Source organism: Geobacillus sp. CX412, assembly GCF_027942335.1.
GTDB classification, from domain to species: Bacteria; Bacillota; Bacilli; order Bacillales; family Anoxybacillaceae; genus Parageobacillus_B; species Parageobacillus_B toebii.
This window is the reverse complement of sequence record NZ_CP103461.1, coordinates 1,614,055-1,729,397: the sequence shown is the minus strand read 5'-3', so window position 1 is coordinate 1,729,397 and position 115,343 is coordinate 1,614,055. Positions and strand designations below refer to the sequence as shown.

105 protein-coding genes and 19 pseudogenes (1 of these 124 running past the window's edge) are annotated in these 115,343 nt (G+C 38.7%); 73 read left to right on the top strand and 51 right to left on the bottom strand.

Features of this window, described 5'->3' with window-relative positions; translation table 11 throughout:
* The first annotated feature begins 112 nt into the window (after nt 1-112).
* The 10 genes from NXM86_RS09250 to NXM86_RS09205 all read left to right on the top strand — a co-directional run bounded on the left by NXM86_RS09250 (nt 113) and on the right by NXM86_RS09205 (nt 9,723).
* Entirely contained in the window at nt 113-1,486 is a 1,374-nt protein-coding gene (locus tag NXM86_RS09250; protein ID WP_498957901.1) for a sensor histidine kinase, read from the top strand.
* Nucleotides 1,487-1,488: 2 nt separating this feature from the next.
* Nucleotides 1,489-2,160, top strand: coding sequence for a response regulator transcription factor (locus tag NXM86_RS09245; RefSeq protein ID WP_498957900.1), 672 nt, complete (start codon nt 1,489-1,491; stop codon nt 2,158-2,160).
* A gap of 12 nt (nt 2,161-2,172) precedes the next feature.
* Entirely contained in the window at nt 2,173-2,664 is a 492-nt protein-coding gene (locus tag NXM86_RS09240) for a hypothetical protein (protein WP_498957899.1), read from the top strand.
* A 416-nt stretch (nt 2,665-3,080) separates the two neighbouring features.
* A complete protein-coding gene (locus tag NXM86_RS09235; protein WP_042411693.1) occupies nt 3,081-3,776 on the top strand; it encodes a C40 family peptidase in 696 nt (231 codons plus the stop codon).
* A gap of 376 nt (nt 3,777-4,152) precedes the next feature.
* Nucleotides 4,153-4,734, top strand: coding sequence for a TVP38/TMEM64 family protein (locus NXM86_RS09230; RefSeq protein WP_498957898.1), 582 nt, complete (start codon nt 4,153-4,155; stop codon nt 4,732-4,734).
* 106 nt (nt 4,735-4,840) lie between these two features.
* Nucleotides 4,841-5,821, top strand: a complete 981-nt coding sequence (locus NXM86_RS09225) for a F510_1955 family glycosylhydrolase (protein WP_498959021.1) — start codon at nt 4,841-4,843, stop codon at nt 5,819-5,821.
* A 116-nt stretch (nt 5,822-5,937) separates the two neighbouring features.
* The gene (locus NXM86_RS09220) at nt 5,938-6,669 is read left to right on the top strand and encodes an urease accessory protein UreH domain-containing protein (protein WP_042411700.1); all 732 of its coding nucleotides are present in this window, start codon (nt 5,938-5,940) and stop codon (nt 6,667-6,669) included.
* Between the two features lie 118 nt (nt 6,670-6,787).
* A complete protein-coding gene (locus NXM86_RS09215) occupies nt 6,788-8,068 on the top strand; it encodes an IS110 family RNA-guided transposase (RefSeq protein ID WP_015864227.1) in 1,281 nt (426 codons plus the stop codon).
* A gap of 401 nt (nt 8,069-8,469) precedes the next feature.
* Complete coding sequence (locus NXM86_RS09210; protein WP_141103885.1) at nt 8,470-8,664, top strand: SHOCT domain-containing protein; 195 nt, start codon at nt 8,470-8,472, stop codon at nt 8,662-8,664.
* Between the two features lie 531 nt (nt 8,665-9,195).
* Nucleotides 9,196-9,723 (top strand): stage II sporulation protein P, encoded by a 528-nt coding sequence (locus tag NXM86_RS09205; RefSeq protein ID WP_089097641.1) that lies wholly within the window; start codon nt 9,196-9,198, stop codon nt 9,721-9,723.
* 116 nt (nt 9,724-9,839) lie between these two features.
* On the opposite strand, the gene NXM86_RS09200 is transcribed toward NXM86_RS09205, so the two are convergent.
* Nucleotides 9,840-11,023 (bottom strand): IS3 family transposase gene (locus tag NXM86_RS09200; RefSeq protein ID WP_211278811.1). Its coding sequence is split into 2 segments (ribosomal slippage): nt 9,840-10,768 and nt 10,768-11,023, totalling 1,185 coding nucleotides; the frame shifts between segments, so codons are not numbered across the junction.
* A 110-nt stretch (nt 11,024-11,133) separates the two neighbouring features.
* On the opposite strand from NXM86_RS09200, the gene NXM86_RS09195 reads away from it, so the two are divergent.
* The 4 genes from NXM86_RS09195 (at nt 11,134) to NXM86_RS09180 (ending at nt 13,252) form a co-directional block, all read left to right on the top strand.
* Nucleotides 11,134-11,256, top strand: a complete 123-nt coding sequence (locus NXM86_RS09195; RefSeq protein WP_081804212.1) for a stage II sporulation protein P — start codon at nt 11,134-11,136, stop codon at nt 11,254-11,256.
* Between the two features lie 9 nt (nt 11,257-11,265).
* Nucleotides 11,266-11,601 carry a stage II sporulation protein P gene (spoIIP, locus tag NXM86_RS09190; protein ID WP_081804213.1) on the top strand — a complete coding sequence of 112 codons (336 nt, stop codon included), beginning with the start codon at nt 11,266-11,268 and terminating at the stop codon, nt 11,599-11,601.
* Between the two features lie 166 nt (nt 11,602-11,767).
* Nucleotides 11,768-13,009: a peroxiredoxin family protein gene (locus NXM86_RS09185; protein ID WP_081804214.1), complete on the top strand. Its 1,242-nt coding sequence runs from the start codon at nt 11,768-11,770 to the stop codon at nt 13,007-13,009.
* A 108-nt stretch (nt 13,010-13,117) separates the two neighbouring features.
* Nucleotides 13,118-13,252, top strand: coding sequence for a hypothetical protein (locus NXM86_RS09180; RefSeq protein WP_255212297.1), 135 nt, complete (start codon nt 13,118-13,120; stop codon nt 13,250-13,252).
* Nucleotides 13,253-13,410: 158 nt separating this feature from the next.
* Here NXM86_RS09180 and NXM86_RS09175 read toward each other — a convergent pair.
* A pseudogene (locus NXM86_RS09175) lies at nt 13,411-13,836 on the bottom strand (urease accessory protein UreH domain-containing protein); the annotation flags it as partial.
* 465 nt (nt 13,837-14,301) lie between these two features.
* Here NXM86_RS09175 and NXM86_RS09170 point away from each other — a divergent pair.
* The 22 genes and pseudogenes from NXM86_RS09170 to NXM86_RS09065 all read left to right on the top strand — a co-directional run bounded on the left by NXM86_RS09170 (nt 14,302) and on the right by NXM86_RS09065 (nt 33,643).
* Entirely contained in the window at nt 14,302-14,472 is a 171-nt protein-coding gene (locus NXM86_RS09170) for an Lmo0850 family protein (RefSeq protein ID WP_369492354.1), read from the top strand.
* On the top strand, nt 14,451-15,257 hold the full coding sequence (gene lgt, locus NXM86_RS09165; RefSeq protein WP_498958971.1) for a prolipoprotein diacylglyceryl transferase: 807 nt from the start codon (nt 14,451-14,453) through the stop codon (nt 15,255-15,257). Before NXM86_RS09170 ends, lgt begins: the two co-directional genes overlap by 22 nt.
* Before the next feature lie 36 nt (nt 15,258-15,293).
* A pseudogene (locus NXM86_RS09160) lies at nt 15,294-15,791 on the top strand (IS3 family transposase); the annotation flags it as partial.
* 206 nt (nt 15,792-15,997) lie between these two features.
* Entirely contained in the window at nt 15,998-16,888 is an 891-nt protein-coding gene (locus NXM86_RS09155) for an ISNCY family transposase (protein WP_011886641.1), read from the top strand.
* 444 nt (nt 16,889-17,332) lie between these two features.
* Nucleotides 17,333-18,984 (top strand): annotated as a pseudogene (merA, locus tag NXM86_RS09150) (mercury(II) reductase).
* A 320-nt stretch (nt 18,985-19,304) separates the two neighbouring features.
* Nucleotides 19,305-20,222: a hypothetical protein gene (locus tag NXM86_RS09145; RefSeq protein ID WP_063389316.1), complete on the top strand. Its 918-nt coding sequence runs from the start codon at nt 19,305-19,307 to the stop codon at nt 20,220-20,222.
* A 468-nt stretch (nt 20,223-20,690) separates the two neighbouring features.
* Nucleotides 20,691-21,002, top strand: a complete 312-nt coding sequence (locus NXM86_RS09140; protein WP_042411649.1) for a metal-sensing transcriptional repressor — start codon at nt 20,691-20,693, stop codon at nt 21,000-21,002.
* 16 nt (nt 21,003-21,018) lie between these two features.
* The gene (locus tag NXM86_RS09135) at nt 21,019-23,415 is read left to right on the top strand and encodes a heavy metal translocating P-type ATPase (RefSeq protein WP_430758714.1); all 2,397 of its coding nucleotides are present in this window, start codon (nt 21,019-21,021) and stop codon (nt 23,413-23,415) included.
* A gap of 31 nt (nt 23,416-23,446) precedes the next feature.
* The gene (copZ, locus tag NXM86_RS09130) at nt 23,447-23,650 is read left to right on the top strand and encodes a copper chaperone CopZ (protein ID WP_042411645.1); all 204 of its coding nucleotides are present in this window, start codon (nt 23,447-23,449) and stop codon (nt 23,648-23,650) included.
* Nucleotides 23,651-24,261: 611 nt separating this feature from the next.
* A pseudogene (locus NXM86_RS09125) lies at nt 24,262-24,791 on the top strand (cytochrome c oxidase assembly protein).
* 76 nt (nt 24,792-24,867) lie between these two features.
* On the top strand, nt 24,868-25,440 hold the full coding sequence (locus NXM86_RS09120; protein ID WP_498958968.1) for a response regulator transcription factor: 573 nt from the start codon (nt 24,868-24,870) through the stop codon (nt 25,438-25,440).
* Entirely contained in the window at nt 25,419-25,571 is a 153-nt protein-coding gene (locus NXM86_RS09115; RefSeq protein ID WP_498958967.1) for a winged helix-turn-helix domain-containing protein, read from the top strand. Before NXM86_RS09120 ends, NXM86_RS09115 begins: the two co-directional genes overlap by 22 nt.
* A 47-nt stretch (nt 25,572-25,618) precedes the next feature.
* A complete protein-coding gene (locus NXM86_RS09110; RefSeq protein WP_169712560.1) occupies nt 25,619-26,974 on the top strand; it encodes a sensor histidine kinase in 1,356 nt (451 codons plus the stop codon).
* Complete coding sequence (locus NXM86_RS09105) at nt 26,971-27,171, top strand: hypothetical protein (RefSeq protein ID WP_042411639.1); 201 nt, start codon at nt 26,971-26,973, stop codon at nt 27,169-27,171. Before NXM86_RS09110 ends, NXM86_RS09105 begins: the two co-directional genes overlap by 4 nt.
* Before the next feature lie 2 nt (nt 27,172-27,173).
* Complete coding sequence (locus NXM86_RS09100) at nt 27,174-28,361, top strand: F510_1955 family glycosylhydrolase (RefSeq protein WP_498958966.1); 1,188 nt, start codon at nt 27,174-27,176, stop codon at nt 28,359-28,361.
* A 9-nt stretch (nt 28,362-28,370) separates the two neighbouring features.
* Nucleotides 28,371-28,574: an SHOCT domain-containing protein gene (locus NXM86_RS09095; protein WP_063389607.1), complete on the top strand. Its 204-nt coding sequence runs from the start codon at nt 28,371-28,373 to the stop codon at nt 28,572-28,574.
* A gap of 135 nt (nt 28,575-28,709) precedes the next feature.
* Nucleotides 28,710-28,922 carry a hypothetical protein gene (locus tag NXM86_RS09090; protein WP_498958965.1) on the top strand — a complete coding sequence of 71 codons (213 nt, stop codon included), beginning with the start codon at nt 28,710-28,712 and terminating at the stop codon, nt 28,920-28,922.
* Between the two features lie 190 nt (nt 28,923-29,112).
* The gene (locus tag NXM86_RS09085; protein ID WP_498958964.1) at nt 29,113-29,376 is read left to right on the top strand and encodes a DUF2933 domain-containing protein; all 264 of its coding nucleotides are present in this window, start codon (nt 29,113-29,115) and stop codon (nt 29,374-29,376) included.
* 145 nt (nt 29,377-29,521) lie between these two features.
* Nucleotides 29,522-31,141 carry a cytochrome c biogenesis protein ResB gene (resB, locus tag NXM86_RS09080; protein WP_042411627.1) on the top strand — a complete coding sequence of 540 codons (1,620 nt, stop codon included), beginning with the start codon at nt 29,522-29,524 and terminating at the stop codon, nt 31,139-31,141.
* Nucleotides 31,138-32,331 (top strand): c-type cytochrome biogenesis protein CcsB, encoded by a 1,194-nt coding sequence (gene ccsB / locus NXM86_RS09075; RefSeq protein ID WP_042411624.1) that lies wholly within the window; start codon nt 31,138-31,140, stop codon nt 32,329-32,331. Before resB ends, ccsB begins: the two co-directional genes overlap by 4 nt.
* A gap of 28 nt (nt 32,332-32,359) precedes the next feature.
* Nucleotides 32,360-32,887: a thiol-disulfide oxidoreductase ResA gene (resA, locus tag NXM86_RS09070; protein WP_231883423.1), complete on the top strand. Its 528-nt coding sequence runs from the start codon at nt 32,360-32,362 to the stop codon at nt 32,885-32,887.
* A 42-nt stretch (nt 32,888-32,929) separates the two neighbouring features.
* Nucleotides 32,930-33,643, top strand: a complete 714-nt coding sequence (locus tag NXM86_RS09065; RefSeq protein WP_042411620.1) for a cytochrome c biogenesis CcdA family protein — start codon at nt 32,930-32,932, stop codon at nt 33,641-33,643.
* A 1,296-nt stretch (nt 33,644-34,939) separates the two neighbouring features.
* On the opposite strand, the gene NXM86_RS09060 is transcribed toward NXM86_RS09065, so the two are convergent.
* From NXM86_RS09060 to NXM86_RS09040, 5 genes and pseudogenes are all read right to left on the bottom strand, one after another.
* Nucleotides 34,940-36,106: an IS256 family transposase gene (locus NXM86_RS09060; protein WP_498958249.1), complete on the bottom strand. Its 1,167-nt coding sequence runs from the start codon at nt 36,104-36,106 to the stop codon at nt 34,940-34,942.
* 191 nt (nt 36,107-36,297) lie between these two features.
* Nucleotides 36,298-36,588: pseudogene (locus NXM86_RS09055) on the bottom strand (C39 family peptidase); the annotation flags it as partial.
* Between the two features lie 9 nt (nt 36,589-36,597).
* Nucleotides 36,598-37,476, bottom strand: coding sequence for an IS982-like element ISGth1 family transposase (locus NXM86_RS09050; protein WP_498958960.1), 879 nt, complete (start codon nt 37,474-37,476; stop codon nt 36,598-36,600).
* Between the two features lie 67 nt (nt 37,477-37,543).
* Entirely contained in the window at nt 37,544-38,653 is a 1,110-nt protein-coding gene (locus NXM86_RS09045) for a recombinase family protein (RefSeq protein ID WP_498959020.1), read from the bottom strand.
* Nucleotides 38,590-38,838 (bottom strand): hypothetical protein, encoded by a 249-nt coding sequence (locus NXM86_RS09040; RefSeq protein WP_498958959.1) that lies wholly within the window; start codon nt 38,836-38,838, stop codon nt 38,590-38,592. Before NXM86_RS09040 ends, NXM86_RS09045 begins: the two co-directional genes overlap by 64 nt.
* A gap of 186 nt (nt 38,839-39,024) precedes the next feature.
* Here NXM86_RS09040 and NXM86_RS09035 point away from each other — a divergent pair.
* From NXM86_RS09035 to parC, 4 genes and pseudogenes are all read left to right on the top strand, one after another.
* Nucleotides 39,025-41,141: pseudogene (locus NXM86_RS09035) on the top strand (thioredoxin domain-containing protein).
* 80 nt (nt 41,142-41,221) lie between these two features.
* Nucleotides 41,222-41,641 carry a CoA-binding protein gene (locus NXM86_RS09030; RefSeq protein WP_015863861.1) on the top strand — a complete coding sequence of 140 codons (420 nt, stop codon included), beginning with the start codon at nt 41,222-41,224 and terminating at the stop codon, nt 41,639-41,641.
* Nucleotides 41,642-41,788: 147 nt separating this feature from the next.
* Nucleotides 41,789-43,759, top strand: coding sequence for a DNA topoisomerase IV subunit B (parE, locus tag NXM86_RS09025; protein WP_015863862.1), 1,971 nt, complete (start codon nt 41,789-41,791; stop codon nt 43,757-43,759).
* Nucleotides 43,759-46,203, top strand: coding sequence for a DNA topoisomerase IV subunit A (gene parC / locus NXM86_RS09020; RefSeq protein ID WP_498958958.1), 2,445 nt, complete (start codon nt 43,759-43,761; stop codon nt 46,201-46,203). The genes parE and parC overlap by 1 nt, the downstream gene beginning before the upstream one ends.
* 37 nt (nt 46,204-46,240) lie before the next feature.
* Here parC and NXM86_RS09015 read toward each other — a convergent pair whose 3' ends face one another.
* The gene (locus tag NXM86_RS09015; protein WP_062754050.1) at nt 46,241-46,945 is read right to left on the bottom strand and encodes a MerR family transcriptional regulator; all 705 of its coding nucleotides are present in this window, start codon (nt 46,943-46,945) and stop codon (nt 46,241-46,243) included.
* 266 nt (nt 46,946-47,211) lie between these two features.
* Here NXM86_RS09015 and treP point away from each other — a divergent pair, with 266 nt between their 5' ends.
* The 7 genes and pseudogenes from treP to NXM86_RS08980 all read left to right on the top strand — a co-directional run bounded on the left by treP (nt 47,212) and on the right by NXM86_RS08980 (nt 56,197).
* The gene (treP, locus tag NXM86_RS09010; RefSeq protein WP_015863865.1) at nt 47,212-48,627 is read left to right on the top strand and encodes a PTS system trehalose-specific EIIBC component; all 1,416 of its coding nucleotides are present in this window, start codon (nt 47,212-47,214) and stop codon (nt 48,625-48,627) included.
* Between the two features lie 117 nt (nt 48,628-48,744).
* Nucleotides 48,745-50,436 carry an alpha,alpha-phosphotrehalase gene (gene treC, locus NXM86_RS09005; protein WP_089097615.1) on the top strand — a complete coding sequence of 564 codons (1,692 nt, stop codon included), beginning with the start codon at nt 48,745-48,747 and terminating at the stop codon, nt 50,434-50,436.
* A 23-nt stretch (nt 50,437-50,459) separates the two neighbouring features.
* Entirely contained in the window at nt 50,460-51,173 is a 714-nt protein-coding gene (gene treR, locus NXM86_RS09000; RefSeq protein WP_062754044.1) for a trehalose operon repressor, read from the top strand.
* A 141-nt stretch (nt 51,174-51,314) separates the two neighbouring features.
* Nucleotides 51,315-52,725 (top strand): annotated as a pseudogene (locus NXM86_RS08995) (Na+/H+ antiporter NhaC family protein).
* Between the two features lie 205 nt (nt 52,726-52,930).
* Complete coding sequence (locus tag NXM86_RS08990) at nt 52,931-53,362, top strand: acyl-CoA thioesterase (protein WP_171698850.1); 432 nt, start codon at nt 52,931-52,933, stop codon at nt 53,360-53,362.
* Nucleotides 53,363-53,462: 100 nt separating this feature from the next.
* Nucleotides 53,463-54,962, top strand: coding sequence for an aminotransferase class V-fold PLP-dependent enzyme (locus tag NXM86_RS08985; protein ID WP_498958956.1), 1,500 nt, complete (start codon nt 53,463-53,465; stop codon nt 54,960-54,962).
* 71 nt (nt 54,963-55,033) lie between these two features.
* Nucleotides 55,034-56,197 (top strand): acyl-CoA dehydrogenase family protein, encoded by a 1,164-nt coding sequence (locus NXM86_RS08980; RefSeq protein ID WP_171698848.1) that lies wholly within the window; start codon nt 55,034-55,036, stop codon nt 56,195-56,197.
* A 26-nt stretch (nt 56,198-56,223) separates the two neighbouring features.
* Here the strand turns inward: NXM86_RS08980 and speE are convergent, their stop codons facing one another.
* Together speE and NXM86_RS08970 are read right to left on the bottom strand one after the other, a co-directional pair.
* Complete coding sequence (gene speE, locus NXM86_RS08975) at nt 56,224-57,096, bottom strand: polyamine aminopropyltransferase (RefSeq protein ID WP_097354490.1); 873 nt, start codon at nt 57,094-57,096, stop codon at nt 56,224-56,226.
* Nucleotides 57,097-57,250: 154 nt separating this feature from the next.
* Nucleotides 57,251-57,694: an Rrf2 family transcriptional regulator gene (locus NXM86_RS08970; RefSeq protein ID WP_062677923.1), complete on the bottom strand. Its 444-nt coding sequence runs from the start codon at nt 57,692-57,694 to the stop codon at nt 57,251-57,253.
* Nucleotides 57,695-57,866: 172 nt separating this feature from the next.
* Between NXM86_RS08970 and hmpA the strand changes: the two are divergent.
* The 10 genes and pseudogenes from hmpA to NXM86_RS08920 all read left to right on the top strand — a co-directional run bounded on the left by hmpA (nt 57,867) and on the right by NXM86_RS08920 (nt 68,666).
* Nucleotides 57,867-59,101, top strand: a pseudogene (hmpA, locus tag NXM86_RS08965) (NO-inducible flavohemoprotein).
* 176 nt (nt 59,102-59,277) lie between these two features.
* Nucleotides 59,278-60,558, top strand: coding sequence for an IS110 family RNA-guided transposase (locus NXM86_RS08960; RefSeq protein WP_012749092.1), 1,281 nt, complete (start codon nt 59,278-59,280; stop codon nt 60,556-60,558).
* Nucleotides 60,559-60,958: 400 nt separating this feature from the next.
* Complete coding sequence (gene msrB, locus NXM86_RS08955) at nt 60,959-61,930, top strand: peptide-methionine (R)-S-oxide reductase MsrB (RefSeq protein WP_015863874.1); 972 nt, start codon at nt 60,959-60,961, stop codon at nt 61,928-61,930.
* 74 nt (nt 61,931-62,004) lie between these two features.
* Nucleotides 62,005-62,907: a formyltetrahydrofolate deformylase gene (gene purU, locus NXM86_RS08950; protein WP_062677921.1), complete on the top strand. Its 903-nt coding sequence runs from the start codon at nt 62,005-62,007 to the stop codon at nt 62,905-62,907.
* 157 nt (nt 62,908-63,064) lie between these two features.
* The gene (locus NXM86_RS08945; protein WP_015863876.1) at nt 63,065-63,439 is read left to right on the top strand and encodes a replication termination protein; all 375 of its coding nucleotides are present in this window, start codon (nt 63,065-63,067) and stop codon (nt 63,437-63,439) included.
* Between the two features lie 166 nt (nt 63,440-63,605).
* The gene (locus NXM86_RS08940) at nt 63,606-64,478 is read left to right on the top strand and encodes an ATP-binding protein (RefSeq protein WP_498958955.1); all 873 of its coding nucleotides are present in this window, start codon (nt 63,606-63,608) and stop codon (nt 64,476-64,478) included.
* Between the two features lie 10 nt (nt 64,479-64,488).
* Nucleotides 64,489-66,405: a vWA domain-containing protein gene (locus NXM86_RS08935; protein ID WP_498958954.1), complete on the top strand. Its 1,917-nt coding sequence runs from the start codon at nt 64,489-64,491 to the stop codon at nt 66,403-66,405.
* Between the two features lie 19 nt (nt 66,406-66,424).
* Nucleotides 66,425-67,663, top strand: coding sequence for a DHH family phosphoesterase (locus tag NXM86_RS08930; protein ID WP_062754027.1), 1,239 nt, complete (start codon nt 66,425-66,427; stop codon nt 67,661-67,663).
* A gap of 103 nt (nt 67,664-67,766) precedes the next feature.
* Nucleotides 67,767-68,372, top strand: a complete 606-nt coding sequence (locus NXM86_RS08925) for a DUF3298 and DUF4163 domain-containing protein (protein ID WP_498958953.1) — start codon at nt 67,767-67,769, stop codon at nt 68,370-68,372.
* 90 nt (nt 68,373-68,462) lie between these two features.
* Nucleotides 68,463-68,666, top strand: a complete 204-nt coding sequence (locus tag NXM86_RS08920; protein WP_015863880.1) for a hypothetical protein — start codon at nt 68,463-68,465, stop codon at nt 68,664-68,666.
* A gap of 254 nt (nt 68,667-68,920) precedes the next feature.
* Here the strand turns inward: NXM86_RS08920 and NXM86_RS08915 are convergent, their stop codons facing one another.
* The 3 genes from NXM86_RS08915 to NXM86_RS08905 form a co-directional block, all read right to left on the bottom strand.
* On the bottom strand, nt 68,921-69,139 hold the full coding sequence (locus NXM86_RS08915; RefSeq protein ID WP_498958952.1) for a hypothetical protein: 219 nt from the start codon (nt 69,137-69,139) through the stop codon (nt 68,921-68,923).
* A 69-nt stretch (nt 69,140-69,208) separates the two neighbouring features.
* Entirely contained in the window at nt 69,209-69,505 is a 297-nt protein-coding gene (locus tag NXM86_RS08910) for a molybdopterin-dependent oxidoreductase (RefSeq protein WP_233252963.1), read from the bottom strand.
* On the bottom strand, nt 69,484-69,618 hold the full coding sequence (locus NXM86_RS08905; protein ID WP_083767438.1) for a molybdopterin-dependent oxidoreductase: 135 nt from the start codon (nt 69,616-69,618) through the stop codon (nt 69,484-69,486). The genes NXM86_RS08910 and NXM86_RS08905 overlap by 22 nt, the downstream gene beginning before the upstream one ends.
* A 624-nt stretch (nt 69,619-70,242) precedes the next feature.
* Here NXM86_RS08905 and NXM86_RS08900 point away from each other — a divergent pair.
* Both NXM86_RS08900 and NXM86_RS08895 read left to right on the top strand, forming a co-directional pair.
* A complete protein-coding gene (locus NXM86_RS08900) occupies nt 70,243-70,605 on the top strand; it encodes a tyrosine-type recombinase/integrase (protein ID WP_347229974.1) in 363 nt (120 codons plus the stop codon).
* 1,021 nt (nt 70,606-71,626) lie between these two features.
* Nucleotides 71,627-72,506: pseudogene (locus NXM86_RS08895) on the top strand (IS982 family transposase).
* A 3-nt stretch (nt 72,507-72,509) separates the two neighbouring features.
* Here NXM86_RS08895 and NXM86_RS08890 read toward each other — a convergent pair.
* The 9 genes and pseudogenes from NXM86_RS08890 to NXM86_RS08850 form a co-directional block, all read right to left on the bottom strand.
* Entirely contained in the window at nt 72,510-73,076 is a 567-nt protein-coding gene (locus NXM86_RS08890; protein WP_498958951.1) for a hypothetical protein, read from the bottom strand.
* Between the two features lie 476 nt (nt 73,077-73,552).
* Nucleotides 73,553-73,735 (bottom strand): annotated as a pseudogene (locus NXM86_RS08885) (AAA family ATPase); the annotation flags it as partial.
* A 1-nt stretch (nt 73,736) separates the two neighbouring features.
* Nucleotides 73,737-73,972, bottom strand: a pseudogene (locus NXM86_RS08880) (DUF6431 domain-containing protein); the annotation flags it as partial.
* 264 nt (nt 73,973-74,236) lie between these two features.
* Entirely contained in the window at nt 74,237-74,581 is a 345-nt protein-coding gene (locus tag NXM86_RS08875; protein WP_089096854.1) for a DMT family transporter, read from the bottom strand.
* 25 nt (nt 74,582-74,606) lie between these two features.
* Nucleotides 74,607-74,873 carry a DMT family transporter gene (locus NXM86_RS08870; protein ID WP_425439780.1) on the bottom strand — a complete coding sequence of 89 codons (267 nt, stop codon included), beginning with the start codon at nt 74,871-74,873 and terminating at the stop codon, nt 74,607-74,609.
* A gap of 53 nt (nt 74,874-74,926) precedes the next feature.
* Entirely contained in the window at nt 74,927-75,481 is a 555-nt protein-coding gene (locus NXM86_RS08865) for a TetR/AcrR family transcriptional regulator (protein ID WP_089096856.1), read from the bottom strand.
* Between the two features lie 138 nt (nt 75,482-75,619).
* Nucleotides 75,620-76,210, bottom strand: coding sequence for a GNAT family N-acetyltransferase (locus tag NXM86_RS08860; protein WP_498959019.1), 591 nt, complete (start codon nt 76,208-76,210; stop codon nt 75,620-75,622).
* A gap of 362 nt (nt 76,211-76,572) precedes the next feature.
* Nucleotides 76,573-76,776, bottom strand: a pseudogene (locus NXM86_RS08855) (SAM-dependent methyltransferase); the annotation flags it as partial.
* Nucleotides 76,777-76,935: 159 nt separating this feature from the next.
* A complete protein-coding gene (locus NXM86_RS08850; protein WP_498958950.1) occupies nt 76,936-77,193 on the bottom strand; it encodes a hypothetical protein in 258 nt (85 codons plus the stop codon).
* Nucleotides 77,194-77,648: 455 nt separating this feature from the next.
* Between NXM86_RS08850 and NXM86_RS08845 the strand changes: the two genes are divergently transcribed.
* Both NXM86_RS08845 and NXM86_RS08840 read left to right on the top strand, forming a co-directional pair.
* The gene (locus NXM86_RS08845) at nt 77,649-78,230 is read left to right on the top strand and encodes a tyrosine-type recombinase/integrase (RefSeq protein WP_498958949.1); all 582 of its coding nucleotides are present in this window, start codon (nt 77,649-77,651) and stop codon (nt 78,228-78,230) included.
* A complete protein-coding gene (locus NXM86_RS08840; RefSeq protein ID WP_498958948.1) occupies nt 78,166-78,558 on the top strand; it encodes a tyrosine-type recombinase/integrase in 393 nt (130 codons plus the stop codon). The genes NXM86_RS08845 and NXM86_RS08840 overlap by 65 nt, the downstream gene beginning before the upstream one ends.
* 39 nt (nt 78,559-78,597) lie before the next feature.
* Here NXM86_RS08840 and NXM86_RS08835 read toward each other — a convergent pair whose 3' ends face one another.
* The 7 genes from NXM86_RS08835 to NXM86_RS08805 form a co-directional block, all read right to left on the bottom strand.
* Nucleotides 78,598-80,052: a tyrosine-type recombinase/integrase gene (locus NXM86_RS08835; protein WP_498958946.1), complete on the bottom strand. Its 1,455-nt coding sequence runs from the start codon at nt 80,050-80,052 to the stop codon at nt 78,598-78,600.
* Between the two features lie 411 nt (nt 80,053-80,463).
* Nucleotides 80,464-81,966, bottom strand: a complete 1,503-nt coding sequence (locus tag NXM86_RS08830; RefSeq protein ID WP_050367253.1) for an SIR2 family NAD-dependent protein deacylase — start codon at nt 81,964-81,966, stop codon at nt 80,464-80,466.
* A gap of 91 nt (nt 81,967-82,057) precedes the next feature.
* A complete protein-coding gene (locus NXM86_RS08825; protein ID WP_498958945.1) occupies nt 82,058-82,474 on the bottom strand; it encodes a hypothetical protein in 417 nt (138 codons plus the stop codon).
* A 588-nt stretch (nt 82,475-83,062) separates the two neighbouring features.
* A complete protein-coding gene (locus NXM86_RS08820; protein WP_498959018.1) occupies nt 83,063-86,665 on the bottom strand; it encodes an ATP-dependent nuclease in 3,603 nt (1,200 codons plus the stop codon).
* 284 nt (nt 86,666-86,949) lie between these two features.
* Entirely contained in the window at nt 86,950-87,681 is a 732-nt protein-coding gene (locus tag NXM86_RS08815) for a hypothetical protein (RefSeq protein ID WP_498958944.1), read from the bottom strand.
* A 136-nt stretch (nt 87,682-87,817) separates the two neighbouring features.
* Complete coding sequence (locus NXM86_RS08810) at nt 87,818-88,849, bottom strand: restriction endonuclease (RefSeq protein WP_498958943.1); 1,032 nt, start codon at nt 88,847-88,849, stop codon at nt 87,818-87,820.
* A gap of 547 nt (nt 88,850-89,396) precedes the next feature.
* Nucleotides 89,397-90,143: a sulfite exporter TauE/SafE family protein gene (locus NXM86_RS08805; protein ID WP_498958942.1), complete on the bottom strand. Its 747-nt coding sequence runs from the start codon at nt 90,141-90,143 to the stop codon at nt 89,397-89,399.
* 650 nt (nt 90,144-90,793) lie between these two features.
* Between NXM86_RS08805 and NXM86_RS08800 the strand changes: the two genes are divergently transcribed.
* A complete protein-coding gene (locus tag NXM86_RS08800) occupies nt 90,794-91,417 on the top strand; it encodes a LysE family translocator (protein WP_498958941.1) in 624 nt (207 codons plus the stop codon).
* Between the two features lie 145 nt (nt 91,418-91,562).
* Here the strand turns inward: NXM86_RS08800 and NXM86_RS08795 are convergent.
* From NXM86_RS08795 to NXM86_RS08780, 4 genes and pseudogenes are all read right to left on the bottom strand, one after another.
* Nucleotides 91,563-92,038 (bottom strand): annotated as a pseudogene (locus tag NXM86_RS08795) (GNAT family N-acetyltransferase).
* 179 nt (nt 92,039-92,217) lie between these two features.
* The gene (locus NXM86_RS08790) at nt 92,218-92,943 is read right to left on the bottom strand and encodes an MOSC domain-containing protein (RefSeq protein ID WP_498958940.1); all 726 of its coding nucleotides are present in this window, start codon (nt 92,941-92,943) and stop codon (nt 92,218-92,220) included.
* Between the two features lie 53 nt (nt 92,944-92,996).
* A complete protein-coding gene (locus NXM86_RS08785) occupies nt 92,997-93,632 on the bottom strand; it encodes a GNAT family N-acetyltransferase (protein WP_498958939.1) in 636 nt (211 codons plus the stop codon).
* A 141-nt stretch (nt 93,633-93,773) separates the two neighbouring features.
* Nucleotides 93,774-94,313 (bottom strand): GNAT family N-acetyltransferase, encoded by a 540-nt coding sequence (locus tag NXM86_RS08780; RefSeq protein WP_498958938.1) that lies wholly within the window; start codon nt 94,311-94,313, stop codon nt 93,774-93,776.
* A gap of 232 nt (nt 94,314-94,545) precedes the next feature.
* Between NXM86_RS08780 and NXM86_RS08775 the strand changes: the two genes are divergently transcribed.
* A complete protein-coding gene (locus tag NXM86_RS08775) occupies nt 94,546-95,100 on the top strand; it encodes an IS630 family transposase (protein WP_013400171.1) in 555 nt (184 codons plus the stop codon).
* Nucleotides 95,101-95,251: 151 nt separating this feature from the next.
* Nucleotides 95,252-95,617: an IS630 family transposase gene (locus NXM86_RS08770; protein ID WP_498958937.1), complete on the top strand. Its 366-nt coding sequence runs from the start codon at nt 95,252-95,254 to the stop codon at nt 95,615-95,617.
* Nucleotides 95,618-95,720: 103 nt separating this feature from the next.
* On the opposite strand, the gene NXM86_RS08765 is transcribed toward NXM86_RS08770, so the two are convergent.
* The 6 genes and pseudogenes from NXM86_RS08765 to NXM86_RS08740 all read right to left on the bottom strand — a co-directional run bounded on the left by NXM86_RS08765 (nt 95,721) and on the right by NXM86_RS08740 (nt 99,725).
* Entirely contained in the window at nt 95,721-96,173 is a 453-nt protein-coding gene (locus NXM86_RS08765) for a GNAT family N-acetyltransferase (protein WP_498958936.1), read from the bottom strand.
* 101 nt (nt 96,174-96,274) lie between these two features.
* The gene (locus NXM86_RS08760) at nt 96,275-96,994 is read right to left on the bottom strand and encodes a M15 family metallopeptidase (protein WP_498958935.1); all 720 of its coding nucleotides are present in this window, start codon (nt 96,992-96,994) and stop codon (nt 96,275-96,277) included.
* Between the two features lie 215 nt (nt 96,995-97,209).
* A pseudogene (locus NXM86_RS08755) lies at nt 97,210-97,725 on the bottom strand (Type 1 glutamine amidotransferase-like domain-containing protein); the annotation flags it as partial.
* 384 nt (nt 97,726-98,109) lie between these two features.
* Complete coding sequence (locus tag NXM86_RS08750) at nt 98,110-98,373, bottom strand: hypothetical protein (RefSeq protein ID WP_205423729.1); 264 nt, start codon at nt 98,371-98,373, stop codon at nt 98,110-98,112.
* Nucleotides 98,374-98,394: 21 nt separating this feature from the next.
* Nucleotides 98,395-99,459, bottom strand: a complete 1,065-nt coding sequence (locus NXM86_RS08745; protein WP_498958934.1) for an anti-sigma factor — start codon at nt 99,457-99,459, stop codon at nt 98,395-98,397.
* Nucleotides 99,456-99,725 (bottom strand): sigma factor-like helix-turn-helix DNA-binding protein, encoded by a 270-nt coding sequence (locus tag NXM86_RS08740; protein ID WP_041269665.1) that lies wholly within the window; start codon nt 99,723-99,725, stop codon nt 99,456-99,458. Before NXM86_RS08740 ends, NXM86_RS08745 begins: the two co-directional genes overlap by 4 nt.
* Here NXM86_RS08740 and NXM86_RS08735 point away from each other — a divergent pair.
* Nucleotides 99,689-100,170 (top strand): annotated as a pseudogene (locus tag NXM86_RS08735) (DUF6803 family protein). The gene NXM86_RS08740 and the pseudogene NXM86_RS08735 sit on opposite strands and share 37 nt — an antisense overlap.
* Nucleotides 100,171-100,319: 149 nt before the next feature.
* Here the strand turns inward: NXM86_RS08735 and NXM86_RS08730 are convergent.
* Complete coding sequence (locus NXM86_RS08730; RefSeq protein WP_097354531.1) at nt 100,320-100,841, bottom strand: hypothetical protein; 522 nt, start codon at nt 100,839-100,841, stop codon at nt 100,320-100,322.
* Nucleotides 100,842-101,129: 288 nt separating this feature from the next.
* Between NXM86_RS08730 and NXM86_RS08725 the strand changes: the two are divergent.
* Nucleotides 101,130-101,647, top strand: a pseudogene (locus NXM86_RS08725) (multicopper oxidase domain-containing protein); the annotation flags it as partial.
* 15 nt (nt 101,648-101,662) lie between these two features.
* Nucleotides 101,663-102,736, top strand: coding sequence for a multicopper oxidase family protein (locus NXM86_RS08720; RefSeq protein WP_498959017.1), 1,074 nt, complete (start codon nt 101,663-101,665; stop codon nt 102,734-102,736).
* 77 nt (nt 102,737-102,813) lie between these two features.
* Here the strand turns inward: NXM86_RS08720 and NXM86_RS08715 are convergent, their stop codons facing one another.
* The 8 genes and pseudogenes from NXM86_RS08715 to NXM86_RS08680 all read right to left on the bottom strand — a co-directional run bounded on the left by NXM86_RS08715 (nt 102,814) and on the right by NXM86_RS08680 (nt 109,450).
* A complete protein-coding gene (locus NXM86_RS08715; RefSeq protein WP_498959016.1) occupies nt 102,814-102,984 on the bottom strand; it encodes a cation transporter in 171 nt (56 codons plus the stop codon).
* A 312-nt stretch (nt 102,985-103,296) separates the two neighbouring features.
* Entirely contained in the window at nt 103,297-103,443 is a 147-nt protein-coding gene (locus tag NXM86_RS08710) for a hypothetical protein (RefSeq protein WP_498958933.1), read from the bottom strand.
* Nucleotides 103,444-103,465: 22 nt separating this feature from the next.
* Nucleotides 103,466-104,197: an urease accessory protein UreH domain-containing protein gene (locus NXM86_RS08705; RefSeq protein WP_498958932.1), complete on the bottom strand. Its 732-nt coding sequence runs from the start codon at nt 104,195-104,197 to the stop codon at nt 103,466-103,468.
* 116 nt (nt 104,198-104,313) lie between these two features.
* Nucleotides 104,314-105,294, bottom strand: coding sequence for a F510_1955 family glycosylhydrolase (locus NXM86_RS08700; protein ID WP_081189824.1), 981 nt, complete (start codon nt 105,292-105,294; stop codon nt 104,314-104,316).
* Between the two features lie 121 nt (nt 105,295-105,415).
* A complete protein-coding gene (locus tag NXM86_RS08695) occupies nt 105,416-105,985 on the bottom strand; it encodes a TVP38/TMEM64 family protein (protein WP_015863931.1) in 570 nt (189 codons plus the stop codon).
* 12 nt (nt 105,986-105,997) lie between these two features.
* A pseudogene (locus tag NXM86_RS08690) lies at nt 105,998-106,668 on the bottom strand (response regulator transcription factor).
* 2 nt (nt 106,669-106,670) lie between these two features.
* Nucleotides 106,671-108,041, bottom strand: a complete 1,371-nt coding sequence (locus NXM86_RS08685; RefSeq protein WP_328268277.1) for a sensor histidine kinase — start codon at nt 108,039-108,041, stop codon at nt 106,671-106,673.
* A gap of 518 nt (nt 108,042-108,559) precedes the next feature.
* Nucleotides 108,560-109,450 (bottom strand): ISNCY family transposase, encoded by an 891-nt coding sequence (locus NXM86_RS08680; RefSeq protein WP_015863779.1) that lies wholly within the window; start codon nt 109,448-109,450, stop codon nt 108,560-108,562.
* A 469-nt stretch (nt 109,451-109,919) separates the two neighbouring features.
* On the opposite strand from NXM86_RS08680, the gene NXM86_RS08675 reads away from it, so the two are divergent.
* From NXM86_RS08675 to arsC, 3 genes are read left to right on the top strand one after another with little or no spacing between them, the layout of a single operon-like run.
* Nucleotides 109,920-110,267 carry an ArsR/SmtB family transcription factor gene (locus tag NXM86_RS08675; RefSeq protein ID WP_100660429.1) on the top strand — a complete coding sequence of 116 codons (348 nt, stop codon included), beginning with the start codon at nt 109,920-109,922 and terminating at the stop codon, nt 110,265-110,267.
* 26 nt (nt 110,268-110,293) lie between these two features.
* The gene (gene arsB / locus NXM86_RS08670; RefSeq protein ID WP_498958931.1) at nt 110,294-111,355 is read left to right on the top strand and encodes an ACR3 family arsenite efflux transporter; all 1,062 of its coding nucleotides are present in this window, start codon (nt 110,294-110,296) and stop codon (nt 111,353-111,355) included.
* Between the two features lie 20 nt (nt 111,356-111,375).
* Nucleotides 111,376-111,798, top strand: a complete 423-nt coding sequence (arsC, locus tag NXM86_RS08665) for an arsenate reductase (thioredoxin) (protein ID WP_011887409.1) — start codon at nt 111,376-111,378, stop codon at nt 111,796-111,798.
* A 163-nt stretch (nt 111,799-111,961) separates the two neighbouring features.
* On the opposite strand, the pseudogene NXM86_RS08660 reads toward arsC, so the two are convergent.
* The 3 genes and pseudogenes from NXM86_RS08660 to NXM86_RS08650 all read right to left on the bottom strand — a co-directional run.
* Nucleotides 111,962-112,320, bottom strand: a pseudogene (locus tag NXM86_RS08660) (transposase); the annotation flags it as partial.
* 33 nt (nt 112,321-112,353) lie between these two features.
* Nucleotides 112,354-112,638, bottom strand: a pseudogene (locus NXM86_RS08655) (IS5/IS1182 family transposase); the annotation flags it as partial.
* Nucleotides 112,544-113,128 carry a transposase gene (locus NXM86_RS08650; RefSeq protein WP_498958928.1) on the bottom strand — a complete coding sequence of 195 codons (585 nt, stop codon included), beginning with the start codon at nt 113,126-113,128 and terminating at the stop codon, nt 112,544-112,546. The pseudogene NXM86_RS08655 and the gene NXM86_RS08650, both read right to left, overlap by 95 nt.
* A gap of 142 nt (nt 113,129-113,270) precedes the next feature.
* Here NXM86_RS08650 and NXM86_RS08645 point away from each other — a divergent pair, with 142 nt between their 5' ends.
* From NXM86_RS08645 to NXM86_RS08635, 3 genes are all read left to right on the top strand, one after another.
* Nucleotides 113,271-113,831, top strand: coding sequence for a DUF2278 family protein (locus NXM86_RS08645; RefSeq protein ID WP_498958926.1), 561 nt, complete (start codon nt 113,271-113,273; stop codon nt 113,829-113,831).
* Between the two features lie 135 nt (nt 113,832-113,966).
* Nucleotides 113,967-114,032 carry a hypothetical protein gene (locus tag NXM86_RS08640; RefSeq protein WP_498959014.1) on the top strand — a complete coding sequence of 22 codons (66 nt, stop codon included), beginning with the start codon at nt 113,967-113,969 and terminating at the stop codon, nt 114,030-114,032.
* Nucleotides 114,033-114,197: 165 nt separating this feature from the next.
* Nucleotides 114,198-115,343 carry the 5' portion of a chromate transporter gene (locus NXM86_RS08635; protein WP_498958925.1) on the top strand. 57 nt of this gene lie beyond the right edge of the window, so 1,146 of the gene's 1,203 nt are visible here — the first part of the coding sequence; the start codon lies at nt 114,198-114,200; the stop codon falls past the right edge of the window.

Here is a 115,343-nt window from a genome sequence, read left to right as displayed (position 1 = left end):
AATTTATAAGGATTCGAAAATGATAAAAATACAGCTAATTTTTTCTGCACATTTTCTCCACATTTGTTGGTTATTATATGGAGGGGAATAAGCTGATAAGGAAGGGACAAAAGTGCGAAAAATTTCATTTAAATTAGGACTATTATTTTTTGTATTCGTATTAGGAATAGAGACGGTTTTATTTGCGTCATTATATGTTACTCTGGTGAATTCTAGAATTAATGAGGAATTTGAGCAGCTGTTGGCAAGAGGGAACAGCCACCGTGATGTGTTAGAAAAAAATTATGATCCTTCTACGTTAGAACATGTCACGATGATGGAGTCTGAGGCGGAGACGGACGTCGTTATTACCAATGACAAGGGGAAGATACTATATTTTTCAGATCATATTTTACCATTTGCTAAAAGCATCATAAAAAAAGCAAATAATAAAAACATTCCCCATAGTGGAATGATTGTTCAAAAAAATTGGCAAAAAGAGGCGCATATTTCGACAGTAAGCCCGATTCGGATTGACGGCAAGATCAAAGGGTATGTCTATATGTTTCAAAATACGGCTTCCATTCAAAACATGATTTATAAGTTAAAACATCATTTCCTTATGGTTGGAATTCTTTCGGTATTTTTAACGATTATTACGATTGCTTTCTTATCAAGAGTTATTACTATTCCTCTCATTCGCATGAAGCAGGCGACCGAAAAATTGAGTAAAGGGGATTTTTCTGTTCGTCTGCAAGTAAAAGGGGAGGACGAATTGGCGGAATTAGGGAAAGCCATTCAAACATTGGCGAGGGATTTAGAATACTTAAAAAAAGAAAGAAACGAATTTCTCGCCAGCATTTCTCATGAACTTCGCACCCCTCTCACTTATGTAAAAGGATATGCGGATATAGCTAGGAGACCCAACATGGGAGAAGAGGAGAGAAACCAATATTTGTCCATTATCTACGAAGAAGCAGAGCATATGCAAAAGATGGTGAAGGATCTTTTTGAATTAGCGAAGATGGATCAACATTCCTTTCAAATCCATAAGGAACCTACTAATTTATGTTCTTTCTTAAAAAAATTGCATGACAAAATGCATCCTGCGTTTCAGGCTAAAAAAATGTCTTTGGTATATCAATGTGCAAAAAACATTACGGTCCATATAGACCAAAAACGTTTTGAACAAGTGATGATAAATTTGTTAGACAATGCTTTAAAATATTCCAATCAAGGCTCTACCGTGTCTATTGATGTAAGAGCGGAGAAAAATAACATTGTGATTATTGTTTCAGACGAAGGCAGAGGGATCCCTGAAGAGGATTTGCCGCATATTTTTGAGCGGTTTTACCGAGTGGATAAATCAAGATCAAGAACTAGCGGCGGAACAGGGTTGGGACTAGCCATCGTCAAGGAAATTGTGGAAGCGCACGGAGGATCGATTTACGCCGCAAGTGAATATGGAAAAGGAACAAACATGGTCATTACATTGCCGGAGGGATGAGCATGTACACGGTTTTACTGGTTGACGATGAAAAACGAATGTTAGATTTACTTGATCTTTATCTTTCGCCTAAAGGATATCATTGCATAAAGTGTGAGTCCAGTTTAACAGCGATACAGTACTTAGAAAATAACAAAGTGGATTTAGTCTTGCTCGATATTATGATGCCAGAGATGGATGGTTGGGAAACTTGCAAACGAATTAGAGAATTTTCCGATGTCCCGATTATCATGGTGACCGCAAGAGATCAGACGTTAGATATCGTCAAAGGTCTCAATATTGGGGCGGATGATTACATCGCAAAACCGTTTGACGAAGCTGAGCTCCTTGCCCGCATCGAGGCGGTGCTGCGCCGCTCCGTAGGAAAACGCTCGAAAATAGAATTTCAAGGGTTAGTGTGGGATGAAGACGAACATAAAGTCTACTATCAAAACGAACCGATTTTTCTAACGCCGAAAGAGTTTGCCATATTGGGTCTGTTTTTGAAGCACCCAAACAGAGTGTTTAGCAGAGAACAAATCATTGTGTCATTATGGGGCTATAATGCAAATACAGAAGAGCGTACCATCGACTCTCATGTCAAAAATATTAGAGAAAAGCTTAGACAAGCTGGATTTCCGATCGATCAATTTCTGCAAACCGTTTGGGGGGTAGGATATAAATGGGAGGCATAAGGCAAGAAGAGGATGAAAGAGCAAATCATTGCACTACTCAACACCTATGAAAATGCTGCTTATCTCATCAGCATTGTGATAAATATTATAATTAGTATTTTAGGACTTATACCAAGCGTTTTTCTCACGGCTGCCAATTTGGCTGTGTTCGGGTTTTGGAAAGGCACCTTTTTATCTTTTGCAGGGCAAGCATTCAAAGCCATTGTCTCATTGATGAATCTAGGATTTTATAAAGAATCTGATTTTCATTATATGACAGTTGGCTATAAAGGTCATACGATTTATGTGGTGAACCAAGAAGAAAATAAAACACTAGGACAAGGGGGATTTTACAGTAAAGATGATGGAAAAACGTGGTTACAAAGTCAATTAAACGGCCTGCCGCAAACTGCTGCAGGAACGATTGCTGCCCACCCAACGGACGCCTGTACTTATCAAACAATCATTAGATTCAAAACAGAAGGAAGGGATATTTTCGGGAGGATCCTCGGGATCTGTTGTTAGTGCTATTAAAAAACTAATACCTTCATTGACAAAAGAAACGAACATCGTTACCATCTTTCCAGACCGTGGTGATCGTTATTTAGATTTAGTTTACGATGATCAATGGTTAAACAAAGTAAAAAGAGAATCCTATTAGATATAGAGGGGGAATCTAAAGGCATTCCCCTTATCTTCTTTAATTATAAATCTCTCTTAATATAATGATTGATATTTTTTGCAATTAAAATTGATTTAACCGCAAGCTTTATGTCTTTTTATGTAATAAATTGACGGTATTTTATGTATTTTTTTGTCGGCTTTTCACACATTCTGCACAATTTTGTAATTAAACTGTAAATCCATCGAAACATTAATGTTATTTTAATATGATAGAATTTGCTCAAAAATACGAAAAGAGTTATAGGGGGAAAACAGGATTGAAAAGGTTAGTAGCATCTTTTGCAATGGCAGGTGTTTTATTGAGTAGTCCAATCGTAAGTAGTGCGGCTCTTGGGGATCAAACATTAAAAATTGGAATGACACACCAAGATGTTAAAGAATTACAACAAATATTAAAAAATAAAGGTTACTTTACATATAAAACAACTACTACATATTTTGGTCCTATTACCAAAAGTGCTGTTATAAAGTTTCAGAAATCAAAGGGCTTAACTGCTGATGGAATTGTAGGTCCTAGTACATTCAAAGCATTAGGCATAAAAAACGCTAAGACTAAAACTACGCAAGTGGAAGGAGTTTCATCTTATAACCCAACAAGGCTGGTTCAAAATGCTAAAAAATATTTGAATGTCCCGTATGTATGGGGAGGAAGTACACCTAAAGGATTCGATTGTAGTGGCTTTTTGAATTATGTATTCAAGGAGAGTGTTGGAATTAGCTTACCAAGAACGGTTGCTGGCATCTATGCTAAAGGTGTGAAAGTTTCTTCTCCTCAAGTAGGAGATTTAGTGTTTTTTGAAACTTATAAGCCTGGAGCTTCTCATGCAGGAATTTATATTGGAAATAATGAGTTTATCCATAGTTCTTCTTCTAAAGGAGTTAGCATTAGTTCTATGAAGAATACATATTGGTCTAAGCGCTATCTAGGTGCAAAAAGAATAATTGTGAATTAAGGGAGCGAAGGAATTGCTCCCTTTTTGTTTGTGTGCCCGGCATGAGAGTAATCTATAGGGTGAAAGTCCCGAGCTGCTAAGACAGAAGTAGCAGTTAGCTTAACGCAAGGGTATCCGTGGTGACGCGGAATCTGAAGGAAGCGAGCGGCAAACTATTAAAATCCATAAATTCTGCAAATTTAATTTATAAAATAAAAATTACTTCTCTTTTATAAATCGTCCAAAGGCATAAACAAGGAGAAAAGAACGTACAATATAGACTCTTATGTAAAAAATATTAGGGAAAAGATGAGACAAATTTAGGTTTCCAATCGATCAATTTCTGCAAACCGTTTGGGGGTAGGATATAATATGGGAGGCATAAGGCAAGAAGAGGATGAAAGAGCAAATCATTGCACTACTCAACACCTATGAAAATGCTGCTTATCTCATCAGCATTGTGATAAATATTATAATTAGTATTTTAGGACTTGTACCAAGCGTTTTTCTCACGGCTGCCAATTTGGCTGTGTTCGGGTTTTGGAAAGGCACCTTTTTATCTTTTGCAGGGGAAGCAATCGGAGCCATTATCTCCTTTCTTTTATATCGTAAAGGATTCAGGAAGCTTTCTGAATCCAAGTTATTTGCTCACCCGAAAGTCAGACGTTTGCTTGAAGCAAAAGGTTTAGAAGCCTTTTTTCTTGTTCTGTCTTTGCGGCTTCTTCCTTTTGTTCCGTCAGGAGTAGTTACCTTTGTTGCAGCGATAGGAAAAACCTCCTTGCTTATCTTTATGATTGCTAGCTCAATAGGGAAAATACCGGCATTACTTTTAGAAGCCTATTCGGTTTATCAATTGATGAATTGGACATGGCAAGGGAAAGTAATATTAACATTTTTGTCTGTTTGTTTATTCCTTTTTACTTGGAAGAAAATCAATCGAAAAAAGGCTCAAACGAACAAAATTGAAAGGGATTTATGAAGAGCAACAAAATATCATATTCAAAGAAACAAACTCCATAAATTCTGCAAATTTTTCTGCTATAAAATTACTATGTTTACTCAATACACAAAAAGGAGTATCAGCAATGAAAAAAATGACGAAAGCTATGATGATTACATCGGCCATTTTTCTTCTAAGCGCTTGTTCATCATCCAATGAAAAAAAACAAGCCTTTATTACGAGCAAAGAACAAGCAAAATCCAACATATCTGTTACAAATAATCCTTTCTTTAAAGAAAAGAAAGAAGGAAAGTTCGAACATTTACATGGAATCGGTTATGCAGGCAACCAAAATGCGATTTACTTTGCTACACATGAGGGGTTACTTGTTTACCAAAATAATAAGTGGTATGAAACGACTTCGTATAAACATGATTATATGGGCTTTTCTGCCACAGACGATGGATTTTATTCATCGGGGCATCCAGAAGAAGGTTCATCTTTAGGAAATCCTCTTGGTCTTGTAAAAAGTTTGGATAATGGACAAACGTTGATGAATCTAGGATTTTATAAAGAATCTGATTTTCATTATATGGCAGTTGGCTATAAAAGCCATACGATTTATGTCGTGAACCAAGAAGCAAATAAAACGCTTGGACAAGGGTTATTCTACAGTAAAGACGATGGCAAAACGTGGTTACAAAGTCAATTAAACGGCCTGCCGCAAACTGCTGCAGGAACGATTGCTGCCCACCCAACGGACGAAAATATGGTCGGAATTAGTACGCCTGAAGGAATTTTCGTTTCAAAAGATAATGGAAATACGTTTGAACGCTTTACTCGAAAGATCAATACGACGACTTTCGTCTTCCAAGAAAAATCCATTTTATTTGCTGCTGTAGAGAATAATAAGCCTATACTTATAAAACAATCGTTAGATTCAAAACAGGAGGAAGTTCTTTCTGTTCCTAAACTCGATGAAAAAGACCATATCATGTATATGGCCTCTAATCCGACAAATGAGAAGGAAATTGTGATCGCCACCATGAACGGGGATATTTTCATGACAAAAAATAACGGTGAAAGCTGGACAAGACTAGCATCGAAAGGGAAAATAAATTTTTAATAAAAGACATGCGAGGGCATGTCTTTTTGCTTACTTAAAAATATACCACTCCATAAATTCTGCAAAATTCATTGCTACAATATAGACATCAGATAGAGAAGAAGGTGAGAAGAAGGGTGTATTCGTTCTTGAGCCAAATAAGCAACCTTCTAAGCCAACCGTTTCTCAATATTGCAAATAGCACGACAGCTATTCCCATTTTGTCAGCTTTTGTTCTTGGCATTGTAGGAGCGATGGCTCCATGTCAACTCACTGGCAACTTGGGAGCGATCACGTTGTACAGTAATCAGTCCTTGCAAAAAGGGATTGCGTGGAAAGAGTTGCTCCTATTTATTTTGGGTAAAATCATTGCTTTTTCCGGTTTAGGTTTCATCGTTTGGCTGATGGGGAAAGAGATTCAAAGTACACTGACATTATATTTTCCGTGGTTGAGAAAGCTGATCGGTCCCATTCTCATTCTTGTAGGTTTATACTTGTTAGGGCTTTTTAAAATGTATTGGAACGTAACCTTGTTCAAAATCCCTGAGAGATTTTTAAAGAAAGGAAAAATAGGCTCCTTTTTAATGGGTTTCGGCTTTTCATTAGCTTTTTGTCCAACCATGTTTGTGCTATTTTTTGTTACTCTAATGCCTCTGGTATACTCAACGTCTTATGGAGTGTTATTACCGAGTATCTTTGCCATCGGAACCTCTGTACCTGTTATTTTATTCATCCTCATCCTTTGGTACTTAGGATTTAGCGGCACTCTAATGAAAAAAGGAAAGCAAGCAGGAAGGTTCGTTCAGAAAGCAGCTGGAATCGTGATGATCTTACTTGGCATATTAGACACCATCACTTATTGGTTTTAAAATTAGGAAAAGGAGCATTCCCGTTAGGAGCTTTTCCGGGGACTTGATCAAAAAAAGCCCTCTTGGTATGATGCAGGGGTGTCAAACACATCACTCACCATACCAAGGAGGACTTCAGATGAATTGTACACAAAACTATAAAATTGATCAAGTCACCGAACAAACGCTTGTCGTGGGCATCGATATCGCGAAACGAACCCACTACGCCTGCTTCGTGGATGACCGGGGGCGTGTGCTTCGCAAATCGTTCCCGATCTTCCAGTCGAAAGAGGGCTTTCGCCAGCTGTATGAAGCGATTCAGGAGGCGATGCAAGCGTTCGGAAAGCCGCAGGTGATCGTCGCCGTGGAGCCGACCGGGCACTACTGGTTGAACCTGGCCTACTTCCTCGAGGAGCACGGGATCCCGTTGGTCATGGTCAACCCGGCGCATGTGTGCCGGTCGAAAGAACTCGATGACAACCTGCCGACGAAACATGACGCCAAAGACGCCCTAGTCATCGCCAGACTGGCGAAAGACGGACGATTCCTCGTCCCCCGGCTGTTGCACGAGATCGAAGCCGATTTGCGCGTCGGGAGCACGCTCAAAGAGAAGCTCCGCAAGGAACAGACGGCGGTGAAAAACGCGATCGTCCGCTGGACCGACCGATATTTTCCGGAGTTTTGGACGGTGTTTCGCGACCTGGGGAAAACGGCGCTTTCGGTGCTGGAGTGGACGCCGCTTCCAGCCGATATGGCCGGCCGGGCGGTGGAGGAGCTTCTTGAGGTGTACCGGCAAAGCGAAGGGCTGAAATGCCCGCAGAAGGCCAAAATTCAGGCGTTGATCGACGCCGCGAAGGACTCGATTGGGGTGACGGAAGGGACGACGATGGCCCGGTTTGAGATCGCCGCGCTCGTCCGCCGATACCGCCAATTGGAGGCTGAGGTCGCCGCGTTGGACGCCGAGTTGAAGGCGTTGGTTCAAACGACGATGGAGTATCAATGGCTGAAAACGGTCGACGGGTTGGGAGACGCCACGATCATCGATCTTCTGGCGGAGATCGGCAGCTTCGCCCATTATCGGGACCCACGTCAATTGGTGAAGTTGGCGGGCCTGACGCTCAAGGAGAATTCCTCCGGCCAGCGCAAAGGGCAAAAGCACATCTCCAAACGGGGACGGAAACGGCTGCGATCGGTGCTGTTTCGGGCGATGATTCCGCTGATTCGGCATAACGAGGCGTTTCGCGAGCTGCATGAGTATTATACGACCCGATCCGTCAATCCGCTGACCGGAAAGCAGTCCATCGTCGCCTTGTGCCGGAAGCTGTTGAATGTGCTGTTTGCGATTTGTACGAAGAAACAAGCGTTTGACGCGGAGCGAATGAAACAGGACGTCTTGTCCCAGGTGCAACGGGCGGCCTAAGGCCTCCCCCTGCGAACGGAAGAATCGTTGGACAACAGGATGACACCGGAGAAGCTGGCGTGATTTTATCCATTCGACCTTGAGTCCCCAAAGGAGCTTGGCCGGCCTCCGCCTGATGACGAGACCGAACGAGGGAATGTTGGCGCGAAGACGCCCGGAGACATGGGAGGGTTCGTCCTCATCAGCGACGCGGAGATCCAAAGGGTGCATCGAATACGCTTCTCCCCACGGAAGGAAAATATCCCCAGCCGTGGACGCGAAGCGCACCCTAGGTCTGTAAGATATCCACAAAACTGAAAAAGGATGTAAGGGATTTTGTCGAAAAATATTTTTTGGACACCCCTGAGGGGCCGAAAAGCCTTGATAAATCAACATTTCTAGAGGGAGGAAAGTGAACGGTGATGTTTGGAGATTTGGCCATGATGATTGGGATGATGTTATTCTGGGTTGTATTAATCGCCATTGGTTTTTATCTCTTACATCGTTTTATCAATGACCGCAAAGAAGAGTTATCTCCGATGGAAATATTAAAAGTGCGATTAGCCAAAGGAGAGATCACTTTAGACGAATTTGAACAACTATCCAAAAAGCTATAGTAAAATCTAGCCTCTTTTATTGTATCAAGCATCAGAAATGTGATTTACAATTGTCTCCCCCTATTTCAATTTTATATAGATGAAGGAAGTTGTTGATAAGAGTATTGTCAACAACTTCTTTTGTTTTTTTAGCTTTTCTGAACATAATAATCTCTTATATTTCATGTCTCCTTCGTTAGTTTTTTCTCCTGTTATAAACACTTCTGTAAAAGCGATATTGAACGAACTATGGAGACAAAAGAAGGTTATCTCCTAAATAAATTTTTTCATGGGTCATCATTTTTAAAAATCTTAGTTCTTTATTCTATTTACTAGATTTCATTCATAGATATTAATAATAGAATTTAGAAGGGAGAGTAAGAATGAGAAGACAGTCTTCGCCGAAAAATACAACTGCATTCTTTTACAGTTTTCTAATTACGTTAATAGTCAGTGTGTTTATTTTAAATATGATTATTGCTATTTTTTAAGAAGTTTTTAGTTTCTGAGTATTTAAGGGACCTTTCATGAAAAGTGGAGTCCGTCTCATTTATGTACATATTGGAGATGGAAAATCATTATTTTAATCAGGGAATCAAAGGTGACATAAAAAAGCCTAATTTTTCAAAACTGCTGTTTGAAAATACCATTAATTTAAGCTTGAGTGATCCTCGCTCATTTTTTAGGAATGTCTTACCGGGGTTTTCAAGTTTCGATTCGAAAATAATTGTGGCAGGAGAAGGAACAGACTATACAAATTTACCAATCGAATCATCACCTCCGATTGAGGTTTTATTAAAAGAGAGAGAAATTAGTGAACAAAATCTGAAGAAATTAGAAGAAGAAATAAATCAAACAGAAAATATGGTAAAACCACCACCATTGAAAAATGACACTGGAAACCGGAATGTAATGTTTATTTATCATTCACATAGCCGTGAATCTTTTTTGCCCTATCTAAAGGGTACGGGTAACGAAAAAACATACCATCACTCAAAAATTAATATCACAATGGTAGGTAAACGATTAGGAGAAGCTCTTAGAAATAGGGGGATAGGTGGTATTATGTCAAGAAAATAGACACGTAAAATCGAGAAAAATTTTAAAACCCTACTACCGCACTTCGTTTAGTGGCCTCTTGAGAAGGAGAACGGTTTGGTAAACCCTTCCCCTTCTCAAGAGGAAAGATATGCCCCTTATATCGTGACTTGTGGAGAGAAGCGTTGCTGCTTTTTGCCTTGCTGATGCATCTTCTCATACTCCATCGGGGACATGTACTCATTAGCGGAATGAATTCGCTCGGCATTATAAAAACACTCCATGTATTCAAAAATCCGTTGTTTCGCTTCTTCCCTTGTCGTAAAGGTTTCGTGGAAAATGAGTTCCTTTTTAAGGATGCTGTGAAACGATTCGGCACATGCGTTGTCATAACAGTTTCCCTTTCGACTCATGCTCGTCTGGATTCCGTATTGCCTCAACATGGCTTGGTATTCATTCGATGCATACTGGCTCCCTTGGTCCGAATGGTGAATCAGACCAGGTTGAGGATTTCGCTGATGGATGGCCCGGTTGAATGCTTTGATCACTAACTCCTTTGTCATACGCTCGGAAAGATACCAACCTACAATTTTACGAGAAAACAAATCCATGATGGATGCTAAATACAACCAGCCTTCTTTCGTCCAAATATAAGTGATATCCGCCACCCATACTTGATTCGGCTCATCTGCTTCAAACTGCTGATTCAATAAGTTGGGATACACAGGCAAATGATGCTTTGAGTTCGTGGTTGCCTTATATTTTTTCTTTGTTTTTGAACGAATGTCCCCATCTTTCATGATTCTGGCGACCGTTTTTTGAGATACCTCAACCCCTTGCTTCTGAAGGATTTTTGTGATTTTTGGACTGCCATACGTTTCTCTTGACTCGATATGAATCTTTTTGATTTGCTTTTTCAACGCTTCTTGTCTTTTCTTTTGTTGGCTTTCCGGCCGTTTGGTCCATGCATAGTATCCACTTCTTGAAACACCTAGGACTTCGCACATCTTCGCCACACGAAACTCCTTTCTATGCGTATGAATGAATTCATAGATTACTTCTGGTTTTTGGCGAAGATGCTCATGGCCTTTTTTAAGATCGCGTTTTCCTCTTCAAGGTCACGGATGCGTTTTTGTAGTTCGCGCTTTTCTTGATCTTCTGGTTTAAGGTTTCCGCTTCCGACAAAACTATGTTCGGCATCTTTTTTATAATCTGCGACCCATTTATGAAGAGTTTTTGGCGAAATATCGAGTTGTCTTGCGGTTTGAGCGACCGCCTTTCCTTGCTCGACCACTAATTTTACTGCATGTATTTTGAATTCTTTATCAAAACGTCTAGCCATTATAGACACTCCCTATGATTGATAGATTTACTATACATTTCTCTATTCGTTGTGTCTATAATCTAGACTAACATCAAGGAGTAGAAGTAGATACAACGGACATTGTAGCCATGTTAAAGAAAAGAAATTTAGATTATTCTAGCTCTTACGAAATCTCCAGAGAAATTGTTGCATCTGCGAAAAGGTCTAATAGGGATCTTAGCTACTTTTTGGATATCCATCGTGATTCATAGCCAAGAAAAATAACAACAGTAACTATAAACGGAAAAACGTACGCTAGATTATTTTTTATTGTAGGTAAGGAAAATAAAAATTATGAGGAAAATTTAGCTTTTGCACAAAAGATTAACACTGAAATAGAAAAATCTTATCCGGGATTGTCAAGAGGAATTATTGAAAAGGATAGCCATTCAGGAAATGGAGTTTATAACCAAGATTTATCTCCTAATTCTGTCATTATCGAAATAGGGGGCATTGAAAATACGATGGATGAGTTATATAGAACGGCAGATGCATTGGGAGAAGTTTTAAGTCAATATTATTGGGATGCTACGAAGGTATCGAATACTCCTAAATAATATAAAAAAAAATGTCGAGGATTCGACACTTTCACTTTGATGACAAAGTTGACAAGCTTCAGTCTTTAGAACAACTAGCTAAGAAATTTTAATATGTTTCTCCATAAAAAATTCATATTTTTTATTTATAATAAATAAATCACATGAAATTGGGGAGAGATGCGTATTGCAATTTGGTAGTATTATAGTTCAAGGTGAAAATCTTTTACTAATAAGCGGCTTATTAATTAGCTATGTGATGTTTTATTATGGTATTAGGATATTAAAAATAGAACGAAACATCATGGATTTAATTTTTAATAGTTTTATTAATGGAGTACTAATTTGGAAATTTAGCTATGTCGTTTTACACCCTAATTCAGTTTTACAAAATCCTATGACTATAATTTATTTTAACGGGGGATATGTTGGAATTGGTATAGGGATTATTTTCATCACGATCTCTACTTGGTTATCTATCAAAAAACAGAATATTTCTTTGGTTTCTTACACACGTGCGGCCGTTCCTGCGTATTTGGGGTATTTTAGTACGTTTGTATGGATCCGCGTAATGGAAGATCCTCAGAATCATCTCATCATTTTGCAAGCAATAGTAGCTGTTTGTTTTTTTATAGCAGCCTCACGAATCAACACCCAAAAAACTTTGTTACAACTTCTCATATGGTTTCATTTAATTCAATTTGAAATAGCCCTATATAAAAACAATTTTGTATACGCTGAGATAATATCAAAAGAAGTATTGTTATATGTCTCTTTAATTATTATCTTTTTATGTATTTTATACTGGTCAGAGAGGCAAGGAAGAGAAGAGGCCACTAAGGACGAGGAAAAGGGATGGAGAAATACAACAAATAATATAATTTTAGGCGGTATATTTTTAAGTCTTGCCATAACCCCTATGCTTACCAATCAACATGAAACAGGGAGAATAGAATCCCCTAAAACAGTTATGTCTACCTCATTAGATTCTGGCAAAATCGGGACTAATAAAGGACAATTTGCTCCAGATTTTGAATTACTTTCAATTACAGGAAATAAAGTGAAGTTGTCTGATTTGCGTGGAAAGACGGTTATATTGAATTTTTGGGCTACTTGGTGTCCTCCTTGTAGAGCTGAAATTCCCGAAATGCAAAAGTTCTATGAAAACAATAAAAATAACAATGTAGAGATTTTGGCAGTCAATTTAACGAATAGCGAAAGCAGTCCTGATACAGTGAAGGATTTTGTGAGGGATAAAGGCATGACGTTTAACATTCTGCTTGATAAGCAAGGAAAGATTGGAAATCTATACGGTATAATAACAATTCCCACTTCGTATATCATTGATAAAAATGGAATTATCAGAGAGAAACATGTAGGTCCTATGTCTTATGAAACTATGGACAACTTCATCTCTAGTATTAAATAAAAACTAAAAATCTTTTTCTACACCTGATTATATCAGGTTAATGATATTGTCCCTTCTGAGTATACAGTAAAAGGAATATTCCTTACTGTTAACTCAGGAGGGGTGTTTTTGTTATGGGAAAAATTAATAGAAGTAAGAAAAGTGAGGGCAGTCCAGCCGGATTTAGATGTGCAATGGAGCTTTAAAACTATTATAAAAGAGTTTGAATTTTTTCATAAAAAAATCCCCCTAACAGTCGGCTAATCTAAGTAATAAATGAGGAAATCATACTTTCGAGTATCCAAGTTTACTTAGGGAATAAAAGGAGCTATTATCTGTAGTTGTTGTTCTGTGTTTCTAATAAATTATTTTTGTATCAGAACTGTAATAATTGGGTATTCCTATTTTCGGATGATAAACGCCTAAAAACCTGTGAATCCACCAAACAAACCTGTAAAAAAGGTAACGATTTTTGTCATCAAATCAAAAAACAGCAGAATCCCCGTGACAATCATAAGAAATCCTCCGACTTTTACGATGACAGAATTATACCTTTTTATCCAATTTAGCTTGCCGATAAAAAATGACATAATGAAAAAAGGAACGGCAAAACCTAATACATAGGCGAACATGTATAAAATTGCTGCACTTGGTTTGGTAGCTGCCAACGCTATAACTGATACAAGAATTGGGCCGGTACAAGGAGTCCAGCCTGCGGCAAATCCTATTCCAATTAAAATAGAACCAAAATAACCGGAGGGCTTGTTGCGAAAGAAGAACCGCTTATCCTTCATCATAAAGGAAGGTGAAAATACACCTAAAATTACTAGACCGAAAAAGATAATGAAAGTTCATGGTGTGGCAGAAGCATCGTTCTTTCCCTCCATTTCTCCTTCGGCCTGCCTTCATAATAAAACAGCTTGTCGACTTTGTTGACAAGATGAGCCGACTTAATAAACTGACGTTTTTTGTTATATCTAATTGTACTTTAATTATTTTCTCGTACAACGCTGCTTGTACGTATTCAACTAGTTCATATATTGATATACACTGAACGTTTTCTTGACACTTGAGGTAAACCGATTAAGTAAAATGAGTCATTTTTATTATTTTGTTACTTCTTCTACATAACTTCTGCAAATTTATTTATTAAAATACATTCATCGAATTATTAAGAACTATTGATTCAGGAGGATTGTATGAAAACTGTAAGAGTCAAAAGTCTAACAGAAGAAGTACAGGAATTAAATCAATCATTTAGCCGCTAAACTCAATATATTAGTAAATAACTTTGTCAATGGGGTTAGAATAGAATGAACAAGGAAAAGCAAGTTTTTCAAATCGTAAATCGTCTTAGAGCGAGAGGCATACCAGCAGAAATTACGAAATCAAGATTAGCTATATTAGCTTATATGTTAGAAAATTCAGAGAAAAAGAATGGAAAGGAGACTTTAGTAAGTAAATGGAAACCATTAAACCTCTAAATCCAATTGCACTGGAATTAGGTCCTTTAAGTATTCATTGGTACGGAATTATTATTGGTACAGGGCTCTTGTTAGGATTGTATATTGCTACTAATGAAGCAGTAAAAAGGGGATTACAAAAAGAGGTATTTACCGACCTTGTATTATGGGCTGTCCCTATAGCTTTGATATGTGCCAGAATTTATTATGTCATCTTTAATTGGTCGTATTATTCGCAACACCCCAATGAGATTATAGCTATATGGAAAGGCGGAATCGCCATTCACGGGGCTTTAATAGGTGCTATTGTCACAACTGTCGTTTTTGCAAAGAAAAAGAATTTGAGTTTTTGGAAATTGGCAGATATCGCAGCACCAAGCATTATACTGGGGCAAGCAATTGGACGTTGGGGAAACTTTATGAATCAGGAAGCACATGGAGGACCCGTTTCAAGAGAGTTTTTAGAAAGCCTTCAGCTTCCTGATTTTATCATTAATCAAATGTACATTGAAGGAAGTTATTATCATCCAACATTTTTGTATGAGTCTCTATGGGACTTGATAGGGTTTCTGATTTTATTGATATTACAACGTTTAAACTTAAAACGTGGAGAAGTATTCTTGACTTATGTTATATGGTATTCGATTGGTAGATTCTTTATTGAAGGAATGAGAACAGATAGTTTAATGCTAACGGATAATTTAAGAATGGCTCAAGTTTTATCTATTACTTTGGTGATTGCAAGTACAGTTCTTATATTATACAGACGAACTAGAAAAAATTTGACAGCTAGGTATAAAGATTAAATTAAACTATTCATTTCTTTCAAGCAACGGCTCCGGAATGAAGGATGGATGGCGGATATTACGTATATTCCTACTGATGAAGGCTGGTTGTATTTAGCGAGTATCATGGATTTATATACTTGTGAAATGGTAGGGTGGTATATCGATACACGAATGACGAAAGAGTTAGTCATTAAAGCATTACAACGGGCTCTAAACAGCGAAAAACCAACGGAACGAGTGATTCATCATTCGAATCGTGGGAGTCAATATGCTCCGAATGACTATCAATAGCTCTTACAGAAACATCATTTTCAAGTGAGCATGTCGAGACGTGGGAACTGTTACGACAACGCTTGTATGGAGGCTTTTCATAGCCTAATCAAGAAAGAGTGCATTTATCTGAATCGATTCCGTACGCAGAAAGAAGCGAAACAAGCAATTATTGAGTACATTGAATGCTTCTACAACTGTAAAAGAAATCATTCAGTTCTTGGCTATGTATCACCATGTGAATTTGAAGCTGCTTATTACGCTCTAAACAGAGAAAAGTAGCTGTGTAGGTTCAGCTATTTCTTTCTGTTTAACGTGTCCGTTTTCTTGACATAACACTAAAACCACTAATTGACCAGTGTTTTGTTTTTTATTTTGAACGTGTTGCAAAACGCATAACGAATGCATAAATGCACATAAAAAATCCACCACCTTGGAAATCATATACAGTGACCAAAAAAACAACTCTCCAAGGGGTGGACACTATTATGATTTCCAATTGGAACAGCGAACATGCATGGACTTATGAAATTGACCCAATTTTAGAAGCATTATTTCGGTATATCGACTCGCTATCATTGCCGGAAACACCGTATGTGACAGGAAGACCGCCGGTGTCGAAAAAATCGTTGTTGAAATGTTTCTTTTTGAAAACCTATTTTTCCATTGATTCCTTGCGAAAATTAGTGCGCATCCTGCAGCGTTTTCGCTGTTTTCAACGGGCCTGTGGGCTTGGTGAAGTCCCTCACCTTTCTACGTTTTCCCGTGCGGCGAAGTGGTTCCGGGAACAAGGATTTCCTGTTTTTCATGCACAGCTGCTCAAAGATCTAGAAGTACGTTATCCGCAAATCGTGCTGATCGACAGCACAGCCCTTCGAAGCAGTCTTTACGATTCACAGGCGAAGTGGGGAGTGTCCACCCGATATCACTGGTTTAAAGGATATAAACTCCATCTCTGCACCACCGCCGAGGGAATCATTTTATCTCATGTGTTGACCACAGCGAATCGAAATGATGCGGCAGTAGCACCAGAATTGCTTGTTTCTTTAAAGCAGTGGGATATCGAATTTGTATTGGGCGATGCCGCGTATGACAGTGAAAAGGTTCGTCAAACAGCAGAGCAGTCAGGAATCCTATTCATTTCCCCTATCAACCGCCGCAATAGCGAGGAACGAAAAGATGCCTATGGCCGGGTTCTTCCTGTCTTTTTGAAAACGAGATTTGGCCAATGGCTGTTTGGACTTCGTCGTGAGATTGAACGAGTATTTAATGAGTTAAAGAGTGACGGGTTGGAACAGCCAAGATGGTATGGATTTCATCGATATGTACTGCATGTGTTATGTTGCATCCTTATGCATAACTTCGAGTTTTTACTCTAGTTTTGCAACACCATCTGAATAAATTAAAAGAAAGCTGTCCGAATGAAGAGCAACTACATGAATGTCCAATTATTGAATCTCTGATTGATGATTAAAGAAATGAGATATCAATGAAAAATAAGACATTTATAGTGATCGGAACACTTGTTACATTATTACGACTTGTAGTAACGAAAATAATGTAGAAACTACAGCGAATGGAAATAATACTAAAAGTGCTACCTTTACCATTACTGAAATGGATTGTTCAAGTTGTCCTGTGTTGTCAAAAGTGCTCTTGAACGTGTAGAAGGTGTAAAAACAGTGGAAGTAACCATTACAGAAGGTTCCCAAGGAACAGCTAAAGTTGTGTTTGATGCTTCAAAAACAGATGTAAAAACTTAAAAAAATACCGTCTTAGAATTAGGATATGGTGTTAAACAATAGGAGGTGTTTCATTTGTCAATTCGTAAATATCGTTTACAAGTGGAAGGTATGACATGTACTGGGTGTGAAAGGCACGTTGAAACAGCTCTAAACAGCATAGGAGCTAAAAATGTAGATGTAAATTTTCGCCGTGGAGAAGCTGTTTTCGAATTGCCAGAACATATAGGTATCGAGAAAGCCAAAGAAGCTGTGAATAAGGTTAATTATAAGGCAGGTGAAGCTGAAGTTATTCATCAACAAAAAAGCTCCGTTGTTGGTGATGATGAAGGTGATTATGATTATGACTTTATTGTCATTGGTTCTGGGGGAGGAGCTTTTTCTGCTGCTATTAAAGCAGTGGAATATGGGGCAAAAGTGGCGATGATTGAGCGTGGTACCATCGGTGGGACTTGTGTAAACATTGGATGTGTTCCATCAAAAACACTGCTACGTTCTGGAGAAATCAATCATTTAGCAAAAAACAATCCATTCCTTGGTTTAAATACTTCAGCTGGTTCGGTAGATTTGAAAAAACTAATGGAACAAAAAGATGAACTGGTGAGAGAATTACGTCAGCAAAAGTATGTTGATTTAATTGATGAATATGGGTTTGAACTAATACAGGGAGAAGCAAAATTTGTCAATGAAAAAACAATAGAAGTAAACGGGAATAAAATAACAGCTAAACGCTTTTTAATCGCAACAGGAGCTTCCCCATTGATTCCTAATATTCCGGGATTAAAAGATGTTGACTACTTAACAAGCACTTCTTTGTTAGAGCTTAAAGAACTGCCAAAAAGTCTTGCTGTTATTGGTTCAGGATACATCGGATTGGAGTTAGGTCAGCTCTTTCACCATTTAGGAGTGGAAGTAACGTTAATGCAGCGTAGCCAAAGAATTCTTAAAGAATATGATCCTGAAATTTCAGAAGCTGTAGAAAAAGCATTAACAGAACAAGGCATTCATGTTATTACCGGTGCTACATTTGAGCGTGTAGAACAGAATGGAGATATGAAACAAATTCATGTTACTGTTCATGGTGAAAAGAAAATCATTGAAGCTGAGCAGCTACTTGTAGCTACGGGGCGCAAGTCAAATACGGAAGCACTAAATCTTCAAGCTGCAAACGTAGAAGTGGGTTCTCGCGGTGAAGTTAAAGTTGATGACTATTTACGAACCTCCAATCCTAGAATTTATGCTGCCGGAGATGTAACAATGGGACCGCAATTTGTTTATGTTGCTGCATACCAAGGTGGAATTGCTGCCGATAATGCAATCGGTGGCTTGGAGAGAAAAGTAAATCTTGATACTGTTCCGGCTGTTATATTTACTAGTCCATCGATTGCTACGGTAGGATTAACTGAGGAGCAAGCTAAAGAAAGAGGATACGAGGTGAGAACTTCTGTTTTACCACTTGATGCAGTTCCAAGAGCGCTTGTGAATCGCGAAACGACAGGTGTATTTAAACTTGTTGCTGATGCAAAAACATTCAAAAAAGTGCTAGGTGTTCATATTGTTGCCGAAAATGCTGGTGATGTGATTTATGCAGCCACATTAGCTGTAAAATTTGGTCTAACGGTGGAAGATTTGCAAGAATGCCTTGACCATATTTAACGATGGAAGAATGATTGAAATTGGTTGCCTTAACATTTGATAAAGATGTCAAAAAACTATCTTGTTATGCTGGTTAAAGCTCCTTTTCATAAACATATAGGCTTTTTGATTATTCTAACTGTACTTGAGCAAATTTACAATGAAGCAGAAAAAGAGATACGAACCGATTCCTTGGTTAGAATAGAATGTACCATCAAATTCCCCAATCAAGGACAAGGAGGGAAGATGGAAAATTGGAAGGGAATTTTTTATGGGAACAGAAGCTCTCCAACTGATTGGAGAGACGTTTACTTGATAAACACTCCAAATTAAAACATTTTCATTAGCATCATTGTCGATTTCTATTAGAATCGAAACAGTATGATGGAAATCATATGAACAAAAGGAGTATATAAACATGGATTCAACTGTTTCAAAGAAAGTAACGATGATTTCATATATCATTAGCATTACATTCATTATCGCGATGATTACGGCTTCGGTGATGTTGAAAGATCACGAAATTATTTTGCCGGAAGTTGCGGCAATGGCGATTGCCATGTGGGTGTACCGAGAAGCAGGATGGATCAGGCAACCATCGAAAATTTTTCTTGCGCCGTCCATCACGGCAGTGATCGGTTTCGCAGTGAATCAACTACACATTTCTTATTTAGGAAAAGTAAGCCTTACCCTTATACTTTTAATGCTCTTTTTACGTATCATTCAATCAAATTTGGGACCGTCCATTGCAACGGGCTTACTGCCAGTGGTGACAAATGCAAATGAATGGTCATTTATTATATCCGTTTTTATTTTTACCTTTATATTGATGCTTGGAGTTCTCAAATTTGGATTGAATAAAGGACTTGAAAAGAAAGTGAAGATACAGTACAAGTACATGCTGGTATTCTTAGTGCTGATTTTCGTGTGGATGGGTTTATGCTGGCTCGCTGGCTACCCACTGGCAGTGATCCCGCCGATTCTCGTTGTTGTGTATGAGTCACTTCAGAAGCCGATGTACAACGGAAAAATGGCTTTTAAACAAGGGCTTGTATTGACCATATCTGCGACTGTCGGAACGCTGTTGTACTTTGCTATTGATTCGTGGATATTGGTCACCCTGTTAGATATGATTTTAATGCTTATTCTGTTACGTATTGTTGGCATCCGTGTCCCGGCTGTGTACGCCTTTCCACTGCTCCCGTTTGTCTTTCCTGATCATATCGTAGCCATGTTGCCGCTAGGTTCGTTGATTACATGTGTATTCTTGTTTACTTCGGTGTTAGCATATAAAAAGATGGAGATGAAGCGAAGTAGAAAGGTAATGCAAATGTAAAGGAGATAAAAGAATTCATGTACTCGAAGAGAGGACCTATTTTCTATTCTTCGTAGGCATCTCGTTTATCCGCATAAAAAGATTTGGTGACTAGGTTATAAAGTTAAACGTCATGTTTTAGGCTATCGGAACGGAAAACCACCGATAGCCTTTCTATTAGCGTTAAAACCTATTGAATTTATATAAATTTAATCAAAAATTATTCAATAAAAAATAATTGTAATTTATGTTGATAATTTGACTGTTATTTTGTACAGAACCCGTTACTTTAAAGAACGAGTTCCTTTTGTATCGATACAGATTTAAACAGAAAATAATTGAATAGATGTACGTTACTCTGATTCAAAATAGGAATAAAAAATTACACATAGAAAATCATACATTAAGTAAGATATCATTTGCATTTTATACCCAATACCGGTATAATGTATTCGAAGACAACTGTTATAAACAAATGAGGTGGTAGCAATGAATCAATATGAAGATGACAATATAAATGCCAAAATGGTTCCGCGAACCGAAGAAGAGATCGAAAGCATCGTCAAGCGCTTGAAGCGTATTGAAGGGCAAGTACGCGGGGTACAAAAGATGGTCGAGGACAATCGGTACTGTATTGATATTTTAGTGCAAATTTCCGCGATTCAAGCTGCGTTAAACAAAGTCGGGTTGAATTTGCTGGAACGCCATGCCAATCATTGCGTTTCCAAGGCGATCCGCGAAGGCAGCGGAGAAGAATCCATCCGGGAATTGATGGATGTGATTAAGCAATTCTCAAAGTAAAGGAGAGGAATGCTTTATGAGTGAGCAAAAGCTCGTTACACTTAGAGTGACCGGCATGACATGCGCCGCTTGCTCCAATCGTATAGAGAAAGCGTTGAACAAGATGGATGGAGTAGAAGCCAATGTCAATTTAGCCATGGAAAAAGCAACGATTAAATATGATCCATCGAAACAAAGTGTAGCCGATATCCAAACGAAAATTGAGAATTTGGGGTATGGTGTCGCGACAGAAAAAGTGACGCTAGATATTGAAGGGATGACATGCGCGGCATGTGCGACACGGATTGAAAAAGGGTTAAATCGTATGGAAGGTGTTACGAGCGCTACTGTAAACTTGGCGACAAACAGTGCCGTTGTAGAATACAATGAAGGCATTGCATCTGTAGAAGATATTTTAGAGAAAATCAAAAAGCTTGGGTACAAGGGGCAGATACGAAACGAAGAACAAGATCATGTGGGGCGGAGAGAAGAGCTGCTTAAACAAAAACAACGGCAGCTTGTCATTTCTATTATCTTATCACTGCCTTTGCTTTATACGATGATTGCTCATATGCCGTTTGATATAGGCTTACCGATGCCGCACATGTTGATGAATCCGTGGTTCCAGCTTCTTTTGGCTACACCCGTTCAGTTCTACATCGGCGGTCCCTTCTATGTAGGGGCGTACCGGGCATTACGAAACAAGAGTGCGAACATGGATGTACTAGTGGCGCTTGGAACATCGGCAGCTTACTTTTACAGCTTGTACGAAGCTTTCAAAACATTAGGAAATCCCGAATATATGCCAAGATTGTATTTTGAAACGAGTGCTGTGCTGATTACGCTTGTACTTGTCGGAAAATACTTTGAATCAGTAGCGAAAGGAAGAACAACAGAAGCCATCTCTAAACTGTTGAGCCTGCAGGCAAAAGAAGCTACTGTCATCCGCGATGGGGAAGAAATAAAAGTTCCGCTCGAGGAAGTAGTGATTGGTGATACCATTCTCGTCAAGCCAGGAGAAAAAATCCCGGTAGACGGAACGGTCATCGCCGGAGTATCCTCCGTGGATGAATCAATGATTACCGGTGAATCCATTCCGGTTGATAAGAAGGAAGGCGATTCTGTCATCGGAGCAACCATTAATAAAAATGGTGTACTCACCATTCGGGCAGAAAAGGTTGGGAAAGATACCGCACTTGCCAATATCATTAAAATCGTAGAAGAGGCACAAGGCTCTAAAGCGCCTATTCAGCGTATGGCTGATGTCATTTCAGGTATTTTCGTACCAATTGTTGTAGGAATTGCTGTCATTGCATTCATTACATGGTACTTCTTTGTGGCGCCAGGCGACTTACCGAAGGCGCTTGAGGTGGCCATCGCGGTTCTTGTCATTGCGTGTCCTTGTGCGCTTGGTCTTGCCACACCGACATCCATTATGGTCGGTACAGGCAAAGGTGCAGAAAAGGGGATCCTCTTTAAAGGAGGTGAGTACCTAGAGGGAACGCATAAAATCAATGCAGTATTACTGGATAAAACAGGAACAGTGACAAAAGGAAAACCAGAAGTAACCGATGTACTTAAGTTCCGTGAAGACATGCTCGATTATGCCGTTTCTGCCGAGAGTGCTTCGGAACATCCGTTGGCTCATGCCATTGTGGAATATGGGAAGAAACGATCGATTTTGGTTAAGCCACTGGAGCATTTCTCCGCCATTACCGGTCATGGAATTGAAGCTGTCATTGATGGCAAAAATGTCCTTGTTGGAACGCGAAAACTTATGAAGGAACGCTCTGTAGAGATTGCCATGCATGAAGATAAAATGATAGAACTTGAAAAACAAGGAAAAACTGCCATGCTAGTTGCCATTGATGGGCAGCTTGCCGGCATCATCGCTGTCGCGGATACGGTAAAAGAAAGCTCCAAAGAAGCGATTCAAACATTAAAACAAATGGGTATCGAAGTGTACATGGTAACGGGAGACAACAAACGTACAGCGGAAGCCATTGCAAAGCAAGTGGATGTGGATCGCGTCTATGCAGAAGTACTTCCTGAAGAAAAAGCGAATATCGTTGAAGAACTGCAAAAACAAGGAAAACGAGTGGCGATGGTCGGTGATGGAATTAATGACGCTCCAGCTCTTGCGAAAGCGGATATTGGCATGGCCATCGGCACAGGAGCGGATGTCGCCATCGAAACGGCCGATGTTACCTTGGTCGGCGGAGATTTAGCTCATATCCCGAGAGCGATTGAGTTAAGCCGTAAAACAATGAAAAACATTCGACAAAACCTGTTCTGGGCTTTGTTCTATAATACCATTGGCATTCCTGTAGCCGCTGCTGGATTATTGGAGCCTTGGATTGCCGGAGCGGCAATGGCATTCAGTTCTGTATCAGTTGTGACCAACGCGCTTCGTTTGAAACGCGTGAAAATATAAAAAATGAAAATAAATGAAGGAGGAATAAAAAATGGCGATTACATTACAAGTAGAAGGAATGACTTGCGGACACTGCAAAATGGCGGTGACAAACGCTCTTAAAAAGTTAGACGGGGTAAGAAATGTAGAAGTACATTTACAAGAAGGCACTGTGGATGTAGATTATGATGAAACAAAGGTAAGTGTAGAAAAACTCAAAGAAGCGATTGAAGAGCAAGGTTACGATGTGAAGTAACATACATGGATTTATACTCCCTGATATGATCCCCTCCAAGTAGAATTGGAGGGGGTCTTTTTTATAGTGTGGGAAGGGCAACTTAATTGCTTATACCAAATCTGCTATATGAACTTCTCCACCGGGCTTTAAAATTCGAAATTTCCTATGGAATGTAGATTTTTTCTTTGTGGAATCAAGATGGTAGTCGAAAGTACGTGTTCGAATGTTGCGAAATCGAAGAGAAGAGTTGTGAAGAATCCTTGAATAAAGATTTATGTTGTTTGTACTTTCGTTTTTTGTCTAACTATTTCTATATTTTAAGATTTTCAACAAGTTCATAAAGCGTTTGTTGAGGATACAATCGGTAGCAAAGAAATGTATACACACAAAAGAATATAATATCAGCATCTATCTCCATATTTTCTTCAAAATTTTTTAATAAGATTAATCATTGTAAAAATCAACGAAAAATAGTGATAGAAGGTGTACGACTTCTTTAATCAAATTATTAATATTTTGAGTCAGCCTTTTATGATACGGCTCATCGTTTCGAAGGAACACCAGTTTTATTTGCGTTTTTGTTGGGGATAGCCTTTTACATTACTTAGGAGATCATTTTTTGCGCTCATATGTTGGAACAATTGTTAATTTATATAGTTTTACCACCTTTACTGCTGTTAGGTTTGCCAAATCGAATGATGGTATCAATTCTTCATTTAGGATTAAGATACAAATGGATCAATTTTTTAAAATATCCGTTGATCCCGTTACTTTTATTTAATGTGTTGTTTTCGTTTTATCAAGTCCCATTCATATTTAATACAATCGTTTCACATAATATCTTGCATAACTTAACCCATATTATATTAACCATCTCCGCATTGTTCATGTGGATCCCTTTAATTCCGGTCACTAAGGAATTAGATTGTTTATCAAATATCCAAAAAATTTACTATATTTTACATCAGGAATGTTACTGACTACAGCTTGTGCCTTAATTATTTTTGCGAATGAACCGTTTTATACCGTCTATTACGACGCACCACAATTGTTTAAAACACTTTCACCGCTTGTGGATCAACAAGCAGGTGGAGTTATCATGAAAGTGGTTCAAGAAATCGTATATGGGACGATGATTGAATGTGTTTTCTTTAACTGAAAAAATGAGAGGTTAAAGGACAAACAATTGACCGGATCATTTATTAACAAATTATAACAGGGATTGTGATATAAGGATGAAGAAAGAAAGAGTATTAATCGTTGATGATGAATGGAACATGAGGCATTTACTAAAAATCAATCTTTCTCCATATTTTCACTTAACTGAAGCGGCAAGTGGACAAGAAGCATTAACCTTATTGACAAAAGGAAGAATCGACGTAGTGATTTTAGACATCATGATGCCCGATATGGATGGATGGGAGGTATGCAAAAAGATAAGGGAAATGAGTCAAGTGCCCATCCTTATGCTTACGGCACGTGGTGATGTAAAAGATAAAGTACAAGGATTTGATGTTGGAGCCGATGATTATCTTGTAAAGCCTTTTGAACCCGAAGAATTAGTGGCAAGGGTTAAAGCACTAATAAGACGTTCAGCTGCTTCTTCCAATCCTATTCAAACGGAAGGAATCATTAAGATTGCAGATTTAAAAATCGATCAAAATGAAAGACAAGTTTTTGTAAAGGATTGTCCATTAGAATTGACACCAAAAGAATTTGATATTCTCTTGCTATTAGTGTTAAACCCAAAAACGATATTTACAAGGGATATGTTACTAGATCGGGTATGGGAGTTCATGACGTTTTAGATATTCGTACAGTTGATACCCATGTGAAAAATATAAGGGAAAAGTTTAGAAAAAACGGGCTTTCCTTTAATCCGATTAAAACGGTTTGGGGCATGGGCTATAAATTCCAAGCTCCTGAAGAAGACCAATGAAATGGAATAGTATCGTTGTAAAATTAGGGGCAAGTATTCTAGTCATTGTGTTAACCATTTTGCTTCCACTTGGTTTTATTATCAATGAAATATTTTCTGGCTTTTATTACAGTAAAATGAAAGATCAAATTTACGATTTATCCAATCGTTATGCGAATTCCATCACATCGTTAGAGGATAAAAATATCCTCCGTATGTTTGAATTACTTGCCGATATGATAGATCAGGAAATTGTAATCGTAGACGAACAAGGTATCGTTGTTGCAAACTCTGGGATCCCAAGCTTATCGAAAGGAGAAAGAATCGATGCAAATGACATTTCTCTTTTAAGGAGAAATTCCGTCATTGAAAAGGAATATTACGATGAAATCTTAGATAAACGTTTTCTAAGCGTTGGAAGACCTATTTTTGCACAAAATCGCTTTATCGGCGGAATTTTTGTATTGGCTTCCATCGATGAGATACATCAATCAATTCATCTAATAAGGAATTTAATTGTTTGGGCTGGCATTGGTGCCATTCTTTTAGCCCTTGGCTTTACCTTTATTGTATCACGCAAGTTAGCCAATCCACTTTTAGAAATGGAAAGAGCAACCCGCAAAATGGCTGAAGGTGATTTAAATACAAAAGTTTTGGTTGAAACAAAAGACGAAATTGGCTCCCTAGCCAAGGCGATTAATGATTTAGCCGTTGAATTATACAGGTACCGGTCAAACCAGCGGGAATTTTTTGCAAACATTTCCCATGAATTGCGGACTCCTCTTACGTATTTAGAAGGGTATGCGAGAGCATTAAAAAACCAACAGTATCAAACAGAGGATGAAAAAGAAATGTATATACAAATTATCGAGCAAGAAGCCAATAGAATGTCCAAGCTAGTCAATGACTTGTTTGAACTGGCAAAGATGGAGGAAGGAAAGTTACCATTACATTTGGAGGAAATTGATCTGATTGAAGTGATTGAAAATGCCGTATTAAAAACAAAAGTGAAAGCAAAGGAGAAAGGGTTACAGTTATATTTTCATAAAATTTATCAATTGCCGAGTATTTATGCGGATGGTTTAAGAATGGAGCAAATTGTCATTAATTTAATCGAAAACGCCATTCGTTATACAGAAAAAGGGTTTATAAAAATAGAATTGTCTTATGATCAAGACAAAGTAAAGATTTTGATTGAAGATACGGGGATAGGGATACCGAAAGAAGATCTTCCATTTTTATTTGAACGATTTTATCGTGTGGAAAAATCAAGATCAAGAGAATTCGGGGGTACCGGGCTTGGACTGGCAATCGTCAAACAACTTGTGAAACTGCAAAATGGGACTATACATGTAAGTAGTGAAGTGGGAAGAGGGACAAGCTTTGAACTTACATTCCCGATTTATAAGGGGGATGCCCAATGAAAAAATTTGAAATCATTGTGCCTGTTTTGTTGATCATGGCTGGATTGTTATGTTTGACGATGTCCGGTTCGTTCATGTTCCGGCCGGAATTAAGGGTATATATGAAAACGTTTGTTCAAATTTGTCTATGGATGGGAGTTCCCATTCTTCTTGCGGGAATTTTCTATCTTTTACTTTATAAGAAAAGGGGAGAATAGGATTGAAGTTAAAACTTTTTACTTTTTTGATCTCAGCATTATTTATGATTCCGGTTGGTGTATTCGCGCATGGTACTGAAGAAGAACACCAACGGGAGATGTTGACCGCTACTTTGTTAAATTATAGCTTTATTGTGTCGTCGATTTTGTTGGGGTTAGGAATCATTTTATTTTTCCTAATCAGAAATCAATTAAAAACTGTTAATGTGAAAAAACAAGAAGGACGCTTAAAACGGGACAAGCTGCAAAGATGGTTAAAATTAAGCCGATGGGTATCAGTTTTAGCTTTACTAGCCTTAGCTGTTTCTGGAGTATTTGCATTAACAAATGGGACAGGAGAAGAAGAGGACATTGATTTTATGCATATTCACGGGTTAGGTTTTACGAATGATGGGACTGAAATTTATGTACCGGCGCATGATGGATTGAAGGTCTATAAAAACGGCAAGTGGGAAATCCCAGAGGGGGAAAAACATGATTATATGGGATTTTCCATGGTTCATAATGGTTTTTATAGCAGCGGACATCCTGCTCCGGGTTCTTCTATGAAAAATCCATTCGGTGTAGTAAAAAGTACAGATATGGGGAAAACCTTACAAACGCTTGATTTATATGGAGAGGTTGACTTCCACGGAATGGGAGTTGGATATTATTCTCACGCAATTTATGTTTTAAACCCAGAACCGAATTCAAGAATGGATGACGCTGGACTGTACTACTCATTAGACGAAACAAAAACTTGGACAAAAAGCGATATGAAAGGACTAGAAGGGCAACCAGCAGCTATTGCTGTTCATCCAGAGAAAGAAAATATTGTTGTGATAAGTACAAATCGAGGGGTTTATTTATCTAAGGACTATGGCAATTCTTTTGATAACATTGTAGAAGGTACTCCAGTCACATCCGTTTCCTTCACAAAAGAGGGGAAACTTCTTGCTGGAGTTATTACTGATAAGCCTTCTTTGATGGAAATTAATCTGGAATCCGGAGAGAAAAAAAACATCCCTATTCCAACTTTAAGTGAGGGTGATGCTATTGGATACATTGCGGTAAATCCAAACAATGAAAAGCAAATCGTCTTCACGACGTTTGAAAAAGACATTTATTTAACGGATAATTTTGGCGAAAAATGGATCCAAATAGCAAAACAGGGAAAAGGGATGAATAGCCAAACAACCACTAATGAATAGGAGGAAACCATGATGATGAGCATGGGTATGATGTTAAATATGTTATTTTGGATTATCATTATTGGATTTGCAATATATGGGATGATCTTGTTAATCATGAAACCATTTGAAAATAAATCAAATCATGCATTGAATATTCTCAAAGAGCGACTTGCCCGTGGAGAAATTGATGCGGAAGAATATGAGGAGAAAAAACGGCTATTAAAAGATTGACGATTCGTCTTCATATTTTCTTCAAAAAATTTGAAGTACATTTGTAAGATGCATGAGACATGTTAGAGAATAGACAAATCTCCATATTTTCATCAAATTTATTGTCTATAATAAAAACGAAGGGAGGGATCATAGATGAAAAAGAAAATTGCATTTGTTTCTTCATTTGCGCTAGCAACATTGTTAGTAGTCGGACAGTTTTCTTATGCGGAAAAGTCAGACAGTATGACGAACATGATGAATGGAGACGGTATGATGAAAATGATGGAAGCGATGAATTCTCCTGAAGGACAAAAAATGATGAAGGCATGCGGAGAATTCATGGAATCTTATAATAAAGCTGAATAAAAGCATCGTTTGAAAATCGATAAAAGTCCTTCTTTTTACCAAAGTTGTCATGTTCTAATGGGCGGTAAGTCTCTCCAAACAAGAGATTAACCGCCCAAAAGAACTCGATTCAGTAAACTAACTTGTAGTGTGAAGGAAGGAGCTCCCCACTGAAAGAGGTTTCTATTTAAATGAAAGGGGATTAGGGAATATGGAATGGTTGATATACTTATTATGTCCCTTAATGATGTTATTCTGTATGAAAGGGATGTTTACACGAGGGAAAAAGGACTGTCATACAACTCAGTCAACAAATCAATCAAATGAACTGAAATCATTGCAGATGCAAGTGGAAAATTTACAAGAGCAAAATATGAAATTAATGGAAGAAATCGAATTTCTCAAACAAACTGATGATTCCAATGTCATTATATTGTCTAAGACAAAACATGCTAATAAAACAGCAATAATGTGAAAAAGGAAACCGAGTTTGGTTGCCTGTTTTATTTGAGTAAATATTAGTAAATTGATAATTCCTTGGTCTTCTCCATATTTACTTCAAATTTTTCTTCTATAATTCTATGAGGCAATAGAAAAGCATTTATAGAAAGGTGAGGAAATTGCAATTAATAGAGTGCGAATGTGGGCATAAAAACCCTATTGGAACGGAATTATGCGAATCGTGCGGCAAACCGTTTCATGAAGAAACAGAACAGAAACTTCTGGATATGCGATATGAAGGGGTTGCAAGGAGATCGAAAACATATCAAACAACAATAATTGATAAAATTTGGAACTTCTTCTCGTCTGTAAAAGTTGGAATTTGGATTATCGTGTTAACTCTTATTGCGTCAGCTATTGGTACAATATTGCCACAGGAAATGTATATTCCACCTAATGTATATCCAGCACAATATTATAAAGAACAGTATGGGGTAGTTGGATATATTTTCTACACATTAGGATTCCATAATCTGTATGGCTCTTGGTGGTATATGCTTTTGCTTGCATCAATGGGTTTATCCTTAATTATTGCAAGTTTAGATCGGGTTGTTCCCCTATATCGGGCTTTAAAAAAACAGAGTGTTACAAGGCATACAAGCTTTTTAAAACGTCAAAGAATCTTTGGAATATCACGAGTTCCAAATCCTCACGAAACGATAAAACAAGTTGAGCAGAAATTAAAAGAAAAACATTATCAGATACGTAAAGAAAACGGAAATATTCTCGCGGAAAAAGGACGTTTTTCCAGATGGGGACCGTATGTTAATCATCTTGGTCTGGTGATTGTATTAATTGGCGCGATGTTAAGATTTTTCCCAGGAATGTACGTGGATGAAGTTCTCTGGATTCGTGATGGAGAAACAGAAGCAATCCCTGGTACAGACAGAAAATACTATTTAAAAAGTGAAAGATTCATATTAGAGACTTATGATCAAGATGATAAAAAGTTTCAAGAAATAATAAAAAAAGTCGGTAATGGAATTCCAAAAAACTATCAGACTGATGCTATCCTTTATGAAAACAAAAATGTAGGAATTGCTGGTGCTGAACCTAAACTAGTTAAACTTAAACAACAATCGATTAAGGTCAATCATCCTTTAAAATTCGATGGATTTGCTCTTTATCAAACAAGTTACAAGTTGAATGAGTTTCATAAAATGTATTTTAAGTTGGAGGAAAAAGAGACCGGAAAAACCTTTGGAGAAATAGAAGTTGATTTATTGAATCCAAAATCTACTTACAATTTAGGAAATGGGTATAAAGTGGAAATTCTCGAATATTTTCCTGATTTTGAATTTGGCGATAAAGGTCCAACAACAAAATCCAAAATTCCAAATAACCCTGCATTTGTATTTAAAATGTACACCCCTAAAACAAAGGATGGAGAAATCAGTTTTGTTGCTATTCGACAAAATTTGGAGCCATTCGGTGAAAACAAATTTAAAATGACGTTTACAAAATTGGATGTACGTAATGTTACTGCTTTAACTGTAAGAAAAGACCGCACCTTAGGAGTCATAGCATTCGGCGGCTTAATTTTTATGATTGGTCTTGTTCAAGGTATGTATTGGAACCATCGAAGAATCTGGGTGCAAATCGTCGGAAATGAAATTTGGATGGCAGCACATACAAACAAAAACTGGTATGGACTTAAAAAAGAGATTGATTATGTAATTAAAGATACAGATTTAACCAAGCCTCAGGATCAAAAAGAGCATAAAGGAGAGGTAGCATGATTAATGTGAGCAGTAATCTTTTAGCTAGTTCATTTTTTGCTTATTTTATAGCAACCATTCTAGCATGGGGATCTTTCGCGTCAAAACAAAAGAAAGCTTCTTTGAAAATCAAAAAATGGGAACGTATTTCAATCATTGTTGCTGCTTTAGGTTTTTTATTGCAAATCGGTTATTTTATTACTCGCTGGATTGCCATTTCTCATGTACCAGTAAGCAATATGTTTGAGTTTACTACATTTTTAGGCATGATGATCGTTTTGGGGTATTTAATAATCTATTTAATTTATAAAACAAACATCATTGGACTATTTGCACTTCCTACTGCGATGACGGTTATTGCCTATGCCAGTGTATTTCCAAAAGAGGCATCGCCATTAGTGCCAGCTTTACAAAGTTATTGGCTGAAAATTCATGTGACAACAGCAGCATTAGGAGAAGGAATTTTGACCATTAGTTTTGTAGCAGGTTTTATTTACTTATTGCGAGTTGTTGACCAAACGAAGAGCAGCAAAAAAACCTTTTGGATTGAATTTGTGATTTATTCTATATTAAGTACATTAGCTTTCGCCATTGTTTCTTATATTTTTAATGCCATGAATTTTGAAACAACATTTTCATGGGTAAATGAAACACAACAAGAACAAGAGCTTGTTTATCATATGCCAGCCATAGTAGGGCCTCCTGACGGGGAAATCGTGAAGAGTTCTCATTCTTTTAAACCAATTGTAGAAGCTCCTTCATGGATGAATGGGGTCAATGCACCAAGAAAACTAAATTCATTGATTTGGTCATTATTAATGGGACTCGTGTTATATATAATGTTGCGACTTTTATTCCAAAAAAGAATTGGGGCAAAGATTCAACCATACTTAAAAAATATTCGTCCGGAATTAGTAGATGAAATCAGTTATCGTTCAGTAATTATTGGTTTTCCGGTATTTACATTAGGTGCGTTAATATTTGCAATGATATGGGCACAAGAAGCATGGACAAGGTTTTGGGGATGGGATCCAAAAGAAGTCTGGGCATTAATCACTTTTCTTTTCTATGCAGCATATCTCCATCTCCGATTATCAAAAGGTTGGGAAGGAGAAAAGTCTGCTTGGCTGTCTGTGATAGGTTTTGTCATCATAATGTTTAATTTAATTGTCGTAAATCTTGTCATTGCTGGATTGCATTCATATGCTTAAAAGAATTTGTAAAGGAGTGTTTTTCGTTTTGGCTAAAAAAAGAAGACTTATCGTGCGAATTGGGATTTTAATTGGATTTGTTGCTACGATCATTTATGTACTATATTCAAGTATTTTTAACAATGACAATGGAATGGTCTCTCGTGGCGACCAAGCCCCGGATTTTCAATTACAAACTCTTGATGGAAAAACGGTAAGATTAAGTGATTATCGAGGACAAGGTGTGTTTTTAAATTTTTGGGCCACCTATTGTCCGCCTTGTAAAGAAGAGATGCCTTATATGCAAAATCAGTATGAGAAATTTAAAGACAAAGGAGTTACGATTTTAGCAGTTGATGTAGGTGAACCAAAATTAACAGTAGAAAAGTTTGTAAAACGTTATGGTCTGACTTTTCCAATTTTGCTAGATGAGAAAGAAGAAGTCATTGATTTATATGGTGTGGGGCCAATCCCAGTTACATTTCTAATTGACAAAAATGGAAAAGTAGTTGATCGAATCACAGCCAGTCTAACTGAAGAAGATATAGAGAAATATATGACTCAAATTATGCCATGATAGGGAGGGAGCTCCCTTTTTGTTATTAAAGGAGCTGATATCATGACAGAGGTTAATGCGATTTTATCATTTGGTGCAGGAGTTTTATCGTTTATTTCACCATGTTGTCTTCCGCTTTATCCCGCATTTTTATCTTATATTACGGGTATTTCGGTTGAAGAAATAAAAGAAAATAATGGATTATTGCAGAAGAGGGCACTTTTACATACAGCTTTCTTCTTGCTTGGTTTTACAGTGATTTTTATCGTGATTGGTTTTTCTACGTCCGTTATAGGATCCTTCTTTTTAAAATACGATGATTTAATAAGGCAAATAGGTTCCATTTTAATCATTTTCTTCGGCCTGATGACCATCGGTGTATTTAAACCATCTGTTCTTATGAAAGATAGGAAGATGTTTTCGTTTCGGAATCGCCCAACAGGTTACTTTGGATCAAGTCTCATTGGAATTGGATTTGCTGCCGGTTGGACACCATGCACAGGCCCGATTTTGGCTTCCGTAATCGCTTTAGCTGTAACAAATCCCAATCAAGCACTGTTTTATATGATAATGTATTCACTTGGTTTTTCAATTCCTTTTTTTACTATGGCGTTTTTTATTGGAAAATTACATTGGATTAAAAAATATAACCGGACGATTTTAAAAGTCAGTGGTTACATTATGGTTTTTATGGGAATATTCTTGTTTTTTGATTGGATGACAAAGTTAACATCATTTCTTATCAACAGATTTTATGGGGGTTTCACCGGTTTTTAGTAATATTAAGTTTTCAGGAGGGGAAAAGCTAAAACACTTTTTTCTAATGATGGGTATGGTTGGTTATTTATTGTGAATAACATGTTGCTTACAAATTTAAAGACGTGTTTAATGCAAAATAAAACTTTAGGAAAATGCAAGATAAAAAATTAAGCACTAAATTGGAAACAAAACAGGTCAGTTTTCTCACAAAATATAATTCAGAGACACGGCTTTACATGGAGTGGCGTGCATGGTAGGCTGGTTGTCTCTGCGAACTCCTTTTGTGCTGCAGCCTTCGCAAAAGAATCCATGCACGCAGAGACTCCATGTCAAGCCTTATAGAGTAAGATAATTATATTGGTATATGGATTATATTTACTTTTATGGAACTATGGTGCTAAACTTTTTCATTGCATTTCGCTTAAATTTTTAGTTGCAGAAAACAAAGATGTGGACAATAGGCAACATAAAGTGAATATTATCAAAGGAAAAATTTGAAACACATTAATTTTGTGAGGAGTATTATATGGAATTATACAACCAATTTGTAGATGTATTCTTATTAAATATTCACGAGTTTTTTTGGAGTCATTATCATGAAAGCCAAACGAGGATATTAAAAACAATATACTTAGGTCTATTGGCTTTATTTACACCAAGCCAAATTTATATAAACATTTTGTTTATTTGTTACCTTTTTAAACAATTTCATCAAAATTGGATAAGAGAACTATGTTATCTCGTTCTGGGGAAAACAATTGGGTTATTCGTGATGATATTTTGGGCGACAAAATTTGGAGATCTCTGGTTACTGTCATTTATCCAAATCATAGGTAAGGTTGTCAGTGCTATAGTCATGGTGTATATTTTATTTTTGTTATTTTCATTTAAATTTAAGATGATGAGTTTGAGTCTCGGATTTTTGACGTCATTCCTCTTCGATCCAATAATCTCTGCAGTGTCAAAATTCTTACCATTTTATTTTTATAAAAGTGTAAATAGCTTTTTAATGCCAATTTTATTCTCAGTAACAATAGTAACTCCAATTTTAATCATGAGTCTGCTAGTATACGGATTTGAAATAGACCAACAATTAAAAGACCAAAGATGTTTCAACTATGTAAGAAATTGGGTATCTATTGTTTTGGTTTTTCTGGTACCGTCAAGAATTTTGTGTAATGTAAATGGGGTAGGGTTTCTCTGAAATGGATTTGAATTGATAGGGGACTGATTTTCTCCACACAGGAGACTGAATATTCAGTCTCCTGTGTGGAAAGGGAGAATCCCCCTATTTTGTTTATTTACAGTATTTGGTTAATGATAACGTTCTTCAAACATTCGTTGAAGGGCTTCATGCGCTTCGGCAAATCCTCGCAACTTTCGCCCTGCCCATTTCTCATTAAAATCTTGAATGGTCAAATACACGATTTTTTCAGCGGCTTCTAAACTATTCAAACTGTTCATCGGTTTTAGGCGTTTCCGAATCTCCTTGATCGTTCGTTCGATGGCATTGGTCGTGTAAATCACACTTCGAATACTGCTTGGATAATCCATAAATGTAAGGAGGACATCCAACTCATTTGCCCAAGATTGAACTTCTCTCGGATACTTGCTGGACCATTTCGACTCAAACTGTTGAAACATTTGTAACGCCATCTCCTTATTCGGCGCGCGATAAATCAGCTTGAGATCCTCGGCCACTTCGAATTGGTCTTTTTTCCGAACACGGCTGAGGGTGTTGCGGACTTTGTGCACGACACAGCGCTGCACATCGGCTTTCGGATACACCGCCTTAAAGGCTTCCTCCAGCCCCGGTAGTCCATCGAATACGCCCAGAAGCACTTCCTTGACGCCTCTTTTGTAGAGCTGTTGGAGAATCTCCCGCCATCCATAGGCGCTTTCTTGTCCTCCCACGAAGAAATCCAGAATTTCGCGATATCCTTCTTCGTTCACTCCTAACACCACATAAATAACTTCTTTCTCTACCGTATCCCGGCGAAGTTTCACGTACAAGCCGTCCAAATATAAGACAGAATAACGTTTGGATAGTGGACGATGGTGCCATTTCTCGATGTCTTCTTTCACGACATCGGTAATACGGCTGATCGTCGCTGGAGAATAAGCATTTCCTAGAATTCGTTCGATAAACTTGCCAATTTCCCGTGTACTCATGCCACTTTGATACATCCTGATGATGGCTTCCTCCAGCCAGCCGGTGTGGCGTTGATAAGGGGCAAACAACTGTGTTTGAAATTCCCCGTTTCGGTCTCTTGGAACCAAAAGACCCTCAATCCGGCCATATTGCGTATCTAGATTTCGCTGATAGTAGCCGTTTCTCATATTTGATGTTCCGGCCTGTTCTATTTCGAGGAAATTCTTGATTTCTTCCCGCATGATCAGTTCTAATTTTTCCTTTACAAACTGACGAATGACACTTTCCAGTTGATTTGCCCAGTCGACATTCGGTATACTTTTAGACATAGGTAGGGTTCTCCTTTCTCTGGAATGTTTGGGTTCAATCAGAGAATACCCTACCTTTTTTCTTTTGGTCTAGCAAAATGCTTTACACAAAATTTTATACATCATCGTTCGAAGATTAAATTATTGTTTGACATTAATAGGAGTCAAATTACATTTTGAAATAAAAAAGACAAGCCACTACCTATAACCGGTTAATTGCGGTTATAGGTAATAGCTTGTTTGCCCATTTGTATCCAAGCTTGAATAAATTCAGACTTAGGTGCTTTTTTATTTTTCGTACCTGTCAATGGGTCATTAAAATAAATATATTTCTCATCATATACAGTGATTAACACGGAATGCTCCCGGTATGTTATTTTTATAGGGCCTTGCGGGGTCTGCCATTCCATAAATTCAGACGGAGGGAGTACACGAAAGGTTGTGTTGGTAATAACCCAAACTGGGGTACCTTTAGACAAATATTTATATATACCCGTGGTGCTAGTTGAGTTTTAACACTCAACTAGCCCAAGAACAACAAGGGAGTAAGCCAGTAAAATACCATCCAGTGCCGTTTCAAATCCAGAAATCGAGTTCGCTCGAATCTCGGTGATCCGATACGAATCGACTAAAATCGAAAACACGGTTTCAATCACTTTGCGTTTTCGTTTCATCCACTGTTTCCATGCGTCGGATTGGAGAATTCGCTGATTTTTTCGAACGGGCGTCCAAAAAGCGACTCGATGCTCTTCGTACAGCTTCTTTTGCAGTTTTTGGCTGATGTACCCTTTGTCACCTAGGTTATATGGATGTGGAATTTGCGTCATGACGGTTTCAGCGGCCACCCGGTCGTGACAAGACGCTTCAGTGACGACATATCCCATCGGAAGCCCTTGGTCGGTGGCCTGCAGATGAAGTTTCAACCCATAGAAAGCGATCTTTTTCGAAGCACAATAGCCAATATCCGCAATTCCACGAAACCGTTTGGCGCGATACATTCGGGATGAATGACACAGCTCGATCGGCAAACTGTCCACGACCGCATACGCATGGTGTTGTCCACGCTTGGCCAGCTGGTGCCGCATCCACTTGATCGCAAAGCCAAGCGCTCGGCAGCGACGGTTGTATCGAGAACGTTCAGGGAACAAGTCCTTGGAAAACAAATTCCCGATCACAAACCGGTGCCAAGCCCGTTCGGAAGTGAAGCCTAACAACTTTCCAAGGACATGGACGGCGATGATGACCTCGTCCTTCTGTTTCAACAAATGAAGATTTCGACGTTGAAGATGAATCTGGATACTCGATAGTTGAGCTGATACAAAACACAAAATCGATACATATTGTTTTTGAAGTTTGGCTCGATCTGTTGTAAAATGAAAGTGCTCTTGCATGTGAATTCTCCTTTTAAATGTTTGGTCGCACTTTCATTTTAAGGAGATCCTCATGCAAGGGCTATTTTTATGCTTGTCTGATTTTATCTAGCACCACGGGTTTAATTTCATTTAAATATAGTAAGAGTTCGTTTTCGATTGCTTCAAGTAAGATATCAGCATCGATTCCGGGATGACCACATTGATTACCAAATGGATCGGTTTTCTGGCACTTTACCACGTAACACTTTAACCCTTTGGTTACAGTTTTCTTATAATTCATTCTCATCGAATAGCCGCATTTACTACACTTTATTAGTCCTGATAAGGCATAGACACCATTTCTAGCGCGTTTTGGAATTTTCTGTTTTGCATTTTTAATTGCTAACATTCGTGAGTGTTCTTCTAAAGTTTTTATTGCTGTATGGCAATTCTCAACAATAATCCATTCATCTCTATCCTTAATTTCTAAAGGTTTAGCGGGCTTATTTTTATGACCACTTCCACTAGTTTTTCCATAGATGATTCTCCCTAAATGAATCTCACTAAAAATCACACGCTCAACTTTAACTTCGGACCAATATTTACCTCTGTTTGTTTTTATACCCATTTTATTAACTTTAACAGCAATGTCTTTTAAGGACGTTCCATTTAAATATTCTTCTACCATCATTCTGTAGATCGGGAGTTTTGCCTCATCAACTACTAAACTTTTTGTATTTCTATCATAAAAGTATGGAAAAGGGGGTACACCGTTTGTCCATCTACCTCTTTTTGCACCCCTAATTTTTCCTGCTTTTAGCCTACCCTTTATTAAACGGTATTCATGTTTCGCCATTAATGCATCCATGTCATTAGCCAATTCTTGGTTCTCATCATTGTAATCAAGGACTTTTTGTGGGGTAATAACGACAGTATTAGAAGCTTTAAAAGCTTTTCTGATTTCACCTACATCCGCCCAATCTCCACGTCCTAATCTATCAGGATGAATCACTAAAACGGCATCGTATACACCGTTTTTAACTTCGCGTAACAGTTTTTTTAATTCAGGTCGAAATTCAATACTGTCACTAGTACCAATTTCCTCATAAATTACATATTTGAGATTATATTTTTGGGCTAATTCTACTAGTTCTAAACGATGATTCGCAAGGACATCCTCTTCACTTTTATCATCTCTACTTTTACGTAAATAAATAGCAACAAATTCAATGGAAAGAGCGTTTTTTTATGGTTTTTATCACTTTCCTTTTCTAAATAGGCACTTAAAGCCAGAGAAAAATTTTTAATAGAACTTAAAGTTGGTTTATTAGAAATGATTTTTATTTTGTATCCAGACTTTGATGTTATAGTCTTTTCTTGCTTTTTGGTTAAATTAATCATCTTTGTATCACCTCTGAATAATTTCAAAGATGATACCAGCGCTTTTTTGATATTCTAAGTTCTTGATTAAAAGTTATTATTTTCAGAATATTCTCAGGTGAAATTTAGAAGTAAGTATGGTAATATTCCTTTTAGTTTGAACCAATAATGAAATAATGAAAAAAATTCAAAAGGAAGTGTTGAGAGATGTCAGTACATGAAAAAAAATACACGAATCGATTAATTCATGAAAAATCACCTTACCTTTTACAACATGCGCATAATCCAGTTAATTGGTTTCCGTGGGGACCTGAAGCTTTCCAAAGAGCCAAAAGGGAAGGTAAGCCAGTGTTCGTGTCTATTGGCTATTCCTGACCCTTCGGGGTCAATAGATGAAGATGAAAGTGAGGATGCTTATATCTACATGTCATTGGTGCCATGTAATGGCGCATGAGAGCTTTGAAGATGAAGAAGTTGCCACGATCTTAAACGAAAAATACATATCCATTAAAGTGGATCGCGAGGAACGTCCGGATATTGATTCCATTTATATGCGCGTCTGCCAAATGCTAACGGGGCATGGCGGCTGGCCGCTTAGCGTGTTTTTGACGCCGGAGGGGAAGCCGTTTTACGCGGGAACGTATTTTCCAAAACACAGCCGGTACGGCCGTCCTGGTTTTATTGACGTATTGACACAGCTATATGACAAATATAAGGAAAATCCAAGTGAAATTACGAGGGTTGCCGAACAAATAACAAAAGAGCTCGAACAGTCCGCGCACGCTTCGGGAACGGAGCGGCTGTCTCTCGAGTCGATCGAAAAGGCATATCGGCAGCTTTCGAATAGTTTTGATGCAGTATATGGAGGTTTTGGCGGTGCGCCAAAATTTCCAATTCCGCACATGCTCATGTTTTTAATGCGTTATTACCAATGGAAGCGGGATGAGCGTGCGCTGATGATGGTGGAAAAAACGTTAAACGGCATGGCCAACGGCGGCATTTATGACCATATCGGTTACGGGTTTGCCCGCTATTCGACCGATGCGATGTGGCTTGTGCCGCACTTTGAGAAAATGTTGTATGATAACGCGCTTTTAGTCATCGCATATACGGAAGCGTATCAATTAACGAAAAATGAACGATATAAGGAAATTGCGGAACAAATCATTGAATTTGTCAAGCGGGAAATGACTTCTAATGACAGCGCTTTCTATTCAGCGATTGACGCCGATTCGGAAGGGGTGGAAGGAAAATATTACGTATGGACACCCGATGAAGTGATGAACGTGCTCGGCACCGAACTTGGCGAATTGTATTGTGATGTGTATGATATTACTGAAGAAGGAAATTTTGAAGGAAAAAACGTGCCAAACCTCATTCATACGAGAATGGACCGCATCGCAAGACGATATCGTCTGACGGAAGAAGAGCTCTGCGAAAAACTCAAAGAAGCGAGACAGAAGCTGTTTGCCGATCGTTCGCTGCGTGTTTATCCGCATGTTGATGATAAAATATTAACAGCTTGGAATGCGTTAATGATTGCCGCGCTGGCGAAAGCAGCAAAAGTATATGAACGCCGCGACTATTTACAGATGGCAAAGCAGGCGCTTTCATTTATCGAAACCAACCTTTTTCAAGACGGTCGGCTGATGGTGCGCTATCGCGATGGGGAAGCGAAGCATCTTGGCATTATCGACGACTATGCCTATCTTATTTGGGCGTATATCGAAATGTATGAGGCGACGCTGGAGTTGTCATATTTGCAAAAAGCGAAAGCATGTACGGAGCAAATGATCGACTTGTTTTGGGACGAAGAGCACGGTGCGTTTTTTATGACTGGAAGCGACGCGGAGGCGCTCATCATTCGGGAAAAAGAAATTTACGATGGCGCGTTGCCATCGGGAAATAGTGTTGCCGCGGTGCAACTGATTCGTCTAGCAAAGCTGACAGGTGATTTTGCGCTATTGGAAAAAGCAGAAACGATGTATAAAGTCTTCCAGCGTCAAGTCGAAACGTACGAAAGCGGTCATACGTTTTTCTTGCAAGGATTGTCGCTTCTTGAGGCTCAAACCGTCGAAGTCGTTTTGTTTGGAAAACAAGGCGATGAAAAACGAGAGTATTTGATTCAGCAATGGCAGCACACATTTGCGCCAGACGTTTTTCTGTTGGCGGCGGAACACCCGGCTGATGTGGCAGACATCGCTCCGTTTGCGGCAGAGTATGAACCGCTTGGGGAGGAAACGACCGTGTATGTGTGCGAAAATTTTGCCTGCCAACAACCGACGACGGATGTGGAATCCGTTGCCGAGCAGTTGTTTGAATGATCTTTTTGTAACCGCTAGCAGGATTCTGTTTATTCATGAAGAAATAGTACGACAAAGATTAAACAAAGGAGAGAGGGCTTATGCCAATTACAAATCCAAGTCGAGAAGAAATCCGAGAAATTTTGCAAAAAGCAAAACGCATCGCCGTTGTTGGATTATCAAACAATCCGGAACGGGAGTCATACATGGTGGCGAAAGCGATGAAAGATGCCGGCTATGAAATTATTCCCGTCAACCCGATGATCGAGGAATGGGAAGGCATTAAAGCAGTAAAGAAATTAACCGATATTGACGGGCATGTCGATATTGTCAATGTATTTCGCCGTTCCGAGCATTTACCGGAAATCGCCCGCGAATTTGTGCAAATTGATGCCGATGTATTTTGGGCGCAGCTTGGCGTCGTCAATGAAGAAGCTTATGAATTTTTAAAAGAAAAAGGATATACGGTCGTGATGGATCGCTGCATTAAAGTAGAACACGCGCTAACGAAACAACATTAAACGGAATCGACCATCTTTTTAGATGGTCATTTCCATTTTTAGAGGGAATTTTGTCGGAAACGGTAAAATAAGCGTAGACGCTGACGAATTTTATGTTACAATAAAACAGAAACAAATGTTCTTGTTTTTGTTGAAAGGGGAATGCATGTGACAAAACAATCCGTATATGAATATAACGATGATGCGATTCAAGTATTAGAAGGACTCGAAGCGGTGCGGAGGCGGCCGGGAATGTATATTGGCAGCACCGACAGCCGCGGTCTGCATCATCTTGTCTATGAAATTGTCGACAACTCCGTCGATGAAGCGTTAGCGGGGTACGGAAATTATATTCTCGTAAAAATACATAAAGATAACAGCATTACCGTACTTGACGAAGGGCGCGGCATGCCGACGGGAATGCATAAGCTTGGCAAGCCGACGCCGGAAGTGATTTTAACGGTTTTACATGCCGGCGGCAAATTCGGGCAAGGCGGGTATAAGACGAGCGGCGGCTTGCACGGAGTCGGCGCATCGGTCGTCAACGCTTTGTCGGAATGGCTTGTGGTGACGATCCATCGTGACGGTTTTATCTATCAACAACGTTTCGAGCACGGAGGAAAACCGGTTACAACACTAGAAAAAATCGGGACAACCAACAAAACAGGCACAATCATTCAATTTAAGCCAGATCCGACCATTTTCAGCACGACAACGTTTAACTACGAAACGTTAAGCGAACGTTTGCGCGAATCTGCGTTTTTGTTAAAAGGGCTAAAGATCGAGCTCATCGATGAGCGGACCGGCATGCGCGATGTGTTTTATTATGAAAACGGGATTGAGGCGTTTGTTGAATATTTAAATGAAGACAAAGATGTTCTCCATCCTGTCGTTTATTTTGAAGGGGAGCAAAACGGCATTGAAGTCGAATTTGCTTTCCAATTTAACGACGGCTATTCGGAAAACGTGCTTTCGTTCGTGAACAACGTGCGCACCAAAGACGGCGGCACGCATGAAGCGGGCGCCAAAACGGCGATGACACGAGTGTTTAATGAATATGCGCGTAAGATGGGGCTGTTAAAAGAAAAAGATAAAAACTTGGAAGGATCGGATATTCGCGAAGGGTTGTCCGCCATCATATCGGTAAGAATTCCGGAACACCTGTTGCAGTTTGAAGGGCAGACGAAAGGAAAACTAGGAACAAGCGAAGCCCGTTCAGCCGTTGATGCGGTCGTATCGGAACATTTAACATACTTTTTGCAAGAAAACCCTGATATTAGCACGATGCTGATCAAAAAAGCCATTCGGGCATATCAAGCGCGGGAAGCGGCGCGAAAAGCGCGCGAGGAAGCGAGAAGCGGGAAGAAGCGAAAAGGAAAGGAAACGGTATTAAGCGGAAAATTGACGCCGGCGCAATCGCGCAATCCGAAGAAAAACGAATTATATTTAGTCGAAGGGGATTCGGCAGGCGGTTCGGCGAAACAAGGGCGCGACCGCCGTTTTCAGGCGGTATTGCCGCTGCGCGGAAAAGTGATTAACACAGAAAAAGCGAAGCTTGCCGACATTTTGAAAAACGAAGAAATCAATACGATTATCCACGCGATCGGCGGGGGAGTCGGACCGGATTTTTCGCTTGATGACATTAACTATGACAAAGTGATTATTATGACGGACGCGGACACGGACGGCGCGCACATTCAAGTGTTGCTTTTAACGTTTTTCTATCGGTACATGCGGCCGCTCATCGAAGCGGGAAAAGTATATATTGCTCTGCCGCCGCTATATAAAATTAGCAAAGGCACCGGAAAAAAAGAAATCATCGAATACGCGTGGACGGATGAACAATTAAAAGAAATCGTGAAAAAGTTCGGCAAAGGTTATACCATACAGCGCTATAAAGGGCTTGGCGAAATGAACGCCGATCAATTATGGGAAACGACCATGAATCCAGAAACACGCACGCTTATTCGCGTGCGGATTGAAGATGCGGCCCGGGCGGAGCGCCGCGTAACAACATTGATGGGCGATAAAGTCGAACCGCGCAGAAAATGGATTGAAGCAAACGTCGCATTCGGATTAGAAGACGACCCAAATATTTTAGACAATGAGCATGTATTTGTTGCAGGAGGGGATTATTGATGGCAGAAAGGTTGCTAGATTTGGCGCTTGAGGATGTGCTTGGCGACCGCTTTGGCCGCTATAGTAAATATATTATTCAAGAGCGCGCGCTTCCCGATGTTCGGGATGGGTTAAAGCCGGTGCAGCGCCGCATTTTATATGCGATGTACATCGATGGAAATACGGCGGACAAACCGTTTCGCAAAGCGGCAAAAACGGTCGGGAACGTCATCGGAAATTTTCATCCGCATGGAGATTCGTCCGTCTATGATGCGATGGTGCGGATGAGCCAAGATTGGAAGCTGCGCAATGTATTAATTGAAATGCATGGAAATAACGGAAGCATTGACGGCGATCCGCCAGCAGCGATGCGGTATACCGAAGCGCGCTTGTCGGCGATTGCCTCGGAATTGCTGCGTGATATTGAAAAACAGACCGTCGATTTTGTCCCGAACTTTGATGATACGACGAAAGAACCGGTCGTGCTGCCGGCGATGTTTCCGAATTTATTAGTCAACGGCTCTACCGGCATTTCGGCGGGATATGCAACCGAAATTCCGCCGCACCATTTAGGCGAAGTGATTGATGCGGTGATTATGCGCATCGACAAGCCGAACTGCACCGTCGATGAGCTGATGACGGTGCTGCATGGCCCTGATTTCCCAACCGGCGGCATTATTCAAGGGAAAGACGGCATTAAAAAAGCGTATGAAACGGGAAAAGGAAAAATTATTATTCGCGGAAAAGCGGTGATTGAACAAGCAAAAGGCGGGAAAAAGCAAATTATCATCACGGAGCTTCCGTATGAAGTGAATAAAGCGAATCTTGTTAAAAAAATAGATGAGCTTCGTTTCGATAAAAAGCTAGACGGCATTTCCGATGTTCGCGATGAAACGGACCGCACCGGACTACGCATTGTGATTGAACTAAAAAAAGATGCCGATGCGGAGGGAATTTTAAATTATTTATATAAAAATACCGATTTGCAAGTACCGTACAATTTTAATATGGTCGCCATTCATAAACGTCATCCGAAACTGCTAAGCCTTCCAGAACTGTTGGACGCATACATTGAGCATCGAAAAGAGGTCGTGACGAACCGCTCGCAATATGAGTTGAAAAAAGCGCATGAGCGCCAGCATATTGTCGAAGGCTTAATGAAAGCTTTATCGATTTTAGATGAAGTGATCGCGACCATTCGTGCTTCCCGTGATAAGCGCGACGCCAAAGACAACTTAATGGCGAAATATGAGTTCACCGAAGCACAAGCGGAAGCGATTGTATCGCTGCAACTATATCGATTAACGAACACAGATATTACCGCATTAAAACAAGAAGCGGAACAGTTGGAAAAAACGATTCAAGAACTGACCGCTATTTTAAATGATGAAAAGAAATTGCTTGCGGTGATTAAAAAAGAATTAAAAGCGATGAAGAAGCAATATGCCGATGAACGAAGAACGGCAATTGAAGATGAAATTGAAGAAATTAAAATTAATTTGGAAGTGATGATTCCAGCAGAAGACGTGATTGTCACGGTGACGAAAGAAGGATATGTGAAACGAACGAGCTACCGTTCATACAGTGCTTCGAACGGTCAGGACTTCGGCATGAAAGAATCTGACCGGCTGCTTTCGCTAATGGAAATGAACACGACCGATGTGCTGTTGTTGTTTACTCGCCAAGGAAATTACTTGTACTGTCCTGTTTATGAACTGCCAGATATTCGTTGGAAAGATGTCGGTCAGCATATTTCCAATTTGATCCCGCTCGATCGGAATGATGAAATTATTGCCGCTGTTCCTGTCAAACAGTTTGATGACTCATTAAGCCTTATTTTTGTCACCAAACGAGGCATGGTGAAACGAACGGAGCTGGCGCAATATAAAGTCCAGCGGTATACGCGCCCGCTTGTCGCGATGAATGTAAAAGAAGATGATGAAGTCATACACGTCTACGTGACGGATGGACAACAAAGCCTATTGCTTGTAACGAATCAAGGATACGGATTATGGTTTGATGAAGCGGAAATAAGCACGGTTGGCGTGCGCGCTGCTGGTGTGAAAGGAATTAATTTAAAAGAAGGAGATTATGTTGTTTCCGCTCATCCAATCGGGAAAGAAGAGCACATGTATTTAGTGATCGCGACACAACGGGGAGCCGTGAAAAAAATGCCGTTAAGTGAATTTGAAAAAACATCGCGCGCTAAACGTGGAGTTGTCATGCTTCGTGAGTTAAAAACAAATCCGCACCGCATCGTCGCTTCTGTTTTAACGGAAGGGGACGATGATGTATTGTTTATTCGCACCGAGACGGGCGTAACCGAGACGATTTCCACCGCTTCGCTGCGCACTGCAGATCGTTACAGCAATGGCTCCTTTATCATCGATAGTGATGAAGCGGGGGCCATCATGGATATATGGAAACAACCATCTAACATGTTAGGAAAAGAGGAGATGGAATAAGTCAAAAAACAACTCGGCAAATATGCCGAGTTTTGTTTTACCAAAATTTCCACCACTTATTCGAACGCTTCGTGTCAGTGTTAGCCGCTGCTTGGCGGAAGGAAACAACGAGCTCGCGAAACGCTTTTTCGCGCTCCATGATTTGTTCTTCATAGAGCTTTCGTTCTTGTTCCCGCTTCGCTTTTTCTTCCTGTAAAAATGTAACGACGTTTTCGAGATGTTCATGAATTTCTTCCGTTTCTTGCTGCAATGTTTTTGTATATTGCGTTAGTGAGTCATGGATTTCTTGTTTGGTAGATACGGAGTTTTCGCGAATTTCGTCCACGTATAACTTCATTTCTTTCATTGCTTGCTCTAACACTTCCGTCGTTTCTTTTTTGAGCTCGCCAACGATTTCCTCTTTCATTGTCCTCGCCACTTGTTCGGCTATGTAATAAGTATCATGGCGTAAAGGGCGCGGAATATCAATCACCTCTCCTTCCATTACCGTTGTTTCCAATCCAACATTTTGTTTCTGTTGTTCTGCCTGTAAATATTGAATGATCTCTTGTTTCGTTTTTTCCTCAGCAAACCATTGTTTAATTTTTGCAAATTGCTCCAGTAATGCATCATTATAAATGCGTGCCCCCTGTTTTGTCCGCGGAATTGTAATGTATTGTGCAAATTCTTTTTCCCATTCTTTTAAGATTCGCGGAGCGACTTTCACTTTTTTTGCCGCTTCCTTTAGTGTGTATGATTTCATCTTGTTTTGTTCATCCTTTCTCTATCAAAATCGCTATATATTTATTTCCAAATCAATCATTTATTTTCCTGCTAATTTACAAAATATAACAAAAGAAGTGATAGTTAGAGAAAAAGTAACAAAAAATGTCGAAAATAAATGTTGACGAACTTGTATATACAGGTTAGAATAAAATTGACTTGTATATACAAGTTTTTTTGAAAACGATTCCTGAAAGCGGTTAAATGAATTTCGTTTTTTAGAAAAAAGATCGGGGAGGTTTCCTTATGGGGGCATATGAACAATCGGTTGCTAAAATTGTCGAAGCAATTGGTGGAAAAGAAAATATTGTTGCCGCCACCCATTGTGTCACGCGTTTGCGTTTTGCGTTGAAAGATGAGGGGAAAGTCGATAAAGAGAAATTAGAAAGCATTGATATTGTAAAAGGTTCATTTTCCGCGAACGGTCAATTTCAAGTAGTTATCGGACAAGGGCTTGTCGATAAAGTATATAACGAAATGGTGGAAATGACCGGCATTGGAAGAGCGACAAAACAAGAGATTAAAGATGCGGCAGAAGCGAAGTTAAATCCGCTGCAACGCGCTATTAAAACATTAGCAGATATCTTTATCCCGATTTTGCCGGCGATTGTGACAGCTGGTTTGTTGATGGGGATTAACAACATCTTAACGGGTCCGGGTATTTTTTATGAAGGCAAATCGTTTGTCGAAGTGCACAAAGAATGGGCAGATCTTGCTAGCATGATTAACCTTATTGCAAATACGGCGTTCGTCTTCTTGCCTGGCTTAATCGGATGGTCGGCAGTGACAAAGTTTGGCGGAAGCCCGCTTTTGGGAATTGTCCTCGGTTTGATGCTTGTCCATCCTGATTTGTTAAATGCATGGGGATGGGGAGCAGCGAAAGAAAAAGGGGAAATTCCTATTTGGAATTTATTCGGATTTGAAGTGCAAAAAGTCGGATATCAAGGCCAAGTGCTGCCGGTGCTTGTAGCGTCTTATGTACTTGCGAAAATCGAGCAATTTTTACGCAAACGTATACCGGATGCATTTCAATTGTTGCTTGTTGCACCGCTTGCGTTATTAATTACGGGCTTTTTAGCATTTATTGCAATTGGACCGATTACGTTTGCGATCGGAAATGCGATTACAAATGTATTTGTCAGCATTTTTGATAACGTTCCAGCGATTGGTGGCTTTTTGTATGGGGCATTATACGCACCGCTCGTTGTTACGGGAATGCATCATACGTTTTTACCGGTCGATTTGCAGTTGATTGCAAGCACAGGTGGTACGTTCTTATGGCCGATCCTTGTCATGTCAAACGTTGCCCAAGGTTCTGCGGCATTAGCAATGATGTTTGCTGCAAAGGATGAAAAGTTAAAAGGTCTTTCTTTCACCTCCGCAGTATCTGCTTATCTTGGCATTACCGAACCGGCGATGTTTGGGGTAAACTTGCGTTTCCGTTATCCGTTCATTTCGGCGATGACGGGTGCGGCGATTGCCGGAATGTTTATTACACTAAATAAAGTCATCGCTCCATCGATTGGCGTTGGCGGTTTGCCAGGGTTTTTATCGATCGTACCGCAAAAGTGGGCACCATTCTTTATCGGAATGGCAATCGCCATTATCGTACCGTTTGCCTTAACGTTTGTATTCAGCAAGTTCCGTAAAGAAAATCGATAACGGATATGTAATTATAAAACTATGTTCTAAATAATCAATTTAACATGCCATTGGTGAACGTTCGCCAATGGTATCGTTTTTATCTTTTATCTATAATAGAACGAGGTGATAGCGACAATGAAACAACAGCCATGGTGGAAAAAAGCAGTCGTATATCAAATTTATCCAAAAAGCTTTAAGGATACAAACGGTGATGGAATCGGTGATTTGCAAGGAATTATCGAAAAGCTCGATTATTTGAAACTGCTTGGTGTGGATGTGATTTGGCTGACGCCGATTTACAAGTCACCGCAGCGTGACAATGGTTATGATATTAGTGACTATTTTCAAATTCATGATGAATATGGCACGATGGAAGATTTTGATCGATTGTTAGAAGAAGTGCATCGGCGCGGCATGAAGTTGATCATGGATATGGTTGTCAATCATACGTCTACGGAGCATGAATGGTTTAAGCAGGCACGTACATCGAAAGATAATCCGTATCGTGATTTTTACATTTGGCGGGATCCAAAGCCGGACGGAAGTGCTCCAACGAACTGGCAGTCGAAGTTTGGCGGTTCGGCATGGGAGTACGATGAGAAAACAGGGCAATATTATTTGCATTTATTTGACGTGACACAAGCGGATTTAAACTGGGAAAACGAAGAGATGCGCCGCCGCATTTATGACATGATGCATTTTTGGTTCCAAAAAGGAGTGGACGGGTTCCGTTTAGATGTTATTAACTTGCTATCGAAAGATCAACGATTTCTTGACGATGACGGTTCGGTGCCGCCGGGCGACGGCCGCAAGTTTTACACCGACGGACCGCGCATTCATGAATTTTTGCAAGAGATGAACCGGGAAGTATTTTCGAAATACGATATTATGACGGTCGGGGAAATGTCATCCACAACGATTGACCATTGCATCAAATATACAAATCCTAATCGCCGTGAGTTAAATATGACGTTTAATTTCCATCATTTAAAGGTCGACTATCCGAACGGGGAAAAATGGGCAGTCGCCGATTTTGATTTTCTTGCACTAAAGCGAATTTTATCGGAATGGCAAGTCAAGATGCATAAAGGCGGCGGCTGGAATGCGCTCTTTTGGTGCAACCATGACCAGCCGCGGATTGTATCGCGGTACGGCGATGATGGAAAATATCATAAAGAATCAGCGAAAATGCTGGCAACGGTCATTCATATGATGCAAGGGACGCCATATATTTACCAAGGAGAAGAAATTGGCATGACCGACCCGAAATTCGAGCGGATTGATGATTACCGCGATGTTGAGTCGCTCAATATGTACCGCATTTTGCAAGAACGAGGAAAAAGTGAACAAGAAGTGCTTGAAATTTTAAAACGGAAATCGCGCGACAATTCGCGGACGCCGATGCAATGGGACGACAGCGAACATGCCGGATTTACGACAGGCACGCCTTGGATTCGCGTTGCCCCGAACTATAAACAAATTAACGTGAAAAAAGCGCTGGAAGATCCGACATCAGTTTTCTATCATTATCAACGGCTTATTCAACTTCGCAAGCAATATGACATTATTACAACTGGAGATTATCAGCTGTTGCTTGAAGATCATCCAGATATTTTCGCTTATTTGCGAAATGGAGAAAATGAAAAACTGCTTGTTGTGAATAATTTTTACGGAAGAGAAACGACGTTCATATTGCCTGATGACGTCGATGTAAGCGGCTATTCGAGCGAAATATTGCTTTCTAACTATGATGATTCATCAAGCGATTTTCGGACAATATCGCTTCGCCCGTACGAATCGATTGTTTATTACTTGACCAAATCGTGATACAATACATGTCGGTGAGCGAAATGTATGAAAATAAATATTTATCCATTTATCACGATCTTGTGGAAAAAATTCGTCAAGGACATTGGAAACCGTACGATAAACTGCCGTCAGAAAACGAACTTGCCGAACGATATAACACATCGAGAGAGACGATTCGCAAAGCACTCAATTTACTATCCGAACATGGTTATATCCAAAAAATGAAAGGAAAAGGCTCGATCGTTTTGGATGTTGGCAAATACGATTTTCCGGTATCTGGGCTAGTGAGTTTTAAAGAATTGGCCCAAAACATGAAACAGCCTGTAAAAACGATCGTAAATGAGTTGGAAGTAATTAAACCAGATCCATATTTAAAGCGGCATTTGCACGCGACAAGCAAAGATGAAATATGGAAAGTCATTCGTTCCCGTGAAATTGAGGGAGAACGAATCATTTTAGACAAAGATTTTTTTCATAAAAAATATGTTCCGACGTTGACGCGGGAAATATGTGAAGATTCGATTTATGAATATTTGGAGAAACAGTTAAAACTGAAAATCAGTTTTGCGAAAAAAGAAATGTTTGTCGATAAAGTCAATGACGAGGATCGAAAATATTTAGATTTAAACGGCTATGACCATGTTGTGGTTGTAAAAAATTTCGTCTATTTAGATGACGCCACGTTATTTCAATATACGGAGTCGCGCCATCGCCTTGATAAATTTCGTTTTGTTGATTTTGCAAGAAGGAAGTAAGCGAACACTTGCCATCTCGCAAGTGTTCGTTTCTTTTTTATATTTATATCTAATAAAACTATGTGCTAAATAATCAACATTAAACGATAATAATTTTTCATCATTATGGCTATCCTTGTAACGACGAAGGTGGTGAATTGGATGGAAGGAACGTGGTTGTCTTTATTGCCGTTTCTAGTTATCATTCCGCTTGCAATTTGGCTCAAAGAGATTCTTCCTGGGCTTGTCATTGGATTAATCATTGGTGCGTTTTGTTTGGAAAGAAGTGTCCTTGACACAATCGAGCGAGCGGTAGCCACGCTTTTAAAAGCGATCAGTGATTTAGAGCACATGAAAGTAGTTGCGTTTTTATATTTATTTGGTTCATTAATTGGCATGATTCAAATTACAGGCGGAATTAAAGGATTTGTGCAATGGATTGGCGAAAAGCTTCATTCGAAGCGAAGGCTACTGTTATTTATATGGCTTACCGTACCGTTTACTTTTTTTACGCCGATGTTTCGTATTATGTTGCTCAGTCCTGTGATGAAATCCATCCTTGGGAAATTTCGTATTGACCGACGGAGAATGGCGTATATGATTGATGTGTCAACAGAACCAATTATCGTTCTTCTTCCCGCCGCGACGGCGTTTGTAGGGTTTATGATGTCGGTAGTAGCGGGGGCGCTCGAGCAAAATGGAATCCATAAATCAGCTTATCATCTTTTTTTAGCAAGCTTACCGTACAACTTTTTCGCCATTATCGCGCTTTTTGTTGGATTGATGACCACATTTATGAATGTGAGGATTGGAAGAAATGAGAAAAAGAGAGAAAAAGAAAAAACAAATCAGTTTCACCAATTGGGGCTGCGGAAAGAGTTGGCATTAGTAACAGGGGAACCGCTTCATTTGTTTTTTCCGCTTTTCTTGTGCTTGTGCGACGTTTTTTTTCTTTTGGTACAGTGGGACAAAAAATGGGGCTGTTACTTTTTTCGATGCGTTTTCACGAGCCGATGCGACGCTGTCGATGTTAATGACATTGTTTGTGACGATCATTGCAACGGCCGTATTTTATCTTATCAGGCGCCAGCCGTTATATGAACTGATTTATCATTTTTTTGACGGCGGCAATCAATTAATGGCACCGATTGGAATGCTTCTTCTCGTTTGGGCAGTGTCGCTGACCGCAGATGAATTAGGGTTTGCCACTTACATTTCATCGACATTTGGGACATGGCTTCCGAAAGAAGTCGTTCCCGCTGCTGTATTTGTCATCGGTTCGTTTGTTTCTTATTTTATCGGCACATCATGGGGAACGTGGGGGATTTTTATGCCGCTTGGCGTAACGTTAGCGGCAGCGACAGGAGCGCCGCTAGCGATGACGATCGGAGCGGTATTTGCAAGCGGAACGTTTGGTGCTTTCGCATCTCCGTTAGGCGATACAACTATTACAACCGCGTCAATTATGGATTTAGATTTAATGAGTTATGCGAAATATAAATTACGTATTTCACTATTGTGTGGAATATTGTCGGTGATTGCCTATCTAATTGCACCGATCTTTTTCTCGTAACGACATCGATCGACGTTTCCATCGATGTCGTTGCGTTTTTTATTAAAAGCATTTCAGCATATTCGACTATCACTGCCTATTATTAATAAATAAAACTATGTGCTAAATAATCAAACAAAACAAAAAAATAGTTGAATCAACCAAAAAATATAGCTATGATAAAAGCAACATACTGACTAGTCAATAGAAATTAGGGGGGAGTTTTATGGCAACTCATACAACGACCGTAAACATTCGTTTTTGTGAAACGGATGCGCTTGGGCACGTCAGCAATACAAGCTATTTTATTTATCTCGAAGAAGCACGCATTCGCATGTTTGAAGAGTTAGGGTATGGAAGTGATATAAAAGAATGGCGGTTTATTCTTGCCTCGACAAAATGTGATTTCATCAATCAAGCGTTTTTCGGCCAACGATTAAAAATCGAAACAAACGTTTCAAAGATCGGAAATAAAAGTTTCCAACTTGTTCATCGTATTTTAGACGAAAAAACAGGAACGTTAATTGCGCTAGGTGAATCAACGGTTGTTTACTTTAACTTTGAAACGCAAAAAAGTGAGCCGATCCCAGATGATTTAAGAAAGCAGCTGGAACAATACACAGTTCCCGAATCGAAACAAGCAGCGAAAAAGGAATAACCAATGAGGCTGTCTAGCAAGACTAGGCAGCTTTTTTTATTGACCAATTTTTCGCGGCTACATACTGTATGAATATATTAGAGGAAAGGAGGGTGTGTTCGTGGAAATTAAAGCAACCATCGGTGAGATGACATTTACATGCCGCGGAGAGTTGGAAACGTATTTTCAACCGTTTCGTGAAGCAACGATTGGGACAAATGTGACATTTTCCACTCCGTTTGGACAACAGAAAATGATTTATGCTGATTGGACAGCAAGTGGCCGTTTGTATGCGCCGATTGAACAAAAAATAACAGAGGAACTTGGCCCATTTGTTGCCAATACGCATACCGAATCAAACGTGACGAGCACAAAAATGACGTTGGCATACCAATATGCAAAAGAATTGATTAAACGCCATGTCCATGCGGATGAACATGATGTCATTATTATGGAAGGAGCGGGGATGACTAGCGCGGTAAATAAACTACAGCGGCTGCTTGGCTTAAGGGTGCCGGAACAGTGGAAGCCCCATCTTAAGCTTCCCGATGAGAAGCGTCCGGTTATTTTCGTCACACATATGGAACATCATTCTAATTTATTATCATGGGCAGAAACCATTGGAGAAGTGGTTATGATTCGCCCGACTGCAAACGGGGATGTGGATTTGGAGCATTTCCAGCAATTATTGCAAACATACGCGCATCGCCAGCTGAAAATCGGCGCTTTTACCGCATGTTCCAATGTAACAGGTATTCAAACGCCGTATCATCAGTTAGCAAAAATGATACACGAACATGAAGGAATTTGCTTTGTTGATTTTGCTGCCTCCGCTCCATACGTCCCCATCAACATGCATCCTGATGACCCGCTAGAAAAATTAGACGGTATTTATTTTTCACCGCATAAGTTTCTAGGAGGACCTGGAAGCGCTGGTGTACTTATTTTTGATGCGCGGTTGTATCAAAACCGCATCCCTGATCATCCTGGAGGATGGACGGTCATATGGACCGATCCGTGGGGGAACTATAAATATATTAAAGACATTGAAACTCGGGAAGACGGGGGAACACCGCCGATTTTACAAACGATAAAAGCAGCACTGGCCGTTAAATTAAAAGAAAAAATGGGTGTTGAACGCATCTTGAAGCGGGAAAAAGAATTAACAACACTTCTTTTGTCCCATTTAAAGCAAATACCGCGCGTTCATATTTTAGAAGGGCACCGGGAAGACCGGCTTGGCATCGTATCATTTATTATTGAAGGAATGCATTATAATTTAGTCGTAAAGCTTTTGAACGACCGCTTTGGCATCCAAGTGCGCGGCGGCTGTTCATGCGCTGGTCCATACGGCCATTATTTGCTTGGAATTGACAAAGAGCAGTCGAAAAACATTTTGATGCAAGTCGAACAGGGAAACTTACTAATCAAGCCAGGATGGGTTCGTATTTCAGTTCATCCAATCATGACAAATGAAGATATATACCATATCATCCGGGCGATCCGCCATATTGTGCGTCACGAAGACAAGTGGAAGCAAGAGTATATATATGACCATGCGAAAAATGAATTTTACCACCGTCATGATGACCGTGATGTTCGTCACTTATTCATTCTTTAATTGCATATTGTTTCCATCCCCGCTTCATACATTGTACAATAAAACCATAATGGAAAAAGAAGGGGAGACTTATGAACGAACTATATCATTTATTTCTTCGCACAGAGCGGGAGCGAAACTTGTACGAACGGGCACGGAATCTTGCTGAGCGATTCCAAAAGCGCGCTAGATGGCATGATGAACATGCCGAATTTCCGTTTGAAAATTTCGATGACTTAAAAGAGGCGCGCTTTCTTTCTCTTACTGTTCCTAAATCATATGGCGGGGAAGAAATTTCCCTTTACGAATTTTTGCTCATTCAGGAAACGATCGCCCAAGGGGACGGCGCGACGGCGCTATCGCTCGGCTGGCATTTAGGCATTATCATGAACCTTGCAGAGACGAAAAAATGGCCGCTATCTGTTTTTGAACGAATTTGCCGAGAAGTCGTGGAAAAGCAAATTTTACTAAATAGCGCTCATTCCGAAGAAGCGACCGGAAGTCCAGCGCGCGGCGGAAAACCGGAAACAACCGCGGAACACCGCAGCGGCCGCTGGGTGATTTCCGGCCGAAAAACGTTCACTTCGCTAGCTCCGGCGCTTGATTACTTTATCGTATCCGCAACTATTCAAGAAACAGGAGAAGTCGGAAACTTTCTGATTCCGAAAACAGCGGCGGGGTTAAAAATTGAAAAAACGTGGGATACGCTCGGCATGAGAGCGACACGAAGCGATGATGTTATTTTAGAAAATGTGGAAGTGGAAGAAGAAGCACTTGTCGAAATGCTTAGTTTGCCAAAAGCAAAAAGTCATGCTCAAGGGTGGCTTTTACACATTCCTGCGTGTTATTTAGGAATCGCTATCGCCGCGCGCAATGAGGCGATCGCATTCGCAAAAACGTATCAGCCAAATAGTCTTTCTCACCCGATTGCGGAAGTACCGGAAGTGCAGAGAAAAATCGCGCAAATGGATATCCATTTGATGGCAGCACGGCATTTTATGTATTCCATTGCCGATCAATGGGACCGTTATCCAGAGAAGCGGGCACAAATGAAAGAAGAATTAGCAGCCGTAAAATATATTGCAACCAATACCGCTGTCGATGTCGTTGATTTGGCCATGCGCATCGTCGGAGGAAAAAGTTTATTTGCTACAAATCCATTGCAGCGGCATTACCGGGATGTCCGCGCCGGATTACATAATCCGCCCGCCGATGATATTACGGTTTCGATCGTGTCAGGGCGCGCTTTACAATAAAGAGCAGTCTAGCGACTGCTCTTTCCTTACTTTTCAAGCGCCTTTTTCAAGAATTGAGGAAGTTGGAAGCATTGTTTTAATATTCCTTCGTTAACATATTTCGTATCTGATGGAATGGTTGTATTTTCCGGAAGTGAAAGAGGTTTCGTTGAACCGATGGTAAAGCTCCACAATCCGCCTGGATATGTAGGAACAGTCGCTGTGTATACTTGGACATGCGGGAATAATTCGCAAATATTTGCATACGTTTGGCGTAAAATGTCTAAATGGAAAATTGGCGATTGACTTTGGCAAACCATTAATCCATCATCTTTTAAAGCACGGCGGACATTGGCATAAAAGTCGCGTGAAAAGAGCGCTTCAGCCGGACCGACAGGGTCAGACGAGTCGATAATAATCACATCATATTCACTTTCACGTTCTTTTACAAAAGCAACCCCATCATCATAAATAAACTGTACTCGCGGATCGGATAAGTTTCCGGAAACTTCTTGTAAATGCGCTTTGCAAGATTGCACTACTTTTTCATCAATTTCAACCATATGAATTTCTTCGACATGTTTATATTTCGCTACTTCTCTAGCCGCACCGCAGTCTCCGCCGCCAATAATAAGCACTTTTTTTGCCGATGGATGGAATTGAAGCGGTACGTGAGAAATCATTTCGTTATAAATGTGGCCGTCAATCGATGTCGTTTGCACGACTCCATCGAGTACAAGCATACGTCCGAAATCGTAAGAATCTAAAATCATGACATGTTGGAAATCAGATCGTTCGGAGAAAATAATGTCTTTAATGCGATAGCTAATTTTTAAATTTTCGCGGTCATCTTCTGTTAACCAGAGCTCACCGTTTTGGACTTTTACATAAGGTGGTAATACATTTTGTACGCGTTTCATTTTGGCCTCCTTTTAATTCTTGTTTGTTTTTCTCATGCCTTTCTAATATTAATATATTTTACGAAATGTGACAAACAAATCATTTTTGATTCTAGTATGTCTTTGTTTTAAAAAAATATGAATGGAGCTGTTCTTTGTTTGAGGGACAGCTCCTTTATTGTTTTTCTTTGCGGAAAATCATCTGTAAGTGTTGTTTATTGCTGAGCAAATCCGCTAATGTGTATGAATCTAGCACTTGCAAAAACGATCCTAGTGCTTCGTGAAGCACACGCTTTAACTGGCAAACAGGGGTAAGGACGCAATGATTGCCATGTCCGGCAAAACATTCAACGAGCGACAAATTTTCTTCCGTGTTGCGGACGACTGATCCAATTCGAATCTCTTCTGGTTTTCTGGCTAGCCGAATTCCACCGTTTCGTCCGCGTATCGTTTCAATATAGCCTAATTTTCCAAGTTCATATACGATCTTACTTAAATGGTTTTCTGAAATAGAAAATGTCTTGGAAATTTCTTTAATATTGGTTTTTTCTTCAGGATCGAGCGTTCCTAAAAAGAGAAGAACACGCAAAGCATATTCGGTATAGTTTGTCAGCTGCATTTGTTTCACACCTTTAAAATTAGCTTCTTTAGTACTATTCTATCATAATCCATCCCTCAAAAAAAATTGTGAACAATTTGTTAAAAATGTATTTGAAATATTGCTTTAAAAAAACAACTATGATTCAATAAACATGTATTTAAAATACATCTTTTTTTGGGGGATATGAGAAATGAATGCGACAACGAAATCATTAAGCCAAAAAACGATTGAAATTATCAAATCAACGGTTCCAGTACTTGAACAACATGGGGAGCAAATTACGAAGTGGTTTTATAAAACCATGTTCTCAAATCATCCAGAGCTGCTCAATATTTTTAACCATGCTAACCAAAAACAAGGACGACAACAACGGGCGCTTGCACAAGCTGTTTACAACGCAGCGAAATATATTGATCAGCTTGAAGTGATTATGCCGCTTGTCCAACAAATCGCTCATAAACATTGCAGCTTAGGGATCAAACCAGAGCATTATCCGATTGTTGGAAAACATTTGCTGCTTGCGATTAAAGAGGTGCTTAAAGAGGCGGCGACAGACGAAATTATCAATGCATGGGCCGAAGCATATGAGATAATCGCAGATGTATTTATCAAAGTAGAAGCGCAATTGTATGAAGAAGCCGCATCCAAACGTGGAGGATGGAAAGATTTCCGCCGCTTTATCGTACAGAAAAAAGTAAAAGAAAGCGATGTCATTACATCGTTTTATTTCGTCCCTGAAGATGGAGGAGAAATTAGCGAGTATTTGCCAGGACAATATGTCAGTGTCAGAGTCTCTATTCCAGGGATCAATATACCCACATTCGCCAATACAGCTTATCCGATGCGCCAGGAAAAGGCTACTATCGCATTAGTGTGAAAAGAGAAGCGGCAACAGCAGACAAACCAGCCGGCATCGTTTCGAATTACTTGCATGATCATATTCAAGAAGGCGATGTGCTTGAGTTAAGCGCGCCATTTGGTGTTTTCACGCTCGATATGGCCAAAGAAACACCGATTGTACTCATTAGCGGTGGTGTCGGAATTACGCCACTGATGAGCATGGCAAGTACGGCAGTTTCGCGTCAACCTAATCGCCAAGTAACGTTTATTCACGCGGCGATCAATAGAAACGTCCATGCGTTCGATCAAGATTTGCGCCGCTTAGCGGAACATCCAGCATTTTCGTATCATGTTTGCTATCAGTCTCCTTCAGAAGAAGACCGAAAACATCCTTATTTCGGAAAAGAAGGGTTCATTGATTTATCTTGGATACAATCCGTTGTCTCGAATAAAGAAGCAGATTTTTATTTCTGTGGGCCGATTCCATTTATGAAAACGGTCTATCATGCGTTAAAAGAATGGGGCGTTTCCGACGAAAATATTCATTACGAATTTTTTGGCCCAGCCGGCGATTTAACGAAGTAATGATTGAATACGCAGTAGACACCTTTCCGTTTGGAGGAAGGTGTCTTTTTTGATATGATAAATAAAAAGGAGCATTCCCGTTAGGAGCTTTTCCGGGGACTTGATCAAAAAAAGCCCTCTTGGTATGATGCAGGGGTGTCAAACAACACCTACCATCATGCCAAGGAGGACTTCAGATGAATTGTACACAAAACTATAAAATTGATCAAGTAACCGAACAAACGCTTGTCGTGGGTATTGATATCGCGAAACGAACCCACTACGCCTGCTTCGTGGATGACCGGGGGCGCGTGCTTCGCAAATCGTTCCCGATCTTCCAGTCGAAAGAGGGGTTTCAACAGCTGTATAAAGCGATTCAGGGGGCGATGCAAGCGTTCGGGAAGTCAGAGGTGATCGTCGCCGTGGAGCCGACCGGGCACTACTGGTTGAACCTGGCCTACTTCCTCGAGGAGCACGGGATCCCGTTGGTCATGGTCAACCCGGCGCATGTGTGCCGGTCGAAAGAACTTGATGACAACCTGCCAACGAAACACGACGCCAAAGACGCCCTGGTCATTGCCAGACTGGCAAAAGACGGACGATTCCTCGTTCCCCGGCTGTTGCACGAGATTGAAGCCGATTTGCGCGTGGGGAGCACGCTCAAAGAGAAGCTCCGCAAGGAACAGACGGCGGTGAAAAACGCGATCGTCCGCTGGACGGATCGGTATTTTCCAGAGTTTTGGACCGTGTTTCGTGACTTGGGGAAAACGGCGCTTTCGGTGTTGGAGTGGACGCCGCTTCCGGCTGATATGGCCGGCCGGACGGTGGAGGAGCTTCTTGAGGTGTACCGGCAAAGCGAAGGGATGAAATGCCCGCAGAAGGCCAAAATTCAGGCGTTGATCAACACCGCGAAGGACTCGATTGGGGTGACGGAAGGGACAGCGATGGCCCGGTTTGAGATCGCCGCGCTCGTCCGTCGATACCGCCAATTGGAGGCGGAGATCGCTGCACTGGACGCCGAGTTGAAGGCATTGGTTCAAACGACGATGGAGTACCAATGGTTGAAAACGGTCGACGGGTTGGGAGACGCCACGATCATCGATCTGCTGGCGGAGATCGGCAGCTTCGCCCATTATCGGGACCCGCGCCAATTGGTGAAGTTGGCGGGCCTGACGCTCAAGGAGAACTCCTCCGGCCAGCGCAAAGGGCAAAAGCACATCTCCAAACGGGGACGGAAACGGTTGCGCTCGGTGCTGTTTCGGGCGATGATTCCGCTGATTCGGCATAACGAGGCGTTTCGCGAGCTGCATGAGTATTATACGACCCGATCCGTCAATCCGCTGACCGGAAAGCAGTCCATCGTCGCCTTGTGCCGGAAGCTGTTGAATGTGCTGTTTGCGATTTGTACGAAGAAACAAGCGTTTGACGCGGAGCGAATGAAACAGGACGTCTTGTCCCAGGTGCAACGGGCGGCCTAAGGCCTCCCCCCTGCGAACGGAAGAATCGTTGGACAACGAGATGACACCGGAGAAGCTGGCGTGATTTCATCCATTCGACCTTGAGTCCCTAAAGGAGCTTGGCCGGCCTCCGCCTGATGACGAGACCGAACGAGGGAATGTTGGCGCGAAGACGCCCGGAGACATGGGAGGGTTCGTCCTCATCAGCGACGCGGAGATCCAAAGGGTGCATCGAATATGCTTCCCCCCGCGGCAGGAAAATATAACCAGCCGTGGCCGCGAAGCGCACCCTAGGTCTGTAAGATATCCACAAAACTGAAAAAGGATGTAAGGGATTTTGTCGAAAAATATTTTTTGGACACCCCTGAGAGGCCGAAAAGCCTTGATAGATCAACATTTCTAGAGGGAGGGAAAGTAACGGATGGGATATGAATTAGCAACATTCGCGGGCGGCTGTTTTTGGTGCATGGTTTCGCCATTTGAAGAACAGCCTGGAATTATCAGCATCATATCCGGGTACACAGGCGGTCATAAAGAAAACCCAACGTATGAGGAAGTATGTTCACAAACAACAGGGCATTACGAAGCAGTACAAATTACGTTTGACCCTGACGTATTTCCATATGAAAAACTTTTAGATATTTACTGGCGCCAAATCGATCCGACCGATGACGGCGGACAGTTTCATGACCGTGGTGAATCGTATCGGACAGCGATTTTTTATCATAACGAAAAACAGCGCCTACTCGCTGAAAAATCAAAACGGGAATTAGAAGAAAGCGGACGTTTCTCCAAACCGATTGTCACAAAAATATTGCCTGCATCGACATTTTACCCGGCTGAAGAATATCATCAAAACTATCATAAGAAAAGACCTCTTCACTATAAAATGTATTATATCGCTTCAGGACGCGATGCGTTTTTGAAAGAACACTGGCGGGATAAAGAACGAGAGGAAATGTTGCGAAAAAAGCTGACTCCTCTTCAATTTGAAGTGACGCAGCGAAACGGGACGGAACCGCCGTTTGACAATCCATATTGGAATAACAAACGGGAAGGAATATATGTAGATATTGTTTCCGGGGAACCGCTCTTTAGCACGAAAGATCAATTTGACGCAGGATGTGGCTGGCCAAGCTTTACAAAGCCACTTCATCCAGAAAATATTAAAACGGAGCTCGATTTAAGTCATGGGATGATACGTACGGAAGTACGGAGCCGTAAAGCCGATTCTCACCTGGGCCATGTCTTTAACGACGGTCCGGAGCCAACCGGTCTTCGTTATTGTATTAATTCTGCCGCATTACGCTTTATTCCAAAAGAAGATTTAGAAAAAGAAGGATATGGGGAATATTTATCCTTATTTGAAGCGGACGATAAGGAAAATAAATAAAAAAACGGTTGGCATTCCGACCGTTTTTTTATATGATGAAGGTTAAATGAATAGTATAGGGGGAAGATAGTCACATGCATACATTTCGCGAACATCGATGGCAATCATTTCTACAAAACTATGAAAATCGTGCTCGTTTGTTAATTTCATGTCCGGATAAACCGGGTATCGTCGCGTCTGTAACATCGTTTTTGTACGAACAAGGCGCAAATATTGTCGAATCTAGTCAATATTCCACCGATCCGGAAGGTGGCACCTTTTTCTTAAGAATCGAATTTGATTGTCCGAATATCGCGTTGCGAAAGCAAGAAATTGAATCCGCTTTTCAGCCGATCGCCGAGTCGTTTCATATGGATTGGCGCCTTCGCTTACATAATGATGTCAAACGAATTGCTATATTTGTTTCCAAGGCAGAACATTGTTTACTAGAGTTATTATGGCAGTGGCAAGCGGGTGAATTAATTGCCGATATTGCGCTTGTGATAAGCAATCATGAACATCTCAGAAGCACAGTAGAATCGGTTGGCATTCCATATTTCCATATTCCTGTTACGAAAGAAACGAAAGCGGAAGCCGAGCAAAAGCAAATCGAGCTGCTAAAAAAATATGAAGTGGATACGATTGTGCTCGCCCGTTATATGCAAATTTTATCCCCAGCGTTTGTCGCTGAATTTCCAGGAAGAATTATTAACATTCATCATTCCTTTTTACCAGCGTTCATCGGAGCAAGACCGTACGAACGGGCGTATGAGCGAGGCGTGAAACTAATTGGCGCAACTTCGCATTACGTAACCGATGATTTAGATGAAGGCCCGATCATCGAACAAGACGTTGCCCGTGTTGACCATCGCCACCATCCCGATGATTTAAAACGAATGGGAAGAATTATTGAAAAAACCGTGCTTGCCCGAGCCTTAAAATGGCATTTGGAAGATCGTGTCATCATTCATGGAAACAAAACGATTGTCTTTTATTAAGTAGGTATGATCAAAAAAAGAGGAGGCAGGGACGCCTCCTTTTCCGTTAAATAAACTAATAAATCTATGTTCTAAATAAAAAATCGAAAATAAAAAGGATTTCCATACAATAAGTGGAATTGTTATAATAAAGAAAAAGAAGAAAGAAGGGAGAAACATGGGTGAAAAAAGAACGCCAAGCGGTTTTCTGTTAAAACAGCGTGCGTTTTTAAAACTATATTTAATCACATTAACCGAACAAGAACGTTTATACGGATTAAAAATATTAGACTTGCTGCGCCAGGAGTTTAAGCCATATGGCTACAGACCGAACCACTCAGAAGTATATAAAGCGTTACATGACCTTATTGAAGACGGAATTCTAAAACAAGTGAAACAGAAAAAAGAAGGAATGAAATATCAAGAAGTTGTCTATTATCGGTTTGCGGATGGCGGATATGAAAAAGCAAAGCTGTACAAACGGCAATTAAAAGCGGAATTAGATCGCTGCCAAGCGCTCATTCGCAAGGCGATTGAAGATAATTTTAGCTGACGGGGAGCATCATAATTATAAAAGGATGGTGGCTCTCCATTTTTCTTTGCATTTTTAATTTACATAATACTTTTATAGTTACAAATGCCTCTTTTTTGCGTGAAAACAGGACATTCAGTAGAATAGTAACCGTAATGCAAAATAAAGAAAGAAAGGACGACAAATAGTGAAACTTCCAGAGAAAGTTGAAGAAATTATTCAATATCGCAACCAACTATTTTCGGATGATGAAGACGCCTATCTCATTGGAAAAGGCGGTTACACCGCTTCCGATGAGTCGATTCTATATGATGCTATCATTGCACTTGCGCTTGGGAAAAACGTCTTATTGAAAGGACCGACGGGATCCGGAAAAACGAAGCTGGCGGAAACGTTATCATCCATATTCGGACAGCCGATGCATAGTGTGAACTGTTCTGTTGACTTAGATGCCGAAGCGCTGCTTGGCTTTAAAACGATTCAAAATCGCGATGGAAAAGCAGAAATCGAGTTTATCCCAGGTCCTGTCATTCAGGCGATGACAAAAGGACATTTATTATATATTGACGAAATTAATATGGCTAAACCAGAAACACTGCCGATTTTAAACGGTGTCTTAGACTATCGAAAAATGATTACTAATCCGTTTACCGGAGAAGTCGTTAAAGCGAAAGAAACATTTGGCGTGATCGCTGCGATTAACGAGGGATATGTTGGCACCGTCCCGCTCAACGAAGCGTTAAAAAACCGTTTTGTTGTCATCGATGTTCCGTATATTCAAGGAGATACATTAAAATCCGTATTGTTGGCACAAACTACATTAACAGACGAAACACTCATCGACCGCTTCGTCACGTTATCCGCTGATTTAATTGCACAAGTAAAAAATGGGCAAATTTCCGAAGAAGCTGCTTCGATTCGAGCGCTGATCGATACTTGTGATTTAGCTGTATATTTGCCGCCGCTTCGGGCCATTGAACGCGGCATTGTGGAAAAACTGGAAGATGACCGTGAAAAAGCAGCGGTGCGCAACATCGCGGAAACGTTGTTCGAAGAATGAGGGATCCAATATGGAGCGATTTATCCAATTTAACGATAAAAAGATTGATTCCTTTTTGTTTATGCAGCTGTCCGATTTAGCGAAAACGTTAGCGAAACATAGCGATTGGGAAGTAGAGTTCGGCTTTCAGTCTTATGTTGACTTTCCAAACCGAAAATTATATGTCAGTCATTTTTGGGACAATCGACCGAAAGAAGAAAAAGAAAACGGATTAAAAAGCGATGTCTGTTTACGAGCCATCGGAACGCTTTTTCATACTGATTTTTCTGAAGTCACCGCATTTCTTAACAAAACGAAAAACATATCGATCCCTAGTTTTGCAAAGCAACTATTTACACTAGCAGAAGATTTGCGTCTTGAGGAAATTTGTAAAAAAGAGCGTCCTGGCACGAAAAAATGGTTTCGCATCCGCCGCGATGTGTACCGCCGTTATTTTTACAGTCAAACGAACGCCAATTTGACAAGAAGCGTATATACGGATGCATTATTTTCTGTTATCTATTTGTTATTAACATCCGATTCGCCGCTAGAGGACGTTCCAGTTATTCATGAGCCAATTGACCGAATGATGCCTTGGCTTCGCCAGACGCTTCCCCAATTTTTTGACGCTGCTTCGACGAAAGAAGTGGCCCGTATCACGTGGATGATTACAGAAGCATTCGATGACGTATTGGAAAATGATATGTTAAACACGTATTTTTATTTACCAGAACAAAGTTATAATGAAGAGATGGGACTGACGCTAGAAGACTTAAAACGGATCGACCCGCTCAATAACTGTGACATCTTGGATAAAGAAAAATGTGGGGACGAAGATGTCCATGATCAAGAACTGCCAACGTGGCACCGTGAAACGAGTGACATGACGAAAAGTTTCTTGCGTTTTGAACTTGAACAAGGCTCGCGAACCGATTTATTGGGAGATGGAGCGCGTGAAGGCGAAGACGGGGATCAGGCACTTGCGATGGTGCAAGGATCTGCGCGAAAATCGAATCGAAACGATTATAGGAAGCTAAATGCCTATGAACAGAAACGGGAAAGCAAACAAGCAGGTAAAGGGGATCGCTACGGGAAAGATAACCGGTATGCTGAAGCAATTTTTCTTTTTCCAACTTCTCCTTCGTCTGAACAAATAGCACAATATGAACAAAAGAAAATCGATATTTTACCATATCAAAAAAAATTAAAACAAATGATGGAAAAAACATTAGAACATAAAAAGACACTTCCACGCACCGATTTACATTTTGGCCGGCTGCATAAAAAACTGCTTCGTCTATGGACAGACGAACAGCCGCGCTTGTTTTATAAAAAACATCAGCCATCTTCTCGTATTGATGCCGTTTTTACGCTGCTAGTCGATTGTTCAGCGTCGATGTATGACAAAATGGAAGAAACGAAACGCGGTATTATTTTGTTCCATGAAGCATTAAAATCGTTGCTTGTGCCCCATCAGATCGTTGGATTTTGGGAAGATCCAAATGAGGCGACGGAAACGAAGCAGCCAAACTATTTTCAAACGGTAATTTCATTTGCACAATCACATAAAAAAGAAAGCGGCCCTGCGATTATGCAGCTGGAGGCCCAGGAAGATAATCGCGACGGATTTGCGATTCGCATCATAACGGAACAACTTTTAAAGCGGCCGGAAAAACAAAAATTTTTATTGGTGTTTTCCGACGGAGAACCAGCGGCGTTTGGTTATGAACAAAACGGTATTATCGATACGCATGAAGCGGTGTTAGAAGCGCGCAAACATCATATCGAAGTGATTAACGTCTTTTTGGCCAATGGTGAAATTGACGAAGGACAGAGAGAGACGATTCGAAATATTTATGGAAAACATAGCATTGTTGTTCCAAACGTGGAGCAACTTCCAGATTTCTTATTCCCGCTATTGAAAAAACTATTGTATAAAAGTTTATAAAGAAAAGGATGGATTGGCGATGATCAAATTGTTTACGGACAGCGATTTAGACGGAATTGGGTGCGGACTGTTGGCGAAAATTGCGTTTAAAGAAGTAAACATATCATTTTGTTCCTACCGTAACTTAGATGAACGAGTGAAACAATTTATTGAAGATGAACAGCATAACGAAGCAAGTGTATTTATTACCGATCTGGCGGTCAGTGAAGAGGTGGAGAAAAAACTGGCGGAACGATTTGAAGCAGGAAAACACGTTCAAGTTATCGACCACCATGTCACTGCCCTCCATTTTAATAAGTATCCGTGGGGGTGGGTGCAGCCAACGGATGAACAAGGCAAAAAAACGTGCGCAACCTCGCTATTTTATGAATATTTAATCCGTGAACAAAAACTGGAACGAAACGAAACGCTCGATGAATTTGTAGAGCTTGTCCGCCAATACGATACATGGGAATGGGAAGAAACAGACAACACGCGGGCAAAGCGGCTAAATGATTTGCTGACGATTTTAGGCCTGGACGAATTTTGGGATCGCATGAGTGAACGGTTAACAGAAGGAGGTCCATTTGCTTTAACCGAAACGGAAGAACTTATTTTGGATATGGAAGAAAAGAAAATTCAGCGCTACATCCGAATGAAACAAAAACAACTTGTCCAGCGCTGGTTTGATGATTATTGTGTCGGTATTGTTTTTGCCGAACAACATATGTCTGAACTAGGTAATGCATTATCCAAACGTTGTCCTCATTTAGATTTAATCGCCATGGTTAATCTCGGCACGAAACATATTGGGTTTCGAACGATTCACGACAACGTGAATGTTGCGGAGTTTGCGAAACAGTTTGGAGGAGGAGGCCATCCGAAAGCATCCGGATGCTTTGTTAATGAAACAACATTCCCGCTTTTTGTCGTCGATGTGTTCTCGCTTCCGCCGGTATATCATGATGTGGAACAAAACCAGCTCAATACAAAAGATCAAACAGAAGGGTTCTTTTTTACCAATCATCAAGGACAATGGTTTTTCTTTCATCCAAGCGATGACAAATGGGGCGTTTATCATCAAGAACAGGAAGTACAATCGTTTTCGAGCCAAGAAGAGGCGGAACGGTTTATAAAACGTCAATTCGCAGCGGGACTGGCGGACGATCAAGCGGTGATTGACTTTTTGCAGCAACAGCTATGTATAGAAAAAGAAAAGATCAAAGATGAGTATATCAATGCCCTGCAACAATACAAACAAAAAGCCGGTACCAAATAACGGTATCGGTTTTTTATGCTACTTATTTTTGTTTCCTCCCTTAACCAAAATGCACGTTTTAACCATGAGCGAATATCGTAAAGGGGAAGGGAGGAAGAAAAATATGATCAAACTTCCGGTTAACATTCATACGGAATATATAAAGCAAAAACGACTTAAACTTTATTATCCGGTTATATACGGATTGTCAAATAAAGAAGTAGAGAGAAAAATAAACTATGAGATACGATCGGCTGTTCAACAGCTTCTTATGACACAAGGGTTTTACGAAAATCCGCTGACTGAAATTACGGGACACTTTGAGCTGAAAACAAATGAAAAAGGCGTTTTAAGCTTAACCATTATCAATTACGCTTATTCCGGCGGTGCCCATGGACTTACACTTATGAAAGGATTAACATTTAATATTATGACAGGAAAAAAATATTCGCTTTCTGAATTATTTTTAGACAACAGCGATTACGTGAAAGTACTGTCTACGATGGTGTCGACTCAAATTAAAGAGAGAGGCATTCTTCTTTTAAATCCTTCTTTCAAAAGCATCTCACCGGAACAAGATTTCTACATTGCTGATAAAGCGCTTGTGCTATTTTATCAATTGTATGAATTAACGGCTTACGCATTCGGGTTCCCATATTTTCCGATTTCCGTATACGATGTAGAAAAACTCGTTGATCCGCAATCACCTTTGGGAAAAATGCTTTCGTAATCTTTATAAAATGTTAACATAATTGTAACAGTTTAAATGTTTAACTAGGACAGATTTTGATTATAATTTATAATCAGGGAGGTGAAAAGTATGAAACAGTACATCTTTTCTTTTTATACAGATCATACGGAACAGGCAAAACCAGTTGTGTGGGAAGAAACGATTTTGGCGTCCGGGATGATGGAAGCCTTTTCAAAAGTGAAAATGTTAATGGAGAAATATAAGAGAGAAAAAGGAGTACCGATCCGTGTTCAATACAAAGGCGTACGCTATCGCCACATCGATATCGCATAACTGACGTAACTAACATGGAAGGATGGTACCATGTCTTTCTCCAAATATGGTAAGGGGTAACATGCAGCGGTCATTAATCATTAATCAATCAAAAAGTAACCGCTGCATGTTTTATTTATTCGATTTTTATGTGCACCTTTTGGATCGCATTATACCCATATCCTTTGCGGTTCCACATCGGTGTGAAAGGCTGTGTACGGCCGCTAGAATCCGTCGCTTTTGCTAAAATCGTATATTCTCCTTTCTTGTGAACTTTATCTCCACTCCCATTGCACCCATGCATATCGTTCCTTTAGACGTTTTAATGTCGCTCTGTTCCATGTTTGTCCATTATCTACACTGACTTCTACTTTTTGAATTATACCTTCTCCAGTCCAGGCGATCCCCGTAACCGAAATCGTTCCAACCCGATGGAGAGAGTATGGAAGCGGAAATTGAATCAATGAGTTTACGTTCATTGTTGTTATAGGCATTTTTCCTTCATCATTGTTTGGATGGGGATAATAAACATAATCAATGGATTGAAATGGCCCTGTAAAAGGTTAATCCGTTACGATGATGTATTTTAGCCATTTTACCGATGCCATCGCATACCATTGCGGAACAATGAGGCGAAACGGGAATCCGCGTTTTAAAGGAAGGGGGGAGCCATTATACTCATAAGCGATGATCGTATCTGGGTGCATTGCTTTATGAAGCGGCAAGCTTCTTGCATAGTAAAAAAGACCGTTCATATCATCCCTTGTTCCGGCATCTGCCCCGATAAATATTACTTCCTTTGCCTTCCTGTGGATTTTCGCTAATGTTAATATGTCTTTTAGCGGAATTCCAGTCTCCATTTTCCTTGACTTATCGCCCCCGATTCCCACTGTTCGCCGAAGGTAGGAGGGGTAAACTTCGCCCGTTGATTTCCAGCACATTCCAAAGGGACAATCAACGTTGTTGAAGGCATTCTTTTTAGCTGATCAAGAGAAAGAAAAAAGGAAGATTATACCAAGCCACCGATCATTAGGGGCTGATGGGCTGAAGATGGATATGGAAAATGGTTGCGGCGAAAAAAATTACCGATCTTCAAATAACACATGACGTAAAAAGTGAAAAAGTGAATCGGTGTTTCTTGATTTTCCGGTACCAGACTTCTCGTAATTAAATACGGGCGTATCTTCAAATGAATTACATTCCTTTGTTTGTTTGACAATTTTTATATATGGTTTTTTTATATGGTTATGGTAATGAATGTGTATGACGTAAAATGTTTAGGTCGAACCATTATTTTTTGTTTCGTCTCAATATAACAAGTTTACTTGAATTTGAAACAAATCGTTTTATAACTGCCTATAATTTATATTATGTCAACCGAAATTTAAAAAATATAAAGCAGTTATTAGTTACTTAACTTCCCTTTCTTTAATTTTATAAAATTCTTCGCTAAATGATTTGTCACGCTTCAACCATGTATAATACGTTCCTAATGTAATTCCAACTGTTTCACATGCTTGATGAACGCAATAACTTTTTCGATATTCATCGATAAAAGCTTTTTTTCTTGCTGCAACAGCTTGTTTTGTCTTTTTAAATTTCAACAAAAACAATTGATTTATCTAACAACACGATACGTATTTATGGGAAAGGAAAAAAAGAGCGCTTACTCCCCCTTCATCCCATGGTTGTCCCATTAATTAAAAGCTATATGGAAAGTTTAGAAGAATATCAGCTCCATCCTTCCCAACCGGTATTTCTAAATAAAAACGGCAAAAAACTGAATCCGCGTGGTTTACATAAGATATTTAAAGAAATCTTACAAAAAGCAGGTCTGCCACCTCAACGGTTCTCACTCCATCATTTGCGGCATACGTTTGCTACCTTGTTGATACAAGAAAATAAAGAAAATGTTGATTTGCGTACCGTACAAGAACTACTCGCGGTCATGAAAGTTTAGTCACGACGCAAGTATACACGCATGTTGACTTTGAGCAAAAGAAAAAAGCGATTGAAACATTTAACATATTTTGAAACCTGCTTAGTACGGAAATAACTACCCTAGCTGGGTAGTTATTTCCCCATGTGAATATGAGTTGGCGGATACAAAGGTGTTTTTTGCAAGAAAAAAGTGCAGAGTATTGCAGTATATAAATTCGTTTAAATCGAATAAAAATTCAATCTGAATTCTCGCTATTGAGGGCTTGACATGGAGCCTCTGCAGCCATGATTCTTTTGCCAAGCGGCCAGCTGCAATAGATTTGGCAAACCCAAACAGGTTATCATGGCTGCCCCTCCATGTAAAGCCTCTCTGCATAACCATTTGCATAAAAATTTTGCACATCTCTGCACTTTAATTTTGCAATAAACAACCTGTTTTGAAGTATCGCTTCGATTGACTCGAAAGAAAAATATTAGGGTGCGAAATTGTGAACGATACTTCTTATAAATATTAATGCAGCAATTATAAGAACAACTAAAATTATCGTTAGTGTTATTGCTTCTATGTTTTAGTAATGAACCAATGAGAAGCAGCTTGCGTGCAATCATATACACATTTCTAAAAGTTCTTTTAATTGTCCCCAACATTGATTTTCTTGCCAATATTTATTATTCGCTGTCGATGGATGTGGCAGAGGAATGATATATATTTTTTTATCTTTTACCTTTAATACCGTTTTAAAAGCAACGGAGTTTGAATAAGTTCCCCCAGCTTCTATATTAAACTGATAATCTCCGTTCCTTTTTATTCTAATATTTATATTAACCTTCTTATTTTCAGTATGTAATATATTAAAATCGTCCTCTAAAGTTGCTCCTTTGTTAAAGATTTTTACTAAAAAATAAGTTACTTCTTCAGAAAAAGAGAATATAAAACAACCCGTGGTGCTAGATAAACTTGAGCAAGCATAAAAATAGCCCTTGCTGGCGAATCTCCTGTAGAATGAAAGTGCGACCTACCATTCGAAAGGAGAATCCCCATGCAAGAGCACTTTCATTTTACTACAGATCAAGCCAAGATTCAAAAGCAATATGCCGCCATTTTCGTTTTTGTTTCTGCTCAACTTTCATGCATTCAGGTGCATCTTCATCGTCGAAATCGCCATTTGGTCAAGCAAGAGGACGCTGTCATCATCGCCATTCATCTTTTAGGAAAGCTGCTCGGTTTTACTTCTGAACGGGCGTGGCATCGCTTTGTCACGGGAAATTTGTTCACAAACGGCTCGTTTCTTGAACGCTCCCGATACAACCGCCGTTGCCGGGCGCTTGGTTTCGCCATCAAATGGATCCGTCATGAGCTGGCAAAACGCGGTCAACATCATGCCTATGCCGTCGTTGACAGCTTGCCGCTCCCGTTGTGCCATACGGCAAGAATGCATCGCGCCAAACGGTTTCAAGAGATCGCCGACATCGGGTATTGCGCTTCCAAAAAGCAATGGTACTACGGGTTGAAGCTGCACCTTCAAGTGACCGATCAAGGGCTGCCAATGGGGTATGTGGTGACGGAAGCATCTTGCCACGATCGAATCGCAGCCGAAAGCGTGATGACCCAAATTCCCCACCCGTATAACTTTGGGGACAAAGGATTCATTAGCCGTGACTTGCAAAAAAGGCTGTACGAAGAATACCAAATGGCGCTTTGGACTCCGTCTCGAAAAAACCAGAAACATCGTGCGTCTGAGACATGGGAGCAGTGGATCCAACAAAAACGCAAAGTGATCGAGACGGTGTTCTCGGTTCTGGTTGACCAACTATCGTATCACTGAGATCCGAGCCAATTCGATTATCGGATTTGAAGTGGCACTAGACGGTATATTGTTAGCTTATTCCCTGGTTACACTTGGGCTAGTTGAGCGCTAAAGCTCAACTAGCACCACGGGTAAAACATTCATTTTTTATTTGATTTATTCTTTCTTCAAGGAATCTGAACTCAACTTCTTCAAAATATTTTATGAACGAACCCTTACTTCCTAAACCACTTACCTTATTATCATGATCGACTAATACAGTTTTGACTAGTTCTGTAAAACAAAAATCTAGTTCTCGCCCTTTAATTTCCGCTAGCAGCCTATAAATCTTATCTAATCTCTTATATATACCCGTACCGGATTGAATAATTTTTTTATAGAAATCATTGCAAAAGGTATTCCAATCTTGCTTCGATCTATCGTATTCCTGCTTTAAATACTTATTAACTAATCCATATACTGTAGATACAAACATGACAGAAGGTTTACTTCCAAAATTCTCGGTTAAGATATCTGGGCATGGAGAACAGCCTGTATTAATTTCTCTTATTATGTTATCAATAGAAAAATATTTTGCGTCTAGTAAATTTAGACCGGCTCTGTCATTTGTATTTAGATTTATCCAAATTTCATCATTGATCTTATCATCCATTTTTAATTTTAATTTATTGGTAAATGCCATGTACCCCTTACTCCTTTGTAATTTTTTTATTTACTTATTCTTCTCGATTAGCTTTAATTCCTTCTTAAACTAAACTGTCTTATTATGCCCCAGTTGACCTAAAAAAGAAGAAGATCAAATGACCTTCTTCTTGAATACTTTGGTGACAGATAGGTTTCTACTGCTATCTCGAAAATATGAAATTGTAGAACATGAAGATTTGAAACGTTCGATTTGTTGTCAATCAAGACAGCTCCTTATTAAGCTTATACAGATACTAAGCTGTAAATTAGCACATTATTTCAGAATCCCTTTTTCAAATTATTTCAGGCGGATTCGGAAATAATGTGCAAAATTTTTGCGGATTGTTCCGGATTTTGCACATTCTTTCGGAACGTTTGCACGCTCTTTCAGATGAAGATTTCCAGCGCGCCTGATGGACCGACGGAAAATGGAAAAGTGAAAGCACAAAAGAGGCCGATTCGGCCCCTTTCGTGCTAATACCCCATTTCCTCTGCGGCCATGCGCACCACTTCTTCGTCAATGACGTCCTTTTTCAGCTGATGCCCGTATAACAGGCACGTCGTGGCCAACGTGTTGATCACCCGAGGCCATCCCCGCGACTGCAGGGCAATCGCCTCTAACGCCGATGGAGTGAAGATCAGATGCTTCGCCCCGGCCTAGGAGGAAAGAAGGCAGCACACTCACGGTTTTGCGACACTCTCGCGAGCGTATCGTGCGATCCAAAGGCGATACTCCCCCTCTGCCGTCAATGCATAGCGCTGGTAGTATCCGTGACGATGCAAGGGGCGGCGGGATGGACAGTGGGGGCATTGGTTCACGTCGGGAAAATCGTTCCCTTTCCCACGATCCGTATACGTTTGAATGTCAATGCCAAAGTCGTGAAACTGGATCACACTTCTTCCCCCCTCTATTGAAACGAATGGAAATCTTTGTCCGAATCAATTCACAAAAAATTTAGCACATTCCTTCAGAAAAGGGGAGAGGGCTTTCTGAAAGAATGTGCAAAAAAATGGGCGTTTTGTGCTGAAATAAAATGATAATTTACAGTTAGGATTTACAAGAAATTCTTAACTTCATGGAGATAACTGATTGGGAGCCTGCTGTTCCATAATCTTCCTGACTTTCCGATGCGTCTACAAGTTGATTTTAAACATAATTCAGGATGGTTTCCTCACATTTTCTGGACTTTTAGAAGTATTTAATAAGACTACCCCTCCAATTATTAATACTAAGCCAACTAATGTAATGATACTAAATGGATCTCTCCATAACAGTACACCAATTAACGCTGTTAAAGCTGTGCCCATCCCTGACCAAATAGCGTAAGCTAAGCTTAACGGAACTGTCTTAAGACATAATGATAAGCAATAAAATGATAATCCAAAACCAACAATCACTCCAATGGATGGGAATAAATTTGTAAATCCTTCCGACAATTTAAGCATTGTCGTACCAAATATTTCGCTGAAAATGGCCATTCCTAAAGCTATATAACCTTTCATACGATTACCTCCGACTCTCAAAGAGTTAATGAGAACTACTGAGTTTCAAAACAATAACTCCACAAATGATTAGAACTAAACCTAAACATTTTTTAAGATTAATACTTTCTTTATAAACGATAACACCAACTAATGCGGTTAAAGCCGTACCTACACCTGACCATATAGCATAAGCCGTACCCAGCGGTATTGCTTTAAGAGATAAAGATAGGAGGTAAAAAGCTGCACCATATCCAATTACTACTCCGATGGAAGGGAACAACTTTTTAAATCCGTTTGATACTTTTAGCATCGAGCTCCCAAACACTTCACTTATGATGGCTACTGCCAAAATTACATATGCATTCAAAATGAATCCTCCTTTTTTGTCATATTTATTAATTGCTGGAATACTTTTTCACGTAATTTGTCATCCAAGGGAGCTATATTAAAAAATTCTGAGTAATAAAGACCATCTATTGCTAACCGAATAATAGTTGCTGTTACAGGGTTTATACCATCCTGATCCACTTTGTTTTGCATAAACTGATAAATTTGGGACATACTTTTTAATAAATCTGGACTTAACATAGAAGCAGCAATTATTCCCACATATAACTCGGCGTTATGTTCCAGATCCTTTTTTGTTACCTCAATTAAAGCACGGCACCATTTACCTTTTTCTAATGGGTCTTTCTTAGCCTGATCCTCAATTAGCGTAATGAATTCTTCGAAAATATATTGTGCTAGTCCTATCAATAATGCTTCTTTATTTGGGAAGTGATATAATAAACCGCCTTTACTGATTCCCGCCTGTGTTGCCACAGAATCCAAAGTTAATTCATTAAAACCATTTTTGAGAATGAATTCTTTTGCAGATTTTAAGATATGCTGACGCTTTATTGTAGCTTTTGATTCCACATGCCTCACTCCTTAAAATAACCGTCTGGACGGTTTTTTTCAAGACGGTTTTTTTTCAAAACGAAGAAAAGCCAAGCAAGGATCAGGCATGAAGCCTGACTGTAAATTAGCACATTATTTCAGAATCCCTTTTTCAAATTATTTCAGGCGGATTCGGAAATAATGTGCAAAATTAAACTCATTCCATTCCTCACGAAGAATACCAATTCGGATGGAATCATAGTATTCACCATTATAGTAGCGGCATTTTCTCATTCTACCTTCTAATCGCATTCCCAATTTTTCCGCACATCTGATCATTCGTGGATTTCCAGACCAAGTCGTCAGACCCACTCTCTCGATGGTTAGATTTTCAAAGAGATAGTCAATCCATAAAGACAATGCTTCCGTTCCAAATCCACCATTCCAATGTTCAGGAGAATATATGACGATTCCCATTTCAAGCCATCGTGTACGCTTATCCTCCCAATAATAGCTAATCATACCTATAATTTGACCTTGATGTTCAATAATCATTTGACTTGGTACATCCGTAACATTCATTCTTTCTTCCATTCTCTTAGAAAACTTTTCAAAGGTACAAAATTCAAGCGGATAATAAGGAGCGTCGTACTTTTTCCATTCTGGATTCTCCACACCATATATCAGGTTATATAGAATTGGCAGATCATCCCGTGTTGGTGTGCGCAGAGATATTCTTTTTCCTGTCAGCAACAACTTTCGCAATATATAAGTTGCAATTTTGTTTTACATGGCATTGTTCGCTCTTCTTGTTACCGTGCCAGCTTGTCAGGTGATAAAGACGGGACATGGAGATCGGAAATTCTTTATTACAACCTATATAGATATCCACCCCCTACCTTATGAAATTCAACAATCTATGCTATTATCCTTTTTTCTAAATATGGGGTCTTATAGTGAAATAAGCTTTTGCTCAAAATTATAAATAATTACATAGTCCAAAGAGCTTTCGTTTTTAAAGCACTTTGGGAAATGAATAAAATATGCGTTCCATATTCAAGAAAAGCCGGCCGTTAGTTTCAAAAAGGTTTATTTAACAGAAAGGACGACGCTGAACGCCGTCCTTTCTGTTACCCTTTTTTTATTTTTAACATCGAATTAGCATTTTTCTGAAATTCATATGGAACTTTAACCTCTTCGATTGTACATCCATTTTCTGTGAGGTAATTTACTAAATTATCTAAATGCTCATATCGTTTTCCTTCTAAATCCACTAAAGGAAAAATCCGAATTTCCTCTTTAGAAACCCTTAATAACTCAGGAAGAACTTGAATAATGTTATTTGTTGTTCTTCTCAAGATGACAAGTGAAACATTAGTCAAAAGTCACTTATAGAAGTTACACTTTTCTATTTTCTTTTTTATCTACTTTTACTTTTTGCTCAATATATAATTTACAACCATAGTTTGTACTACAAATGACCTCATTTACTACTAAAACCTTTCCCGCAAACCGAAGAAAAAAGCAATAATCAGAAATGCATATACCCCTATTACTATACTTACAATACTTATTGAAATTGTCTTCCATCGTCCTTTTTCACTTATTAAGGCTGTTATTAACGAAAGTCCTACACCGATTATTAAAATGCCAGTACCAATATCTCCTCTAATTTTACCATATCCGAAGGCTAATACAATATGAGTCAAGATTAATAAAGCAATGGATACTTTCCCTAAATGTTTTCTCAATTAAAAATCCCCCTATGAATTTGGTTTAAATTATTATTAACCATTTCCTCCCTTTACTGTATATTTCAATTTTATCTCTTTTTGGAATTCTATTCAAAGGTAACCAAATATAATGTGTGACATTATATATAAGACATTGATATTAAAGTGCTAATAATTGTTTACCTGTACTTGATATTAAAGAGTAGAAAAGGGCTTTTATTTTCCAAAAGAACTCCAATCGACTTTTTTACAGTTAATTGTCTGGTACATTTTATATTATGTAAACTAACCAAATTCCCCGAAATTTGAGGGTTTCTTCCCTCAAGTGCCCATAAAATCAATTATCCGGAACTTGTTAACCTAAGTTCCTCATAATTTTTTGTGTCTACGAATTATCATTTTTTAAACGAATTATCATTATTTTTTACCGATTTATTATCGGTCGTTGATTATCAACTGGAGGTGTTTTTTTCATGTTGTTTAGACAAGCCATTGATGAATTTGTTTTGTACTTGCAAATTGAAAAAAACTATTCACTTAACACCGTTGATGGTTATGCGTATGATTTGAGATGTTTCGAGAACTTCTTAATTCAACACGGCTATTCTGTACAACTTCATGACATTACAAAAACGCATGTTCGTCGCTTCATCCAGCATCAAATTATAAAAGAAAATGTCAAGCCTAGAACGATCTATCGGAGAATTTCTTGCTTGAAATCGTTCAGTAAATACTGTGTCAAAGAAAATCTAATCGACAGCGATTTTATGATCGGAATTGATACTCCTAAAACGGATAGCAAATTACCGACTTATATGTCTTTGTCTGAACTACGAAAACTGTTTCATTTTTTAGAGCAAGACAATAGCCGAATGGCGATGCGAAACCATCTTCTATTTAAACTGTTAGCCACTACGGGTATGCGAAGATCTGAAATTGTTGAACTAACTTGGGAACAAATTGATTTATCTAACAACACGATACGTATATATGGGAAAGGAAAAAAAGAGCGCTTACTCCCCCTTCATCCATCCCATGGTTGTCCCATTAATTAAAAGCTATATGGGAAGTTTAGAAGAATATCAGCTCCACCCTTCCCAACCAGTATTTTTAAATAAAAACGGTAAAAAACTGAATCCGCGTGGTTTACATAAGATATTTAAGGAAATCTTACAAAAAGCAGGTCTGCCACCTCAACGGTTCTCACTCCATCATTTGCGGCATACGTTTGCTACCTTGTTGATACAAGAAAATAAAGAAAATGTTGATTTGCGTACCGTACAAGAACTACTCGGCCATGAAAGTTTAGTCACGACGCAAGTATACACGCATGTTGACTTTGAGCAAAAGAAAAAAGCGATTGAAACATTTAACATATTTTAAAACCTGCTTAGTACGGAAATAACTACCCTAGCCGGGTAGTTATTTCATGTGAATATGAGTTGGCGGATACAAAGGCACTGGATGCGTGAGATCGTACGACATTGAGTGCATTCCATGAGTTTGCTGATAAGGCATTGGAGCATGGGGAAAATACCCTTGCTGCGCCATAGCAATCTGATTATAAAGTTCTGGTGCTTGAAATGTAAAATAATCAGAATGATTATTCCCTGATTCTTTAAGTATTTTTTGCTGTAATGCAGCAAATGCATACTTTACGAGATGTTCTTTAAACAGATTGATGTAATTTTTGTTTTTCAATTGATTCGAATAAACTTTAGGAATTTCATCAAAAATTTCTTCTAAATCTAGCGTGATATTATAATTAGATTCAAGTTCCATAGTGGTTTCAAAAAGAGTTTCGATTATTACTTGGGCCGCTCGAATTTCTTTAATATACTTTGCATCGCTTAAAATATAATGCTGCAGAGCGCCAAGCTCATACCTGGAATGGCCAAGTAAAAACCTGATGGCATCATCTGAGACCCCCATTTCATGAAACAATGTAGAAAGAGTGTATCGTAATCCGTGCGGTGTGAAATACTTCTCTGTTTTACGGATGATTTTGTTTCTTCTTCCCTTTTCTTTTGCATGATTATGATTTTCCTTATTCTCTGGTTGTTCATATTCTACTTTTATCCATCCCAAATGTTCACATACTTTATCGATTATATAATTCATCTGCTTGTTAATGAGCGGCTTTCCTCTCAAGCCGTATAACAATGCATCATTTGGTTCCATGTGTTCAATATATTGGGTGAGTAATTTCATGAGCTTAGGTGGTAATGGAATAAAGAAGTCTTTGTTTTTGCTGTTTGGCGAATTGTCAGTGTGTTTATCCCCTTCCTCTAGATATTGGTCAAGAAGTTTATCTTCTTTTACTCGATCTTTTTTGGGATCGAACTCATAAACTAGACCGTTCATAGTAGTAGAGACTGAACGAACGGTTAGTTTTTCGAGCGATGTGACTCTGAGAGCAGTAAACATATCTATTAGGGTTGGAACTAATACATTAACACCTCTTTCTTGCAACTCAAACGCAGCTTTGTAAACTTGGTATAATTCGGTGATATTTAATGCTCTCGAATGATGTTTTTGTTTATTAGAATCTGTGATTTTTAATGCTGCGAATGGATTTCCGTTAATAACTCCGAGCCGGTTATAATGCGTAAACATAGATTGCATCGTTGCCTGATGTTGTTTTATCGTTCTCGGACTATAGCCTTGTTTTCGTTGATCATTTTCCCATATCTTCACAAATTCATAATCGATATTCTCAAGCACTGGATTTAACCCTTGGTTTAACATATATTCTGACATGTAAATTACATTTTTACGGTAGGTACGTCTAGTGTTTTTTGACCAAAACTGGCTTTTTTCATATTCATTAAAAGCCTCAATTAAAGTAGATTTAGCTGAAATATTTGTCTTGCTCATGATCTATTACCTCCGTATAAAAATAATTGAGCTTAAAATACAAAAAACCCCAAGCCAAACACCGCTACTTCTTATGCGTGTATATACGCATAGGTAGCGCTGTAAAGCTTGGGGTTTTCCCTTGTCGTATATTAAGTTATTCATTTGTTTTGTATTTTATCAGATTATGATGAAAAGTCAACAACTATTTTGCAAAATTTTATAGATTTGTTTCTTTTTCAGCTAAATATTTTTATAAATCATCTGTAACGGATAGCGTATTTAACGCTCGTTTAATTAAAGCTGGACGGTGTTTTAAATAGCTGTTTAAAAGGTGTGATTGTGTTCCACAATTGCGCCTTATTTTATTATTGAACAATACTATTTCTGTGGCCGTAATGACCCTTCTTCTATATTCTATAAAGACAAACGTTAAAGTTCTTGGTTAATTAACTCGCTCAGTAATTTAGTTTCATCTTCTGTAAGACTAACTGAGGGGTCAATTAAAGAATAATCTCGAAGTCTTTGTTGCCTTTTAATCGGATGTTCTGCGACTGTTTTGCAATCTCTTCTCATTTTATCTACCCAGTACATTACGTATTGTTGTATTTGTTTTGGTAAAGCCTTAAAATCTGCTCCTTTTTCAATCCAGTGATTAACATTCCAAGAAAGAGGAGGTGTTGGTTTCCATCCCCAACTATAGACGTATTCAATTGCTTTTGCTGCAACAACAATGTAAGTACTTTTACTAACACCTTGCATCCCAACAAAGAAATGGTCACCACCGTACTTACTTTTTGGGCTTCTTACATTAGCAGTTGCCATAAGTGCAGCCAAAATCCTAAGTTTATTCAATGGATTCTTTAATTTTAAGTTAAAGATTGCTGCATTCAAAGAATCGGTATCTTCATCGGTCTTCACTTTCTTAGCTAGTTCAGTAAAAGCTTCGACAATTCGCTTTTCATAATCTAAAGGAATATCTGATAAATCGCAAATTTCCCGAAATAATTTAATGCCTATAGAAAAAGGTTTCTTTTTTATAGTTTGTTCTAAAAGATCTATTTCTTGCTTACTTACCACTTTTACAGGTGTTGAAGATATTGGTGTAAAAAACTCTTCCATTCCATCTTCAAATTTTTTGCTCCTTGTTTCTTCTAACATACATTTTAAAAAGGTTTCGAAGGCTTCTATATGATTTTTAGCTTCAGGGCATTCCTTCATGGGATCTATCAATGTAATTCCGTATTGATCACACAATGATTGGAGTTCATTACTATATCTATATGCAATCATATAGGATGTTGGTAATTCTCCATAAAATGCTTTCTGTAGTTCAGCAAACATTTGTTGAATATTGATATCACGAAAACTATAGCCTACAAATAACAAATTTTTTGCTAATAGATCCGCTCGTAAACGGATGTTAAATGCATTTTCCGGATCACTCATTCTTTTTTGATAATCCTCTTGTGTGAATACGATAGATTCAGGATAGTTAAGATCCCCATGAAACTTAATATAAAGCTGTTCTGACAATTTCGCTTCAGCAAAATCCTTTAAATGAATGATAGTCCTGTATTTCCTTCCATACTTCTCAAACGCTTTTTCCATCACATTATCTTGGTTTGTAGTGTAAATAACGGGAACACCCATATTCATTATTGTTAAATGGACATATCCTTTTTCATCATCAAATTCCGAAATTTCTAATTTACTCTTCAAAAACTCACAAAATTTATCCCTTCCGAACGTATCCACATATTTTTGAGCAATTTCAAAATGATTCGTAATAGACGTTAGTCCTAACTGCTCGGCCATCTCGCTGACTAGAGAATCCCAATCTGGTAGCATAGAAGCAGAACAGCCAGCACCCATAAATGGGACCAATTTTTGCTTAGCAGCTAATTCGCCTAAAGTATCAATAATTTGACTCATTTTCTTTCCCCTTCTTCTTGCAACTCTAAAATATTGACTAGTTGTTGAAAACAATTCAAGACTTCTCTAATTTATAAGCTTATTAAACTCATCAGTAAAATTTTTTTAATTCCTTTTTTATTAAAATACATTTTTCCTTTAATCTACTATCTTTTTCAAATTCATCAATATAACTATTTACTATCATTTCTGCAAAGTCTACAAAATCATATGGCTTGTCGGGTTCATGTTTTGTAATCGAAGATAACTGTTTAATTATTAATTCCCATAATTTTTCATCGTATATAACTCGCGTAAGTCTGCAACACTCTTCATATAGATTGGTGCTTACAAATTCTGAGATAGGTATTGAGTAAAACTCTAATACTTCCTTTTTTTCTTCTCTTCGTTTTAATATATCAAAAATTTCTTTTCCAAGATTTCTTCCTTGGTTTCCACTAAATAGCGAAAATAAAACTGTTGAATAATCCTCGTATGATAATTCAAGTTTCTTAATCTCTTGACGCAAAGATAAAATAACTCCAAGCTGATTATAAGGTAATTTTGGTGTAAACTTTATTGCACTAATTATTGCAAAAAATCATAAATCAATTCATTAGCAAAGTTTTTAATATCGTCTGGATCCCAAAGACCATTATGGGTAATTTTGTTTCTAAAGATTGGAGCTTCAAATGCAAAATAAGGATACATAGATAACCACAATGCACGATTTGTTGAAAATACTTTTTCGGCTTTCACACTAAATAAGTGTTCCAAGATTATCAAATTCGATTTCATCATTAAGAATTAAACAGAAATCGTAAAATAAACCTTCGACTTGAATAACAGACAAGTTTATAAACGATTGATATTTTTCATCTCTATACAGACTAGAAAGTATCTCAAATATTCCTTCGCGCTTTTTTAATAGATGATGGCTTTTAATAACAGTTTGGTGAACCATCCTTAGGTTATTTTTCACTTTTTGAATTAAACTTACTTCCAATAACTCTTGCTTTTTTAGGTGGTGGAATTTTGCTAGACATCCTAAACATTAATTGGTTATATTTGGAAATTTATTTGAGATAGTTATAATAGTTGAAAATTGCTTATCATTTTACACAGAGATATATTCCTTCATGTCATCTAAATAAAATCCTAAGTTTAATATCTCTTCGCTGTACTCTGGAATAGCTAAAACTAATAAATCTTGTGGTCTTGAACATGCTACATAAGCAAAGCGGCTTGCTTCTGTACCTTTCTGTAACCATTGTGTGAAATGTCCACCATCAGATTTTTTAGTTGGTGAAGAAACTACAAGAGCGGCCCTGTAAGTTTCTCCTTTTACTTTATGTATCGTATCTACTTTTACTTTAATTTCGATCTTTTTTTCACCCATTAAAAATTTTTTAGACATAGGAATATCTGACAATCCTTCAGGAGATCTTAATCTTCTGACAATTTTCTCAAATGAGTATTCAACATCTTTAAGTTCATCCCAAATATTCTTAAATTCACTTTTAAGAATATCTTTAACCCAATTTTTCCATATTTGTTTAGAAGTTTCTTTAACTATAAAATCACTTTTACTAGCAATCTTCTCGAGATAAGTTCCAAGTTTTATACGCCAATCTATTGGGTTGTAAGAAAAAGGGGTTGTAATAATTCCTGATTTACCTTTTCCGGCATACGCTAAGTCGATAATGGCTTGACTAAATAATTCTAATGCGACATTTTTGTCTTTAAAATTAGCTGAACTCCAGTGAGTAATAGCGGATGCAATTTTGTATACAATATGATTTTTAGCTTTGTCTAGTTTTGTATCCTTTGGGTAACCTTTAATTTGCCTAATTGTCGAGGATCCTCTAGCAATAATAATCGCATCTTTGACATTTAAATTCCTTTTGTCTAATAAGTTGATAAATGCTTCTTGAAGTTGATATAGATCATTTTTTTTATCATAAACCCAAAGTAAACAAGATTGATTAAGACTTGACCGGGTTCCTATAATTTGTTGCTTTCCACCTAGTTTAGCAACAACATTACAAATTTGCTGGACACTTCTGTGATTAATGGTTAATTGTAAACGTTCCATTTTCCATTCATCTATTTTCTCAATCACTTTTTCCGGATAGACCTTTCTAAATCCGTAAATTGCTTGATCTAAATCACCGATTAAATGAATAGTTACCCCTGCCTGTTTTAATAAACTTAAAATACCAAGCTGAATTTCAGATAAATCCTGACACTCATCAATAAAAATATAGGGAAATCTTTTAGCAATTAAATCAAGAATATCCCCTCTTTGTTGCAAAAGCTTGTAACACCAATATTCTATGTCTGCATAGGTTACAAAACCTTTTTCTGCAAACTGTTTCTTTTTGTTTAATAGAGTACTAATAGTTAAGGGATCATTTTCGATTTTTTTCTTTTCATCACAAACTGTAGGATTTTCATTCATATCAATAGTGTAATCTAGTATAGAAATTTTATTGGTACTAAAATTTTTTAACCATGTACCATGATTACCATCCTGTATTAATTTATGTGAAACATCCCCTTCAGCTCCCTTATACCTAGTTACTACAGAACCAAAAGGGTGGAAAATATAGGAATGGAGCCAACTATCAATCGTACCAACGAAATGAGGATGACTTACATTCAAATTTCCCAAAAAGCGATTAGCACGATTTTTGATTTCTTCCGCAGCATTTTTCGTAAATGAGAGAACAGCTATACCACTTATCTTGGAAATCCAATTTTGAATTTCATATGCTATTTTGATGCCAACCGAATGCGTTTTTCCACTGCCCGGGCAAGCGCTTAAAAAACAATCCCGATTAATTGGATGTAAAATAAAAGTAGCTTGCTCTGGGGAAAGACGTTTTATATCTTCGTTATTTAACACCGAATAAATTAAATCTATTTTATTTATGGGTGTAACTTCTAGAACTTGTTGGTACATTCTTTCTCTCCTTTCATTTAGGTTGCAAACCCAGAGAATAGCTTTTTCAATATAACTAGGAACTGTAAATTCTACTTCCTCATCTGCAAGTTTATAAGCTAAATGTTGAGCAAATAAACCCTTGCCGCATAGAGTGGAGTCATCTATTCTATCTAACAAGCGCTTTGCTAATTTTGCTTTTTCATTAATATCTTTAGTATTAATAAATTCTTTTTTATATTCTTCGAGTTCTTTTCTGATAGAGCTATTTATTGGTAAAATTTCAAGAAAAACATCAACCATTACTAAAAAGTTATCTCCACATAAAGCCAAATCATATTCAAAAGTCTTAAAATTACTATATAACCGGCAATATTTGTTATTTTCCAATATCGCTTGTAACTTTAATGCTGGGTTATTACATTCACACTCATTTCCAACATAAGGAGTGTCACTTTTTTTAGGATCACAATCTGTAATACCTGCACATCTAATTGGTATACCTTTTCCTTGTTCTTCTGCATTCATAAATAGTTGAAAGAATGACTCGAAATAAATACCACCCATATTTATTACGGAAACGCTATATTCTTCTAAAGAGTAATCGGATATTTTTTTCTTTGAATTCAAATATTTATGTAATACTCTTTTAGCCAACTCTGGAATAACTAGCCCTTCTGCTATCCCTTCAACAAGAATCACGCCTCTAGCAAACAATAAAGTTGATTTAGTAATATCCATCCACCGTTGCAAGAAAAATTTCTGTTTTGGAGTTAATCCTACATTTTTTAATGGAACAATCGTAGGACTGTTATTAAAATCTGTTCTTTTAACAACTAAAATATTATTTAAGTCAACAGAAGAAGCTATTATTGGTGAATGGGTAGTGACAATAACTTGAACTCCACTTATTCGAGCTTGTTTTTCTATATATTCAAGTAATTTTGTCTGTAGTTGTGGATGTAAATGTGCCTCGGGTTCCTCTATCAGAAGAATGCGGGTAGATAACTCATTTTCTTCTATTTGCTCTAATTCCGCTAATACAGTTGCTAAGTAAATTAAGTTGTTATATCCAAGACTATTTTCTGATAACTCCCGAAACTCTTCTACACTCACTTCATTATCAAGAAGCGGATAGAATAACAGTTTTAAATTTTCAATGATTCTCTCGAATCGAGTTTCTGAAAAAGAAACGCTAATATCTTGAGCCAATTGTTCTCCCAAAGAGTCTATTAGTCGATTTTTGATGTTGTCCTTTGCTTTTACGATCAGCTCATCTTTCAATAATTCTTTGTTATTTTGTTTAACTATGTCTTCTATACGCTCTCTTGCATTGTTTTTTAACTCCATTTTAGTTATTAAGCGTGCTAAACGTGATCCTCTAACAGCTCTAAGGCGTTGTTCTGCGTCACGCAATGGCGGTAAATATGTACATTGAATTGATTTATATGTATCCCACTCGAAAATACTACTTGAGGAATTACCTCCCCATAATTCCCTCTTATATCGATTTCCAGAATTAATCTTATTTTGTACTTTTAAATGCAAAGATGCTGAATGTAAATCGTCCGGATCTAGCCAAGGTAAATAAGCTAATTGTTCTTTTTCGTTGAGACCGGAGAAAATTAAGTCAATCTTAAAATTAGAACTTATTTCATTCTTAGTATTACCAACTGAGTGCCAAAACTCTTTTTCAGTGATTTTAACATTATCAAACTCGTCTTCATTTAAGATTAATCGGATGGCATCAATAATAGCGACTTCCCTCCTTTTCACCAAAATAACGTAAGTCCTTCATTTAAAGGTATTACGGTTTTTTCTTTAAAGCAACGATAGCCTTCTATTACTAAGTTAGATATATACATCGAATCTCTCCTCCCCCATTTAAACTAAAAAGAAGAAGATCAAATGACCTTCTTCTTGAATTTTATCATTTTTTGACGATAAATGTAATATTTTGTATATTTTTTTTATTATTATCCGTATGAATTGTAAGTTTACTAAGAAAAGATTGGGTAAACTATTTAATACAATCTTGGACCAAAGCAGCCATTAATTTTTTATGAGTTTTCTCTATACATTTTTCTTATATCTTCAACAGTCTTAATCTTTTTGGTTTGAATATCGTAAGAAATCTTTGGTATCTCAAGATCATCAATTTCTCTTATTTCAAAAGTTATGGGTACAACCATGCAAGGATCTCCAGTGATTACTGAATAATCTTCTTTCAGCAACTCAAGTAACCTTTTAAAATTCTCAAGGTTTTCGACGCTTTCTCGGTATAAGTCTACGAGCCAAATTCCACGATATTTTTGAAAGTCTGCATAAAATATAGGATTAACTACCGCTGGGTTCTTCTCTAAAGCTAATTCATTCTGTGCGTGCATTAATGAAACCGGAATATGATGAGACCAATCCCTTGCAGTTGTTACTTGGTTAAGTTCAGCTTTTTGCTCCTCGGTTAATTCAAGAAAGTTGAAATTTAGTGTACGAGCCTTTTTCTTAAGTTGTTTTCTGTAATTTTGGTAAGAAATCCCCATTTCCGACTGATCACCAAAAAGGTTAAGTAGGTATCCATGAGAAAACATTAGCATACTCTTAAAATTTTCATATTCTTTACTAGAAATCAAACGATTCGGGCGTTCAATTAGTTTTTTATCTTCAATATATGAGCCTAGCTGATTTATTTGTTCTTCATATCTTTTAATACCCTTTGATGCTAATATGATAAGGTGTTTAAGATAAGTTATAAAATCATCTTTAGTGTTAAATACAAAATGTTTTAAAGACAAGTTAATCACATCCTTTAGATTTATGATCTAATTTCTTTTAACCACGTTTATTGTAGTGTGAGTACGATCTAATGTAAATTTTACAAAATAACACGCATCTAGTTACGAAAATCTAAATCCGTGGAATATTGTGATCCTATTCATCTTCTTGAACGAGAGCCCATACTCTTTTCAATGGTAATTCTGCCTGTAATGAATCAGGAAATTTATCATAATTACGTAAAACAGCTTTTAATAACGCATCTGAATCCCAAAGCCTTACTTTAAAAAAGTTATTTTTAGCATCTCTAAGGACAGTGCTTTTAAAGCCGCCCCAACTAACAAGAAGTCCTTGATCAGCACCAAATTTACTAATAGTTCCGAGAAGTTCACTAAGAACATTGGAGCCAACCGGAGACTGTGAGGATTTCACCTGAACACAAAGTCTAGGAAAACCGAATCCCATTGGCCCAGTACCAGCCAAGATATCTACACCGCCATCCGGTCCCGGAGGGGAGATTTCAGTTGTGTAACCTTCTGCTTGCAAAATAGCATTCACTAACTCTGCTAAATGGTGACCTGCGAATTTACGTGAAATATAGGTGCGTATTTGATCCAAAGCAACATCTTCAACATTGATATTTTCAATATCTACTGTTACTTCTTCATTATCATCATCCTTCACACCATATGTAGCAGGTGATTGAGAAATACTTAACCCCAATATTTTTCGTATTCTTTCTTCTGCGTTGTTACGTTTAATTTGGCATACGGTCATAAACGCACCCAGTGAATATAGTAAATTTTGATCAAATGCCGTACGAGGAATATCAGTTCGTATCCATTCCACAGGGATTGTATGTCTGATATTAGCAGCGATATCTGTTCGATATTGATATGTACCCACTACTTTTCCAATTGCTATTGCAGAACGATATTTTAGCGGAAGAGCCACTAAGTCTCCTTCTTGGATGCGGTGAATAAATGCCCAGATTTGTCCAACCTTATTGGCCGCTTCATTTTCTGTCGCTTTCGGATAGATTTTATTAAAAAGCTCTTTTAATTGCTCCCTTGTTTGTATAGAAGAAAGATCAGGTAGTTCATTCCAACCGATGACTGCTACCCCGTGTTCTAGCGCTGCTTCTTGCTGCTCTCCGTTTCTTCCTGCCCGAACTAACCATACTGCCATTTTTATCCCTCCTGAAGCTGACTATTATAAAAAAGATTTCAACCAATTAATAACAAATGGTTGTTCTTTTTTATTTCGATTTAAGCGGTATACATAAATCGTGTTGTTCTGGCGCCGAAAATAAATTCTTCCTTCTTTCGAAAAAGGGTATTCCATGACTGCCCCAATTTTTGTATCTACTGTACTAGGCCGGACTTTTGAGATAGCTGTATGAAACTGATAATGTAACTGAGCAATACACAACTCTGCTTTAATACGATCTGAAACAGTTAAGTGAAAGAAATCGTTGAAAAATTGCTTTGTAAATTTCATGTTAGGATATATTTTGCGAAGAGTTGTATGTATTGTTCTAACTTTCTCGATATTCATCTACTTCAATCGATTTTCGATTTAAACATGGTGTCATACCCAACAATATCGCTTATTTTATTAAAGGAACTCTCCTCAGACTGTTTTTACTCTGTTCAATATTTTAGTGTGTTGTTCGTGCTTTTAACTAGATCGTTACTGGTAAAATCACGAATGCAGCATAATAGCCGTTAGTTAGTCAAGCAATCTTGAATAATACTTGCCCTATTAACAAAAAAATGATGGTGATTAGTAAATATTTAGCTAATTTTAACGGAACTTTAGGTAATGCAAGTAATCCAATTTGAGATCCTACTGCTGACCCTATGGCCATCGCAATAGCATAATGCCATTGCACAAATCCTGTTTGATAAAATACAATAAATGCTCCAAGACAACTTCCTAGGATCAAAACTCTCGTAAGCTGAACTGCTTTCGTATAAGTGTTTTTTCGATGCATATAGTATAAGATTCCAAAGGTTGAAGATCCCGGTCCAAATCCTCCATCATAAGCGGCTATAAAGAAAGGTATAATATTACTAATAATACTACTAGTATCTTTATCCGTTTCCTTAACAGAAGAGACCCATTGCTTGTTTTTTAGCGTAACAATTAATGCAAATATTAGTAAGACTAAGGCAATGATATTCATCGTTCGTTCTGTCATGCTGGAGGTAATCAGTGCGCCGCTAACTCCTCCAGCAAGAGCAATACAGACATTCATAACTATTGTTTTTCCACTGAGATGTTTATTTTTTAACAAGTACGATACGCTCGTCAATGCAGCAACTCCTGATGAAAACTTGTTGGTCGCAATACCAATTTGAATCGGTATTCCTACAAGCATCATGGCTGGTAAAGTAATTAATCCTCCACCACCAGCTAACGTTCCTATAAAGGAAGATACAATTCCTATCCCTATTAGAGTGAAAAACAGTATGTCCAAGATAATCCCCTCATATCCCAAAATTTAATGCCATATAAATTTTACCATATTTGGAGACAATGAGATTTAAGTATATATCATATTCACGTGAGGTTAACAATCTAAATGAGTAAACTCACTTATTTACTAAAAATAGCTATAAGATCCCAACATTGTTTGAACAGGCAAATGCCAAAGTACTTTTGGTACATCACGTTTGTGAAGAACTGTAATTTCTATTCTTTTTTATATCGCTCGCCTTTGCTAAGAGCTTATTAAAAGCAATCCCGATGCTCTTCGTTTCCCACAAAATCGCTATATAATAGTTCAACGTCAAAACTGTTGTATCAACATGTAAAATAACGCGACTATTCTCAGAGTATATGGATTTTATGCTTTTTTCTTCCTTTCCACTTTAGATTAACAAGAAAATCAACATCATTCCTTAACAGAACCTTTAAAGAAGGAGAATTGGCCCCTCACATGTTAACAAACGCGGATGCGCCTCTACATGCTTGATAGCGATGTTTAAATCCGATAAACACTAATTTATATTTTTTATCACCCGTTAAGAAGGAATGAAGCAGTTTCTCTCGAAATAAATCAGGAAGACAAATGAAGAAAAAGGAAGCAAAGAATGGTGTCCATTCCATCCAAGAGAGGTGTTGTAAATGGATTTCGCACTAACCATGTCTTTTTTAGGAGTGGCGATATTGCTGACGTTAATGCCCGGGCCAGATATTCTGTTTGTGATTGCTCAAAGCATTTCACAGAACAAAAAAGCGGGAATCGCAACGGCACTGGGACTTTGTTCAGGCCTTATTGTACATATCACGGCTGCAACGCTTGGGATTTCCACCATCATTTATCAATCCGCTCTGGCTTTTACCGTCATAAAATATACGGGTGCGTCCTATTTGCTGTATTTAGCATGGCAATCATTCAAGGAAAAAGAAACAGGCTTTGCTTTTAACCATAACAAGCCTTTCAAGTATCCGTCATTGTATAAAAAAGGAATTCTCATGAATCTGCTTAATCCAAAAGTATCTTTGTTCTTTTTGGCATTGTTGCCTCAATTTGTGAATAAATCGATGGGACATATTACGTTGCAGATGTTTATTTTGGGAATTATTTTTCTGGTTCAGGCTTTAGTGATTTTTATCGCTGTCAGCGTGTTTTCAGAGAAACTGCGCCATGTCCTGCTTACCAATTCGTTCATAGCGAAGCGAATGAACATTGTAAAAGGTTTGTTATTAGGGCTGATTGGTATACAGATTGCGTTTAGTGAAAAGTGAAATCATTAGAGTGTTATCTTTTAATAAATGTCTCTGTTCAATTTCAATGTTGATTTTTAGACCACAGAAAAAGACCGAAAATCAATCGGTCTTTTTTGTATGTCCTGTTCAACAGGCGCCAACCGTTAGTTGAACAAGCTCATCATTAAATTAACCTCTTCACAAATAAAACTCTATCTTGATTTGGTCCATCATAATCAGTATATACAGAAACTCCGTCTACTTTTTTATCTCCGTTTTTTTCAATTTCAAATCCCATTTTCGTATGAAAGGCAATGGAAACTTTGTTCACTGGTGAAGTTACACAACGGACGATATTCCGACCATTCTTTTTAACAATATTAAAAAATTCATTGTACAGTCGTTTTCCAATACCCTTTTTCTATAATCTGGATGCACCCCAACAAAGTGTATATATGCTTCTTCTGGATATGTTTGCGATAGAAAACCGATCAAAAATCCAACGATTTTTCCATCTTTTTCGGCAATGAAACTTGTATTTTTAAAATGGTCGAAGAATAATTTTGGCAACTTATCAGACATTTGTCTTCCGCCCCACCACTCATTGATTAGTGGAGAGATGATATAGTAATCTGACCCTTTCACTGAACGAATTTCCATCTTAATCCCCCTTCATTTGTAAAAGTATGACTATCATAAAAGCAAATTTAGTGCTATTCTTCAACTAACTCGTTAGCCAGCCATAAAGCGAGCTTCCCCACAGATTATGCAAGAAGTTCTATCCTTCCACAGGAGCTTAGTAGAGTTGACATTTGGTTTGATGATGATTTAGCAAAATATCATTCAAGAAGAAAGACTTCATCGCCTACATGAATTTCACCTGTTTTCATAACAGAAGCATAAACGCCAAAATGATTATTTCTTTGTTGCACAAGAGTTTTAAGCAAAGACGAATCTCGTTCTGCATTATCAGGATTAACAGCAATAATCATGCACCGTTCACAATGTCTTTTTAATTGAATCTCCACTTCTCGTCCTATTTTAATCCTTCTGCCAAACCACGTTTCTTCAATAAATGGGACTTTCTTTTTTAATGATATAAGTAAATTAGGGCGAAAACGTTGATAATTGACCTCTTTTCCCCATATTTCTTTTAATTTAAGCAAAGAAGCATCCGTTACCAATTGAATGTGTTCTTCTTCAATTGCCCCTAAAGGTACATAAGAGGGAGTATATTTTACAAGAGAAACTTTCCGTTTCGATTTGTTTTCTATTTCCCTAATTAGGTCTTCATCCCCCCAATCAACAACCTTACCTTCAGGTGTCGTTATTTCGACTCTGGGGTATTCTTCCATTAACTCTTCCCCAACAAATCTTGCTTTATATCGAACCATTTCTGGGAATTGTGTTATTGTTAAAAACTTCCCTAGTCTTGTTTCATCTAAAAAAGCATGACTTCGGTCGCCATACAAACCATATTCCATTACTTTAGTTTTTTGTACACTCTCTCCATGGAAAGATTTCACAGGGTAACGGACAATTTCCTTGATATGGCCGATTAACATTTCATTCTCTCCTTAAATTAATTTTTGTCTACCAAAATTATACAAAAATCTACTCATTCATCACTTCCGTGGCACCACAGATGATAGAAGTTAACTTGTTCTTCCATGGGGGTGAATAAAGGATTATTCTTTTTAAACTCATCCCATTCCTCACGAAGAATACCCATCCGAATCGAATCATAGTATTCGCCATTATAGTAGCGGCATTTTCTCATTCTCCCTTCTAATCGCATTCCCAATTTTCCCGCGCATCTGATCATTCGTGGATTTCCAGACCAAGTTGTAAGCCCTACTCTCTCGATGGTTAGATTTTCAAAGAGATAGTCAATCCATAAAGATAATGCTTCCGTTCCAAATCCACCATTCCAATGCTCAGGAGAATAGATGACGATTCCCATTTCAAGCCATCGTGTACGCTTATCCTCCCAATAATAGCTAACCATACCTATAATTTGACCTTGATGTTCAATAATCATTTGACTTGGTACATCCGTAACATTCATTCTTTCTTCCATTCTCTTAGAAAACTTTTCAAAGGTACAAAATTCAAGCGGATAATAAGGAGCGTCGTACTTTTTGCATTCTGGATTCTCCACACCATATATCAGGTTATATAGAATTGGCAAATCATCCTGCGTTGGTGTCCGAAGAGATATTCTTTTTCCTGTCAGCGACACCTTTTGTAACATATATCCCCCCTATCTTACAGAATTCAACAATCCATGCTATTATCCCTTTTCTAAAAGGCTCTATTATCGTTAATGGTTGATTTTCGACCAAATGAAAAAGCCACCTTATGATGTAAGGTAGCGTTTTTGTACATATTTTATTTAACTATCGCACCATTCGTTCAATAACTCTTCGTTACTTTCTTTAACTCCCGAGTATATATAATGGTTCTTACCGAAAATAAATACTTCTTTTTCCTTAGTAAAACCAATCTTCTCTGCCACACGAATGGATGGAACATTTTTTGGGTCAATAATACTGATCAGCTTATTTAAACCCAATTTATCAAACGCATATTCCTTGCACGCTTTGGCAGCTTCTGTTGCGAACCCCTGTGACCAATATTGTTTATTAATGTGGTATCCAATCTCCACTTCTATATTGTCATTTATTTTTTGTTTAACAAGACCACAATCACCGATCAATTCATTCGTTTCCTTCAAACAAACAGCCCATAATCCATAACCATCATTCCGATATCTATCTTGATTTCGTTTAATCCAGTCTTGGGTTTGCTGAATGCTAAAAGGGGCTGGATAAAACTTCATGGTTTCTGGGTCAGAAAAAATATGATGTAGAGGAGTAATATCCTCATCTTTATACTGTCTTAATATCAACCTTTGTGTTTCAAGAACAACCATTCCCCCATACCCTTCCTCTTTTGTTTAATATCACGTTTAATATTATTTGATTTAAGATTGAATTCCTTGCTCCTTCAACCTTTCTGCTCCCTTAGCCAACCATGAAGCAGGCTTCACCACAGATGATGGAAGGTAACTATATAAATCCAGTTTGAAATTCCGACATGTTTAATCAACCTGCATCCTTGTCTATACTGCTCCTAAATGAGTAAATCAAAGGAGCGGAAGAAGAATGAGGAAAAAAGGATTACAAATTACAAACGATCATGGTTGGACGATCGAACGTCTTCAAGAACAGGAACGCAAAATGAAAAAGGCGAACATGGCAAAACGAATTGCAGTCATTCGTCTGATTATGCAAGGCTATTTGGGGATCCAAGTCGCTGAGCTCTTGAATCTCCACCGTGAGACCGTTTCGATTTACGTGCAAAAGTTTAATCAAGGTGGGATGGATGCGTTATTAGAACGTCGATACGCCCCGGGCAGAAAGCCGTATCTATCTCCAGAAGAAGAACGGGAATTAAAAAAAATGCTGGAAGAAAGCACTCCTGCCGATGAAGGATACGGCATTGAAACGGGCTGGAATACCCGGATTATTCAACATGTGTTAGAAGAGAAATTTTCTGTCACCATGTCCCGTGGCGGTATTGGTGATATGCTTCATCGATGGGGATTTCGCTATACACGCCCTACGTATACCCTCAAACGGGCCAATCCACAAAAACAAAAAGAGTTTCAACAGGAGATGGAACTCATAAAAAAAACTTGTCCGACAACATGGTCATAATCTATGAAGATGAAAGCCATATTCGGGATTACCAAACTCTACGGGCCACATGGAGTGTTAAAGGGCGTCAAAAACAAATCCCTACGTATGGACATCACGCAACCGTTAGCTTATTAGGCGGTGTGAATATCAAAACGGGGAATTTCACTGTATGGAAACCAATCAATGCAATGCACAGGCTTTTCTGCAATTTCTTCAATACACATTGGACCAGTATCCGGATAAACATGTCGTGATGGTCTTGGATAACGCAAAAATTCATCGCGCCAAAATTCTTCAGCCTTTTCTACATGAGCACGAAGAACGGTTGACTTTGATATTCTTACCTCCGTATTCACCGAATTTAAATTTGGTCGAACGGATTTGGGGATGGCTGAAAGAGAGCGTGATTGCCAATCGGTTTCATGCCAATCGAAAAGAGTTGCGGGAATCGATTGTTTCGTTCTTGGAGCATCTCACTCAATTTCCAGAAAAATTGCTCCAACGCATTGGACAGATAGTTATGTCGGAAAATTAATCTGAATCTATATAGTTCTTCCATGTGAGACAATCATGTCGCATCTATACGGCACCATAAGGAGAATGAAAAAGGAGAGCTTAATAAAAAACTACTGGATACACTAACTGATTTCATAAACTAACCATTCAGACAATTGACCACCCATTTTGTTGTAAAGAGATTGAGCAACTAAATTATCCTTTGTAGTTTCCCATGTCATGTAGGCAAAATCATTCTCTCTTATATAAGACAAGCATGTTTGAAACAGTTTCTCACCTAGTTTTTGCCCTCTTGCTTCTGGTATCACAAACAAGTCATTTAAAATAGCCATTCTTTTCACCTGAAGAGTGCTAAAGGAGAAATACAAGGTTGTAAAACCTAATAATTTTCCATCTTGTTCTGCAACAAATTGTATTCCATTTGCGGGGTTATCCAATAAATGCTGTATCAATCCTTTAAGTGACTCTTCAGTCGGTCTAGGTCTTTTATAAAAATCAACAATGTATTGATACATTAAATTTAAAAGTTGTGGAATATCTTCTTGATTAGCTGTTCTGATAGCTAAATCCCCCATCTCTTTTCCCCTCCATTGTATCTTTATAAATTTCTTTTAAACATTCCTGCCTCGTTAGCTTGAGAAGTAAAGAGTTGCCACAGCAACCCCAATGGAATCGTTTATTCATAAAAAGGTTGATTATGTTCTAGTTTTGCCTTTTGCAACAGATTCAACAATTCTTGTTCCGAGACGGGATGATAAAGAGCATGATCCGCATTAGTCATTACAGCCCAGTATCTGTCACCGTATGACCAGTGCCACCATTCCGTGAAGTAGTTAACAAACCCAACAGACTGAAGAGCGTGTGCGAGGATCTGGCGATTTTGCATTGCTTGTACGCTGATGTTGGTTGCATCAAAAAAAGTTGCGTTGTCCGTTTCTTGTGGTATGGCATCATATGGTGTGCCAAGATCCAATTCGATACCATTGAAGTCAATCAGGGTTAAGTCTACTGCACCACCTGTTGGATGAGGCGCTACATTAGGGGGTGCTACGTATTTTGACGCCTCAGCAATTAAATGATCTAAATCTTGATTTGAAGAATTTTCTTTTACCCGTTGTAACGCCCGCTCAAAGGCTCGCTGTTGAATATGTAAAGGCCTATATCCTTCCTTAATGAGAAAACGGATACCTTTTGGAAGAAATTTTTTAGCTAAGGAAAGTTTATTAGCTACTGTAAGGCGGACAAAAGAAAAGTAACGACTCCTGTTAGAAAGGGATGGATCCACAACGATATCTGGATCAAAGTGAACAAGGTCAACAAATGGTTCTTGAGAAGGATGCACATTCATTGAGGAAACTAATGGATCACTCATTAAGATTTTTCTTAATGCTTTCATAAAATATCCCCTTCTTGTAATGGTTTAGCTACCTACAAAAACTCCAGATTCCTCCGTTCCATCTCTCCGCAAACAACTCTAAGTCTTTAATATGACCGACAACATTTTCTATTGTATATGATTCAACCTATATTTTCTAGGAATATTTTGAAAATTATATTATTGAACTATACTGTCCCGCTGGCTACCCATGAAGTGAGCTTCACCATAGAGGCTTAATAGGAACCCAAAAAATTCGTCTGAAGCTCTTGCTCTATCACCTTTATCACCTTGTTATCCAAATAAACTTTATAAGCCTTTGCCTTTGGCCTAGAACTAACTATATTACTTATGTTTTGTTCAATATAATGAATGGCAACTCCGTCATCCGCTACAATACCAGCTTGTATGTCTCCAGAATAAATGAGTTTATGATACGAAGGTCTTCTATCTGACTCTCCATCATAATGAGGACAATGACTACCCTTTAGAAAACCTAAGCATTTAATTGGTTCTAATCCCTGTCCAAATGAATCTGTGACGCCTTCCTCGAACCAACATATAGAACCAGCACTAATGCCAGCTAAAACAATCCCTTGGTTCCAAGCTTTTCTCAAAATATTATCTAAACCCCACTCTTTCCATAAAACTAATAAGTTTCTTGTATTTCCCCCACCAACATATATAATATCCTTCTCCAGTATAAACCCCTCTAAATCTCTTGTTGGCGGTTTAAATAAAGATAAATGAGAAAACTTGTCATTTCAAGCACCTTTCCCCATTATGAATATCAACACGGTTGCTTTCGCTCGATTAACGAATTAAAAAGAATCACTTTTATGGTTGTTAAAACCAATTATAAAAAATGAATATATAACCAGCATATTAGAAAGAGCAGCTATATTGTGTTTCCATAAACCTCTACCTTCGAAACCATATATGTTACTTGCTTTTTAGAAAATTTCATTTTTGTATCTATAGAATAATCTAAATGTTCTAGTAAAATATATCAAGATAAATTTGGGATATTTGGTATTGGTTTTACAGGTATGCATCTATGTCTTTTGCAACACGTTCCTATATTGAAAAAGGACAGCCTTATTTGGACTGTCCTTTTCGCTTTTGCTGCAGTAAAGTTACGGCTTGTAGTTAATACCTATACCAAACCAAATCATTCCCATACAAGAAACGATTAGGATGAAGTGAAGGATGCCGCCTAAATAGGAGTAGAATCGATCTTCTTTTAGGAGGTCAAGCAAGCATATAAGCATTCCGAACACTGAAATCCAAATGTAACGGATATCAAAAACAGGGATTTCCGCTATAATTTGTACATTTAACAAAATAAGCAAAAATATAGCCACCAATGTATTTAGCATATTGATTCTTACCATTCTCATTTTCGACTATTCCCCCCTTTGCTATGGCAAATGGATCTGACCTAATCGAATCACGTTGACTTCCTTCATCTTTTCTAGAGACAAAACATCTTTGGCGGTTCCTGTCATAGCGATTCCATAAATCTTCAATTCTTTACGCTTTTTCACCCATTTTAGTCGCTCGGCCATCTTTAAGTCTTTGTATTCCGTTAGTTGTGTTGCCCATTTTTCGTTTTTGCTCAATAGCTCGAGCCCTTTGACTACTTCTTCGTAATCAGTAAACGAGCGATGGAATACAGAATCTACATGCACTTTTTTGTACGGAAAGCCAATTGCTGGTGTTTGGATGAAATCTAAATCATTCCTCATCTGTTCCTCTACACCTGTGTCCAACGCAAGCCATGTCATATGATATCCTTTGAATTTTTCAGTTATTTCTTTTAAGGAATAGGACTGATTCAGGGAAATATAGATTTCAACCGGCCAATCGCTTGGGAGAGATTCAATTTTTCTTCGTTCGTCAGGTAAAAAGTATTTGGCTTTCGGATGAATAAAGTTGATTCCAATGTGATGAAGTGAATACCCAATCGCTCGATAATTCGATTCTTTAGCAAACACATCATTGAAAAATAGTTTGTAAGTATCCTTGCCTAGATAACTTCTTTTATCATCCATCCATTTATATTTGTCGGTCGTGACAGTCATGGTAAAGGGCTTGATCTCAACATCCACCGTATCGTAATCTACATACACATTTGGAGACATCATTTCACTCACCGTTTGAATGGTTTCAATCAATTCGTTCCCTCTGTTATGATCCCGCCCCCAGCCGTAATAAACAAAAGTAAACATAGTCAATAAGGGAACAATCGTGAGTATAAACGATACAACAAGCAGCGTATTTCTAAAAAAGAATTTTTGTTGGGCCTTTTTCATCATTTTTGTAAGATCGGCTTCCTTCATCCCTTCATCATGAAGGGTTTCATGGAGAAATTCATGGTATACGTCAAAACTTTCTAGAAGCTCCTCTATTTTTTGTTCTTCCTCTTTGCTTAGTGTGCCATTTTGATATTTCTGCAATAATGGTTTTAACTCGTCTTTTCTCATCCCTTCACCTCATTGCGTAATCGTTTTTCTAATTCCCGCCTGCCCCGAAACACAAGGCTTTTTAAATAAGGGAGTTTTACGTTTAACAACTCCGCCGCTTCTTTGTAGCTAAATCCTTTTAAATCGACGAGCATAATGGCTTTTTGTTGCAGTTCTTTCATGTTGGACAAATGTTTATAAATCAACTCCAGCTCATATTTTTGCAAAAACGCATTTTCCGTTTCTAATAATGGATCTAGCTTTAACGACGCAAAGAAATCATCCACTTGTACAACCTGTTATGGCTGTTCCCGTTGCTCTTGCCGAGACCATTGCAATAACGGAGCTGGCAATTCTTTTTACTCGCCGTTTCGATGGAATGATCCGTAAAGTCAACAAAATATGCAGCATCATGGTTGGTGTCTACTTTTTAGGAATTTTTATTTACTTATTGGTGAGTGCCGTCATTCCATTTACATTGAATGGGGAATGGCGCGGATGGATTGATATCATTGCAGTAGGATTTTATTTAGTGGGGGTCATTCCGTTATTGGGATTAAGTCTAATCAATTTAGGCATAATCAGGCGGAGATGGAGCGAGGAACAAAAGTTGAAATATCATTCCATTTCGTTGGTGTATTTTTAGTAGTAGCTCATATTGCTATGATTTTTGGAATGCTCGACCCATCGATCGGCGGCGACCATTCTCATCAGATGCATATGCATATGTAAAAATAAAGGAGGGTGTCCCAAAAGTGATTGCTTTTGGGGCACCCTCCTCACATTTCTTAATTTAACTTATTGCAGAAACCATCCCGATCGTGTAAGAAATAAAACGTCAATCACAGTACATTAAATTCACATCGTGTTTAATTGGCTTCTTACTTCTTAGAAAAGCCTGTGATTGTAAAACAAGTAATAAACGCAACGGTTGTAACTATTATGCCGAATACTAAACCAATAATTCCCCCCATACAAGCATCTTCATTTGGATAAGAAGATTTCAGCGTTACTAACTGATAAGCTAACACCAAAGTCAAAAAAACATAAAAACTACTCCCTAAAAACCCCATCTTCAAACGATTGCTTTTAGTACCTTGCCATGCATGATTAATTAATACCCAAATAAAGATACTTACGATTACAGCCAAAATCATGACAATCAAATGAACGAACGGAATTGAAAAATATAACAATAAGTAAAGTACAAGACCGGTAGAAAAAAACAGAACAGCATTAATTGCGAACAAGAATATTCCACCTAACCAATGATTTTGAAACCACTTAGCACTTTTCAGCTTATAAACCACTTTATAATCGTCACCAATCATTCCTGTTATCGGTTTTTTTAGGATTATAACCATTAATACCCCAAGAATACCGAGAAATAATATTAAGGACATAATATTCCCGCCCCCAAAACAAAATTCTCTTTATCTTTTATACATTGTACAACAAATTTATGGATATCTGGTATTAATTTCTATAAAATAATCATAAACGCCTTTCCTCGAACGCTTCTACCGCTTATTCAACCTTTCTGTTCTTCCGCAATTAAGTAATAGCTTGTCTTTTTTATTTCGTATCTCCCATTAATATCAAATAATACTTTGTGCAAAATTGCTTAATAACTCTTTTCTCCATAAATTTTGCACATTTATTTTCTATGATGATATTAGCATTTAAATCACATGTTTGTTTATGGAGGGAAATACATGAAGAAATTATTGGTTGGAACCATTTTAGCGGGAGTTGTTGCTATTGGTGCAGCCTGCTCAAATAATGCTTCGCACAGTTCCATGCAGGGGCACGATATGTCAAACATGAATATGAAGGAGGAAAACATCGCTAAGGACTCCAGTAAGCAACTGCCTTTGGCAACAAACACAGAAGTTTTATCCGGTAAAGAGATTAATCTTACTGCTAAGGAAGCATTATTACAAATAAATGATAAAGTGAAACTTCCTGTCTACACGTACAACGGATCTGTTCCCGGTGCGCAAATCCGTATCAAACAAGGAGACAGAGTTAAAATCAATTTTAAAAATGAATTATCGGAACCGACGACAATTCATTGGCACGGCTACCCTGTTCCGAATAGTCAAGATGGAGTTCCGGGCGTCACGATGAACGCAATTAAACCGGGGAAACCTTTACGTATGAATTTACAGCTACTGTACCGGGAACGTATTTTTATCATTCCCATCAAGAAAGCGCGAAACAAGTGGACAAGGGGCTATACGGCACATTAATCGTAGAGCCTAAGAATGAGGAAAAAGTAGATCGAGATTATACACTCGTGTTAGATGAATGGATGAGCAATCCAGATGAAGGAAATATGCATATGAGTGGAATGGATCATAGCAATATGGGACATGGAAACAGCTCCGATAACCAACATATGGATATGAGCAACATGGGACATGATATGAGCATGTATGATATTTTCACGATTAACGGGAAAAGCGGTTCCGCTGTCAAACCTTTAAAAGTGAAGAAAGGCGAAAAGGTGCGGCTTCGCCTTGTAAACGCAGGATACATGCCTCACAAGCTTCACCTGCATGGTCATGAGTTTAAAATTGTCGCAACAGACGGGCAGCTGTTAAAAGATCCGCAGCCAATCAAAGACGAACTTTTAAATATTGCTCCGGGTGAACGTTATGATATTGAATTTATCGCCAATAACCCGGGTGAATGGTTATTAGAATGCCATGGTGATATGGAAGGTACCGATGGCATGAAAGTGAAAATTCAATACGAAGGCCAGACAAACAATACGGACAAAGCAAATGCAAAAGAAGACCTCCCTATCGTTGATATGACAAAATACGGAAAACATGAATTAGGTCAATTTACATTAGATCAAAAATATGATGTAGAGTACACAATGGATTTAGGAACAGCGATGGGCAAAGATGGCACGATCTTCACGATTAATGGGAAAACGTATCCTGAAACAGCACCTGTAAATGTTAAGAAAGGTGATCTAGTAAAAGTAAAATTGGTGAACAATTCACCGAAAGATCTACATCCTATGCATTTACACGGACACTTCTTCCAAGTATTAAGTAAAAATGGCAAACCAATTACAGGTTCTCCATTGATTAAGGATACCTTGAATGTAAAACCGGGTGAAGAATATGTAGTCGCATTTAAAGCTGACAATCCGGGAAATTGGATGTTCCATTGCCATGACTTGCACCATGCTGCAGCCGGAATGGTCACAGAAGTAAAATACAAAGATTACAAATCTAACTATACACCCAACCCGAATGACACAACAAATAAACCTGAATAACAATGATAAATCCCCTCCAAGTAAAACTTGGAGGGGATTTTATGTTACTTCACATCGTAACCTTGCTCTTCAATCGCTTATTTGAGTTTTTCTACAATTACCTTTGTTTCATCATAATCTACATCGACAGTACCTTCTTGCAGATGTACTTCTACATTTCTTACCCCGTCTAGCTCTTTAAGGGCGCTTGTCACCGCCATTTTGCAATGGCCGCAAGTCATTCCTTGTACATGCAATGTAATAGTCATCATCAATTCCTCCTTGCTCGTCTTCTTATCATTACGATTTTAAACTAAATAAAAGAAAATGCATGAATATAAGAGGTCAAATTGAATGAGGGTAAAGAGGTTATTATGCTCAAAAAGCTAAAAAAACAAAAGAAGCTGTTGACAATACTCTTATCAACAACTTCTTTCATCTATATAAATTGAAAGAGGGTGAAGAATTGTAAATTGCATTTCCTGTGTACAATATAACGTAAAAATGCTGGATTTTACTGTATTTTTTGGATATATGTTCAAATTCATCTAAAGTGATCTCTCCTTTGGCTAATCGTATTTTTAATATTTCCATCGGAGATAACTCTTTTTTCGGTCATTGATAAAACGATGTAAGAGATAAAAACCAATGGCGATTAATACAATCCAGAATAACATCATCCCGATCATCATAGCCAAACCTCCAAACATCGTATGAAAAATTTCCATTTCACTTTCCCCTTTTCTAACTTTAGAACCAATAAGTGATAGTGTCTAATATGCCAAGTAAGATCATCATGATTCCAGCTGCTTTCTGAACGAAACTTCCTGCTTGTCTCCCTTTTTTCATTAGAGTGCCACTAAATCCTAAGTACCAAAGGATGAGGATGAATAAAATAACAGGTACAGAGGTTCCGATGGCAAAGATACTCGGTAATAACACTCCATAAGACGTTGAGTATACCAAAGGCATTAGAGTAACAAAAAATAGAACAAACATAGTTGGACAAAAAGCTAATGAAAAGCCAAAACCCATTAAAAAGGAGCCTATTTTTCCTTTCTTTAAAAATCTCTCAGGGATTTTGAACAAGGTTACGTTCCAATACATTTTAAAAAGCCCTAACAAGTATAAACCTACAAGAATGAGAATGGGACCGATCAGCTTTCTTAACCACGGAAAATATAATGTCAGTGTACTTTGAATCTCTTTCCCCATCAGCCAAACGATGAAACCTAAACCGGAAAAAGCAATGATTTTGCCAAAAATAAATAGGAGCAACTCTTTCCACGCAATCCCTTTTTGCAAGGACTGATTACTGTACAACGTGATCGCTCCCAAGTTGCCAGTGATTTGACACGGAGCCATCGCTCCAACTATCCCAAGAACAAAAGCTGACAAAATGGGAATAGCTGTCGTGTTATTTGCAATATTTAGAAATGGTTGGCTTAGAAGGTTGCTTATTTGGCTTAAGAACGAATACACCCTTCTTCTCACCTTCTTCTCTACCTGATGTCTATATTGTAGCAACAAATTTTGCAGAAATTGTGGAGTAGTATATTTTTAAGCAAGCAAAAAGACATGCGCCCGCATGTCTTTTATTAAAAATTTATTTTCCCTTTGGATGCTAGTCTTGTCCAGCTTTCACCGTTATTTTTTGTCATGAAAATATCACCATTCATGGTGGCGATCACAATTTCCTTCTCATTTGTCGGATTTGAGGACATATACATGATATGGTCTTTTTCGTCGAGTTTAGGAACAGAAAGGACTTCCTCTTGTTTTGACTCTAATGATTGTTTTATAAGTACAGGCTTATTGTTCTCTACAGCCGCAAATAAAATGGATTTTTCTTGGAAGATAAACGTCGTCGTATTAATCTTTCGGGTAAAGCGTTCAAAGGTATTTCCATTATCTTTTGAAACGAAAATTCCTTCTGGCGTACTAATTCCGACCATATTTTCCTCCGTTGGATGGGCAGCAATCGTTCCTGCAGCAGTTTGCGGTAGGCCGTTTAATTGACTTTGCAACCACGTTTTGCCGTCGTCTTTACTGTAAAATAACCCTTGTCCTAGCTTTTTGTTTTCTTCTTGGTTCACGACATAAATCGTATGGCTTTTATAGCCTACTGCCATATAATGAAAATCAGATTCTTTATAAAACCCTAAGTTCATCAACGTTTGTCCATGATCAAGACTTTTTACAAGACCAAGCGGATTTCCTAAAGATGAACCTTCTTCTGGGTGTCCCGATGCATAAAACCCATCGTCTGTTGCAGAAAAGCCCATATAATCATGTTTATTGGAAGTCGTTTCATACCACTTATTATTTTGGTAAACAAGTAAACCTTCATGTGTAGCAAAGTAAATCGCATTTTGGTTGCCTGCATAACCAATTCCATGTAAATGTTCGAACTTTCCTTCTTTCTTTTCTTTAAAGAAAGGATTATTTGTAACAGATGTGTTGGATTTTGCTTGTTCTTTGCTCGTAATAAAGGACTGTTCTTTTTCATTGGATGATGAACAAGCGCTTAGAAGAAGAATGGACGATGTAATCATCATAGCTTTCGTCATTTTTTTCATTGCTGATGCTCCTTTTTGTGCATTGAGTAGACATAGTTATTTATAGCAGAAATATTTGCAGAATTTATGGAGTTTGTTTCTTTGGATATGATATTTGTCACTCTTCATAAACATAAACTCTCTAAGTTTTGTTGGTTTGATCCTTTTTTCGATTGATTTTCTTCCAAGTAAAAAGAAATAAAAAAACAGACAAAAATGTTAATATTACTTTCCCTTGCCATGTCCAATTCATTAATTGATAAACCGAATAGGCTTCTAAAAGTAATGCAGGTATTTTCCCTATTGAGCTAGCAATCATAAAGATAAGCAAGGATGTTTTTCCGATCGCCGCAACAAAGGTCACTACTCCTGACGGAACAAAAGGAAGAAGCCGCAAAGACAGAATAAGAAAAAAGGCTTCTAAACCTTTTGCTTCAAGCAAACGTCTGACTTTCGGGTGGGAAAACAACTTCGTTACCGAAAGTTTCCTAAATCCTTTACGATATAAAACAAAAGAAATAATCGCTCCGATTGCTTCCCCTGCAAAAGATAAAAAAGTGCCTTTCCAAAACCCGAACACGGCCAAATTGGCAGCTGTGAGAAAAACGCTTGGTACAAGTCCTAAAATACTAATTATAATATTTATCACAATGCTGATGAGATAAGCAGCATTTTCATAGGTGTTGAGTAGTGCAATGATTTGCTCTTTCATCCTCTTCTTGCCTTATGCCTCCCATTTATATCCTACCCCCAAACGGTTTGCAGAAATTGATCGATCGGAAAACCGGCTTGTCTAAGCTTTTCTCTAATATTTTTGACATGAGAGTCTATGGTACGCTCTTCTGTATTTGCGTTATAGCCCCATAATGACACAATGATTTGTTCTCTGCTAAACACTCTGTTTGGGTGCTTCAAAAACAGACCCAATATGGCAAACTCTTTCGGCGTTAGAAAAATCGGTTCGTTTTGATAGTGGACTTTATGTTCGTCTTCATCCCACACTAACCCTTGAAATTCTATTTTCGAGCGTTTTCCTACGGAGCGGCGCAGCACCGCCTCGATGCGGGCAAGGAGCTCAGCTTCGTCAAACGGTTTTGTGATGTAATCATCCGCTCCAATATTGAGACCTTTGACTATATCCAACGTTTGATCTCTGGCGGTCACCATGATAATCGGAACATCGGAAAATTCTCTAATTCGTCGGCAAGTTTCCCAACCATCCATCTCAGGCATCATAATGTCTAGCAAGACTAAATCCACTTTGTGATTTTCTAAGTACTGTATCGCTGCTAAACCGGACTCGCACTTAACACAATGATATCCTTTAGGCGAAAGATAAAGATCAAGCAACTCTAACATTCGTTTTTCATCGTCAACCAGAAAAACCGTATACATGCTCATTCCTCCGGCAATGTAATGATCATGTTTGTTCCTTTTCCATATTCACTTGCGGCGTGAATCGATCCTCCGTGCGCTTCCACAATTTCCTTGACGATGGCCAGTCCCAACCCTGTTCCGCCGCTGGTTCTTGATCTTGATTTATCCACTCGGTAAAACCGTTCAAAAATATGCGGCAAATCCTCTTCAGGAATCCCTCTGCCTTTGTCTGAAACAATAATTACAATATTGTTTTTCTCCACTCTTACATCAATAGACACGGTAGAACCTTGATCAGCATATTTTAAAGCATTATCCAACAAATTCATCATCACTTGCTCAAAACGTTTTTGGTCAATATGGACAGTAATGTTTTTTTCACATTGATATACCAAAGACATTTTTTTCGCTTGAAACGCAGGATGCATTTTGTCATGCAATTTTTTTAAGAAAGAACATAAGTTTGTAGGTTCCTTGTGAATTTGAAAGGAATGTTGATCCATCTTCGCTAATTCAAAAAGATCCTTCACCAATTTTTCCATATGCTCTGCTTCTTCATAGATAATGGACAAATATCGATTCCTCTCCTCTTCCTCCATGTTGGGTCTCCTAGCTATATCCGCATACCCTTTTACATAAGTGAGCGGGGTGCGAAGTTCATGAGAAATGCTGGCGAGAAATTCGCTTCTTTCTTTTTTTAAGTATTCTAAATCCCTCGCCAATGTTTGGATCGCTTTCCCTAATTCCGCCAATTCGTCCTCCCCTTTTATTTGCAGACGAACAGAAAAGTCCCCTTTGCACAATTTTTCGGTCGCCTCTTTCATGCGAATGAGAGGAATGGTAATGACTCTTGATAAGAAAGCAATCGTAATAATCGTTAAAAATACAGAAAAAATTCCAACCATAAGGAAATGATGTTTTAACTTATAAATCATATTTTGAATAGAATCCGTATTTTGAAACATATAGACATATCCTTTGATCTTGCCGTCAATCCGAATCGGGCTTACTGTTGAAATGTGCGACTCTTTTTGCCAATTTTTTTGCACAATCATTCCGCCATAGGGAATGTTTTTATTTGCTTTTTTTATTACTCTTTTAGCAAATGGCAAAATATGATCTGAAAAATACAATATCTTCCCCTTGTCATTTGTAATAACGACGTCCGTCTCCGCTTCAGACTCCATCATGGTAACATGTTCTAACGTAGAAGGATCATAATTTTTTTCTAACACATCACGGTGGCTATTCCCTCTTGCTAACAGCTGCTCAAATTCCTCATTAATTCGAGAATGAACTAGAGTAACATATAAAGACACAAATAAAACCGTCTCTATTCCCAATACGAATACAAAAAATAATAGTCCTAACTTAAATGAAATTTTTCGCACTTTTGTCCCTTCCTTATCAGCTCATTAACTTCTATTATATATATAGTTTAGAAAAGCTGTTTCTTGATCTCTTTTTCGTTTATTCGGAGCGATTAAATCAAATTTCTCTGAATTGACATATTGGTATTTAAAACTAAATCGTTGAGACTTAAAACTTTGGAATGTTCTCCTTGTTTATACCTTTAGACGTTTATACAGGAGAAGTAATTTTTATTTTATCAACTAAATTTGCAGAATTTATGGATTTAAATAAATTGTAACAGTCAGGAACGATTTCACTTTTAAAAAGTTGTTTAATAAATCTTCTTGTTATTCAACTATCGCGCCCAATTGTTGAAGATAGTTTCTACAGAATTTGTAACAGAATATACTTTTCCATATTAAAGAAAAGCATCTGTTTTTTGCAGCATGATAGATTTTTCGAATTTACCTGAAAGAACTCCGGATGCCATCAATGAAGGTTCGAATCTAGCACCTTCTTCATTGGTAAAATTAACAATCATGATGGTGTTGCAAAACTAGAGTAAAAACTCGAAGTTATGCATAAGGATGCAACATAACACATGCAGTACATATCGATGAAATCCATACCATCTTGGCTGTTCCAACCCGTCACTCTTTAACTCATTAAATACTCGTTCAATCTCACGACGAAGTCCAAACAGCCATTGACCAAATCTCGTTTTCAAAAAGACAGGAAGAACCCGGCCATAGGCATCTTTTCGTTCCTTGCTATTGCGGCGGTTGATAGGGGAAATGAATAGGATTCCTGACTGCTCTGCTGTTTGACGAACCTTTTCACTGTCATACGCGGCATCGCCCAATACCAATTCGATATCCCACTGCTTTAAAGAAACAAGCAATTCTGGTGCTACTGCCGCATCATTTCGATTCGCTGTGGTCAACACATGAGATAAAATGATTCCCTCGGCGGTGGTGCAGAGATGGAGTTTATATCCTTTAAACCAGTGATATCGGGTGGACACTCCCCACTTCGCCTGTGAATCGTAAAGACTGCTTCGAAGGGCCGTGCTGTCGATCAGCACGATTTGCGGATAACGTACTTCTAGATCTTTGAGCAGCTGTGCATGAAAAACAGGAAATCCTTGTTCCCGGAACCACTTCGCCGCACGGGAAAACGTAGAAAGGTGAGGGACTTCACCAAGCCCACAGGCCCGTTGAAAACAGCGAAAACGCTGCAGGATGCGCACTAATTTTCGCAAGGAATCAATGGAAAAATAGGTTTTCAAAAAGAAACATTTCAACAACGATTTTTTCGACACCGGCGGTCTTCCTGTCACATACGGTGTTTCCGGCAATGATAGCGAGTCGATATACCGAAATAATGCTTCTAAAATTGGGTCAATTTCATAAGTCCATGCATGTTCGCTGTTCCAATTGGAAATCATAATAGTGTCCACCCCTTGGAGAGTTGTTTTTTTGATCACTATATATGATTTCCAAGGTGGTGGATTTTTTATGTGCATTTATGCATTCGTTATGCGTTTTGCAACACGTTCTTTTTAAACAAATAAAGATTTGAAATGGAGTTAACAAACGAACAGAAACAAATAAAAGAAATTTATGATGAGGAGGAGATAAGGCAAGTTTACTTCCGACTTTCACACTTTCGTTTGAATTGTAAAGATTATGTTAAAGTCGTTTTTTTCTCTTGTTTTATATAAGTATGTAGTTATATTCTTATTAAAGAAAGAGTTATACTACAATATCCATATCGTGAATATGGAAGATGTAACATCATTTATTTAGTATGAGATGAACAAAATTGACAATATGGGATTTAGGAATATCACCTTTCATTTTCGCTCATATATAAGTAAATAACTATATGATCATACAAGAATAGGAGGTGTTCCCATGCAAAAAACAGTAGTGGAAATAGAAAAAGCCTCACACGCTTTAAAGTTGCTTGGTGATAAAACACGTTTAACGATTATGGCAATTTTAAAACAACGTGAGTGCTGTGTTTGCGAGCTTCTTGAGGTGTTTGACATGAGTCAGCCGTCTATTAGCCAGCATCTTCGCAAGTTAAAAGATGCAGGATTAGTAAAAGAGGATAGGAGGGGACAGTGGATTTATTATTCCCTCAATCCACAAAATGAGTTATATGATTTCATCCAAGATATTCTGCAACACGTCCCAGATCAAACAGAGAATATTCGTAAGATTGAGGAAAATAACCCTACGCTCCGTTGTGGTTGTTAACCTACTAATTAAATTGGGAGGAAAAAATGAATAATACGGGGAAAAAACGTCTATCGTTCTTGGATCGATACCTAACGATTTGGATTTTCCTTGCTATGGCAGCAGGAATTGGCTTAGGATTCGTCTTTCCAGGGTTTATAGACGTAATGAACAGTTTGCAGGTAGGAACCACATCGATTCCACTTGCCATTGGCTTAATTTTAATGATGTATCCTCCGTTGGCAAAAGTTCACTACGAGAAGATGGGACACGTCTTTAAAGACATAAAAGTATTGGTTTTGTCCCTAGTACAAAATTGGATTATTGGACCAATATTGATGTTTGTATTGGCGATCGTATTCTTGCAGGATAAACCGGAATACATGGTCGGACTCATCCTAATCGGTCTGGCACGTTGTATTGCTATGGTGATTGTCTGGAATGATTTAGCGAAAGGAGACAGAGAGTACGCAGCTGGATTGGTGGCGTTTAACTCTGTATTTCAAATGTTATTTTACTCTGTTTATGCGTATGTGTTTGTGACGATCATTCCAGAATGGCTTGGACTAGAAGGTGCTGTCGTTCATATTACAATGATGGAAGTCGCCAAGTCGGTGTTCATTTACTTAGGAATTCCGTTTCTTGGCGGAATGTTGACGCGCTTTTTGTTGGTAAAAGCAAAGGGCAGACAATGGTATGAAAAAGTATTCATTCCCAAAATCAGCCCGATTACATTGATTTCTTTATTGTTTACGATTATTGTCATGTTCTCTTTAAAAGGAGATGTTATCGTAAGTTTACCATTGGATGTAGTGAGAGTTGCTATTCCATTGTTCATTTACTTTGTGTTGATGTTCTTCGTTTCCTTCTTCATAGGGAAGAAATTTGGAGCGAACTACCCTGTAACCACAACGCTTGCCTTTACAGCCGGCAGTAATAACTTTGAGTTAGCGATTGCTGTAGCTGTTGGCGTGTTTGGGATCCATTCTGGTGCAGCGTTTGCAGCTGTCATTGGACCACTGGTGGAAGTGCCTGTCATGATTGCGTTGGTCAACGTGGCACTATGGTTTCAACGAAAATACTTTAAAACAGAATCAGTATCATACTAACAACAGAGGTGGAATGAAACATGAAAAACAAAAAGATCATTTACTTCTTATGCACAGGTAACTCTTGCCGCAGTCAAATGGCAGAAGGATGGGCAAAAAAATATCTTGGTGATGATTGGGAAGTGTACAGCGCTGGCATTGAAGCGCATGGACTAAATCCAAACGCGGTAAAAGTCATGAAAGAAGTAGGGATTGATATTTCAAATCAGACATCGGATGTCATTGATCCGGAAATTTTAAACAAAGCTGATTTGGTAGTAACATTATGTGGTCATGCAGCAGACCATTGTCCAGTAACCCCGCCAAATGTGAAACGCGTACACTGGGGATTCGATGACCCGGCAAAGGCGGAAGGAACGGAAGAGGAAAAATTAGCTGTATTCCGTCGTGTTCGCGATGAAATCGGCGCGCGCATCAAAAAATTTGCTGAAACAGGCGAATAAGACTGAATGACAGCCGAGAAGATTCTTCTCGGCTCAGACTGTTGACAAAATGGGTTTCAGACATTCGTCTGAAACCCATTTTGTTCCATAAATAGACTATGTTTTCAAAAAAAGTGGATAGGATGGGAAGCCATGCAAAGGAAAAGAAAGGGCGGTGTTTCGCCTTCCATAGGTAATTCGCCAGTTTTTTTAAATTCATGGCAGCACAAACAAGCATCGCCTGCGCCTCATTTTTTTCCAATCCCCGGTAATGCGTCCAGCGCAGACCATGCTTCTCTTTCATATCGGTGAAATTCCGTTCAATCGTCTGCTCTTGCTTTGCGTGCACTGATGAAGATACGGACAGCTTCGGCACACCGCCGGGTCCGATTTGTATTCCCGGTATCCTTCCCGATTCGTAGTAGAGTAAGATAGAACTTGATCATTGGGGCATAGATAACAATCAAAATATTCGTCATACACAAAATCTGATTTCCGAAAGAATCCATCTTTTGTTTTCGGGCGAGTGTACGGCCAAATCGGCTTTACCCCTTGTTCGAGTAAATACTTGGCAATGGCAGGAGTTTTATATCCTGCGTCTACACACACGGCTTCCGGACATGATTGGATTTCCCGTTTCACTCGTTCGAACAGCACAAAAAACGCTTGACTGTCATGGACGTTGGCTGCCGTCACGTAGGTCTGTAGAATCCATCCGTTGCGATCACAAGCTGTATGATACGAATAGGCAAACACTCGCTCCCGTTCATTTTTCACCAACAGTCCGCTCTCCGGATCCGTTTTGCTTACTTTTACTTCCCGTTTTTTTTTTTTTCTCAGATGGCAACGGCGATTTTCCATGAGCGATCCGATCCCGTTCGATTTCTTTTTCGAGTTCCTGTTGGTAGGCTTTGGCTTCGACTTCTGCCATTTCCGTTGTAAACTTCTTTTTATTGGCGCTTGCTTTGACATGAGTGGAGTCTACGTACAAGACACTCGAATCTACCAATCCGTGTTCAAAGGCTTCTTTTAAAATCCGTGAAAAAATTTGATGGAATACATCCGTTCCAGCGAAACGACGCGCATAGTTTTTACTTGGCGTCGAGTGATGAGGAACGGGATCATGAAGACTAAGTCCTAAAAACCAACGGTAGGCGACGTTGGTTCGGATTTGTTCGACGGTTTCACGCATGGAGCGAATCCCAAATACATACTGAATCAAATACATTTTAAACAACATCACTGGATCAATGCTCGGACGTCCATGATCAGGAGAGTAGAGATCTTTCACCACATCAAGGAGGGAGGGAAAGTTCAAAAATCCATCGTTCTCCCTCTTTTCGTTCTCCATGAATAAGAAAGCCTGGTAAAGTGATCAAATCTTTGATAAACTGAGATTGCATGCGAAATTTCCTCCATGGTTGATGGTTTGGTCACCTTTACCATACAGGAAATTTCGCATTTTTTGTACCCTTGATCAGAAAACAACCTGATTGTCAAGTACATTTTGTGGTGAAGAGCCAGTATTATATTTTGTTGGTGAGGATTTCCATTCAGAAGATATTACAAAGTTACCTGACTTAGAGTTTGGTTTTACTCCTATAAAAAATAATAATCCAAACATTGGGCTTGATTATATAAGAGGAAGTTTATTCGATCCAGGAAAAATGATTCCCCTCCCAGCTGATGTAGAGGGGCCAGACAACGATTTAAACGAAAAGATTCAACATTATATTAAGCAAGCTATTGATAAGAAGGCAATCATATACGCTTTTGGAGAGAGATGGGGCCCAGAGCAAAATAAGTCTGATAAGTATTTTGGTTTTTCACCTGGTAACGGTATACATGATATTCATATGAACCAAGGAAATGTGGGGAGATGGAAAAAAGATAACGGGATATGGCAAGATGGGGGGATTCTCATACATTTTGAACAAGAGAAAAGGTGGGTATCCATTTTTCTAGCTTTCCAATCTCAATCCTGGTGTACAGATGGGAAGGGGAATGCAATCAAACCGGTAGAAGAATGTAACCATAAAAATGTTAATAGGTAAACAATGCCATAAGTATCTTCCAATAATGTTTTGTTACACTGTTTCTTCGTGATAATTAATTGTCAAAAACAGGCATAGAAAAAATACAGAGAGATAAAACAGCAAAGAAAAGAAGATGAAAAAAACCGTAAAGAAGTGTTGATGGTGGTTGCTATCGTTGTTTTATTTATTCTGCTGAATGCTTTTTTCAAAGCTTTTTAACGTGAATCATCTTCGTGGTAAAATATATTCTTGTCCACTCTACTATACGTTAGTAAAAAGATAATTCAAGTTAGCACTACACTTAAACTCCTTTTACTGTTACGCTCTATGTATCTATTGTGTCACGTATTATATTCCGAAATGATCATTAGGGGAGAATAAGAGATGGACCAAGAAAATGAGATGCAACGGGAACAAAGAGGTTCTGTTTGGGAAGTATTGAAGACAGCTACTCGACTAGGATTGACTTCTTTTGGAGGGCCTATTGCTCATTTAGGATATTTTCGAGAAGAATATGTGAACCGGCGAAAATGGTTAGATGAAAAAACATATGCCGATTTGGTAGCACTGTGTCAATTTTTGCCGGGTCCGGCGAGCAGTCAGGTTGGCATGGGGATTGGGTTTATACGAGCTGGTTTTTGGGGAGCTATTGCTGCCTGGGTTGGATTTACTCTTCCCTCCGCCATTGCACTTATCTTGTTGGCCTATTTTTTAAAAGGAACTTCCTTCCGTGAGACAGGCTGGCTCCATGGATTGCTGGTTGTGGCAGTCGCTGTAGTCGCTCAAGCGGTGTGGGGCATGGCCAAAAACTTTGCGTCCGATCCGCCGCGTGCCACCATTGCAATCGCAGCGGCTATGTTGGCTTTAATGATTCCGAGTGTTTTTAGCCAAGTGGGAATCATTGTTGGCGCTGGAATCGTAGGGTGGTTTTTATTCCGAAACACGCCAGATTCAAAACCAGTTCCGATGTCTATTTCGTTTAATAAAAAGGCAGCCAGTGCCTTGCTCATTTTATTTTTTGCTTTGTTAGGGCTGCTTCCTGTAGTCCGTCAGTTCACTGGTTCTAATCTGGTTGCACTTTTTGATAGCTTCTATCGCTCTGGCGCCTTGGTATTCGGCGGAGGACATGTTGTGCTTCCCTTGCTACAAGCAGAAGTGGTTTCTACAGGATGGTTAACAGCCAATCAATTTTTAGCTGGGTACGGAGCAGCACAAGCAGTACCCGGGCCATTGTTTACCTTCGCATCGTACTTAGGAATGATTAGTTTTGGATGGGAAGGAGCTGTAGTGGCAACTCTTGCTATTTTTCTTCCTTCTTTTCTGTTAATCATCGGAGCCCTTCCTTTTTGGAATTGGCTTCGTCATCATCCCCATTTTCAAGCAGCACTGTACGGCATCAATGCAGCGGTTGTGGGCATCTTACTTGCAGCACTATACCATCCTGTATGGACGAAGGCGATTAAAAGCCCGTTAGATTTTTGCCTTGCTTTAGCTGCCTTTGGATTATTAACGGTCTGGAAGTGTCCGCCT

Excerpts from the sequence above, each read along its gene's own strand:
- NXM86_RS09245 (WP_498957900.1), top strand. The coding sequence starts at position 1,489 with ATGTACACGGTTTTACTGGTTGACGATGAAAAACGAATGTTAGATTTA.
- NXM86_RS09240 (WP_498957899.1), top strand. The coding sequence starts at position 2,173 with ATGAAAGAGCAAATCATTGCACTACTCAACACCTATGAAAATGCTGCT.
- NXM86_RS09230 (WP_498957898.1), top strand. The coding sequence starts at position 4,153 with ATGAAAGAGCAAATCATTGCACTACTCAACACCTATGAAAATGCTGCT.
- NXM86_RS09225 (WP_498959021.1), top strand. The coding sequence starts at position 4,841 with ATGAAAAAAATGACGAAAGCTATGATGATTACATCGGCCATTTTTCTT.
- NXM86_RS09215 (WP_015864227.1), top strand. The coding sequence starts at position 6,788 with ATGAATTGTACACAAAACTATAAAATTGATCAAGTCACCGAACAAACG.
- NXM86_RS09210 (WP_141103885.1), top strand. The coding sequence starts at position 8,470 with ATGTTTGGAGATTTGGCCATGATGATTGGGATGATGTTATTCTGGGTT.
- NXM86_RS09205 (WP_089097641.1), top strand. The coding sequence starts at position 9,196 with ATGTACATATTGGAGATGGAAAATCATTATTTTAATCAGGGAATCAAA.
- NXM86_RS09195 (WP_081804212.1), top strand. The coding sequence starts at position 11,134 with ATGTTAAAGAAAAGAAATTTAGATTATTCTAGCTCTTACGAAATCTCC.
- NXM86_RS09170 (WP_369492354.1), top strand. The coding sequence starts at position 14,302 with ATGAACAAGGAAAAGCAAGTTTTTCAAATCGTAAATCGTCTTAGAGCG.
- lgt (WP_498958971.1), top strand. The coding sequence starts at position 14,451 with ATGGAAACCATTAAACCTCTAAATCCAATTGCACTGGAATTAGGTCCT.
- NXM86_RS09155 (WP_011886641.1), top strand. The coding sequence starts at position 15,998 with ATGATTTCCAATTGGAACAGCGAACATGCATGGACTTATGAAATTGAC.
- NXM86_RS09145 (WP_063389316.1), top strand. The coding sequence starts at position 19,305 with ATGGATTCAACTGTTTCAAAGAAAGTAACGATGATTTCATATATCATT.
- NXM86_RS09140 (WP_042411649.1), top strand. The coding sequence starts at position 20,691 with ATGAATCAATATGAAGATGACAATATAAATGCCAAAATGGTTCCGCGA.
- NXM86_RS09135 (WP_430758714.1), top strand. The coding sequence starts at position 21,019 with ATGAGTGAGCAAAAGCTCGTTACACTTAGAGTGACCGGCATGACATGC.
- copZ (WP_042411645.1), top strand. The coding sequence starts at position 23,447 with ATGGCGATTACATTACAAGTAGAAGGAATGACTTGCGGACACTGCAAA.
- NXM86_RS09120 (WP_498958968.1), top strand. The coding sequence starts at position 24,868 with ATGAAGAAAGAAAGAGTATTAATCGTTGATGATGAATGGAACATGAGG.
- NXM86_RS09115 (WP_498958967.1), top strand. The coding sequence starts at position 25,419 with ATGGGAGTTCATGACGTTTTAGATATTCGTACAGTTGATACCCATGTG.
- NXM86_RS09105 (WP_042411639.1), top strand. The coding sequence starts at position 26,971 with ATGAAAAAATTTGAAATCATTGTGCCTGTTTTGTTGATCATGGCTGGA.
- NXM86_RS09095 (WP_063389607.1), top strand. The coding sequence starts at position 28,371 with ATGATGATGAGCATGGGTATGATGTTAAATATGTTATTTTGGATTATC.
- NXM86_RS09090 (WP_498958965.1), top strand. The coding sequence starts at position 28,710 with ATGAAAAAGAAAATTGCATTTGTTTCTTCATTTGCGCTAGCAACATTG.
- NXM86_RS09085 (WP_498958964.1), top strand. The coding sequence starts at position 29,113 with ATGGAATGGTTGATATACTTATTATGTCCCTTAATGATGTTATTCTGT.
- ccsB (WP_042411624.1), top strand. The coding sequence starts at position 31,138 with ATGATTAATGTGAGCAGTAATCTTTTAGCTAGTTCATTTTTTGCTTAT.
- NXM86_RS09065 (WP_042411620.1), top strand. The coding sequence starts at position 32,930 with ATGACAGAGGTTAATGCGATTTTATCATTTGGTGCAGGAGTTTTATCG.
- NXM86_RS09060 (WP_498958249.1), bottom strand. The coding sequence starts at position 36,106 with ATGTCTAAAAGTATACCGAATGTCGACTGGGCAAATCAACTGGAAAGT.
- NXM86_RS09050 (WP_498958960.1), bottom strand. The coding sequence starts at position 37,476 with ATGCAAGAGCACTTTCATTTTACAACAGATCGAGCCAAACTTCAAAAA.
- NXM86_RS09040 (WP_498958959.1), bottom strand. The coding sequence starts at position 38,838 with ATGATTAATTTAACCAAAAAGCAAGAAAAGACTATAACATCAAAGTCT.
- NXM86_RS09030 (WP_015863861.1), top strand. The coding sequence starts at position 41,222 with ATGCCAATTACAAATCCAAGTCGAGAAGAAATCCGAGAAATTTTGCAA.
- parC (WP_498958958.1), top strand. The coding sequence starts at position 43,759 with ATGGCAGAAAGGTTGCTAGATTTGGCGCTTGAGGATGTGCTTGGCGAC.
- NXM86_RS09015 (WP_062754050.1), bottom strand. The coding sequence starts at position 46,945 with ATGAAATCATACACACTAAAGGAAGCGGCAAAAAAAGTGAAAGTCGCT.
- treP (WP_015863865.1), top strand. The coding sequence starts at position 47,212 with ATGGGGGCATATGAACAATCGGTTGCTAAAATTGTCGAAGCAATTGGT.
- treC (WP_089097615.1), top strand. The coding sequence starts at position 48,745 with ATGAAACAACAGCCATGGTGGAAAAAAGCAGTCGTATATCAAATTTAT.
- treR (WP_062754044.1), top strand. The coding sequence starts at position 50,460 with ATGTATGAAAATAAATATTTATCCATTTATCACGATCTTGTGGAAAAA.
- NXM86_RS08990 (WP_171698850.1), top strand. The coding sequence starts at position 52,931 with ATGGCAACTCATACAACGACCGTAAACATTCGTTTTTGTGAAACGGAT.
- NXM86_RS08980 (WP_171698848.1), top strand. The coding sequence starts at position 55,034 with ATGAACGAACTATATCATTTATTTCTTCGCACAGAGCGGGAGCGAAAC.
- speE (WP_097354490.1), bottom strand. The coding sequence starts at position 57,096 with ATGAAACGCGTACAAAATGTATTACCACCTTATGTAAAAGTCCAAAAC.
- NXM86_RS08970 (WP_062677923.1), bottom strand. The coding sequence starts at position 57,694 with ATGCAGCTGACAAACTATACCGAATATGCTTTGCGTGTTCTTCTCTTT.
- NXM86_RS08960 (WP_012749092.1), top strand. The coding sequence starts at position 59,278 with ATGAATTGTACACAAAACTATAAAATTGATCAAGTAACCGAACAAACG.
- msrB (WP_015863874.1), top strand. The coding sequence starts at position 60,959 with ATGGGATATGAATTAGCAACATTCGCGGGCGGCTGTTTTTGGTGCATG.
- purU (WP_062677921.1), top strand. The coding sequence starts at position 62,005 with ATGCATACATTTCGCGAACATCGATGGCAATCATTTCTACAAAACTAT.
- NXM86_RS08945 (WP_015863876.1), top strand. The coding sequence starts at position 63,065 with ATGGGTGAAAAAAGAACGCCAAGCGGTTTTCTGTTAAAACAGCGTGCG.
- NXM86_RS08935 (WP_498958954.1), top strand. The coding sequence starts at position 64,489 with ATGGAGCGATTTATCCAATTTAACGATAAAAAGATTGATTCCTTTTTG.
- NXM86_RS08930 (WP_062754027.1), top strand. The coding sequence starts at position 66,425 with ATGATCAAATTGTTTACGGACAGCGATTTAGACGGAATTGGGTGCGGA.
- NXM86_RS08925 (WP_498958953.1), top strand. The coding sequence starts at position 67,767 with ATGATCAAACTTCCGGTTAACATTCATACGGAATATATAAAGCAAAAA.
- NXM86_RS08920 (WP_015863880.1), top strand. The coding sequence starts at position 68,463 with ATGAAACAGTACATCTTTTCTTTTTATACAGATCATACGGAACAGGCA.
- NXM86_RS08915 (WP_498958952.1), bottom strand. The coding sequence starts at position 69,139 with ATGCCTATAACAACAATGAACGTAAACTCATTGATTCAATTTCCGCTT.
- NXM86_RS08910 (WP_233252963.1), bottom strand. The coding sequence starts at position 69,505 with ATGGAGACTGGAATTCCGCTAAAAGACATATTAACATTAGCGAAAATC.
- NXM86_RS08905 (WP_083767438.1), bottom strand. The coding sequence starts at position 69,618 with ATGCCTTCAACAACGTTGATTGTCCCTTTGGAATGTGCTGGAAATCAA.
- NXM86_RS08890 (WP_498958951.1), bottom strand. The coding sequence starts at position 73,076 with ATGGCATTTACCAATAAATTAAAATTAAAAATGGATGATAAGATCAAT.
- NXM86_RS08875 (WP_089096854.1), bottom strand. The coding sequence starts at position 74,581 with ATGAAAGGTTATATAGCTTTAGGAATGGCCATTTTCAGCGAAATATTT.
- NXM86_RS08870 (WP_425439780.1), bottom strand. The coding sequence starts at position 74,873 with ATGCTAAAAGTATCAAACGGATTTAAAAAGTTGTTCCCTTCCATCGGA.
- NXM86_RS08845 (WP_498958949.1), top strand. The coding sequence starts at position 77,649 with ATGTTGTTTAGACAAGCCATTGATGAATTTGTTTTGTACTTGCAAATT.
- NXM86_RS08840 (WP_498958948.1), top strand. The coding sequence starts at position 78,166 with ATGGGAAAGGAAAAAAAGAGCGCTTACTCCCCCTTCATCCATCCCATG.
- NXM86_RS08835 (WP_498958946.1), bottom strand. The coding sequence starts at position 80,052 with ATGAGCAAGACAAATATTTCAGCTAAATCTACTTTAATTGAGGCTTTT.
- NXM86_RS08830 (WP_050367253.1), bottom strand. The coding sequence starts at position 81,966 with ATGAGTCAAATTATTGATACTTTAGGCGAATTAGCTGCTAAGCAAAAA.
- NXM86_RS08810 (WP_498958943.1), bottom strand. The coding sequence starts at position 88,849 with ATGGCAGTATGGTTAGTTCGGGCAGGAAGAAACGGAGAGCAGCAAGAA.
- NXM86_RS08800 (WP_498958941.1), top strand. The coding sequence starts at position 90,794 with ATGGATTTCGCACTAACCATGTCTTTTTTAGGAGTGGCGATATTGCTG.
- NXM86_RS08790 (WP_498958940.1), bottom strand. The coding sequence starts at position 92,943 with ATGTTAATCGGCCATATCAAGGAAATTGTCCGTTACCCTGTGAAATCT.
- NXM86_RS08785 (WP_498958939.1), bottom strand. The coding sequence starts at position 93,632 with ATGTTACAAAAGGTGTCGCTGACAGGAAAAAGAATATCTCTTCGGACA.
- NXM86_RS08780 (WP_498958938.1), bottom strand. The coding sequence starts at position 94,313 with ATGGTTGTTCTTGAAACACAAAGGTTGATATTAAGACAGTATAAAGAT.
- NXM86_RS08775 (WP_013400171.1), top strand. The coding sequence starts at position 94,546 with ATGAGGAAAAAAGGATTACAAATTACAAACGATCATGGTTGGACGATC.
- NXM86_RS08770 (WP_498958937.1), top strand. The coding sequence starts at position 95,252 with ATGGAAACCAATCAATGCAATGCACAGGCTTTTCTGCAATTTCTTCAA.
- NXM86_RS08765 (WP_498958936.1), bottom strand. The coding sequence starts at position 96,173 with ATGGGGGATTTAGCTATCAGAACAGCTAATCAAGAAGATATTCCACAA.
- NXM86_RS08760 (WP_498958935.1), bottom strand. The coding sequence starts at position 96,994 with ATGAAAGCATTAAGAAAAATCTTAATGAGTGATCCATTAGTTTCCTCA.
- NXM86_RS08750 (WP_205423729.1), bottom strand. The coding sequence starts at position 98,373 with ATGAGAATGGTAAGAATCAATATGCTAAATACATTGGTGGCTATATTT.
- NXM86_RS08745 (WP_498958934.1), bottom strand. The coding sequence starts at position 99,459 with ATGAGAAAAGACGAGTTAAAACCATTATTGCAGAAATATCAAAATGGC.
- NXM86_RS08730 (WP_097354531.1), bottom strand. The coding sequence starts at position 100,841 with ATGTCCTTAATATTATTTCTCGGTATTCTTGGGGTATTAATGGTTATA.
- NXM86_RS08715 (WP_498959016.1), bottom strand. The coding sequence starts at position 102,984 with ATGACTATTACATTGCATGTACAAGGAATGACTTGCGGCCATTGCAAA.
- NXM86_RS08710 (WP_498958933.1), bottom strand. The coding sequence starts at position 103,443 with ATGGAAATTTTTCATACGATGTTTGGAGGTTTGGCTATGATGATCGGG.
- NXM86_RS08700 (WP_081189824.1), bottom strand. The coding sequence starts at position 105,294 with ATGAAAAAAATGACGAAAGCTATGATGATTACATCGTCCATTCTTCTT.
- NXM86_RS08695 (WP_015863931.1), bottom strand. The coding sequence starts at position 105,985 with ATGAAAGAGCAAATCATTGCACTACTCAACACCTATGAAAATGCTGCT.
- NXM86_RS08680 (WP_015863779.1), bottom strand. The coding sequence starts at position 109,450 with ATGATTTCCAATTGGAACAGCGAACATGCATGGACTTATGAAATTGAC.
- NXM86_RS08675 (WP_100660429.1), top strand. The coding sequence starts at position 109,920 with ATGCAAAAAACAGTAGTGGAAATAGAAAAAGCCTCACACGCTTTAAAG.
- arsB (WP_498958931.1), top strand. The coding sequence starts at position 110,294 with ATGAATAATACGGGGAAAAAACGTCTATCGTTCTTGGATCGATACCTA.
- arsC (WP_011887409.1), top strand. The coding sequence starts at position 111,376 with ATGAAAAACAAAAAGATCATTTACTTCTTATGCACAGGTAACTCTTGC.
- NXM86_RS08650 (WP_498958928.1), bottom strand. The coding sequence starts at position 113,128 with ATGGAGAACGAAAAGAGGGAGAACGATGGATTTTTGAACTTTCCCTCC.